Annotated in this window: 106 protein-coding genes, 2 tRNA genes, 1 pseudogene, 1 CRISPR repeat array, 2 riboswitches and 1 other annotated feature (2 of these 113 only partly in view); of the genes and pseudogenes, 59 read left to right on the top strand and 50 right to left on the bottom strand. The window is 37.4% G+C overall.

Annotation, left to right across the window (positions count from 1 at the left end; translation table 11 throughout):
* Together J3U73_RS07090 and J3U73_RS07085 are read right to left on the bottom strand one after the other, a co-directional pair.
* Positions 1-995: the 5' portion of an amidohydrolase gene (locus tag J3U73_RS07090; protein WP_267409985.1), read on the bottom strand. It extends 178 nt beyond the left edge of the window; the window shows 995 of its 1,173 coding nt (coding positions 1-995); its start codon is at positions 993-995; its stop codon lies off the left edge, out of view.
* Positions 996-1,013: 18 nt separating this feature from the next.
* The gene (locus J3U73_RS07085; RefSeq protein WP_267409984.1) at positions 1,014-2,207 is read right to left on the bottom strand and encodes a metal-dependent hydrolase family protein; all 1,194 of its coding nucleotides are present in this window, start codon (positions 2,205-2,207) and stop codon (positions 1,014-1,016) included.
* Between the two features lie 184 nt (positions 2,208-2,391).
* Here J3U73_RS07085 and J3U73_RS07080 point away from each other — a divergent pair, with 184 nt between their 5' ends.
* Positions 2,392-3,579 (top strand): hypothetical protein, encoded by a 1,188-nt coding sequence (locus J3U73_RS07080; protein WP_267409983.1) that lies wholly within the window; start codon positions 2,392-2,394, stop codon positions 3,577-3,579.
* A 93-nt stretch (positions 3,580-3,672) separates the two neighbouring features.
* Here the strand turns inward: J3U73_RS07080 and J3U73_RS07075 are convergent, their stop codons facing one another.
* From J3U73_RS07075 to J3U73_RS07035, 9 genes are all read right to left on the bottom strand, one after another.
* Entirely contained in the window at positions 3,673-3,903 is a 231-nt protein-coding gene (locus J3U73_RS07075; protein ID WP_103752724.1) for a cytochrome b5 domain-containing protein, read from the bottom strand.
* Positions 3,904-3,987: 84 nt separating this feature from the next.
* Positions 3,988-4,866, bottom strand: coding sequence for a lysophospholipid acyltransferase family protein (locus J3U73_RS07070; RefSeq protein WP_220232613.1), 879 nt, complete (start codon positions 4,864-4,866; stop codon positions 3,988-3,990).
* Positions 4,863-5,810 carry a glycosyltransferase family 8 protein gene (locus tag J3U73_RS07065; protein ID WP_103752726.1) on the bottom strand — a complete coding sequence of 316 codons (948 nt, stop codon included), beginning with the start codon at positions 5,808-5,810 and terminating at the stop codon, positions 4,863-4,865. The genes J3U73_RS07070 and J3U73_RS07065 overlap by 4 nt, the downstream gene beginning before the upstream one ends.
* A gap of 25 nt (positions 5,811-5,835) precedes the next feature.
* The gene (locus J3U73_RS07060) at positions 5,836-6,675 is read right to left on the bottom strand and encodes a glycosyltransferase (protein ID WP_220220534.1); all 840 of its coding nucleotides are present in this window, start codon (positions 6,673-6,675) and stop codon (positions 5,836-5,838) included.
* A gap of 15 nt (positions 6,676-6,690) precedes the next feature.
* Positions 6,691-7,452: a lysophospholipid acyltransferase family protein gene (locus J3U73_RS07055; protein WP_220220535.1), complete on the bottom strand. Its 762-nt coding sequence runs from the start codon at positions 7,450-7,452 to the stop codon at positions 6,691-6,693.
* A gap of 152 nt (positions 7,453-7,604) precedes the next feature.
* A complete protein-coding gene (locus J3U73_RS07050; RefSeq protein ID WP_220232617.1) occupies positions 7,605-8,438 on the bottom strand; it encodes a PTS system mannose/fructose/sorbose family transporter subunit IID in 834 nt (277 codons plus the stop codon).
* A gap of 17 nt (positions 8,439-8,455) precedes the next feature.
* Positions 8,456-9,298, bottom strand: coding sequence for a PTS mannose/fructose/sorbose/N-acetylgalactosamine transporter subunit IIC (locus J3U73_RS07045; protein ID WP_220220537.1), 843 nt, complete (start codon positions 9,296-9,298; stop codon positions 8,456-8,458).
* 21 nt (positions 9,299-9,319) lie between these two features.
* Entirely contained in the window at positions 9,320-9,814 is a 495-nt protein-coding gene (locus J3U73_RS07040) for a PTS system mannose/fructose/N-acetylgalactosamine-transporter subunit IIB (RefSeq protein ID WP_103752729.1), read from the bottom strand.
* Positions 9,815-9,837: 23 nt separating this feature from the next.
* Positions 9,838-10,248 carry a PTS sugar transporter subunit IIA gene (locus tag J3U73_RS07035; RefSeq protein WP_220220538.1) on the bottom strand — a complete coding sequence of 137 codons (411 nt, stop codon included), beginning with the start codon at positions 10,246-10,248 and terminating at the stop codon, positions 9,838-9,840.
* 163 nt (positions 10,249-10,411) lie between these two features.
* Here J3U73_RS07035 and deoC point away from each other — a divergent pair, with 163 nt between their 5' ends.
* Together deoC and J3U73_RS07025 are read left to right on the top strand one after the other, a co-directional pair.
* Entirely contained in the window at positions 10,412-11,119 is a 708-nt protein-coding gene (gene deoC / locus J3U73_RS07030) for a deoxyribose-phosphate aldolase (RefSeq protein WP_267409982.1), read from the top strand.
* Positions 11,120-11,233: 114 nt separating this feature from the next.
* Positions 11,234-11,953 (top strand): GntR family transcriptional regulator, encoded by a 720-nt coding sequence (locus tag J3U73_RS07025; protein WP_103752732.1) that lies wholly within the window; start codon positions 11,234-11,236, stop codon positions 11,951-11,953.
* Positions 11,954-12,131: 178 nt separating this feature from the next.
* Here J3U73_RS07025 and J3U73_RS07020 read toward each other — a convergent pair whose 3' ends face one another.
* The 6 genes from J3U73_RS07020 to J3U73_RS06995 form a co-directional block, all read right to left on the bottom strand.
* Positions 12,132-12,860, bottom strand: a complete 729-nt coding sequence (locus J3U73_RS07020; RefSeq protein ID WP_267409981.1) for a DUF4097 family beta strand repeat-containing protein — start codon at positions 12,858-12,860, stop codon at positions 12,132-12,134.
* 689 nt (positions 12,861-13,549) lie between these two features.
* Positions 13,550-15,499: a CRISPR direct-repeat array (repeat unit 36 nt; unit sequence GTTTTAGATGGTTGTTAAATCAGTGATGACTAGAAC).
* Positions 15,500-15,809: 310 nt separating this feature from the next.
* On the bottom strand, positions 15,810-16,775 hold the full coding sequence (locus tag J3U73_RS07015; RefSeq protein ID WP_267392603.1) for a DUF4097 family beta strand repeat-containing protein: 966 nt from the start codon (positions 16,773-16,775) through the stop codon (positions 15,810-15,812).
* Between the two features lie 2 nt (positions 16,776-16,777).
* Positions 16,778-17,416, bottom strand: coding sequence for a DUF1700 domain-containing protein (locus J3U73_RS07010; protein WP_220232621.1), 639 nt, complete (start codon positions 17,414-17,416; stop codon positions 16,778-16,780).
* Positions 17,409-17,723, bottom strand: a complete 315-nt coding sequence (locus J3U73_RS07005) for a PadR family transcriptional regulator (protein ID WP_103752736.1) — start codon at positions 17,721-17,723, stop codon at positions 17,409-17,411. The genes J3U73_RS07010 and J3U73_RS07005 overlap by 8 nt, the downstream gene beginning before the upstream one ends.
* Before the next feature lie 141 nt (positions 17,724-17,864).
* The gene (locus J3U73_RS07000; RefSeq protein WP_220268953.1) at positions 17,865-18,950 is read right to left on the bottom strand and encodes a DUF4097 family beta strand repeat-containing protein; all 1,086 of its coding nucleotides are present in this window, start codon (positions 18,948-18,950) and stop codon (positions 17,865-17,867) included.
* Positions 18,951-19,075: 125 nt separating this feature from the next.
* On the bottom strand, positions 19,076-19,966 hold the full coding sequence (locus J3U73_RS06995; RefSeq protein WP_267409980.1) for an alpha/beta hydrolase: 891 nt from the start codon (positions 19,964-19,966) through the stop codon (positions 19,076-19,078).
* A gap of 148 nt (positions 19,967-20,114) precedes the next feature.
* On the opposite strand from J3U73_RS06995, the gene J3U73_RS06990 reads away from it, so the two are divergent.
* The gene (locus J3U73_RS06990) at positions 20,115-20,603 is read left to right on the top strand and encodes a zeta toxin family protein (RefSeq protein WP_267409979.1); all 489 of its coding nucleotides are present in this window, start codon (positions 20,115-20,117) and stop codon (positions 20,601-20,603) included.
* A 71-nt stretch (positions 20,604-20,674) separates the two neighbouring features.
* Here J3U73_RS06990 and J3U73_RS06985 read toward each other — a convergent pair.
* Positions 20,675-20,750, bottom strand: a tRNA-Lys gene (locus J3U73_RS06985).
* Between the two features lie 439 nt (positions 20,751-21,189).
* A tRNA-Lys gene (locus J3U73_RS06980) sits at positions 21,190-21,262 on the bottom strand.
* 138 nt (positions 21,263-21,400) lie between these two features.
* Here J3U73_RS06980 and yycF point away from each other — a divergent pair.
* The 9 genes from yycF (at position 21,401) to J3U73_RS06935 (ending at position 31,253) form a co-directional block, all read left to right on the top strand.
* The gene (gene yycF, locus J3U73_RS06975) at positions 21,401-22,117 is read left to right on the top strand and encodes a response regulator YycF (RefSeq protein WP_220268956.1); all 717 of its coding nucleotides are present in this window, start codon (positions 21,401-21,403) and stop codon (positions 22,115-22,117) included.
* Between the two features lie 63 nt (positions 22,118-22,180).
* Positions 22,181-24,037, top strand: a complete 1,857-nt coding sequence (walK, locus tag J3U73_RS06970; RefSeq protein WP_220268957.1) for a cell wall metabolism sensor histidine kinase WalK — start codon at positions 22,181-22,183, stop codon at positions 24,035-24,037.
* Positions 24,018-25,352, top strand: coding sequence for a YycH family regulatory protein (locus tag J3U73_RS06965; RefSeq protein WP_267409977.1), 1,335 nt, complete (start codon positions 24,018-24,020; stop codon positions 25,350-25,352). The genes walK and J3U73_RS06965 overlap by 20 nt, the downstream gene beginning before the upstream one ends.
* Before the next feature lie 2 nt (positions 25,353-25,354).
* Complete coding sequence (locus J3U73_RS06960; RefSeq protein ID WP_220268959.1) at positions 25,355-26,176, top strand: two-component system regulatory protein YycI; 822 nt, start codon at positions 25,355-25,357, stop codon at positions 26,174-26,176.
* Between the two features lie 15 nt (positions 26,177-26,191).
* Positions 26,192-26,989: an MBL fold metallo-hydrolase gene (locus J3U73_RS06955; protein WP_267409975.1), complete on the top strand. Its 798-nt coding sequence runs from the start codon at positions 26,192-26,194 to the stop codon at positions 26,987-26,989.
* Between the two features lie 57 nt (positions 26,990-27,046).
* A complete protein-coding gene (locus J3U73_RS06950) occupies positions 27,047-28,258 on the top strand; it encodes a S1C family serine protease (RefSeq protein ID WP_103752744.1) in 1,212 nt (403 codons plus the stop codon).
* Between the two features lie 491 nt (positions 28,259-28,749).
* Positions 28,750-29,229 (top strand): 23S rRNA (pseudouridine(1915)-N(3))-methyltransferase RlmH, encoded by a 480-nt coding sequence (rlmH, locus tag J3U73_RS06945; RefSeq protein WP_220268961.1) that lies wholly within the window; start codon positions 28,750-28,752, stop codon positions 29,227-29,229.
* Positions 29,230-29,316: 87 nt separating this feature from the next.
* Positions 29,317-29,655: a LacI family DNA-binding transcriptional regulator gene (locus J3U73_RS06940; RefSeq protein ID WP_267409974.1), complete on the top strand. Its 339-nt coding sequence runs from the start codon at positions 29,317-29,319 to the stop codon at positions 29,653-29,655.
* Positions 29,656-29,843: 188 nt separating this feature from the next.
* Positions 29,844-31,253 (top strand): glycoside hydrolase family 32 protein, encoded by a 1,410-nt coding sequence (locus J3U73_RS06935; protein ID WP_267409973.1) that lies wholly within the window; start codon positions 29,844-29,846, stop codon positions 31,251-31,253.
* Positions 31,254-31,307: 54 nt separating this feature from the next.
* On the opposite strand, the gene J3U73_RS06930 is transcribed toward J3U73_RS06935, so the two are convergent.
* Both J3U73_RS06930 and J3U73_RS06925 read right to left on the bottom strand, forming a co-directional pair.
* Positions 31,308-31,961: an energy-coupling factor transporter transmembrane component T family protein gene (locus J3U73_RS06930; protein WP_267409972.1), complete on the bottom strand. Its 654-nt coding sequence runs from the start codon at positions 31,959-31,961 to the stop codon at positions 31,308-31,310.
* Between the two features lie 8 nt (positions 31,962-31,969).
* Complete coding sequence (locus J3U73_RS06925; protein WP_267410009.1) at positions 31,970-33,325, bottom strand: ATP-binding cassette domain-containing protein; 1,356 nt, start codon at positions 33,323-33,325, stop codon at positions 31,970-31,972.
* Between the two features lie 49 nt (positions 33,326-33,374).
* Positions 33,375-33,465: riboswitch (TPP riboswitch) on the bottom strand.
* A gap of 167 nt (positions 33,466-33,632) precedes the next feature.
* Here J3U73_RS06925 and J3U73_RS06920 point away from each other — a divergent pair.
* Entirely contained in the window at positions 33,633-34,571 is a 939-nt protein-coding gene (locus tag J3U73_RS06920; protein WP_220268965.1) for an AraC family transcriptional regulator, read from the top strand.
* A gap of 57 nt (positions 34,572-34,628) precedes the next feature.
* On the opposite strand, the gene htpX is transcribed toward J3U73_RS06920, so the two are convergent.
* From htpX to J3U73_RS06905, 3 genes are all read right to left on the bottom strand, one after another.
* Complete coding sequence (gene htpX, locus J3U73_RS06915) at positions 34,629-35,525, bottom strand: zinc metalloprotease HtpX (RefSeq protein ID WP_220268966.1); 897 nt, start codon at positions 35,523-35,525, stop codon at positions 34,629-34,631.
* A gap of 16 nt (positions 35,526-35,541) precedes the next feature.
* On the bottom strand, positions 35,542-36,111 hold the full coding sequence (locus tag J3U73_RS06910) for a LemA family protein (RefSeq protein ID WP_103752750.1): 570 nt from the start codon (positions 36,109-36,111) through the stop codon (positions 35,542-35,544).
* A 108-nt stretch (positions 36,112-36,219) separates the two neighbouring features.
* Positions 36,220-37,320 (bottom strand): SLC13 family permease, encoded by a 1,101-nt coding sequence (locus J3U73_RS06905; RefSeq protein ID WP_103752751.1) that lies wholly within the window; start codon positions 37,318-37,320, stop codon positions 36,220-36,222.
* 211 nt (positions 37,321-37,531) lie between these two features.
* Here J3U73_RS06905 and J3U73_RS06900 point away from each other — a divergent pair, with 211 nt between their 5' ends.
* The 7 genes and pseudogenes from J3U73_RS06900 (at position 37,532) to J3U73_RS10910 (ending at position 43,787) form a co-directional block, all read left to right on the top strand.
* Positions 37,532-37,888, top strand: coding sequence for an iron-sulfur cluster biosynthesis family protein (locus J3U73_RS06900; RefSeq protein WP_267385591.1), 357 nt, complete (start codon positions 37,532-37,534; stop codon positions 37,886-37,888).
* Positions 37,889-38,170: 282 nt separating this feature from the next.
* Positions 38,171-38,305 carry a hypothetical protein gene (locus tag J3U73_RS06895; protein ID WP_267409971.1) on the top strand — a complete coding sequence of 45 codons (135 nt, stop codon included), beginning with the start codon at positions 38,171-38,173 and terminating at the stop codon, positions 38,303-38,305.
* Positions 38,306-38,427: 122 nt separating this feature from the next.
* Positions 38,428-40,527 (top strand): hypothetical protein, encoded by a 2,100-nt coding sequence (locus tag J3U73_RS06890; protein WP_267409970.1) that lies wholly within the window; start codon positions 38,428-38,430, stop codon positions 40,525-40,527.
* Positions 40,524-41,171 carry an ABC transporter ATP-binding protein gene (locus J3U73_RS06885; RefSeq protein ID WP_267409968.1) on the top strand — a complete coding sequence of 216 codons (648 nt, stop codon included), beginning with the start codon at positions 40,524-40,526 and terminating at the stop codon, positions 41,169-41,171. The genes J3U73_RS06890 and J3U73_RS06885 overlap by 4 nt, the downstream gene beginning before the upstream one ends.
* Before the next feature lie 149 nt (positions 41,172-41,320).
* Positions 41,321-41,461, top strand: coding sequence for a hypothetical protein (locus J3U73_RS06880; RefSeq protein WP_090094091.1), 141 nt, complete (start codon positions 41,321-41,323; stop codon positions 41,459-41,461).
* 115 nt (positions 41,462-41,576) lie between these two features.
* Positions 41,577-42,497 (top strand): HNH endonuclease, encoded by a 921-nt coding sequence (locus J3U73_RS06875; protein WP_267409966.1) that lies wholly within the window; start codon positions 41,577-41,579, stop codon positions 42,495-42,497.
* 104 nt (positions 42,498-42,601) lie between these two features.
* Positions 42,602-43,787: pseudogene (locus J3U73_RS10910) on the top strand (MFS transporter).
* A 124-nt stretch (positions 43,788-43,911) separates the two neighbouring features.
* On the opposite strand, the gene J3U73_RS06860 reads toward J3U73_RS10910, so the two are convergent.
* On the bottom strand, positions 43,912-44,199 hold the full coding sequence (locus tag J3U73_RS06860) for a hypothetical protein (RefSeq protein WP_267409961.1): 288 nt from the start codon (positions 44,197-44,199) through the stop codon (positions 43,912-43,914).
* Between the two features lie 409 nt (positions 44,200-44,608).
* A complete protein-coding gene (locus J3U73_RS06855) occupies positions 44,609-46,147 on the bottom strand; it encodes an SLAP domain-containing protein (RefSeq protein WP_267409960.1) in 1,539 nt (512 codons plus the stop codon).
* A gap of 198 nt (positions 46,148-46,345) precedes the next feature.
* Here J3U73_RS06855 and J3U73_RS06850 point away from each other — a divergent pair, with 198 nt between their 5' ends.
* Together J3U73_RS06850 and J3U73_RS06845 are read left to right on the top strand one after the other, a co-directional pair.
* Positions 46,346-48,187: a BspA family leucine-rich repeat surface protein gene (locus J3U73_RS06850; RefSeq protein ID WP_267409959.1), complete on the top strand. Its 1,842-nt coding sequence runs from the start codon at positions 46,346-46,348 to the stop codon at positions 48,185-48,187.
* A gap of 323 nt (positions 48,188-48,510) precedes the next feature.
* The gene (locus J3U73_RS06845; RefSeq protein ID WP_267409958.1) at positions 48,511-50,640 is read left to right on the top strand and encodes a BspA family leucine-rich repeat surface protein; all 2,130 of its coding nucleotides are present in this window, start codon (positions 48,511-48,513) and stop codon (positions 50,638-50,640) included.
* Positions 50,641-50,703: 63 nt separating this feature from the next.
* On the opposite strand, the gene J3U73_RS06840 is transcribed toward J3U73_RS06845, so the two are convergent.
* Positions 50,704-52,206, bottom strand: coding sequence for an SLAP domain-containing protein (locus J3U73_RS06840; protein ID WP_267409957.1), 1,503 nt, complete (start codon positions 52,204-52,206; stop codon positions 50,704-50,706).
* 165 nt (positions 52,207-52,371) lie between these two features.
* Here J3U73_RS06840 and J3U73_RS06835 point away from each other — a divergent pair, with 165 nt between their 5' ends.
* Positions 52,372-53,055 (top strand): dihydrofolate reductase family protein, encoded by a 684-nt coding sequence (locus J3U73_RS06835; protein ID WP_267409956.1) that lies wholly within the window; start codon positions 52,372-52,374, stop codon positions 53,053-53,055.
* A 141-nt stretch (positions 53,056-53,196) separates the two neighbouring features.
* On the top strand, positions 53,197-54,516 hold the full coding sequence (locus J3U73_RS06830; RefSeq protein WP_267409955.1) for a replication-associated recombination protein A: 1,320 nt from the start codon (positions 53,197-53,199) through the stop codon (positions 54,514-54,516).
* Between the two features lie 55 nt (positions 54,517-54,571).
* Here the strand turns inward: J3U73_RS06830 and J3U73_RS06825 are convergent, their stop codons facing one another.
* The 4 genes from J3U73_RS06825 to J3U73_RS06810 form a co-directional block, all read right to left on the bottom strand.
* The gene (locus J3U73_RS06825; protein ID WP_267392588.1) at positions 54,572-54,973 is read right to left on the bottom strand and encodes a hypothetical protein; all 402 of its coding nucleotides are present in this window, start codon (positions 54,971-54,973) and stop codon (positions 54,572-54,574) included.
* Positions 54,974-55,350: 377 nt separating this feature from the next.
* On the bottom strand, positions 55,351-56,100 hold the full coding sequence (locus J3U73_RS06820; protein ID WP_103752763.1) for an amino acid ABC transporter ATP-binding protein: 750 nt from the start codon (positions 56,098-56,100) through the stop codon (positions 55,351-55,353).
* Complete coding sequence (locus tag J3U73_RS06815) at positions 56,100-57,725, bottom strand: ABC transporter substrate-binding protein/permease (protein ID WP_220220575.1); 1,626 nt, start codon at positions 57,723-57,725, stop codon at positions 56,100-56,102. Before J3U73_RS06815 ends, J3U73_RS06820 begins: the two co-directional genes overlap by 1 nt.
* Positions 57,726-57,836: 111 nt before the next feature.
* Positions 57,837-58,013, bottom strand: a riboswitch (Lysine riboswitch).
* An 83-nt stretch (positions 58,014-58,096) separates the two neighbouring features.
* The gene (locus J3U73_RS06810) at positions 58,097-58,729 is read right to left on the bottom strand and encodes a DNA-3-methyladenine glycosylase (RefSeq protein ID WP_220268982.1); all 633 of its coding nucleotides are present in this window, start codon (positions 58,727-58,729) and stop codon (positions 58,097-58,099) included.
* A gap of 43 nt (positions 58,730-58,772) precedes the next feature.
* On the opposite strand from J3U73_RS06810, the gene J3U73_RS06805 reads away from it, so the two are divergent.
* On the top strand, positions 58,773-59,147 hold the full coding sequence (locus tag J3U73_RS06805; protein WP_267392585.1) for a DUF488 domain-containing protein: 375 nt from the start codon (positions 58,773-58,775) through the stop codon (positions 59,145-59,147).
* A gap of 107 nt (positions 59,148-59,254) precedes the next feature.
* On the opposite strand, the gene J3U73_RS06800 is transcribed toward J3U73_RS06805, so the two are convergent.
* The 3 genes from J3U73_RS06800 to asnA all read right to left on the bottom strand — a co-directional run bounded on the left by J3U73_RS06800 (position 59,255) and on the right by asnA (position 61,994).
* A complete protein-coding gene (locus J3U73_RS06800; RefSeq protein WP_103752767.1) occupies positions 59,255-60,034 on the bottom strand; it encodes a TerC family protein in 780 nt (259 codons plus the stop codon).
* Positions 60,035-60,146: 112 nt separating this feature from the next.
* A complete protein-coding gene (locus J3U73_RS06795; protein ID WP_267409953.1) occupies positions 60,147-60,851 on the bottom strand; it encodes an NAD-dependent protein deacylase in 705 nt (234 codons plus the stop codon).
* A gap of 129 nt (positions 60,852-60,980) precedes the next feature.
* Entirely contained in the window at positions 60,981-61,994 is a 1,014-nt protein-coding gene (gene asnA, locus J3U73_RS06790) for an aspartate--ammonia ligase (RefSeq protein ID WP_267392583.1), read from the bottom strand.
* A 58-nt stretch (positions 61,995-62,052) separates the two neighbouring features.
* Positions 62,053-62,294, bottom strand: a binding site (T-box leader).
* 135 nt (positions 62,295-62,429) lie between these two features.
* On the opposite strand from asnA, the gene J3U73_RS06785 reads away from it, so the two are divergent.
* Positions 62,430-62,906, top strand: coding sequence for a hypothetical protein (locus tag J3U73_RS06785; RefSeq protein ID WP_267392582.1), 477 nt, complete (start codon positions 62,430-62,432; stop codon positions 62,904-62,906).
* 553 nt (positions 62,907-63,459) lie between these two features.
* On the opposite strand, the gene J3U73_RS06780 is transcribed toward J3U73_RS06785, so the two are convergent.
* Positions 63,460-65,928: a BspA family leucine-rich repeat surface protein gene (locus tag J3U73_RS06780; RefSeq protein ID WP_267409952.1), complete on the bottom strand. Its 2,469-nt coding sequence runs from the start codon at positions 65,926-65,928 to the stop codon at positions 63,460-63,462.
* A gap of 910 nt (positions 65,929-66,838) precedes the next feature.
* Here J3U73_RS06780 and J3U73_RS06775 point away from each other — a divergent pair.
* The gene (locus tag J3U73_RS06775) at positions 66,839-67,180 is read left to right on the top strand and encodes a hypothetical protein (protein WP_267409951.1); all 342 of its coding nucleotides are present in this window, start codon (positions 66,839-66,841) and stop codon (positions 67,178-67,180) included.
* A 1,045-nt stretch (positions 67,181-68,225) separates the two neighbouring features.
* Here the strand turns inward: J3U73_RS06775 and cls are convergent.
* Together cls and J3U73_RS06765 are read right to left on the bottom strand one after the other, a co-directional pair.
* Complete coding sequence (cls, locus tag J3U73_RS06770; RefSeq protein ID WP_267409950.1) at positions 68,226-69,683, bottom strand: cardiolipin synthase; 1,458 nt, start codon at positions 69,681-69,683, stop codon at positions 68,226-68,228.
* 23 nt (positions 69,684-69,706) lie between these two features.
* A complete protein-coding gene (locus J3U73_RS06765) occupies positions 69,707-70,639 on the bottom strand; it encodes an alpha/beta hydrolase (protein ID WP_267409949.1) in 933 nt (310 codons plus the stop codon).
* Between the two features lie 70 nt (positions 70,640-70,709).
* Here J3U73_RS06765 and J3U73_RS06760 point away from each other — a divergent pair, with 70 nt between their 5' ends.
* Positions 70,710-71,501 carry a ribonuclease H family protein gene (locus J3U73_RS06760; protein WP_267409948.1) on the top strand — a complete coding sequence of 264 codons (792 nt, stop codon included), beginning with the start codon at positions 70,710-70,712 and terminating at the stop codon, positions 71,499-71,501.
* Here the strand turns inward: J3U73_RS06760 and J3U73_RS06755 are convergent, their stop codons facing one another.
* Positions 71,502-72,467, bottom strand: coding sequence for a DUF1002 domain-containing protein (locus J3U73_RS06755; protein ID WP_267409947.1), 966 nt, complete (start codon positions 72,465-72,467; stop codon positions 71,502-71,504).
* Between the two features lie 141 nt (positions 72,468-72,608).
* Here J3U73_RS06755 and J3U73_RS06750 point away from each other — a divergent pair, with 141 nt between their 5' ends.
* From J3U73_RS06750 to J3U73_RS06725, 6 genes are all read left to right on the top strand, one after another.
* Positions 72,609-73,454 (top strand): glycosyltransferase family A protein, encoded by an 846-nt coding sequence (locus J3U73_RS06750; protein ID WP_220268992.1) that lies wholly within the window; start codon positions 72,609-72,611, stop codon positions 73,452-73,454.
* Complete coding sequence (locus J3U73_RS06745) at positions 73,451-74,107, top strand: alpha/beta fold hydrolase (RefSeq protein ID WP_220268993.1); 657 nt, start codon at positions 73,451-73,453, stop codon at positions 74,105-74,107. Before J3U73_RS06750 ends, J3U73_RS06745 begins: the two co-directional genes overlap by 4 nt.
* 127 nt (positions 74,108-74,234) lie before the next feature.
* Positions 74,235-75,215: a ribose-phosphate diphosphokinase gene (locus J3U73_RS06740; RefSeq protein WP_220268994.1), complete on the top strand. Its 981-nt coding sequence runs from the start codon at positions 74,235-74,237 to the stop codon at positions 75,213-75,215.
* A gap of 140 nt (positions 75,216-75,355) precedes the next feature.
* Positions 75,356-76,039, top strand: coding sequence for a TetR/AcrR family transcriptional regulator (locus tag J3U73_RS06735; protein ID WP_220268995.1), 684 nt, complete (start codon positions 75,356-75,358; stop codon positions 76,037-76,039).
* 11 nt (positions 76,040-76,050) lie between these two features.
* Positions 76,051-76,878 (top strand): hypothetical protein, encoded by an 828-nt coding sequence (locus tag J3U73_RS06730; RefSeq protein WP_220268996.1) that lies wholly within the window; start codon positions 76,051-76,053, stop codon positions 76,876-76,878.
* 103 nt (positions 76,879-76,981) lie between these two features.
* Positions 76,982-77,458, top strand: coding sequence for a nucleoside 2-deoxyribosyltransferase (locus J3U73_RS06725; protein WP_220268997.1), 477 nt, complete (start codon positions 76,982-76,984; stop codon positions 77,456-77,458).
* A 49-nt stretch (positions 77,459-77,507) separates the two neighbouring features.
* Here J3U73_RS06725 and J3U73_RS06720 read toward each other — a convergent pair whose 3' ends face one another.
* The gene (locus J3U73_RS06720; protein ID WP_267409945.1) at positions 77,508-78,497 is read right to left on the bottom strand and encodes a CAP domain-containing protein; all 990 of its coding nucleotides are present in this window, start codon (positions 78,495-78,497) and stop codon (positions 77,508-77,510) included.
* A gap of 107 nt (positions 78,498-78,604) precedes the next feature.
* On the opposite strand from J3U73_RS06720, the gene J3U73_RS06715 reads away from it, so the two are divergent.
* From J3U73_RS06715 to J3U73_RS06685, 7 genes are all read left to right on the top strand, one after another.
* Positions 78,605-79,657, top strand: a complete 1,053-nt coding sequence (locus J3U73_RS06715) for a helveticin J family class III bacteriocin (protein ID WP_267409944.1) — start codon at positions 78,605-78,607, stop codon at positions 79,655-79,657.
* Positions 79,658-79,893: 236 nt separating this feature from the next.
* Complete coding sequence (locus J3U73_RS06710; protein WP_220269000.1) at positions 79,894-80,979, top strand: D-alanine--D-alanine ligase family protein; 1,086 nt, start codon at positions 79,894-79,896, stop codon at positions 80,977-80,979.
* A 26-nt stretch (positions 80,980-81,005) separates the two neighbouring features.
* Positions 81,006-81,764, top strand: a complete 759-nt coding sequence (locus tag J3U73_RS06705; RefSeq protein WP_220269001.1) for a transcriptional regulator — start codon at positions 81,006-81,008, stop codon at positions 81,762-81,764.
* A 121-nt stretch (positions 81,765-81,885) separates the two neighbouring features.
* The gene (locus J3U73_RS06700) at positions 81,886-83,010 is read left to right on the top strand and encodes a YibE/F family protein (protein WP_416381484.1); all 1,125 of its coding nucleotides are present in this window, start codon (positions 81,886-81,888) and stop codon (positions 83,008-83,010) included.
* Positions 83,007-83,768 carry a YibE/F family protein gene (locus J3U73_RS06695; RefSeq protein ID WP_220220592.1) on the top strand — a complete coding sequence of 254 codons (762 nt, stop codon included), beginning with the start codon at positions 83,007-83,009 and terminating at the stop codon, positions 83,766-83,768. The genes J3U73_RS06700 and J3U73_RS06695 overlap by 4 nt, the downstream gene beginning before the upstream one ends.
* On the top strand, positions 83,765-84,583 hold the full coding sequence (locus J3U73_RS06690; protein ID WP_220220593.1) for an alpha/beta hydrolase: 819 nt from the start codon (positions 83,765-83,767) through the stop codon (positions 84,581-84,583). The genes J3U73_RS06695 and J3U73_RS06690 overlap by 4 nt, the downstream gene beginning before the upstream one ends.
* A gap of 171 nt (positions 84,584-84,754) precedes the next feature.
* Positions 84,755-85,021: a hypothetical protein gene (locus J3U73_RS06685; RefSeq protein WP_220220594.1), complete on the top strand. Its 267-nt coding sequence runs from the start codon at positions 84,755-84,757 to the stop codon at positions 85,019-85,021.
* 188 nt (positions 85,022-85,209) lie between these two features.
* Here J3U73_RS06685 and J3U73_RS06680 read toward each other — a convergent pair whose 3' ends face one another.
* From J3U73_RS06680 to J3U73_RS06665, 4 genes are all read right to left on the bottom strand, one after another.
* Positions 85,210-85,863 (bottom strand): nitroreductase family protein, encoded by a 654-nt coding sequence (locus tag J3U73_RS06680; RefSeq protein ID WP_267409943.1) that lies wholly within the window; start codon positions 85,861-85,863, stop codon positions 85,210-85,212.
* A 2-nt stretch (positions 85,864-85,865) separates the two neighbouring features.
* Entirely contained in the window at positions 85,866-86,756 is an 891-nt protein-coding gene (locus J3U73_RS06675) for an SDR family NAD(P)-dependent oxidoreductase (protein ID WP_267409942.1), read from the bottom strand.
* Positions 86,757-86,898: 142 nt separating this feature from the next.
* Positions 86,899-87,495, bottom strand: a complete 597-nt coding sequence (locus J3U73_RS06670; protein ID WP_267409940.1) for a TetR/AcrR family transcriptional regulator C-terminal domain-containing protein — start codon at positions 87,493-87,495, stop codon at positions 86,899-86,901.
* A gap of 258 nt (positions 87,496-87,753) precedes the next feature.
* On the bottom strand, positions 87,754-88,119 hold the full coding sequence (locus tag J3U73_RS06665) for an aggregation promoting factor surface protein (RefSeq protein ID WP_220220595.1): 366 nt from the start codon (positions 88,117-88,119) through the stop codon (positions 87,754-87,756).
* A gap of 160 nt (positions 88,120-88,279) precedes the next feature.
* Between J3U73_RS06665 and J3U73_RS06660 the strand changes: the two genes are divergently transcribed.
* Both J3U73_RS06660 and J3U73_RS06655 read left to right on the top strand, forming a co-directional pair.
* Entirely contained in the window at positions 88,280-90,823 is a 2,544-nt protein-coding gene (locus J3U73_RS06660) for a M1 family metallopeptidase (protein WP_267409939.1), read from the top strand.
* Between the two features lie 264 nt (positions 90,824-91,087).
* Positions 91,088-91,981: a zinc ribbon domain-containing protein gene (locus J3U73_RS06655; RefSeq protein ID WP_267409938.1), complete on the top strand. Its 894-nt coding sequence runs from the start codon at positions 91,088-91,090 to the stop codon at positions 91,979-91,981.
* Positions 91,982-92,118: 137 nt separating this feature from the next.
* Here J3U73_RS06655 and J3U73_RS06650 read toward each other — a convergent pair whose 3' ends face one another.
* Positions 92,119-93,330, bottom strand: a complete 1,212-nt coding sequence (locus tag J3U73_RS06650; protein WP_220269008.1) for a L,D-transpeptidase family protein — start codon at positions 93,328-93,330, stop codon at positions 92,119-92,121.
* 109 nt (positions 93,331-93,439) lie between these two features.
* Between J3U73_RS06650 and J3U73_RS06645 the strand changes: the two genes are divergently transcribed.
* From J3U73_RS06645 to J3U73_RS06625, 5 genes are all read left to right on the top strand, one after another.
* Positions 93,440-94,231, top strand: coding sequence for a DUF4931 domain-containing protein (locus J3U73_RS06645; protein WP_267409937.1), 792 nt, complete (start codon positions 93,440-93,442; stop codon positions 94,229-94,231).
* Positions 94,232-94,366: 135 nt separating this feature from the next.
* A complete protein-coding gene (locus J3U73_RS06640; RefSeq protein ID WP_267409936.1) occupies positions 94,367-94,981 on the top strand; it encodes an ECF transporter S component in 615 nt (204 codons plus the stop codon).
* A 167-nt stretch (positions 94,982-95,148) separates the two neighbouring features.
* Entirely contained in the window at positions 95,149-95,898 is a 750-nt protein-coding gene (locus J3U73_RS06635) for an ABC transporter ATP-binding protein (RefSeq protein ID WP_220269011.1), read from the top strand.
* A 10-nt stretch (positions 95,899-95,908) separates the two neighbouring features.
* Positions 95,909-97,711, top strand: a complete 1,803-nt coding sequence (locus tag J3U73_RS06630) for an FtsX-like permease family protein (protein ID WP_267392559.1) — start codon at positions 95,909-95,911, stop codon at positions 97,709-97,711.
* A gap of 62 nt (positions 97,712-97,773) precedes the next feature.
* Positions 97,774-99,564: an FtsX-like permease family protein gene (locus J3U73_RS06625; RefSeq protein ID WP_267409935.1), complete on the top strand. Its 1,791-nt coding sequence runs from the start codon at positions 97,774-97,776 to the stop codon at positions 99,562-99,564.
* 64 nt (positions 99,565-99,628) lie between these two features.
* On the opposite strand, the gene J3U73_RS06620 is transcribed toward J3U73_RS06625, so the two are convergent.
* The 3 genes from J3U73_RS06620 to pplA form a co-directional block, all read right to left on the bottom strand.
* Positions 99,629-100,642, bottom strand: a complete 1,014-nt coding sequence (locus J3U73_RS06620) for a UbiA family prenyltransferase (RefSeq protein ID WP_267392557.1) — start codon at positions 100,640-100,642, stop codon at positions 99,629-99,631.
* 25 nt (positions 100,643-100,667) lie between these two features.
* Positions 100,668-101,753 carry an FAD:protein FMN transferase gene (locus J3U73_RS06615; protein WP_267392556.1) on the bottom strand — a complete coding sequence of 362 codons (1,086 nt, stop codon included), beginning with the start codon at positions 101,751-101,753 and terminating at the stop codon, positions 100,668-100,670.
* Between the two features lie 68 nt (positions 101,754-101,821).
* Positions 101,822-102,739: an extracellular electron transfer flavoprotein PplA gene (gene pplA / locus J3U73_RS06610; RefSeq protein WP_267392555.1), complete on the bottom strand. Its 918-nt coding sequence runs from the start codon at positions 102,737-102,739 to the stop codon at positions 101,822-101,824.
* A 242-nt stretch (positions 102,740-102,981) separates the two neighbouring features.
* Here pplA and J3U73_RS06605 point away from each other — a divergent pair, with 242 nt between their 5' ends.
* The 4 genes from J3U73_RS06605 (at position 102,982) to J3U73_RS06590 (ending at position 106,842) form a co-directional block, all read left to right on the top strand.
* Positions 102,982-104,877 carry an FAD-dependent oxidoreductase gene (locus J3U73_RS06605; RefSeq protein WP_267392554.1) on the top strand — a complete coding sequence of 632 codons (1,896 nt, stop codon included), beginning with the start codon at positions 102,982-102,984 and terminating at the stop codon, positions 104,875-104,877.
* Positions 104,878-104,948: 71 nt separating this feature from the next.
* Complete coding sequence (locus tag J3U73_RS06600; RefSeq protein WP_267392553.1) at positions 104,949-105,320, top strand: NusG domain II-containing protein; 372 nt, start codon at positions 104,949-104,951, stop codon at positions 105,318-105,320.
* A gap of 15 nt (positions 105,321-105,335) precedes the next feature.
* Complete coding sequence (locus J3U73_RS06595) at positions 105,336-105,881, top strand: Gx transporter family protein (RefSeq protein ID WP_267392552.1); 546 nt, start codon at positions 105,336-105,338, stop codon at positions 105,879-105,881.
* A 1-nt stretch (position 105,882) separates the two neighbouring features.
* Positions 105,883-106,842: a polyprenyl synthetase family protein gene (locus J3U73_RS06590; RefSeq protein WP_267392551.1), complete on the top strand. Its 960-nt coding sequence runs from the start codon at positions 105,883-105,885 to the stop codon at positions 106,840-106,842.
* Between the two features lie 142 nt (positions 106,843-106,984).
* On the opposite strand, the gene J3U73_RS06585 is transcribed toward J3U73_RS06590, so the two are convergent.
* On the bottom strand, positions 106,985-107,299 hold the full coding sequence (locus tag J3U73_RS06585) for a hypothetical protein (RefSeq protein ID WP_267392550.1): 315 nt from the start codon (positions 107,297-107,299) through the stop codon (positions 106,985-106,987).
* A 780-nt stretch (positions 107,300-108,079) separates the two neighbouring features.
* Here J3U73_RS06585 and J3U73_RS06580 point away from each other — a divergent pair.
* The 6 genes from J3U73_RS06580 to J3U73_RS06555 all read left to right on the top strand — a co-directional run bounded on the left by J3U73_RS06580 (position 108,080) and on the right by J3U73_RS06555 (position 114,228).
* Positions 108,080-109,282, top strand: coding sequence for an ABC transporter substrate-binding protein (locus tag J3U73_RS06580; RefSeq protein WP_416381415.1), 1,203 nt, complete (start codon positions 108,080-108,082; stop codon positions 109,280-109,282).
* A gap of 47 nt (positions 109,283-109,329) precedes the next feature.
* The gene (locus J3U73_RS06575; RefSeq protein ID WP_103752806.1) at positions 109,330-110,208 is read left to right on the top strand and encodes a branched-chain amino acid ABC transporter permease; all 879 of its coding nucleotides are present in this window, start codon (positions 109,330-109,332) and stop codon (positions 110,206-110,208) included.
* Positions 110,209-110,216: 8 nt separating this feature from the next.
* On the top strand, positions 110,217-111,173 hold the full coding sequence (locus J3U73_RS06570) for a branched-chain amino acid ABC transporter permease (RefSeq protein ID WP_220220603.1): 957 nt from the start codon (positions 110,217-110,219) through the stop codon (positions 111,171-111,173).
* A gap of 3 nt (positions 111,174-111,176) precedes the next feature.
* Positions 111,177-111,959: an ABC transporter ATP-binding protein gene (locus J3U73_RS06565; RefSeq protein WP_267409934.1), complete on the top strand. Its 783-nt coding sequence runs from the start codon at positions 111,177-111,179 to the stop codon at positions 111,957-111,959.
* Entirely contained in the window at positions 111,960-112,670 is a 711-nt protein-coding gene (locus J3U73_RS06560) for an ABC transporter ATP-binding protein (protein WP_220269014.1), read from the top strand.
* A gap of 358 nt (positions 112,671-113,028) precedes the next feature.
* On the top strand, positions 113,029-114,228 hold the full coding sequence (locus J3U73_RS06555) for an ABC transporter substrate-binding protein (protein WP_416381486.1): 1,200 nt from the start codon (positions 113,029-113,031) through the stop codon (positions 114,226-114,228).
* Between the two features lie 120 nt (positions 114,229-114,348).
* On the opposite strand, the gene J3U73_RS06550 is transcribed toward J3U73_RS06555, so the two are convergent.
* Together J3U73_RS06550 and J3U73_RS06545 are read right to left on the bottom strand one after the other, a co-directional pair.
* Positions 114,349-114,927 (bottom strand): matrixin family metalloprotease, encoded by a 579-nt coding sequence (locus tag J3U73_RS06550; RefSeq protein ID WP_220269016.1) that lies wholly within the window; start codon positions 114,925-114,927, stop codon positions 114,349-114,351.
* 313 nt (positions 114,928-115,240) lie between these two features.
* Positions 115,241-115,343, bottom strand: partial view of a histidine phosphatase family protein gene (locus J3U73_RS06545; protein WP_220269017.1) — the final stretch only. Its footprint extends 542 nt past the window's final position; only the last 103 of its 645 coding nucleotides appear in the window; its start codon lies off the right edge, out of view; it ends in the stop codon at positions 115,241-115,243.

Genomic DNA, 115,343 nt, shown 5'->3' with positions numbered 1-115,343 from the left:
CTAGCGCTCATCATTGTCCCTGCAGGAACCATTTCTTTAGGCAAAACTTTAAGTGCGCATCGTTTAACAAGACTGGCAATCTTAGGATCGTTTATGACTGCAGCATATGCAAATTGATAATCTAATTGGTAGGAAGCACCATAAGTGTCACATGTATTCTTGACAATTTTCTTAATTCTGTTGGCAATGGCCTGCCTCGTGTCTTCATCAATAGTGCGAACGGAACCGCCGATTGTTGCTGTGTCAGGTAAGACGTTAACGGCAACGCCTGAATGAAACTTGCCCACAGTAACAACGTTTAGGTCTTTTGGCGGGGTAAAACGAGAGGTAATTGTATGTAATTGGTTAATAATCTCTGTACCGACAGTAATTGGGTCGATGCCTTCTTGCGGCATTGATCCGTGACTACCTTTACCCTGAATTGTTAGATCAAAAGCATCCGCGCCCGTTGTCACCGGGCCGTCAGTTACGATGTTAACAGTGCCGGCTTTAAGCCCAGTCATGATGTGCAAGCCAATAACAGCATCGAGATTATGCAACTGACCACTGGCAACAATTTCCTTTGCACCGCCAGGCACCTGCTCTTCAGCATGTTGAAAAATGACCTGAACCGTTCCGTGCAATTGTGACCGTAATTGAGTCAATACCTTTGTTGTTGCTAATAAAATTGCGGTATGCGTATCGTGACCGCAGGCATGCATGACGCCATCGTTTTGTGAAGCAAAGTCGAGCCCGGTTTCCTCTTTTACAGGAAGTGCGTCTATATCAGCACGTAGTAAAATCTTTTTTCCAGGGTATGCTCCCTTAATTGTTCCTAGGACGCTGGTAGGAGTGGGATGAGTAATAGTAATTTGGTCAAAGGATGCAAGAATCTGAGTTATTTCTTTGCTAGTTTTGTTTTCTTTAAAAGAAAGTTCCGGATGAGCATGAAAATATCGCCGCCATTTAATCATTTGCTCTTGCGGAATTAATTTAAACCAAGGCTGTGTTTCCATTATTATGATAGCTCCTTTTTAATATGCTCTTTGCCCTTTTTTGTATACCGCTTTATCTTCTTGTTGGACGGCAGTAATATCGGCTAATGGGTTAGCATCTAATACTAAGAAGTCCGCGTATTTGTTTGGTTCTAGCGTGCCGTATTCATCGGCAATTTGCATTAATTTAGCTGAGTTTTGACAAGATGTCTGCAGAGCATCATATGTGCTAAAGCCAATTTTAACCATCAATTCGAGCTCAAAAGGAGTCATAGAAAAATCGTTAAATGGCGTACCAGCATCGGTACCTAAGGTAATCGCAGCACCGCGCTTATAGGCATGGGCAATATTATGACGTAAATCATCTAGTGCATCAGCTGCTTTTTTAATTTCCCAGTCGGGCAAAATACCAGTACCATATTTGGGAATAGCCCAGTCTGCCACAATTGTTGGCGTTAAAAAGGTTCCTTGAGAAAGCATAAGATCAATTTCTTCATCATTAACATAAAAGCCATGTTCAATAGAATCGACTTTGGCTTTGATAGCGTTCAAGATTCCTGGATTACCTTCTGCGTGTGCGGCTACGATGTTGCCTTTATGATGAGCTTCTTCAACTGCCGCGCTTATTTCTGCTGTACTCAATTGCGGATCATCCATAAAATCATTTTTAGTCATTACGCCACCGGTTGCCATGACCTTGATAGCCTTAGCTCCCTTTTTTTGCCCACGCCTTACGGCTTTACGCATTTCATCAGGAGAATCAACTAAGTGACCAAAGTTAGGGAAATCTCCGTGACCGCCAGTCATTGAATAAGGCCGACCTGATGGTAAAATCTCGGGTGCATGGTCAATCGTACCGTCAGCAACTAGCTTGCTTAAGGTAATATCAATATCATAAGTACTACCACATTCACGAATGTAGGTTACACCAGATTTTAAAAAGGTATGTAAGTTTTTGACAGCTCTAACCGTTGAGGCAACAACGTTAGCTGTAGTTCCACCATCCCCAACGCTTGGCTCCATGGTTATGTGAGTATGGCAATTAATTAAACCAGGCATCACATATTTTCCTGCTAAGTCGGTTTTTTGTTCAGCCGAGGGCAGGTTAGTGCCATCAGTCCCTACACTGACGATTTTACCCGTTTGATCATCAACTAACATCCAGGCATCAGCTTGGAGATCACGTTTATTACCATCAAATAATGAAAAATTGTAAAAAAGTTGTTTAGTCATAATAACCTCCTTAAGTTTAAATTGAAGTGCTTTGGTAACATTTGCTGTAATAATTGTGTATTCTAATAATTGTTTAAGCTAATGTCAAATTTATTTTAATATTTTATTGACTTAAGTTAATAAATTGGTTAATATTCTCTTTAATTTATCTTTAATTATTGCTTAACCAAGCGGAGGTATAAATATGCAATTTATCATCTCATTTTTAGTCGTGATGCTGTTCTTAATGTTAGGAGAATGGGTATCTTCTTTAACGCACACCTATATTCCATCAGTTTTTATGACGGCAGTCTTATTTGTATTGGGTTATTGGACCTTTTTGCCCAAAGATGTTGTTGCAACAGCCTCTTTTGGTACTAATTTCAGCACAATTTGTGTTGGCCTATTATTAGTGCATTTGGGAACCTTAATGAGTTTAAAAAAGCTGCTTGAGCAATGGCGCGCAGTTTGTATCGCTCTTTTAGGCGTTTGCGGTACGCTAATTTTAACTTTAACGATTGGTACGCTGATTTTTGACTGGCACACTGTTGTTGCGGCAATTCCGCCATTAACAGGGGGATTAGTCTCGGCTCTTTTGATGACAGATGGATTAAAAGCTCAGGGAATTCAGACTCTAGTTGCTTTACCTGTATCAATGTTTATTTTTCACTCATTATTTGGCTATCCGTTAATTTCTTGGTTATTGAAAAAAGAAGGCGGTCGCCTGGTCAATGAATATCAGAAACAGCCTGTTAAGCAAACGGCACCAACCGGATCAGATAATGATTCGAATGAAAATAATCTTTTTAAGAAAATGCCTGCTAAATACCAAACTTCTGCATTTATTTTGGTCAAAGTGGCCTTAATTGCGGCTCTTAGCAGTGGTCTGTCTATTGCATTAAAAACCTATCTGCACATTGACCTTAATTCAAATGTCATTTGTCTAATTTTTGGTGTTTTGGCCCATCAAGTAGGGTTCTTGGAATCCGATGTCTTAACTAAAGCTGGTGTTTATAACTGGTTAATGTATGGCTTGTTAGCGTATATCTTTGCTCAATTGAGCCTTACTACGCCACACCAAATGGGCACGATTATTGTGCAGATCATCGTTTTAATCATGCTTGGTTTACTAGGTATGTTTATTGCCTCTAGTCTTTTGGCAAAACCATTTAAAATGACTTGGCAAATGGCCTATGCTTGCTCACTAACATCTTTGTGCGGCTTTCCAGCTGATTATGTAATTACGAGTGAAGTTTCGCATGAAGTAGCTAATAATAAGGAAGAAGAGGCTTATCTGATGGAAAACATGATGCCTAAGATGTTGGTAGGTGGCTTTGCTACTGTTTCTGTTGCATCAATTATTATTGCCTCTGTTTTCTTGAAACTATTGTAAAGTTAGCCTGGTTAAAACAATTATTAAAGTTCAAAAGAGTAACAAAAAACCGCTTTGCCATAAGCAAAAGCGGTTTTTGATTGTTAACCTAGATTAGTCTTCGTAGGTACCAACTTTGTTTAATTTACCCAAAACACTTGTGCCGTGAGGTGCTTGACCGATTGCAATTGTCAAATCTTGTCCTGCCAAGTTGCCGTGGTGTTCACCTTCAGCCCAGTGTGGGTTACCAGTAACATCGTAAACGTCGCCATTAATTGCAACGTAAGCGGGATTACCGTTCTTACCATCGTATTTTGCCAAAGATTCTTTTGTAAATTTCTCCATCCAAGAAACCCCTTTTCTTAATATATATAAAATAAAATAACTCCACTATTATCATAGTCGATAAGAACGGTTAAGTCTATCGAATTATTTTTTATTTTGATAATTGTAGCGCCAGCCTGCGATATCCCACGGGGTAAAATCGTAATCTAGTTTACGATGATAGGCTTGTTCGAAAGCAGCCACTTTTTGCTGGTAATCTTGCTTCAGCATTCGCTTCGAGTTTTCGTTAGCGCTCAGTTTTACATCTGGATAAATAGTCGGTAGAACACGGACCACATACTTATTTTGATAAAAATTAGGGTGGTCTTTTTCCAATTTATCGGTTGTTTGAAGCTCAATAAAAGTAGAAATGACTGGTACATTTTGTTTAGCAGCAAAATAGTACGCACCACGTTGAAACTGCCGCGGCTTCCGGTAATTCCACCACATTTCCTGTTCGGGGTAGATTAGAACCCAATTATCGTCTTCAAGTACATCGTGAAGGTGCTGGGGGAATTCCGTACCAACATAACTAGGGGTTTTGATTAAGGGAATTGTGCCAACATAATTCATTAAATAGCATAGAAAACCCGGCAATTTTAGATTAGTGTCCTCAATGGCAATAGCTAAATTGTGATGAGTTTTATTGGCTAAATGCTTGATTGGCAATGAATCCAGCTGATTGAAATGATTAGCTGTAATAATTGCGCCGCCTTTAGGCAGGTTTTCTAAGTTTTCAAGCCCCACAAATTTAGTGGTAGAAGTAAACAAGCCTGTTAACGCGTTAAAGATTAAATGGCCGATTTTATTATTGACCTTACCCTTAATTGTGTCTTGCTCTGACCAAAAACTGTTAACCAAGCTTTTACGTTCTTTTAATGATAGAACCGGATCGCCAAGTTCAACTTTTGCATTCCAGTCTTCCCGGCTTACAGCTGCTTTAATATTTTCGATTACTTTTTCACGATTGTCGCCAATAATCATAAACTGACTGAACCCCGCTTCTTAACCTGCGCCCAGCTATTAGGGTCGTTGACTACCTTATCTTCTTTTGCAAGCATATGATTGAGCTTGCCACGGTCTTGTTCACGTTGCTCATCAGTATAGTTTTCAAGTTCTGCCTTTAATTCAGGGTAGAACTTGGTCTCCTTAGCACTAGCCCAGAAGTACTTTTCATATTGGATTGCAGTAAAATGCCACGGCTTAAAGAACAAGTTGTAATGAATTAAGCTTGGTGATGCAAGTGGCTCGGTATTTTCGTTGGGCATTGCATCCCATTTAGGATCGAGGTGCAAAATGCGCTTGTCACCAATTTCATTTAAATAGTCTTGGTCGGGCGCAATACAGTCGAAATGATAAGTTTCCAGCAAATCCATAAAGTGATCAATGAACTTTTCGTCGCGGAATGCTTTGCAGTTTAATACTAGCATACCGGAATTGATATACTTTTTAGGCTCTAAGGCTAAAACATCTTTGATATATGCCAGCATCTCAGGGACAAACTGAATTGATGAATCCGTGCATGCACCAAATAAGTGATTGCCAAGTTCGGTTTCGTATAGTTTGCCAATGTCATCATTAATAATGGTATCGCTGTCAATATAAATTGCTTTATCATATTGCGGGAAAAGGTCAGGAATGAATAGACGGTAGAAAATAGACATTGTAAAGAAGTCTGCCCGTAAATAGTTTTCCTGCCGGTTTTCAATCGGTGCAACAATTTCATCATTTATTTTAAAGAATTTAACGTGAACATTGTCGGAGCCCAAGTCGACTAAATCTTGCTTGTGCTCGTCTGCCAGATCCTGACTTAAAAAGTAAACGGTGTAGTCTTTACTTGGATCAGCATGCTTAACTAATGAATTTAATGAAACAGCTGCATATTTAGTAAAATCATCACTAATAGCATAAAAAATAGGAATAGTCATAGTATATATATCTCCAAATTAAATATTAATTTTGAACTAAGTTATCTTTTAAATCAAGGTACTGCGTTAAGATATCATCGTATTCGTGCAATTTCAAAATCTCATGAACACGCTCAACTTGCCATGGCTTGACGGTCAAAGTATGAAAGATTGGCCAAAAACGAAAGCTGGTCGTAAAGTGCTGAATCACAGTATCAGATTGCAATTTGTACTGCTCATTGTAGCGGCGCGGTGCAATTTTCTTTTTAGTCGCAAAGTGATTGAGCGCCGATTGATCCGGCATTGGAACAGTTCGTGTTTGCAAAAGGTGCCTAATTTTAACAAATAAGTTAGTCTTTCTGATTTCTGGCAAATTTAGTAATAACACGCCTGAATTAACGTAGTCAAAGACCTTGTGCTCATGCAAATTATGGAAGAAAAATCGTCCCCAGTAATCAAGCACACCGACGAATTCTGTTTCCGTAAGATCTTGCTGGTAAAAATCAACTAGGTTGCGGCGGATAATCACATCAGCGTCAAGATACAAAATCTTATCTGGCAGCTGGGGAATCTGGTCGGCATAAAGCCGTAGCATTGCATAAGGCGTAAAGTGGGTACTCATATTGGCCACTAACGGTTCACGAACAAATAAGCCAGTACAATCCATTAATTTTAACGTACTTTTAGGATTTTGCTCAACCAAAAGCGATTTGAGGTAATCAGCCGCGTGTTTACTAAAGGGACTAAATTTCTTTTTAAAACTTTGGGTGTACATCGTTAGGATGTAAATATGGAGTTCTTCGGATCCGCTATTTTTAAGCAAAGAAAGAATAGCGATAAGAATGCCATTTTCAGCGTTTGAATCACCGCAAAAAAGAATATTCATTTTGAACTCCTTAAATTAAATTTTTTGGTAAGTGCAATATTCATAGTTACTGCAATTTGCACGTTTTTGCATTGCTGCAATAATTTGCTCGTGCAATTTTTCTTGTTGCTGCTTTTTACTAAGCTGGGTAGCGGGATAAAAAGGGCCATCAATAAAAACAGTTATTCGTGGTCGTTTACCCCATTTTGGCTTGGTATATGTTGTGGTCATGGTAAAACTAGGCGCATTCAATGCCACCGGAAAGTGCATACTGGTTTTAGGAAACGGCCGAATCTTAGTGTAATACGGCCAGACATGAGCTTCAGGATAAATGACGACCGTTTTGCCTGCCTTAATTACAGTTGAAACAGCCTTAATTAGTTTACCAGACTGTGCAAGATCGTTGCCGATGGGAAGACCAAAGTATGGTAATACCAATTTGCCTAAAATGGGGATGCCCCAGTTGGCTTGTGCCCCAATTGCATAATAATTTTGAGCAGGAATAATACTAAGTGGTAAAACAACATCACCAAAGGCTTGGGTGTGATTACCATAAATAAAGTATCCTTGATTACGTACTTTAGCTAACTTTTCTTTTCCAATTAAATGAACGTGCAAAATTAGGTGAATATAGACAAAACTAATTAAATGTCCCAGTGGGCGAACTATTTTTGCCCAGATCTTGCCACAGCGTGATGGGGGAAAAAGCGAATAATCGTCAGGCAACTGATAATCTTGTTGGTGACTATCTACTAAATCGTCAGTTAAGAGATGGTAATAGTATTGATGCTTGCCCATGAAACCCTTCTTTCAATAACAGTATTAGGTAATTTTATCATGAATTGCACAATAAGAAAAAGGTCGTCATATTTTTACACTTGAAAACAAAAAAAGCACACAATTAATGTGTGCTTTAAAATCATTAGCCGAAAATAGGCTTATTTGTTTGTTTAAAATAAACCAATCAGGCAGCCAATTGTAACAATTACGACCATGATAATAATTACTTTAGTGGCGGTTAACTGCTTACTTGAGACTAGCCACCAGCCTAAAATAACCATGGCTAAAGGAAGTAAACCAGGGAAAATGCCGTCAAGAACGGTCTGTAAAGGCTGAAATTTACCTCCTAAAGGAATTTTAGCAACAGTTTTTAAAACAATCGTGTTAGCTGCCAGTGCACCGACAACCATTACACCTAAGATATTGAATGCATCAGTAATTCTTTTCGAGTTTTCACCAACGATTGTATCAATTGCACCAACACCAAGGCGATAACCACTATGAAACGCAACGTAGGAAATGGTTGGCCCAATAATGCCATAGGCGATGATATAAAAGAGTGGTCCGACCGGGCTGCCGCCTTTGGCTAAGCTCATTGCGATTGATAGTAAAATCGGAACAATTATTCCTTGAATAAGCGAATCTCCAATGCCAGCCAGCGGGCCCATCAGAGTGGCCTTAATATTAACTGGCATTTCTTCGGAAACATCATTGCCTAAGGCAATCTGTTCTTCAAGCGAGGCAACGATCCCGTTAATGATTTGTCCGGTTTGCGGCTCAGTATTATAAAACATTGAGTGCCGCTCAAGTAACCGGCGCTTTTTAGCAGGATCATTTTGATAATATTTACGGGCAAAGGGTAAATAAGAGTAAGCCCAGGCATGCCCCTGCAGTTTTTCATAACTCATTGAGCTGAGGTGGGTAAAACCCCATCTGTACCAAATTTGATTAAGTTCATGCTTTGACAGCAATTTTTGCGGTTCTTGAGTATTTTTAGTAGCCATCCTTGTTCGTCCTTTCTTTAAAATAAGTCTTCATCTTCATAGGTATCATCCGTATCGACCGCCTCAGGCCCATTATCGGCTGAACTAGCAGCAGGCTGATTGTTTTTGGCTGTAGCAACATAATAAAGGTAAGCTACCAGCGCAGCAATAAATACAATGGCAATCATACTTAGTTTGGCAAAAGCCAGCAGTACGAAACCGGCAAAAAAGAAGATGAAATGTGCTTTATTTTTAATAACAATACTCATGAGCATTGCGATTCCTAAGGCTGGCAGGACACCGCCCAAAACTTGAATAATGTGCGTAACAATTGCTGGAATGCTATTGATCAGCCAATTAACTAAGCCTTTACCATAGAAAATTGCTAAAAAAACGGGAACAGCACGTAAGAGAAAAGTAGTAATTTGCGGATAAACTAAGTGGTTTAGCACAATCTGGCGGTCGTCATTGTTATGGGCCGCTTTTTCTGCGCGTGTGTTCCAAAACGAGTAAAGTGCCATTCGGCCATTATAGAAAATTAGACCGAAGGTTTGCCCGATGAAAATGGCCAATGTAACGGCGATTGCGGGATTTTTGGTAGTAGCCATGGCTAAGCCAATCCCACCGTAGGCTGCGTAGGTTATTTCACTATTAGTTGCGCCACCTGTTGACAAGTTGGCAATGAAGACAGCTTGGACGGCTAAGCCACATAGGATACCGTTTTTAACATCCCCAAAAGCGAGCCCAACTAGCAGTCCGGCTACCAGCGGTCGGCCGACGATGTAAAATCCACCTGACATGCCAAATAGCCAAGGCGATTCAATCGCACCAAGGTAACAAAAGATACCAGTCAGTAAAGCTGGAAAAAACAAATTATTCATAATTATTGCCTCCAAAGATAGTTAAGACATTGAATCAAATTTCTTTTTCATGGTTGACCAAGGCTTAATTTCATCATCTGGTAATAGCTGGAATTGGATTTCAATTCCGTGATTAGCAATATCCTCGAAGGCATCGTAATCAGCTTGGTCTAATGCGACTGTTCGCCCTAAAACCTTGGTTCCTGGTCGGGTATTCATGGGACCAACATTTAGTACTTTGCCAAAATCAATCCCCATGTCTGCAAGCTGCGCAAAAGTTTTAGGGGAATCACTAATTAAGAAAAATTTTTTCTTTGATGCAATTCCCTTGGCAATTTTATCCCCGGCTTCAGCTACGGTATAAATGCCAACCTTTAATTCGTTAGCCGCAGCCTTTAAAACTTTTCGGCGCAATTTATCATGTGCAATATTGTCGCCAACTACTAAAATACCATCGACAGGACGTGCTTTTGTCCATCTAGTCATTGTCTGGCCGTGAATAACGCGATCGTCAATTCGTACAACTGAAATACTCATTTTTATACTCCTTTTTCAAATAATCAGAATTCAAGTTCATCATCATCTGGTTCATCGTGTGCAACGTCAATTCCAGCTTTTCCGGCATTAAGGGCAATTGCTACAGCCTCATCTAAAGTCAATTGCTCAGTTAATTGCGGCACTAATTCAAGTAGCATAGGTAAATTCAAACCACTGACTACCCGAATGGTTTGCGGTCGCATTAAGTAAAGTTTAAAAGCCTCGTTATACGGTGTTCCGCCTTTCAGATCGGCTAAAATTAGGATGGGCTCTGTTCTTGGCTCTAATAATTTTTTTAGCCGCGTTTGAAACGAACCGATACCATCCTGATCTAGTTCGATAGTCATTAAATGACTAGATTTACCCGCAATAAATTCAAAGCTTGATTTGATACCACTTGCTAGGTGACCATGTGAAGTTAATAAGATTTGCACTGTTATCGCCTCTTTTTTGTAATTACATAATCTTTACAACCAACATTATATGTAATCGCTTTCCACAAGTCAATTAATATTTTTACACTGTTTTTTGTTATTGACAACGGTTTCAGTAATAGCTACAATTTAATTATGTAATGACAAAAAGGAGAAAAGAATTATGAAATATACGATTGATGATTTTGCCCAGCTGATTGATCATACGAATCTGCATGCTGATGCAACTGAAGCAGATATGAAAAAACTTTGTGATGAGGCTAAACAGTACCATTTTAAAATGGTTGCCATTAACCAGGTGCAAGCCAAATTTTGTTCCGCTCAACTTGCTGGAACGGATATCGATACTGGAGCCGCGATTAGTTTTCCGTTGGGCCAAACAACAATTACTTCTAAGGTGGCAGAAACTAAAGATGCATTGTCAAATGGGGCAAATGAAATTGATTATGTCGTAAATTTGACCCAGGTCAAAGCGCATAATTGGTCATATATTGAGGAAGAAATGACAAAGATGGTAGCAGCTTGCCACAACCAGCATGTTCCGTGCAAAGTAATTTTTGAAAATTGCTACTTGACCAAAGACGAGATTAAACAGCTGGCGCTGATTGCTAAAAAAGTCGAACCGGATTTTATCAAAACCTCAACTGGGTTTGGTACCTCAGGAGCTAAAGTCGAAGATGTTAAGTTGATGAAAGACACGGTTGGCACAAAAGTTAAGGTTAAGGCAGCTGGCGGAATTAGAAATACAGATGACTTTTTGGCAATGATTGCGGCTGGTGCGCAAAGAATTGGTACTAGTTCAGGCGTCAAAATTATTGCTGCATTAAAAAAGCGGTTTGCTGCGGATAATGTTACTGCAATTGATCTTTAAATTCGCTAGAAATGGCCGTAGCAAGATAAAAAAACTGCTTTAATACTGGCTTTTTTAATGTTATACTATTAATATAATGATATAAAATAAATAAAAAGAAAGCAGTGGGTTTAATTGGCTGAAACAGATCTTCCGAAATATCGCGTAATTGCTAACGATCTTTTAAACAAAATTCAGACTGGTGTTTATGCACAAAACACAATCATTCCGCCTGAAGTAGAATTAGCAAGCACTTACCAAGTAAGTCGGCCGACCGTTCGCCAAGCAATTTCACTTTTAGTTAATCAAGGATACTTGGAACGACGCCGTAAGCGTGGGACTTTAGTAAAAAAAGTGAAAATTGAACAGGAATTTACGCACCTGATTGAAAGCTACAGTGAGGAAATGAGTTCTAAGGGGATTTACCCTAAAACGAACTTACTTTATTTTGGCGAAGAAAAAGCTAATCCAGAAGTGAGTAAAAACTTACAACTCGAAGTGCAAGAACCGGTTTTTAAGATGGTCCGCTTGCGCTATGCCAATGAGCAACCAACTGTTTTAGTGACAACTTATGTACCTAAAAAAAGGGTGCCCAAGTTAGCCGACTACGATTTTTCCACGGCTTCTTTATATAGCACGTTGGAGAAGTATCAGTTAAAGGTGACGCATGTCATTAGAAAACTAGAGGTGATGGAAGCAGACGAGACGACTGCCAATCTCTTAAATATTGCGGCTAATAAACCGATTTTTTACTTTCATACTCAAGGACTAACTTCTGATGAGCAGCCGATTGAGTATTCAATCGCTGAATATCGTGGTGATATCAATTCTTTTGTGATTGATGTTCAGCGCTAACAGCCATGTTTACTATTAATTTGCAGAAACCCCCATGATTAGGACGACTAATTATGGGGTTTTTGGGTACCAGAATAATCTGAAAGATGGGCAACTAAAAAACTGATTTACGCGGAATCGCGGAAATCAGTTCGCAGTTGAAATTCATTAAATTTATTATGTCAGGTCAATTGCTCTGTCATTTGACAATAATTGAACCTGCAAGTGCTTTGGCTACTAAACTATTTGGTCCAGAAGATTTACGATAAAAATGATGATGATGGTTTTCTTGATGGTACTTAATTAGACCAACACTGGTTTTAAGGTCATAACTTGTAGTGTCGCTTTTGCTTTCGATTATGGTTAATGATCCTGCTGCAAGTATAAAGCTGCTTTGTCCCTGCAGCTGCTTGATATTAGCTGAACCAGCAGCGAGATCAGCCTTCAAATTCATCTTGCAGTTCAGAAGTTTAAGGCTGCCGGCAGAAAGATTAATTTTAGCTGCGCCGTGAACAATTAAGTCAGTTAATTTAGCCGAACCCGCAAGCAATTCTATGTCTAAATTCTGCATGGTTAGATGAAGTAACGTGACATCGCCTGCATAAGCCTTAATTTTTGTTTGTAAAAGCTCACAATCTAGCGGCAATGTAATATTGATGAGTGCCTGTTTAGTATAAATTAGATTTTTTTTAGCCCGGGGCTTTTTCTCCCGAATTAGCAGCTTTTTTCCCACCACAGTAATGTTTACATTTTCGTTAGCCTGACTAGAAATAATAGCCTGATAATTTTTACCACCCTGAATATTAATGGTAAAAGTGTATGTTTCAGCATCTATTTCAGTAAACTGCGGTAAATCAATTTGACGTGAATTTAAGTTTGCACTGTTGTTTTCTTGTTCAGCGAAAATATGTTTAAAAAAGTTTCCCATAATTAACCTCTTGTTGTGACTAGTTTTTTTGTGATGAAGTTTTGCTATTTCTTAGTTTTTACTGATGTCTTAATTAAAATACTTTAAAAAACTAATGCAATTCTTTTTGCATAACTGGCAGTAAAAATTGTTTAAGCGGTTAAATTTGGCAAATAAAACTGATTGCGTAGGAATTGCTGCATGGAACTACTTCATGCTTTTATTTGAAAAAGCTTTTGACATGGTAGAAGCTTCTTTAAAAGGGTACTAATAACTTAGATGAAATCACACGTAATAAGATATTTTGTGCTTTTAGCAATTTTGAATTAATATTATCTGATTCACTGCTTCTGCAAAATTTGCTGCTAGCAATTGATTTTGATGAAGATTTAAAAACGCTAATCAAAATGGTGGATTTGCATCTAGCTGAGAATATATTAAGTGATTCATATGATATAATTGAGATGGTTCTATAGAGATTCACCAAAACTGTAATTTGAAAACAGTTCCTGTCTTTTGCAATGTTATAAATTATTTGAATAATCAGAATTAGCGCAAATTGCAAAGCGAATGAGGTTAATGGTTGTCCTAATTGAATTCACATCTTCGGATTTTTTGGTTGTTTCTGGGGATGCCTATTTTTATAGCGTTAATGAAGGTTTAGTCGACTGGTATTAACTGCTACATTAAAATTTGATGATAAAACATCGGTTTTAGATGGTTGTTAAATCAGTGATGACTAGAACAACCCCTAGAAAGAACCAAAACAATCTTTAGTTTTAGATGGTTGTTAAATCAGTGATGACTAGAACAGTGAATATATGTATTTTGACATTATTGTAGTTTTAGATGGTTGTTAAATCAGTGATGACTAGAACTTAAAAGATATGTATAAAGCCCTAGCTGAGGTTTTAGATGGTTGTTAAATCAGTGATGACTAGAACAAATCGCAAGAAATTAATATCAAAAATTATGTTTTAGATGGTTGTTAAATCAGTGATGACTAGAACTGAATTGGTCCGTGTACAGTCCTAATGGTGGTTTTAGATGGTTGTTAAATCAGTGATGACTAGAACTATTAATTTAAATGAGGGGCTATTTAATTCGTTTTAGATGGTTGTTAAATCAGTGATGACTAGAACGACACATTTGTTTGTATCTTGATAGGTCAAGTTTTAGATGGTTGTTAAATCAGTGATGACTAGAACATTACGATAAAGCCTGGAGATACTCTTTGGGTTTTAGATGGTTGTTAAATCAGTGATGACTAGAACATCAAAGTCAAGTCGCTAGACCACTCATTTGTTTTAGATGGTTGTTAAATCAGTGATGACTAGAACATTTATTACCTCCGTTTGAACCATCATCAAGTTTTAGATGGTTGTTAAATCAGTGATGACTAGAACAAAAGCACTATGCGACCATTTGATATATGTGTTTTAGATGGTTGTTAAATCAGTGATGACTAGAACATCGCCCTTATCAAAATAGTATCTCATATCGTTTTAGATGGTTGTTAAATCAGTGATGACTAGAACGGCAATTGGAAAGCTTTATGGAACACTAAGGTTTTAGATGGTTGTTAAATCAGTGATGACTAGAACAGATTCTTTTGTTCCCTAGTTAATCCCGAAGTTTTAGATGGTTGTTAAATCAGTGATGACTAGAACCATGTCCAACGTGCAACATTGTCTTGATAAGTTTTAGATGGTTGTTAAATCAGTGATGACTAGAACCTGTCTTTTTTTGAATTACATAATAAGATAGTTTTAGATGGTTGTTAAATCAGTGATGACTAGAACGACGTATTACTTGATTATCTTGAGTCTGAAGTTTTAGATGGTTGTTAAATCAGTGATGACTAGAACACTGGTATTATGGTGCCTTGGGGAACATACGTTTTAGATGGTTGTTAAATCAGTGATGACTAGAACTCAATGTATTAGAAAGTGAGGCGAATCATGGTTTTAGATGGTTGTTAAATCAGTGATGACTAGAACTCTCTCACCTCCTTACATATTATATGATACGTTTTAGATGGTTGTTAAATCAGTGATGACTAGAACTTGCTTGACGCTATTTGTGCTTTTGCTCGAGTTTTAGATGGTTGTTAAATCAGTGATGACTAGAACTTATTTCAGGCGGATCAAATGTTACAGGTTGTTTTAGATGGTTGTTAAATCAGTGATGACTAGAACAAAAATAGCCTTCTTATTAAGGCTCGATATGTTTTAGATGGTTGTTAAATCAGTGATGACTAGAACATACAGAAACTATTTGTATTCCAGACAGCTGTTTTAGATGGTTGTTAAATCAGTGATGACTAGAACCAGTAATATTAAAAACGGCTATTTCTGGGTGTTTTAGATGGTTGTTAAATCAGTGATGACTAGAACAAATGGTACGAAGTTGGTGTTAATGAGTGGGTTTTAGATGGTTGTTAAATCAGTGATGACTAGAACTAACATGGATAGTTTCGTCCTGGATAACATGTTTTAGATGGTTGTTAAATCAGTGATGACTAGAACGCAGAAGAGCAATTAGCAGATTTAAAAGACGTTTTAGATGGTTGTTAAATCAGTGATGACTAGAACACGGGATGCAATTGTTGAGGCTAAAAGTTCGTTTTAGATGGTTGTTAAATCAGTGATGACTAGAATAAAGTGGTTGTAATAAAATTTGATTTAAGTTAACTATAGTATCAAACTTAAGCAGCTAGCTTTTTATGTCAATTATGGACGTAAATTTTGAAAAATAGCGAATTCACACTCTTTAGTAGCAATTCAATGGAGTGTTTAACCCAATGCTTTTCATTACCTGCTTAATTATTTAGTTAATTTTGCCAATTTTATCCAAAACAAAAGTCCTACTAAATAAAGGTTTATTTAATAGGACTTTTTAATTTTTAAGATTTTTGCTTGTTAATTAAGTTCCTAGCCAAAAGGTGTTAGCTTGTCAGATGATTTGAACCTAGTTGATTTCGATATCACCGCTTTTACTGATTATTTTGAGTAAAGGAGTGCCGTGATAGATTTTCTTATAATGCTTACGCTGCTCACGACCCTTAACTTCGATATCACTGTCGGAAGTAGTTGATAAATCATAACTGATATTAGTCATCTGATATGATTCAAAATCACCGTCGTTTAATTTAAAGGTACTATTTCCAAGGAGTTTTGAATTCTTAATTTCAATATCGCTGTCATTTAACGAGGCAGTGGTCTTAATTTGGCTACTATTAATTTCCACATCACCAACATCTAAGTATAGATTGCTGTTTGCTATTCTTGAATTAGCAATCTTTAAATCTCCTGGGCCTATGTGTAAATCAGCGGTTTTGGCTTTAACCTTAGCTAAATTAAAATCACCGTTGTTAACCCTTAAATCAAGGCTAGCGACATTTAAATTACTCAACGCAAAATTGCCATCAGCACATGTACCAGTAATTGACTTAACCGCGTTTGCGTTTGGGACGGTAATTGCGACTTCGTAGTTGCCATCATTTTTCTCTTGGGTGTCGTGATCTTCAACAGTTAAGATACCGCTTTTTACACCAGTATTAATCGTCTTAATATTTTTGCCGCTAACTTTTACTTGAAAGCTGTTGCCTAATGAAATACGGATGTCTGGTCTACCAGCCTTAAGCTTGATTTTATCAAAGCTTGCCACATTATAAGTTTGACTTTCATGAAATTGTCGTGATGAATCGTCATCATCGTCGTCGTCATCATCTTCATCATCGTAATCTTCGTCGTCATCGTCATAGTCATCATCATCGTCGTCTTTATGTTGGGTTTTGTGCTGCCAATTAAGAGTATTGAAAATGCCTGTGTGTGTGCGTGCAATATTTTGATCACCGTGATTGAGCTTACCGATGAATAATAAAATAAAGCCAATAATTAGGATCGCGCCACTTATTTGAAAAAACTTTTTCACGATTAATTCTCCTTCTTCTGGTTAGAATTGGTTTGATAATAATTTTTCTTGAAGAACTTTTTCCCCATAAATTGCATCAGTTTGGCACATTCCGCAATCAAAAAGTTGATTACTTTGGCAATAAACGGCGAGATGAGAAGAAAACCCCCAAGGCAAATAAGGACAATCCCCAGATAATAGCAGCCAGTTGCCCAGTTGCTGGTAAATAAGAGAGCGATTGACTTAAGAAAAGTAAAGCCACCGACAATGAATAGGCTTAATAAAACCGTAATAAAGGCAACAAAGATGGCCGCACAAATGGCAATGAACACAAACAAGAACAAAAAGATGGCCAAAATTAGTGGGATTCCAATCGGGGCAGCGCATAGACCAAGCAGAATATACCAAATAGCCTTTAAATTTGACCGTGGAGCCTTGGCTTTAATTGGGGAAGTATTATTATTAGTCGAATAATCAGCTAAAATTTTAATTGCTAATTGTTTAGGAGTTCCAAATTCCTGCTCAATAGTTGACCGTCTAACAAAATCGCCATCAAGTAAGTATTCGCGGTAAAACTCAAGAATATCTTGACTTTCTTTTTCTGGCAAATCAGTTAGATTTTGTTCTAACTCAAAGATATAGTCATCAATTACTTTAGTCATTTTCTTCTCCCAACACTTGATCTACTTTATTGTTAAAGTCCTGCCACTCATCTTGAATGGTTGCCAATAGTGCTAGACCGTCTTCAGTAATGTGGTAATAGCGCCGGTTACGGCCCTGAAATGGTTCATCGTGAGTGGTTAAATAATTATTTTTCTTCAATCGGCGCAAAACCGGATAGATTGTCGATTCGGAGATGTCAAAAACCTTTTGCACGTTTTGCGTTAATGCATATCCGTATAAATCTTCGTGCTTTAGAAAAGCTAAAACCGCTCCGTCCAATAACCGAGTGGGTATTTGAATAGCCATGACTCCCCTCCCCTAATATTATATGTTATATAGCATTCTAAGTTAGAATCTTTAAATTGACAAGATTAAATTACTTTTAACGAAAAAAACAGGGCATCAAAGCTCTGCTTTTCTGAAACTTTTGTGACAAAAAGATTGAATTCATGCCATGATGATGTCACCATTTTTGGCAATAATGCGCAAGGAGTCCTTTTCCTTACTCTTACTGTTAAAGCGACTGCCGATACTAGAACCGCGGTAAGTAATATTGCCCTTTTTGGTCGTTATTTTTAAATTTAGGTCATGATTCAATTGCTTTAACCGTAATGCACCATCTAAAACTTGGATGAAGTTTCCATCAATCAGCTGGCTTTGAATAATTCGCAAATTACCATCTTTAGCAGTAATTTTAAGATTAAGATGGCATTGCTTAATGTTAATATTCCCATCCTTTAATTGTAGCTCTAGTTGACTGCAAATACTACGTTTGAAATCAAAATTACCATTCCGGGTTTGTAAAACAAAACTGGTAATTTGCGATTGAGTGATGATAGTGTTGCCATCTTTTGAAGAAACAATTAATTCTTGAGCTATTGTTAAATTGTTAAAAAATAGTTTTCCATCCTGTTTTTGTAGTGAACAATTTTGCAGGTGTAGATTTTGCAAAATAATGCTGCCATCTTGGTTACTACCACTAATTGAAGTAAGTGAATCAGGAAAGGGAACGGTAACTTCAACCGAGCAGCTAGGGAGGCGGCGGTTAATTATAATTCGCCGATTTTCAGGTCTGTTTTCCTTCTCCTTGATTAGCAGCACATGATTTTTAAGTTGAATCTCAATTGCACAATTGCTATAATCAGCCACATTAATTTTAAACTGTTGGCCCGGATGAATAAATATTTTACTATTCCGGACTTTGAGCCTAATTATTGAGAACTCACCGGGTTGCATTGTCCTTTTTTGCAGTGGGGTCTTTTTAGCGTGAAAATTTAAGAAATAGCCATCACTTGTTTTTTTCTCGTCAGTCGGTGGTGCTGTTATTTGGGTAATCTGCTTATAATCAGCCTTGATTTTTTTGGCAAGGGCGGCGGGAGTACCAAGCTCCATTAAAATCTCTTCTTTGCTTTGGCAATCGCCATTTCTTAAAAATGCACGATAAAAATTGAGTGCATCCTCTTTTTGGGCTGCAGATAACGCATTTAATTGGGTAGCTAGACTAGCAATGTAGTCATCGATTATTTGAGTCATCTTTTTCTCCTATTCTAAAAATTTGAAGTCACCACTTTTAATAGGGAAATTTCTCAACTATATATAAGTATACGCCATTATTTATTAAATATTTATGAATAATCCTTTTTGCCTAAATTATTTAACTAGTTATGCCATAAAAACTGGTCGATCTTCTCAGCGACCGTTCTATTTTCGTGTAATTTGCTATGCTGACCACCGGGGCCCTTAATTTCAATTTCATGATAGCTAGCGGCTTTTGTTTCTACTAAGTAGCGTAAAGAACGGGCAGAGGTGACGCTAACCGCATCATCTGAATTTGTGCCATCTTCTTTATTGCCAAAAATGTTTAAAATGTCTACTCCTCTTGGATAGTCCTTGCGGTGCTCTAATAAGTATTGGTAGGTGGAAGAAGAATATTTCGGCTTGCCCTTTTTTTCAAGGCGATTGCGATTAGGCTGGTCATCCATGCCAATAATCCCGTTAAAAGGTGCGCCTAAATTAACTTGCTTTTTGAGTTTCGGCAACGCATTATTTTGCCCATACTTTATTTGATAAAACAAAAACGTTAAATTGCCCATTGAATGGGCAACAGTATTATAGCGACTGATGTGATATTTACGCTTAAGCAGTAAGAACAAATTATGAATCCATTCACGGGTTACAAAGTAGTCATTGTTGGTATTATTTTTTAACACAACTTGAATTAGTGGCCTTTTAGTATTCTTGGGCCAGGAACCAGAGAGCTTAACTTGGCCACTTCGTGAAATTGTGGCTGTCAAAACTCGATGCGCATTGTCATGCTCCTCAGCGTAAGTAATCATGCTGTTAGTTGACCTTGCGCCTGCACCATAACCATGTAAATAGATTGTTGGAATGGTGTCTTGGTGTGCGGCAGCTTTTTGTTGGTTTTGCGTTATTGCTGTAGAAGATGACACGGCATACTTTTGTTGCTTTTGGCGCCAAGAAAATAAGCCTATGCCGATTAATAGCAATAATAATATTCCAAATAGCCAGCGAGAAGTTTTTTTACCCATAATTAATTTGCTTCCTTTTGCCGAGATTAGTTACTATCAATATAAAAGTGAATGGCAGAATAAGCAACTCATAGTGCTTCTAGATTGATAATAAGTTGGCAATGAAAGGCGTAAGTTGTAAAATCAAAAAACGAAAAGAGGGAAAGTGATGGTTGAGCCGATTTTTATTGCTATTAGGGGTAATTCGGGTATTGGAAAGACAACTTTAGCAAAAAAACTACAAGAATATTTCACTTGTGAGCAGTGTCTGCTTTTGCAGGAAGATATTTTAAGACGTGAGATTTTACATGTAAAAGAGCGGCCTGATAGTCCCACACGTGAGCTGCGTAATTTCATGGTTAACTTGGGGTTACAAAATTACCAGGTGACAATTTTAGAGGGAATTTTGCCTAAGCAGATTTATGGTGGCATGTTAAAAGAGTTTTATCAGCGATTTGGTAAAAATGCTTATTTCTACTGTCTCGATGTTCCCTTTGAACAGACAGTCCAAAACAACCGCCAAAAAGACAATCCATTTGCGCAAACAACTTTGAAAAAGTGGTGGTTAGAAAATGATTTTCTTACCGGCATTGAGTGTAAGATTACGAGCACTTCACTAAAGCAGTGCGTCAAAGAAGCGGTGACTAATATTAAGTAGACAAATTGAAAAGCGCTTTCAAAAAAAGGCAATAAAAAAGGCACCGACTTCTTGCAGTGCCATTTTCATTATGGTGGGTGGCCAGGGGCTCGAACCCTGGACCCACGGATTAAGAGTCCGTTGCTCTGCCAACTGAGCTAGCCACCCGTTTCTGTTGACCGTTAAATATAATATCAATTATTAAACCATTTGACAAGGTTTTTGTGCAAAATAATTAGCAGAATTTTGTTTTTTGTAGAAAAAGTTTTCACTTTGACTCAAAAATGGCCAAATAAAGAAAAATAAGCGGAGCCGACATGGCTAAATAATGGAAACTATTTTTTTAGATCTTTGGATAAAGAAGCAACAGATGTAAAAGTGACTTTAAGGAACTTATAAAAGCATTAAAACCATTTCAGTACTAGTCAGCTATTAAAAAATCGTCCGCATAATTATAGGTAGTAAATCAAAATTAGTGATTAATAATCATTAATACCCATACTGGCAGTGAATTGATTGACATTCAAATAGAACGTGATAAAATATTCGCACTTGTTGAGACAAAAAACAGCAATAGATTAATCTATTGCTGCCTTTCATAAAATAATGGGTGGCCAGGGGCTCGAACCCTGGACCCACGGATTAAGAGTCCGTTGCTCTGCCAACTGAGCTAGCCACCCAAACTTGCTGAACTAACGATCAACGAGAACTATTATGCTATTATTTCAAGCAAAAAGCAAGGTTTTTTATTAAATTTTCGTGACTTTTTTGGCTAATGTTGCAAAAAACAGTATAATGTTAAGCAAAGGGGGCTTTCGATGCCAAAGAGAATTCTCGTAGTCGATGACGAAAAACCGATTTCAGATATAATTAAATTTAACCTGACTAAGGAAGGCTTCGACGTCGACACTGCCTATGATGGCGAAGAAGCCATCAAAAAAGTTGATGAATATAATCCCGATTTGATGATTTTGGACTTGATGTTGCCAAAAAAGGACGGCTTGGATGTTGCCCGTGAAGTGCGGCAGACACATGATATGCCGATTATTATGGTAACTGCCAAAGATACAGAAATTGATAAAGTATTGGGTCTTGAAATGGGGGCCGATGACTATGTTACTAAACCTTTCTCCAACCGTGAATTGGTTGCCAGGGTTAAGGCTAATTTGCGTCGGCGCAGCATAGTTAAAAAGGTTGAAAGTAGTAACGAGGATACTTCAACTAAAAATATTGCCATTGGCAATTTGGTAATTATGCCTGACGCGTACATTGTAGAAAAAGAAGGCAAAAAAATCGAGTTGACTCACCGTGAATTTGAGTTACTCTATTATCTGGCTCAACATATGGATCAAGTAATGACCCGGGAGCACTTACTGCAGACAGTTTGGGGATATGACTACTTCGGTGATGTCCGGACTGTTGACGTAACGGTTCACCGTTTACGTGAAAAAATTGAGGACAATCCAATTCAGCCGCAGATTTTAGTGACTCGCCGTGGCGTTGGCTATTATGTAAAGCAGCCTACTGAAGAATAATGAAGAAAGCCCGCAGAACTAACACGATGCGAGCTTTCTTTTTATATTGATTTGATTAAAAAGATGAAGAAACTAAAAAATAAGTTTAAACATTTAACAATTTCGATTAATACGACTTTAGCCATTGTCTTTATGGCGATGATCATTGCCACAATTGAAGTAATTGGGGCTTATTTTACACGCCAATTAGAACAAAATAGTATTGAAAACTTTCAATCTTCAATTCAAGTGCTTCCTATTGTCAGCAACCAGTTGTCCGCACAGCTCTTAAAAGACGACCGGCATACAAACAGCAATTTAAACCGGATTGTTGGCGATTATAGCAATGGAATCGGCACAATTAGTGAAATTATTGTTGTTGATAATAAAGATATTATTCGGGCTGTGTCTAATCTAAATGATAAAAAGCGCATTGGACAGCGGGTCAATAATACGTTGGTCAAGCAGGTTACCTCAACGGGCAGGCAAGCAACTAAGGTAATTAATGACCACGGCGATTTTATGATTCAGGTAACACCGCTTACTGCCGGTAACGGTTCGGCTAATACTGTCGGCGCAATTTACGTTCGAGCGTCAATGCAGGGCGTTTTTAATGACCTACGCAACATTTCATTAATGTTTTTGGTCACTTCTTTGATTGCCGCTGTGATGGGTGCCATCTTGTCTTTAGTCGTGTCGCATGCGATTACTAAACCAATTGAAGAGATGCAGAGCCAAGCACTAAATATTGCTGACGGTGATTATTCTAGTCAGGTAAAAATATATTCTAATGATGAATTAGGACAATTGGGGCAAGCTTTTAATACATTGTCTGTCAGAATCGAGCGCTCACAAGAAGAGTCTGAAAGTGAACAGCGAAGGCTGGATAGCGTTTTGTCTCACATGAGTGACGGGGTTTTAGCGACTGATCGACACGGTAATGTTAATGTTGTTAACCAAATGGCACTTAGTTTTCTGAATACCACCGAGGACCAAATTATTAATAAGCCAATCGCCTCCGTTCTGGGCTTAGATGAAACCTCGCAGGATTTAATAGCCAGTCAAAAAGGTATTGTATTAACTGTTAATCAGGGCACACGCGATGAAGTGATTTTACATGCTAGTTTTTCACTGATTAAAAGAGTGACGGGCTTTGTTTCTGGTAGTGTTTGTGTTTTACACGATATTACTGAGCAGCAAAAGAATGAAAATTCCCAAAAGCAATTCGTATCCAATGTTTCGCATGAATTGCGTACGCCGCTTACGAGCCTGCACGCCTATATTGAAACCCTGAATGAGGGAGCATGGAAGGATCCTAAGATTGCGCCGCAGTTCTTACAGGTTACCCAAGAAGAAACTGAGCGAATGATCCGGATGATTAATGAACTTTTGAGCTTGTCTCGCATGGATCGTGGGGTATCAAAAGTAGACGTTGAATGGGTCAACTTTAATGACTTCGTGTCTCATATTCTTGATCGCTTTGACATGATTGTAAAAACAGACACTAAAGAAGGCAAAAAGAAATATACCATAAAGCGAAATCTAAGCTCGCAGGCATTATGGGTTGAAATAGATACCGATAAGTTTGCCCAAGTTATTGATAATATTATGAATAATGCAATCAAGTATTCGCCTGATGGTGGTGTGATTACGATTAAATTGCGCCAAGAACGGCAACAGATCATTTTAAGCATTGCTGATCAAGGCTTGGGGATTCCGCGGGAAGATCTTTCTAAAATCTTTGATCGTTTTTACCGGGTTGACAAGGCGCGTTCCCGTGAACAAGGTGGTACTGGCTTAGGGTTAGCCATTGCAAAAGAAATTGTGGAAGAACACCATGGTAAGATTTGGGCTAATAGTAGCGAAGGCAAAGGTTCCACCTTCTATATTGCTTTACCATATGAACCGATGAGTGAAGGGGATGATTGGGATGAAGTCTAGGTTTAAGTTTAGCGAAATATTATTAACAGCCGGTACTTTTATCGTTTTCGCCCTTTCAATCGTCTTGTGGATTTTTATTATGACTAATGATCAATATTTTAGTCGAATTGATCAAACTAATAATGTTAGTCAAAATTCACGCAGTCGTCGAAGCCGGATCATCTATAATCTTTATTTGCCGACCAGTGCTTACGGCTTTAAAAATGGGCAGCCATACCGCTTATATGATGCCAAAAAGAACTTACCACTCGAATATATTAAAGACCTAAAAAAAGTAAAATATAAAAACATTAGAGAAGTTAGCTCCAGTCAAAAAGAATATGAAGCGATGCTCAATGACCCTAAGTATTTGCAATTGACTTTTCCTAATGAAGTCAGTGTGAATTTGTTTACGAAGAAAAATTTAAAAAGTACGGATCAAACGTTCCGGCGCTCATTTATCTCGCCAAATAATGATGTCTTATACCTTGGCAATGATAAAACGACAACGATCTATCGCGTTGAAATAGCTAATGCTAACTTTAATCGCTTGCGTGAATATGCCGCTAAGTCACGAGCTAAAAAACCGGTTAAATTTGTGCGGATGAAAAATAGTTACGAAACTTTTTATGATCAACCTGAAAACTGGCGGGTTTATAGTTACTTGACCAATACCCAGACTGATTCTTATTTTGTTTCGCGCTTATTAGGTACAGCAAATGTTACCTCAAGCAATAATAAAAAAGGGTGGACCACGTATTCACTCAATTATTACACCAAATTGCGGGTACCCGATGCTAAAGCCGGCCGACATGACATGCTTTATACCCGTTATGAAAAGCAGAAAAATTTAAGTGAAAATGACCGCTTGATTAATAGTGTTGAGTATGTGCACAAATTAGGTCTAAGTGAGCAGGACTTGCGTTATTTTGATACAACCAAGGACAAGCTAAGCTATAGCAATTACATTGAAGGCATGCCTGTTTTCATGGGAAAACACAGCCCTCAGGTCAGCACAAAATTGACGCAAGATACCGAAGAAGTTGCCTTTAGCAATTTAGAACTGCAAATTCCCATTCCATATGATGGGCAAACGCGGACACTGCCTGCTACTGGCACGGTGATCCAGCGTCTGGTTAATGCCGGTTTAAAAAAGACGGAAATTCAACGAATAATTGTGGCATATCGAATTGAAAAAGATCATAGTCATGATAGCTTGGTCAACTTGATTCCAACATATTACATTAAAGCCTACGACCAGTGGAAGAGTGCGCAAGAATGGGAAAAGCAAGATTTTAATAAGCTAGCGGTGAAAAGTCAGGGAGAAGGTAAGTAATTATGGATAGAAAAAGAATTGAATGGCTATTTTTCGTTGTTTTCCTATTAATTGACCTTTACCTGGGAATCGAAATCTGGCGCTCACCGATTAGTCTAAGTTCGACTGCAGGAACGACTTCTACCAGTATTAGAGCGGAAATGCGGGCAGATGGAATTGACCTTCCCCTGCATTTGTCACATAAGCAGCAGTCAGGCTATTATTTAGCAGCAAAAAATCGGGACTATCTTTCCCGCAAAACTGATGGCTTAACGCAAGTGACAACCCATTATTCAAAAGCGGACAATTCTTTAACGGGTACGCCTAAGGCTGTAATACTACTCAATGGTAATCGGAAAAAAATCTTGCAGCAGCTAGAAGATTTTAAAAATGACCCGGAAAATGTTCCTTATGGGAAAAAGTTTGTGTACGACCAAAGTATGTCGGGGGATGATACATACTGCTATGTGCAAAAGACGTCTTATGGTCAAATTTATGATGGTGATGCACAATTGACAATTAATGTGCATAATAATCAGATTACTAATTACACGCTTTCTTACATGGGACCGATTAGTTCTGTGCGTGAATCGCAACTAATTATTAGCCCATGGCATGCCGTGAAGGCCATGTATACTGACCGTGAAATCAGTAATAACTCGCGGGTAATTCAAGTAAAATTGGGCTATTCTAAATTGACTGAAGTACGTGGCAGCACCATAATGCTTCCTACCTGGTTGATTTTAGTCGAAAGCAAAGCAACCAAAAATATTACGGTTAAACGGGTTAATGCTTTTACAGCGCAAATTTTGCAAAGTAGCTCGTATAATGTCCAGAAAAATTAGAAAGGGAAAATTGGTGTGCGGGTTTCTGTTTTAGCTAGTGGATCGACTGGTAATACCAGTTTGATTGAAACTGGCCAGCATAAAATCTTGATGGATGCTGGCTTATCTGGTAAGAAAATCAAAACGTTATTAGGAGAAGTAGGAGTTGATATTAACGACATTGATATGGCCTTTTTAAGCCACGATCATTCTGATCATAGTAAAGGACTTGGGGTATTAATGCGCCGCTATCCGAAAATTGCGGCATTTGCCAACAGTGGAACATGGGAATATTTAAGTGAGTCGCACAAAATTGGTCAGATTCCCGTCCAGCAAATGAATATTATTGAACCCGGACAAACGAAGACTTTTGGTGATCTTGACGTGACTGCTTTTGCCACTAGCCATGATGCTGCCGAACCGCAGTATTACGTCTTTTCTAGTGCTGGCAAAAGGATGGCCTTTTTGACGGATACAGGTTATGTATCGCAAAAAGTCAAAGCGGTAATTGAAGATGCCGATGCTTATATGATGGAATTTAATTATGATGATATGATGCTCCGTAATGGTCCGTATTCATGGTCTTTAAAACAGCGAATTTTGTCTGATGTCGGCCACTTATCCAATGAAGATGCGGGGCAAGCACTACTTGATGTGGTTTCTAATAAAACAAAACATATTTTTTTAGCACATCGCAGTCAGCACAATAATACAGCTAAGTTGGCCTACGATGCCGCTAAGCAAATCCTAGTCAATGGCGATGCTAATTTACCAAGTGATGTTAAAATTATGTTAACGGGTCCAGACGAGCCGACTAATTTAGAACAAATTTAAAAAAATAAGCACATTTTTTTCAGTATACTAAACAAAGATATGTAAAGGAGATTACAAATGGACAATCGAAATTCTGGACGCAAGCAAAATGGTCTGGTTAAAACTGCCATTGTTGGTGTTGTCGCAGGTTTAATTGGGGGCGGCGCTTCCTATGTTGCCCTGGATCAAATTAACAATGCAAATCTGAATAATAATGCACAGACGACTATTAGTTCTAATAGTGCAAAAACGTCGAAAAATAGTGCAAAAACTAGTGGTGTAATGACGCCGGCATATAATGACGTGAAGGGTGCTGTTGTTTCCGTTATCAATTTGAAACGGCAATCAAGCAGTAGCAGCAATTCGATCTTTGATATTTTCGGTGATGACAAAGATGATAATGCTAGAGGCAAGGGCCGGCTGCAAACATACAGCGAAGGCTCAGGTGTTATCTATATGAAGTCAAATAACAAGGGCTACATTGTTACTAATAATCACGTTGTTTCTGGCAGTGATAAAGTTCAGGTTATGTTGTCGAACGGTAAAACTGTGAACGCTAGAATTGTCGGAACCGATGCTACGACTGACTTAGCTGTTTTAGCAATTGATGGGCAATACGTAACGCAAACGGCTGAATTTGGCGATTCCAAGAGCTTACAAGCCGGGCAAACTGTTATTGCGGTTGGCTCACCATTAGGAAGCGAATATGCATCCACAGTCACCCAGGGGATTATTTCGGCACCAGCGCGTAGTATTACCTCTTCATCAGCCAACCAGCAAACAGTTATTCAGACTGATGCCGCAATTAATCCGGGTAATTCCGGTGGGGCACTGGTTAACTCTGCTGGTCAGGTCATTGGAATCAACTCGATGAAACTATCGCAATCAAGTGATGGGACTTCCGTTGAAGGAATGGGCTTTGCTATTCCATCTAATGAGGTTGTAAACATTGTTAACCAACTGGTAAAGAAGGGTAAAATTGTTCGGCCGCAGCTTGGAATCAAAGTAATTGCACTGCAAGGAATTCCTTCAAGCTACCGTAAACACCTCAATATTAAGTCCAACCTGAAGAGTGGCATTTACATTGCGGGTGTGAATAAAAATAGTGCGGCAGCTAATGCAGGAGTTAAAGTTGGCGATGTAATAATAAAAGTTGACAATAAGGTTATTACTGATGTTGCATCGTTACACACCATTTTGTATAATCATAAAATCGGTGATACGGTGACTTTAACGGTTAACCGCGGTGGAAAAGAAATTAATTTACATGCAAAACTTGAAGCAAATTAATCTTGATAATATTCATTAATTGAAGATAAAAAAGGCTATACTTGGCGATTTTAGCTACAAGTATGGCCTTTTTACTAATAAAAATAATGAGAAACATTAAATAGTTCGTCTTTTATTTCTGTCAAGAAAAAAAGACTTGCTTTTTCCTTGTTGATAACTGTGGAAAACTTTGTGGATTGTGCATAAAATGGGGTAAAGTGTTTTCGTTTCACTGTGGAAAACCTGTGACTTGTGTGTAAATATTAGTAAAAAGTTGATAATTCAAACAATTGTTCAATGCGTCAAATCAGTGTTTTACGGGTAAAGTTTGTGAATGTTAACTGTGAAAAGTGTACATGTGGGTAATTTCAGTGGGTTTTTTAAAAATATTTTTTACAAACACAAATTAGCCGTCTGTTTACAAAAATGACCACAAAATGTAGTTTTTGCTTGTGCACAACTGTGGAAAAACAAGGTGGAAACAATGAGAATTAGGGGATAAAATAGAAAACATGAATATCAAAATCGTCTGTGTAGGTAAGTTAAAAGAAAAATATTTTAAAGACGCGATTGCCGAGTATCAAAAGCGGCTCAGTCGTTTTGCTAAAGTTGAGTTAGTGCAAGTACCTGATGAAAAAGCACCAGAAAAACTTAGTGCTGCTGAACAAGAAAAGGTTAAAGAACTTGAAGGTCAGCGTATTCTTAATAAAATAAAGGACAAGGAATATGTTTATGTCACTGCAATTAAGGGCAAAGAAAGAACTAGTGAAGCATTTGCACAGGAATTAAAGGATTTGGCTACTTACGGCCACTCTGACGTAACTTTTGTCATTGGTGGCAGTCTTGGTACAAGCCAGGCTGTGAATAAGCGTGCGGATGAATTATTAAGCTTTGGAAAGCTAACAATGCCTCATCAACTAATGCGAGTGGTTCTAATTGAACAAATTTACCGCTGCTTTATGATTATTAGTGGCAGTCCATACCATAAATAAGACAAATTGGGGCCAAAAAGCTAATTTTTCAGGCTCGATAATTTGCCGAAAAAAGAAGTCAAAATTTAAATTAAGATAGGTTTTAGTATGAAAAGAGTCGGAATTCGTGAAGTCGCTCAGGAGGCTAATGTTTCTACTGCAACAGTATCCCAGGTCTTAAATAATCGGAGATATATTAGCCAAGAAACGCGGGATAAGGTGCAGGCAGCAATGAAAAAGCTGGAATATTATCCTAATAACTTAGCAAGAGCCGTAGATAAGAAAAGAATACATACGGTTGACCTAATTTTCCGTCAAATGTGCATCCCGTTTCATGCGGAATTGATTCAGGACATTGAATACTTACTGTCAAATCAGGGGTATAAAGTTTTATTGTGCAATCGTCTTAATAATCCGGAAAAAGAAATTGCTTGTACTAGCAATTGATCAAAATTTTGGAAAAATACGGCAACCGAGGTAAGCCACGGGAACTTGATGATTGAATTAAACAAATAATTCTTAAGCAAAAAGAGGACAGTTTTTCTGCGCCTCTTTTGTATTGTTTGTATCACATGAAAAAGTCTGTTTTAATGACAGTGATTAAGATATTCCGCTAGATTAGAAAGGAATTTGCAATGGCTGAAGCTGTTAAAGTTACCAATGAGCGCTATCGCCTCAAGTATCATGTTTCTACGCCGGGGGGATGGATGAACGACCCGAATGGCTTTTCGTTTTTTAAAGGCTATTACCACCTTTTTTACCAGTATTATCCCTATTCCGCACAAAAAGGGCCGATGCATTGGGGACATTATCGCAGTCGCGATTTAGTGCACTGGGAAGAGTTACCGATCGCCCTAGCACCAGATGACGAGCAAAATGTTTGTTTTTCAGGTAGTGCGATTGAGAAAGATGGTCGGCTGTATTTGATTTATACAGGGCACCAATATCATGACCTGAATGATCATACGCAGTTTACTGAAACGCAAAATATTGCATATAGCGATGATGGCATTAACTTTAAAAAAGATGCTCATAATCCAATCATTGCTGCTGCTCCAGCTGATAATACGCAGCATTTCCGTGATCCGAAGGTATGGCGTCAAGGCAAGTATTATTACATGATTTTAGGCAGTCAGGCGGCAAATGGCTTAGGACGGGCGTTAACTTACCGCTCTGAAAATTTATTTGACTGGGAATATTTGGGACCAATTGCTAACGCACAAACTAGTGCGCAAGAGGGCTTTATGTGGGAGTGCCCCGATTTATTTACACTAGGAGACCACGACATTTTATTGTGTTCGCCGCAAGGCATCGAATCCGATGGTTTACGCTTTTTAAACGAGTTTCAAACAGGCTATTTTAGTGGCAAAATGGATTATCAGCAGAACATATTTACTCACGGGGCGTTTACAGAATTAGACCATGGACATGATTTTTATGCAGTCCAAACAATGCTTGCCCCAGATCATCGGCGGATTTTAATTGGCTGGATGGATATGTGGAATGCCTACTTCCCGGAACAAGCCGACGGCTGGTCGGGTGCGCTGACAGTTCCGCGGGAATTAAGTTATGCTTCTGGTCATTTGTATATGAAGCCGATTACTGAATTAATGAGTTTGCGAACTGAAAAAATTATGGCTGAAGAGGGAGTGGTAACATCCCTTGAGGTCACGACGCCGGATCCGCAACATTGTGAACTGCTTTTTGAAGCCAATACGTCATCTTGGTCGGGTAATGAAATTAGTTTTACGCTTGAGAGCAAACAGCAAGATTTGGTTTCATTAACTTGGAATAAAAAAACTGGGCAAGTAACGGTTATCCGCGCTGATAAACCTGATGGGGATGATAAACGCTATGGTAATCTCCAGCCTAGCGCAAGCTTAAAACTGCATATCTTCATTGATACGAGTTCGATTGAGTTCTTCTTAAATGATGGTGAATTGGTCTTTTCAGAGCGTTATTATACCGAGAATCAACCGCAAATCTTCTTTAGCGCTGATAAAGGAATTAAGGCAAAAGTCGAAGGTTATACTTTGGCACAATAAACTCTAGCTAAAAAGAGCAGCAGTGGTGGTTAAAACATCACTGCCGCTCTTTTATTATTTTAATGTAAATAAGGCAACGTTAGTGGCTAATAAAAGACCGGCGGCCCATAACCAATCGCTGCGTTTGACGGGAACAGCCACGATGACCGAGCGCTTGGCATCTTCGCGAAAGCCGTGCGATTCCATTCCCTGTGCCAAGTTTTCGGCCGAGTTAAGCGCGACTAGGATAGCCTTAAAATAGAGACCGGGAGACCAAAAACTAAGATAAACGCCACGCATCATTGCCGCTGTGCGAATTTGTTTAACGGCAGTTTGCATGCGTGGAATAATGTTGAGTGCTGCTAGGACCCCGTATGCGAATTTGCTAGGTAAATGAAAATTCTGTTCAAATGAACGTGCCAATTCTTCGGCACTAGTTTTTTGGGCGACACAGCAGATTGTTAGCGTGTAAACGTAGATTCTGCTAGAAAGACTTAAAGCGTTGGTTAAATTAGGCTGAGGTGCAAACCAGTAGAGTGTGGCAAACACGGTAAAGGCCGCAATTAATGGTACGGTAAAAGTTAACAGGAGATTTTTAACTTTCATGTGGCAGTAAAGCAAATAGCACGTGCAAAAGCCGATAATCAGCACATTGGTAATTAGGCTGGTTTTAAAAGATATTTCAACCGAAATAATTAAAGCGACAATGAATTTAAAACTGGGATTCATAACAAGCCTCACTTGTCTACGTATGTTAATTGTTGCTGGTCAAATAAAAGGTGGTAATCGCACCAATCTGCCAAATTAGTTAGTTCATGGCTGATAATCAGAAGTGTCTGCCCCCTTTTTTCCTGGCTTTCGCGCAACAGACCCATTACTTTTTGTGCCGATTGGTGATCTAAACCGCTTAAGGGCTCATCAATTAATAAAACGTCTTGATCAGCAATTAGCATTAATAAAATTTGTAATTTCTTTTGTTGACCGCCCGAAAGTGAGTAGACGACTTGGTCTAGTGTCTGGTCAAGATCAAGGTCTTTCACCTCTTTCGCAATTTTTTGATCGGAATAAAAGTTGCTGGTGCGCATTTTTTTACTTAGGTTAAGTTCATCTTCAACGGAAACGTTAATAAATTGATCACTTGCACTTTGAAATATCTGCCCGACTTGACGCAAATATTTTCGCATGCGCAAGTTGCGAATTTCTTTTTGGCGGTAAGTCAAACTACCAGTGTATGTGAGCATCTTGGTTAGCGCATTGAAAAGCGATGTTTTCCCCACACCATTAGGGCCAGTAATTAAAGTGGCTTTGCCTGCCACAATCTTTAGGTGCTCCTGTTTTAACAGTAACCGGTTCTGCTTAATTAAGGTATTAGTAAGTTCAAAGCAGCTTGTTTCATTAGTTGGTAGGGCAAAAGAATAAAGCTCGTGGTGGTCATTTTGTCGAAGAAGCTGCTTTTTTTCGGCAGTGCTTAAGGCAGTAACCTGGTGACCGGTAAATTTAAACAAACAGTCACAAATACCCTCATAATCGGCTAGAACATGGTCGCTTAGAATAATTGTTTTTCCTAAATCACGAAGATGAGCCAACTTTTTAATTAAAAATTGGCGGGCAACAGGGTCGCAACTGGCAAAAGGCTCATCAAGCAGAAAAAGATCGACATCCATTGCAATTAAAACAGCAAGGGCTACTCGTTGTTGCTCACCGCCAGACATAGTATTGATTTTTTGATCAAGCAGCTGGTCGATCTGGGCAAAAGAAGTTGCTTTTTGCAATCGTTTTGAGTAGTGCTCACGGTCAATTTCCAGGTTTTCAAGTGCAAAAATGATCTCCTCACGCGGTGTTGCCATTGTGAATTGTTCGCCAGCATTTTGAAACATCATTGCACTCTTAAGCCCATTAAGATCGACAGTTCCACTAACTTTACCAGCATATTTAGGATAAAGGCCAGCTAAAATTTTTAATAGCGTCGATTTACCGCAACCTGTTGGCCCGATTAATAAGGAAAATTTGTCCGTCGGGATATTAAGATTAACATCTTGCAAAATAGGCTTTTTTTCATCATATGAAAAAGTAAGGTTTTTAGTTTTCAGCAATTTTTTAACCAATCTAAAAAAGTCGCCATGGCATAAAAGCCAGGCGACGTTAAAATTCAATACTTTTCCCTTCGCTGGCATTATCCATAGCAGGTTCAGTGGGTATATTCTCAGCCAAGATGGCACCCCAATATTTCAGGTCAATTATACATAAAAGCAATTTTCTTGTCTAGTTGCGGCAAATTAGGCTCCCTTAATAGCACTTAAGGCTCAACTTCTATCACAGATGTTAAAAACATATAAATAGCGGCGCTTTTTGCTATATAATAAAATTATGAAAATAAATTACTAATTAGAAGGTGACATCATGGCAGCAGTTAAGCTAGAACAATATTTGGCAAGTGTATTGGATTCAACTAATGCGGATACGAATGAAGTCCGGCTAAAGCCCGGAAACAAGGCCTTTAACCTGTTTAGGGTTTACCTTGAAAATCATAATACGGGTATTCACCGGTACCAAACCAGCAATCCCACAATTTTGTACGAAGCTGAAGGCATGGCAAAAACTAAAATTAACGGACAAAACTTAACTTTAAAAGCGGGTAATTTGCTGTTTTTGCAAGAAAAATGTGGCTATGAGGTCGAAAAACAAGGGAAAAATGATCTTTTGGTCAAATTAGAATTTAGTTCAAAGGTTAATTGCGCGGATTTTTGGGGAGAAAAAGCAACGCTCAATTCACGTGAACAAAAAGTAGCCGAACAGCTTGTTCAGATTCTCAAGACTAAGAGACTATTAAGTTTGCGCTGCTCACAAATGTCGCGACCGAGTCAGTTAATGAAAAAAGTTATTGATGAATATTTAAACCACAATCTTTTTACGCGCAGTATTATTGCCGCAGAATTGCGGATACTCGTGATTACGGCAATTAGAAATCAAGACTTGGAAACAGCGCCAGTTAATCAACATAAGTTTGCGCAAACGGCGTTAGAGCGTTACATTGATGCAAATTATACTGATATTACTTTAAATGAAACAGCAGAACACTTTGGACTCAACCCAAATTACTTTTCCAGTTTAGTTAAGCAAAAAACTGGTAAGAGCTTTGTTGAACATGTTGATGAACGCCGCATGCAGGAGGCACGCAATTTGCTTGCTCGACCTGACATTTCGGTTAAAGAAATCATCGCGCGGGTCGGTTATAACGGTAAATCGTTCTTTTACAAAAAATTTAATGAATATTACCATGAAACGCCGGTACAAATGCGTGCGGAACTGTTTAGACAGGCCAATATCAATTTAAAGTAAGAGCAATATTTTTATTAAAAAAGGAGCGGACTATTTTGCAGAGCGCTCCTTTTTAAGTTACATTTTTTCTAAACGTTTAATTCGGTCACTTGTAGGCGGGTGACTGTCGAATAAGTGGGTAAGACCATGCCGCTTACGTAGCGGATCTTCGATATACATGCCAGCACTACTTGGATCAGCAGCTTTCATGGGGTCAGAACCGTCAATTTTTGTCAAAGCAGAAATCAAACCGTGAGGATTACGGGTCAACTCAACTGAAGAAGCATCTGCTAAATATTCACGGTTGCGTGATAAAGCCATCTGAGCAAGACTGGCACAAATAGGTCCTAAAATAAGTACAAAAATGATCGCCACGATTTTGAAAATAACGACAATAGTATTGCCATTATCGTTATCACTGTCGCGATCATCATCAATCCACCAAATATAGCGACTGGCAATACCTGATAAATATGAAATGACACCAACCAGTACGGCTGCAATAGTGGAAACCAAGATATCATAATTTCTAATATGTGAGATTTCGTGACCTAAAACGCCCTCAAGTTCCTCGCGATTCATCATGTCAAGTAAGCCCTGGGTGACAGCAACCGCAGAATGGTTTGGATCCCGTCCGGTTGCAAAAGCATTAGGACTAGGATCATTGATAATAAAAACGCGTGGCATTGGTACTTTGCCGACTAGCGCCATATCTTGAACAATGTGCCATAAAACGGGGTTATCTTGTTCATGAATTTCTTGAGCATGATTTAGACTCATAACCATATTAGCGGGATTAGGCAAGACAATTAACATGTAAATTGCACTAAAAATAAGCGCAATAATAACCCCTAATAAAGGTCGATTGCCCCAGATAAAACCTAATCCGGCACCAACTAAGGCGAGAATAATGACGAATAAAATCAAGATGCCAGTAGTTTTGCGTTTGTTGCTGGCAATTTGTTGAAATAACATAAAATTGACCTATTGCTTAAAATTTAACTTTAGGTACTTCTTTTTCAGCTTCACTCGTTTGTAAGTAATCAACTTTGCGGAATCCGTGGATATTAGCAACGATATTGGAAGGAAAAGTTAACAACTTTTGATCGTAAAGAGCTGCAGATGAATTGTAAAGTTGCCGTGAATAAGCAATTTTATTTTCAGTGTTGGTTAATTCTTCCTGCAGTTGAGCAAAGTTCTGGTTAGCTTTTAAATCAGGATAATTTTCCGATAAAGCAAAGATTGATCTCAAAGTATCAGAAATTTGGTTAGAAACCTTTAACGTTTGGGCATGATCATCACTTGGAATAGCAGTCAACTGGTTCCGCAATTGAACAACTCTTTCCAGAGTTTCACTTTCATGCTTGGCATAACCCTTAGTAGTTTCAACTAAATTAGGAATCAAATCATTGCGCCGCTTTAATTGCACATCAATCTGGCTCCAAGATTCGTCAGTGTAAACTTTAGCTTTTTGTAAGCCGTTATAGATTGCAATATAAATTGCGATGAGCAGGATAACAATAATCGCAATAATTATTATTAACCAAGTTGAATTTGACATAATTTTTCCTCCTTATGTTTTATTCAATTATAACTGATAAAGTTAAACTTGAGTATTAAAAAAAGCTTTAGCAGCATTTGCAGGTAAAGCTTTAATAATTATTAAGTTTTATAGTAGTATCAATGCCCAGCCAATTAGTGTCAAGATGATTAAACCGGCGTATTGCATTAATAGCCATTTTTTGAAAAATTCACTGCGGGAAACAGTTGCATTTTGAGTAAAAGTTTTTAAAACAAGCATATTGGCCATAGAACCAATTGGTGAACCGAAGCCACCGATATTTGATCCCAAAAAGAGGGCTTTGGCAAATGTGGTAAACTTGCCGACTAAAATGGTTGCTGGAACGTTGCTAATGATTTGACTAGAGATAATAGAAGTAAAGTAGGTAGATGTCTCAGAGTTGACCATGGTGTGAATCAGGGTAACAATCATTGGAATCTGCTGGATATCGCTAATAAAGATAAAGAAGCAAGTAAAGGTTAGCAGCAAGGCGTAGTCGATTTTTAACAAAATGCGCGGATTAATTATTAAAGCTAAAACAGCTGCTACAATCATTGGGATTGCAACGTTAATAACTTTGAAAACACCCAAAAAGAATAAAGCAAAAACTGCGGTAGTGATCACAGTTGGGCGTACGCTGATATTAATCTGTTTGACGTCCTGAACGGGAATTTTTTTCTGGGGGATAAAGTGAAAAATGATGAAAGTAATCACAACAGCTGCAAGCAGGTATGGCAGTGACCATGAGAAAAATTCTAATGCAGTGACGGAATATTTGCTAACAAGAAAAATGTTATGTGGGTTACCCCACGGAGTAAATGCGGCCCCGATATTGGCTCCCATTCCGATTAAGGTAACTGGTAGAATTTGCGGTAAATCGCATCTTTTAGCAATGTTTAAATATAAGGGAATTAATGTAAGCGCTGTTATGTCATTACCCAAAAACATCCCAGAAATAATCGCCAGTAGCGTAAACAGGATATTGAGCTTGCGCATGTTATCAGCAATACTAGTTAATTTGTAAGCTAGTACATCGAGAACATGCAGGTAAGCATAAATTTGAATAATAATTAACATCGCGGCGACAGAAAAGATTGTGTGTAAGTTAATATCCGCCAGCCGAGGTCTAGCAAAGAAAAGACTGATTACCGTCACCACAACGGTAATTTGCAGAATTTTATCGCTAAAGATCTTTTTTAAGACGGTCATAAAATGTCCCCTTTCACAAGTTACAATCATCTATAGTTGCTATATCCATTTTGAGCTTTTTTTCCTGTATACGCAATATAAATATTTGGATAGAAAAAAAACCATAAAATAAATAGCGGATAAAAAGGGCCCATAAACATAACTTTTGACTTCTGAACTTGTTCCACCCTATACTTGAGGAAACAGGCATTGATTAGGAGGAATTTTTATTATGAGTAATTCAGAAACAGTTAATGTTAATATTAAATCTGCTGCTGCAGATAAAGTAAAAAACCAAGTTGAGGACGGTCAAATTGTTTTGCTATCTTTGAATGATGGTTCAAACAAATACTCTGATGTTGGCGGTTCTTGTGCTGCTGGCTCACGTTTCCAATTTGTAATTTTGGATAAACAGGATCCTGATTTCTCAATTGAAGTTGAAAACAATGCTGGTCTTAAGATTTACACTAGTCCTGCTGAAATGCAATATCTTGGCAATGACCTAGTTGTTGATGTGAAAAATGCAGCAATGAGCTTGTCAGATGATAGTGGTGTTATTGACGGCGCAATGACAATAAATAAACATTAAAAAGTATAGTTATAGTATTTAAATCCATTGTTGGAGACAATCAGTTTTGATTGTCTTTTTTTTGGAGAAAATTCTTTAGTTAATTAGATCAGCTAATATTTTATATACATTAATATAAAATATTTATAAAAAATATAGAAAGCGCTTGCTAAAAATAATATATAATGTATTATAAAAATATGGCGATGTTATAAAATGATTTATGCTAAGATTCATGTTATTCATGGGCTTCTAATTCTCAATTATTTTAAATTTATATTTAGAGCAAAGGAGAAGAAAGCTATGAATAAAAAGAAATTGAATAAAGTCATTTCTGCTGTAACTATGTCTGCCGCTTTATTAACAGTAGGGCCAGTTTCTTATAAGGGGAACAAATATCGTAGTACAGCGAAAAACTGCATATGCAGAATACCATAAGATACCTCCAACAGGCTTGTCTTATTGGTGGAATACTTATTAAATTTTATACGTAACTTCATATTAACCCTGATAGGTGTAGTTGGTTATTAACTGCACCTATTTTTTATAGGAGGTTCCTGATGAAAAAGATAGTTTCTGGCTGTTTAATGGTTGTCACAGTCCTCACTTACCTGATGATTATTAGCTTTTATCAAGTAAAAGATTATGACCAAATAGTTCGGATGGGACAGACAAAATCTTCATACCAAATTTATCTAAAAGACAGCCAAATAACTCCTAGTGATCAACTGGCCTTTTTTAAAAACTTGGCCAAGCAAGATGGCGTATCAATTATTTTAACAACAAATAGTCTGAATAACATAGTTGAAAAATCTGTCATTGTCAATCCACATTCTTTTCCCAAAACTTCCTTTCGGCTCAAGCAAATAGATTTGGCCGACAAGAAGAGCTTTTATGCTAGTTATAATACAAAAAAATTGACACAAAAGGGTACAATTCCGGTTTTTGCTAAAAACAATAAAGTAATTTTACAAAGTATGGATAGGTATTTTCAAAAAAAGCAAATAGTTGATGGCGTGTATACCATTATCCCTGGAAAATCAAGTAAAAAAGCTGTTCTTAAGAAGTTGACTCGTTTTTATGGTGTTTCCCGGGCGCAGTTACTAAAGCCAACTATTGGGAATAAGTTTGAATATTTTACGAAGAACATTCTTATTTTAGGATTTCTCTTGGTGTTGACTATTTTAGTCTTTCTTTTAGTTAATACCTATTACCCGATTACTCAATCAAGTACAATTGGCATTAAAAAGTTAAATGGCTGGAATAATAGGGATATTTTATTTGATATGATCAAATTTGGTATCTTGACGATCCTTATTGTTGCTACTGGCCTTGATTTAATTTCTTTCGTGCTTTTTTCTTATCAACCGCAAGGCTTTTTACTTTGCTGTATATTAAGCCAGATAATAATTCTGTGTTTGTATATATTAGTTAATATTTTTACTTATATTATTATTAAGCACTTATCAATTGCAGATATGCTTAAGGGGAGTTTTCACTTTGGTTTTGGCATTAAATTAGCCTTTATTTTAAAAGTCATGATGACGATTACTTCGACAGTTTTACTAGTTAATGTCTCAAATGCAATTACATCTGTAAGGTCAGACTACCAGTTGCAGCAGGATTGGAGTAAAGAAGGCAAGTTACTAACAGTCAATTCTGTTAGCTCTTTTTTTCAGACTAACGAAAAGCAAGCAGAAAAAATCATGAGCAATTGGTTCAAGACAATAGCTAAAAATAAGGGAGTTTATTATGTAGATAGCGAAATATCGACTGCAAAGGCTATCTTACCCGAAAAAGCCACGATTCATAATCCAACAGCCAAATACGCTATGATGACTGTTAATCGTAATTTTATCAATGCCAAGTTACCACGAGTAAAGAAATATTTAGATTCTAGTTCCCACTTTTTTTTAGTACCAATTAAGTATCGCAGGGCTGACTCGCAAATTAGGTATCTTTTGCAGTGCTATCGGTACAACGATTTAGCTAGTAAACAACAAGAAAAATTAAAACCTGAGCAAGTAAAAATAAAGATTAAATATTACGATGAAAAAATCAGCCCAATTACTTACAATGTAAGGTTAAAAAAGCGATTTGTTAATCCCATTATCGAAGTCATGGAAGAATCGCGAATAACAGACGGACAGTCTTTATTCTTGAGTAATACCGATAAAAATAGTCCAATTAAAATTGAAAATAATCAGCAGACTAAAAGAGTATTAGAAAAATCAGTGCAAAATGCACAAGTTAAGCAGCTAGGGCTAAAGTTTGTGACCGTAAGCGAAATACTAACAACTAGTTTAGATTCTTCATATCGCGGATTACAAGCACTCTTAATAGGCTTAATCGCTATTTTTATTATTAATTTATTTACGACAACTTTTCTAATGTTATACATCATCTCAAGTAAGCAAAAGAAACTAGCTGTTGAACGTTTATTAGGTTATCGCAAAGTTGATCGCTATCAAATAGAAATTTTGTTGATTTCTTGTCTCGGTATTAGCGAAATTTTGGTTTTAGTTTATTTAAAGGCAACAATTATCTCACTGTTATTAGCAGCTTTGTTAGTTTTAATCGATTTATTAGTATTTGACTTAGTAGTACGATTAATTGAAACACGGGACTTGTCATTTCTGCTTAAAGGAGGACTAGCATGATTGAACTGGAAAATGTTTGTAAAGCTTTTGGAACTAAGAAAATATTTGATCACTTTAATTTGCAAATTGATAAAGGAGAAATGGTGGCAATTATCGGGCCCAGTGGGTCAGGCAAAAGCACTTTATTAAATATTATCGGCCTAATTGATAATATTGACGATGGCAAATACAGGTTTGAAGAAAATACTAATGTCAGACCAAATAGTAATTTGGCGCAAAAAATTATCAGAGAAAAAATCAGTTATCTTTTTCAAAACTTTGCCTTAATTGAAGAAGAAACAGTTGAGCAAAATTTAATGCTGGCATTAAAATATGTTCACCAGAAAAAAGTAGAGAAGTTGGATGTAATTAAGGCAACACTCAAAAAAGTTGGATTAGCTGAATATGAGCAAAATAAAATATATGAGCTTTCTGGAGGACAGCAGCAAAGAATAGCAGTGGCACGCGCCCTAATTAAGCCTAGTAAGTTAGTCTTAGCAGATGAGCCAACTGGTTCTTTAGATAGTAAAAATCGTGATGAAATCCTTCAACTGTTATTAGAACTCAACCAAGCGGGCAAGACTGTCTTGATAGTTACTCACGATGAGCAGGTTGCACAGAAATGTAATCGAATAATTAAATTGAAGAGCAATATCAAGAGTTAATCATTGCTAGCCTTATTTATATTGAATTGCAATGACAATTCTTTGTTTGATTCCCAATATTAGCTGCTGATGAACGGTCACTTGCCTCATTATGTCTGACGTGTTAAACTGAATAAGATTTTCGAAAATCTGAAAGGAAGTATAGTACTATGCGTAAAGGTGAAAATTACAACACTGGTTGTGAACCAAACCAAAGACCTAAGAACAAGAAAAACGGTAAAAAGCGCGTTGCTCACGTAGCAGCAGTTGTTGCTTTCTTGAACAAGGCCAAAGCAGACGAAAACAAATAATCTGCTAGTAAAGAATTAAAAAGACAGATCATGTAAGTGATCCGTCTTTTTTTATTATCTAAATTTGAGTAAAATTAACATAAACATGAGTTAAGGGCAAAAGGAGCTGTTTTAAGTGAAATTTCAGTGCAGTGCATGCGGATTACGGATAAATTCCAGACATTTTAAACAAGAAGGACTAGTTAATCCGCAATTAACCAGTATTTGCGATCTCTGTATTCAACGTGGAGAACAACCAGCCGATTTTGCCAATGTTGCCGTTAATATTTTTGCGCAGGGCTTACTCTATACTTTTATTGGCCTAAGCGATGCCAATGTTCAATCTGCACCCTTTTTCGTTACTAAAAAAGAAAACCGCAAGCGCTACGAAGCTTTTATCCAGGATTATGATGGCAACGACTTAGCTCAGCAGCAATTGCCACGACCAGACTTTAATCAAGCCGTGATTGACAGTGAGAAAGGCAGCCTTGAGTTTGTTCCTAGTATGGAACTAACTTTTGCCGAAAACTTGCAAAAACTTGGTCTAAACGTTGATTTTAAACTAAATGAAGTTGACTACATTGATCGTGAGCGCATTCGGGCTAAGTATCATTATCGCTGTCAATACTGTGGTCGGCGTGGTCGCAGTGTCGATCATAAGGACCCAGTATCGTTATCGCATAATAACGATTTTGACAACTTGATCTTATCTTGCCAAGAATGCAATCGCATTAAATCAAACATGCCCTATGAATTGTTTGTTCAGTTAAATGATCAAATTCCTAAAATTAACCAAAAATTGGTTAAGTATGAAAATGCGCTGGCCACGCTTAAAGGCGAGTTCGACCAAAAGCGCCGTGAGTTAGCAGCTACTATGCACCTCAAGGGCGTGGTTAATGATCCGGAACTAAATCAAATGCGTAAACAAAATAAAAAATTACAAGACGCAATTGATAGTCTGGAAAGTGATTATAAAGACTTGCGTTCTTTGCGTGAGCAGCACTTCATGACAGGCTGGAAATTAATGCTTGAGAATAAAAAAGAAGATATTATTTAAATTTGATTATTGGAATAGTTGTGAATTAAGCAAATTAATTCTAATAACTTTGAATAGCGTTGATTGAAAATCAGCGTTTCATAGAAAAGATATGTAAATCTAAAATGAAGAAAAGATCACAAAAATCTAGATTGTTAATTGGTTACGCTATTTCTGGTTTAGGTGATCAATTCTATATTTTCGCTATCCCGCTACTACTACTATCAAAAACTCATTCGTCAATTATTATGGGGCTCTTAACGGCAATGGAATATTTACCTACAGCATTGTTTGGTCTGACTATTGGACCAATATTTGATATTTGGCCAAGAAAAAAAGTAATGTTGATATCATTACTCATGCAAGCAATCCTTGTCGTGTGTGCCCCCTTGTTGATTATCAAAGATATCCCTATTTTTTGGATTTTAGTAGCTGTGTTTCTATTTGGAACTTTTGATTTAATTACGTGGACAGGCTATCAAGTTTTTATTGCAGAATCTGTCGACAATAATGAACTGTCAACAGTATCTGGACAAGTAGGACTAATATCTGCTATTCAGAAAACCTTTGGACCGGGAATAGCGGCGATTATAATCAATTTAGTTAATTATGCAGGAGGCTTTCTGCTAGACGCACTCAGTTTCGGCTATTTAACTTATGTTGTCAAAGATTACGAACCCTTAAATAGAGAACCAGGCTATTTTGAAAATAAGCGATCTTTTAAAAGCAGCGCAAAGAACGGTTGGACTTTTTTGTTTTCGCAGCCCATTATTAAGTGGATTATTATAAGCTTTTTTGTGGCCAATATTGGTTTTCAAGCGGTGGTTCCAATGGCTGACGTTTTTACTAAGACAAGTAATGAAAACTTCTGTGAACATGATTAGCGTGTTCTTTTCGATTGCAGCCATAGCTAGTATTATCGGCAATTTTATCTATCTACGCTTAAACAAGAAAATAAAGTTGGGTTTGCAGCTGGTATTAATTGGCATTATGATTGCTCTTGGCTTTGTATTAATGTTGAATGTTAAGTCATTTATCGTGGTAACTTGTGGCTATGCGATTGTTTCATTTGGTAGTGTTTGGTCACAGGCAAACTTTTTTACCGTTATTCAGTCTAAGACACCGAATCGTTATAAGGGGACAATAACTTCAATCGCAACATCTTTAACAAGACTAATTGGACCGATTATGTCAATCTTTAGTGGTGTGCTAATAAGATATGAAGTGCATTTAATTTTTGTGATTGCAATTTTTTGCATGGTCGTGTCGGTTGCCATGACTTTTACCAGCAAATTGTCACGCCTAGATTAATGTAAGTAAAAACTGTATCTCCATTTATTTCTAGCCATAATTAATCATAAAAAAGCACCAAGTTACATAGTAACCTGACGCTTAAATAAACTAACTTTGCCAATAGTTAGGACTCTTATGTGCTTTAACGCTTCTTATTTGGCTTATAGACATATTTGCTCAAATCTTCTTTGCAGTCATTGATAGTAAAGCCATATTCATATTCGTGGACGCCGTCGAAACTTTCTCTCTTATCAACATTAAAATATGCACCTATAGCGCCAAGTATATTTACCATATCCAGAAAGCTGTCAAAAGAATAGACTGCTATATATAATGCGCCATTTATTGACTTTTCACATTTATACTCATACAGATCTTTAACGCTCTGTTTTAAAAGCAAAATTAGGTTATCTCGATTGACTTCATCCATTCTTAGTCAGCCCTTTCTATTTGAAATGCAGCAGTAGGCTAAAAAAAACAGTAGACGTTGGCAAAATGTTAGAAGAAGCTCTACTTATTAGAACTACATATCCGTGATTGCCTACGTTAGGAATAGTGATATTCTTAGTGCAAGTTACATTGAGGGTTCCAAAAGCGGCTCTTGCCACCTTAATAATTTTCATAATCTTACCATTATAATTTGAATAAAGATAGGAGAAATCCGTTTAATTTCTATGGAAAATAAAAAATCAATAGTTTTTGCTATTGATTTTTTAACTATTTAGTTGTTTTTTAAAAAAGTCTTGCTTTTAAAAGCCACGCAATTGCACTGTGATCATAATGCACACTTTCTTGTCACAGCACTAGCACTATTAATATTTTGATTTTCAATAAACCAATTAGTCACCAAGTGGATAAGACATTGTAGTGAGTTGCGTGCTTGCTGTTTTAAGATACCAAACAGCTTCCTTTACTTCGGCAACGGTTGCTTTATCAGATTTTTGAATAAGAATAGCGTTTGTTAATGCACTGTCATAGTTTGCTTTTAAGTTTGTGTATGCACTATTTATTTTTCTATCTTTTTCTTGATCGATTAGTTTAGCCAGTTCCTGTTTATCAGTTTCTGAGGCAGTTTTTTGATCACTTTCAGCCTGAGCAGCGGTATTTATTGGGTTTAATTTAATACCGCTAATATATTTGACATCACTTGCCTTGATAAAGTTGTTGCCATAATTTAATTTTTGCTTTTCAACAGGGTGAGCGGAACTAGAATTTGTTGTCGCTGAATTATTAGCATCGATAACGCTGGAATTTTCATAATTTAGGCAGTGATAAAATAACTCGGCCTTCTTTTCCTCGGGTACCCAAAGATACATTAGACCATCAACCGTGAGGTCCCTGTACTTTTGCTTTTTAATGCTTTTACCGATTGATTTGCCAGTAGTATCGTAAAGCTGGACGGTGTCACCAGAAAGTGGCTGAACAAAGGTGTAAGTTAAATCTTCATAATTTACGATTGGCAAGTTTACCTTTAAAGAAACATTATTTTGATCAATATATTCATCTGGATGGTCGTGTAGTCTAAAAATATATCCTTCAAAACCATCATTGGCATATGGAATCACAGCTAGATCAACTTTGATTTTCTGACCCTTTTTAAGAGTACGTTTAATAGAAGAATAGTTGACTGTAGTTGTTGATGACTTAGTTAACACTATTGCGGTGGCAACGCCGTTATACCGTTGCGCATGACCATCAATATAGCCGACATTAGCAGCTTTAATATAGTGACCTTGACCCAATGAATAAAAGTTTTTACCTTTTATTTTGGCTGTTGGCAAGTATTCAATTTTTAAATGTCGTGCGGAATCATCTTCATAAAAAAAGTATGTTGGAGTTTCAGTTGCAGATTTAATTTTGCCTTGGTAGCTCACAATATCTTTTTTAAATAGTTTTTTGCCTGTGGCATGACCATTTTTGTTATAAACAAACGAATTGTGATTTAAAATCAGTTTGTTTTTCTTTGTGTTTTTGCCATTTTGATTTATAACGACGGCTGCATCAAGATAATAGTTGTTGGCAAGCTGATAGTAAGTACGACCATTAATTTTCTTAGTGCCATAATAAGGATAGGTACCATAATTTTCTCCAGTATCCTTCACGCTGTTAACATCTGTCATGGCAAAGCCTTTTTTGTCGACCCTAAAGTCTGCAGGTATAAAATAGGCCTTTGAAGTTGGGTCTTGCTTAATTTTGATTTTATTACCAAATTGGTTATAAACGTAGTCATCTTCTAGCAGTTGAACTGTTCCTTTTGCTTTTTTAACGCTCTTCTTAGCAGCCAAAACTGGTTGTACTTGAGCTAAAACTGTCGATAATGGAGTGATTGCTAATACTGTTGCTGTTAGCCCAATTCTAATCTTTTTTATTAATTTCATTTTTTACCTCGTAAATTATCTTAAACCTCATAATCACATCTATTATAGAACACTTTTTAATAACCATATATATAAATCTGAGTTCAACATAAAGCTATTTTTAAAAAACGGTCTTTTTTCTTCTTGTAAATTTTATCTTTTAACCAATTTAACCAGCAAGCCGGTCTATAATGAAGGTATGAGAAAAGAGGTTATGTTATGAAATCGAATAGCATGAATAAATTGAAAAAAAGCAAAATTGCAGTTACTGCACTCTTGCTCAGTTTGCTGTGCCTGATTAGCTTCACGGCGACGACTAAAGCCGATACGCCAGCTGGCACGTCACTAAGTAATGAAACTAATTCTTCAGCCGATATTGGCTTATGGACGGGTAAAGACGGTGACTGTGATTGGAAATTTGATCTAGTCACCAGGACGCTCACAATCAGTGCACCGGTGAAAACAAGTCAGCTGTCAAGCACGCCTTTTAAAAAGGAATTTAACTGGTATGACATTATTGAACACATTGTCTTTGAAACACCAGTTAGTCTCGCCCCTGATTCAAGCGCAAAATTTGCGGAACTCCGCCAGTTACAAGATATTAAGGGCTTAAACCAGGTGGATACCAGTGAGGTAACTAGCATGGCAAGACTTTTTGCTGATGACCCGAATTTGACTAGTCTTGATGTCAGTCATTTTGACACTGGCAAAGTGACCGATATGAGTGGTATGTTTGAAGATTCTAAAGTTAAGCAGCTTGATTTGAAGAATTTTAATACCACCAAGGTTACTGATATGTCAAAAATGTTCTATTCTACTGCAATAGAACAGCTCGACTTGAGTAATTTTGATACAAGTAGCGTTACCAATATGGCAAGCATGTTTAGCTATACGAAGTTGGCCCAGCTTGATCTGAAAAACTTTAATACTAAAAAGGTTACCGATATGAACGGTATGTTTAGAAATAATAGCTTTGCTAGTCTAGATGTAAGCAATTTTGATACACGCAACGTAACCAAGATGAATGGTATGTTTGAAGAACTAAAAAATGTGACTAACCTTGACTTAAGCAATTTCGATACCAAAAATGTCACTACTATGAGCTATATGTTTGCTAATTCAAAAGCTTTAACTAAGGTAAACACTGCCGGCTGGGATACGAGCAGCTTAAAAGATACTTCGAATATGTTTTACAATGCAATCGCTCTGACAGATTTTGATTTAGGTAATTTGAATACCCGTAGTGTAAAAGATATGTCTTACATGTTTTCGGGGTTTACGCACCTAGACCAAGTAGACCTAAGTAAGCTTGATACTGGCAGCGTAATCTATATGGTGGGAATGTTTGAAAATATTAAAGAAGTTAAAAAGATTGATGTTAGTCACTTTGATGTCCGAAAAGTAATACGTACTTTTAATATGTTCAAGGGTGATACCACTCTAGAGGAAGTTAACTTAAAAGGATGGAATTCAAAGAACCTAAAAGATATGGGAGGCATGTTTAGAAACGACAAAAATTTAATTAACGTTGATCTAAGATCATTAAATACTAAAAGCGTTAAAAGCATGAATGATATGTTTAGAAACGATGCAAAACTGCAGAAAGTTGACCTGCGCGGGTGGAATACGCGAAAGACTGTAGCTACTGCTAGAATGTTTATGAACTGTCCTGAGCTTACTTATGTTAATCTACACGGTTGGCACATGGCTGAATTAGAAGATTCAACTCTAATGTTTTACAATGACCACAAACTTGCTCTTGTTGATTTGAGTCATTTTAATATTCATAATAGCCAAATATTGAAACAAGCTGGTAATCCAGAGGGCTTTGTAGTTAAGCTGGGTCATTACCGTCTGCGCAAGAGCTCTGGCGTTGGTCATGGTTTTAAGCATATTCAGGCAGTTGGTAAGGGTACTGTTAGAAAGCCAAAAGGTAAAAAATATACTGAAAAGCGACTGCTTAAACTTTATAATCATTCAGCCAAAAAGAGTCCAGTGGAAGTATATGTAATGTATAACGGTAAAAAGCCAAAGTTTCCTAAGGATCTAACGATTAAATAATTTTGCAAAACAAAAACAGGATTAATTCATATTAGTGCATGAATCAATCCTGTTTTTTTAATGCCCTTAATCTTTTTGCGGAAAATTCATTGAAGTCAATTGGATCTTGGTTGTCTTGAGGTACCACATGGCTTCTTTTACCTCGCAAATTACTACTTTACTTAGTATTATAGCTCAATTGCTAAGCTTTTAATATAACATCTGAAGATCCTGCTATCTGTAAAAAGATAAAAAATCGTAATAAAATATGCCGACTTATTATCTGGTGCCGATTTAAGCGCGAAAACAGCTTATAATAAAAATAAGAGAAAAGAGGTCATGAAATGAAACAGCATTTGTTTACAAAAAATAAAAAGATAGCTGCAAGAATAGTTGCAATACTTAGTTTATCCTGTTTAATCAGTGTAGTAGCACTCACTGTTCAACCTACCACCAAAGTTTTGGCTGATACAAGGGATACTATGAACAATTTGGGCTACTGGACAGGTAAGGATGGCGACTGTGAATGGAGCTATGATGTTGGCACTTGGACATTAACCATCAGTGCAACTAAAGAGGGTAATAGCATGTCGTCCCAACCGCTTTATCAAGCACTCGCCTGGCATCAAAATATTAGACACATTGTCTTTAGCTCGCCGGTGAAACTTCCAGCTAATTCAAGCAAAAAATTTCTTGGGCTAAGTAGCTTGGAAGATTTCAGGGGATTGGATTTAGTCGATACAAGCGACGTAACCAATATGTCAGAGTTGTTCATGGGGGATGGTGCGTTGACTGGGCTAGACTTAAGTCATTTTAATACTAGTAGTGTGACTAACATGAGTAAAATGTTTTCGCAAACTAATCTGGCAAAACTTGACCTTCACGGGTTTAAAACTGAAAACGTGACTAATATGAGCGGCATGTTTTTAGGTGCAAAAATTACCAACCTAGACTTAGCAGGCTTAAACACCCAAAAAGTAACTAACATGTCTGACATGTTCAGCAATTTGGATACTGAAAGACTAAATCTGTCCAAGTTAACTACCAAAAATGTGACCACAATGAGCGGTATGTTCAGGGCATGCAAGGCTAAACAAATTGATTTCTCAAACTTTGACACTAGCAACGTGACTGACATGAGTCACATGTTTGCTTCTTGTAAAGCAGAAAAGCTTGACTTGTCGAGCTTTAATACTGGTAAAGTGACCAATATGAGTGACATGCTTAGTGGAATTGATACCGATAATTTGGATTTAAGTGGCCTGAACACGAGCAGTGTCGCTAATATGAGTGAGATGTTTTCAGGTAGCAAGGTAAAACAGTTGAACCTGTCTCATTTTAATACTAGCAAAGTGACTGATATGGCTAGTATGTTTAAAGGGTTAAATACTGCGAGTTTAGACTTAAGCAGTTTTAACACTAAGAATGTTACCAATATGGCTTCTATGTTTGCAGGAAGCGGATTAAAAGAACTGGATTTGTCTAACTTTGATACCAGTAAAGTGACTGCAATGAACGGTATGTTTAGTAAAATGGGCATAACCAGTTTAGATTTAGGTGATTTGAATACGAGCAGTGTCACCAACATGAGTGAAATGTTTTCAGATGATGCTGCGTTAACAAAACTGAATTTAAGCGGATTTGATACTAAAAATGTGACTAATATGAGCCGAATGTTTAATGGTTGCCAAGGCCTGCTTGATATTGACATTGGCCATTTTGATACCAGCAAAGTAACATCTTTTGCCGGCATGTTTGCGAATCTACCACAGATTAACAGTTTGGATCTTAGTCATTTTAAGACCAAGAAAGTAACTGACATGAGTAGTATGTTTTCAGGGGATACGGCTCTAACGGACCTGAATTTAATGGGATGGAATACCAATCAGGTCGGGAATATGAGCCAAATGTTTAGCAATACAGGTTTGGTAAAAATTGATTTGAGTCACTTTAAAACCAAGCGTTTAACTAATGTCTTCGGCATGTTCAAAGGTGCTGCTAATTTGAAAACGGTCGATCTGCATAAGTGGAACACACGAAAAGTCAGGCATTTAAATGAAATGTTTATGAACTGTCCAAAGCTGGTTAATGTTAATTTTTACGGCTGGCGTTTATTGAATTCAATTTCTTTTGGTGCAATTCGGATGTTTGCCGGTGATTATCAACTTGCTAGCGTTGATTTGAGCGGTTTTAACAAAAATAATAGCCGAATATTGCAAAATGCTGGCAATCCAAAAGGTCTAGCTGTCAAGCTGGGGCATTATCGTTTAGCTAGGGATTCAGGCATTGGACATGGCTATAAACATATTCGTGCTGTTGGCAAGGGCACTATCCTAGCTCCTAAAGGTAAAAAGTATACTGAAAAACAATTGCTAAAACTGTATAGTCGTTCTGCTAAAAAGTGTCCTAAAGAGACCTACGTAATGTATAACGGCAAAAAGCCGGTCATACCAAAATGGCTTAAAATCAAGTAACTTTACAAAAAATAAAACAGGATTAGTCCTCATTAATTGTGGGATAATCCTGTTTTGTCCTTATTAGTCGCTTTCTGGGAAAGCGAAAGCAGTTAGTTGCAGCTTAGTTGTTTCCAATAACCAGACTGCTTCTTTTACCTGTGCAATCGTAGCCGAATTAGATTGCAAGACTTTAGACGCGATAATGATAGCAGCACTATAGCTTCGCAGCCGATAATTAATTTGAACTGACCTGTTCTCGTTTTTTTGTCCTTCTAAAAATAGAGTTTGTAGTTTCTTTTTATCAGCATTAGTGGCGATGCTCTGGTCAAGTTTAGCTTGTTTAGCAGTAATCACGGGCTTTAACTTAATTCCGTGGGTGTAGTTGACGTCGCTAGCTCTAATAAAACTGTTTTTTTCAAGAATTAATTCTTCCGTATCAATTTTTTCTTTCTTTGTTTGAGGGTCAACTAAAGTTAAGGTTGGCACACTTCCGTCGTTGTTAATGAAGCCAGAATCAAAGTCTAAATAGTGGTAAAATGGCTCGGCTTTCTTTTCTTCAGGAAGCCATAAATAAAATAGCCCATCAACGGTAATTTCTTTTTGCTTATTCTCAATGTTGCGCGCAATTCGCTGACCAGCAAAATTATAAAGTTTAATATTCTCACTGGTTACCGGTTTAACATAAGTAAACGCAGCATCGTGATAGTCAATGTTGGGCAAGTAATTTCTTAAGTTAACGTCATATTCGTTAATGTATTCATTAGGATAATCATAAAGCCGTAAGTAATATCCCTCAAAGTCGTCATATGGTGGAATTACCATTAAATCTACTTTGACTTTTTGCCCTTTTTTCAATTTATGCTTCGTTTTTACCCCAGAAACCATGGTAGTTGTCGTCTTAGTCAGCATTTTTGCATATGTAGTTCCCCTGTAAACTGCATAACAACCGTTAATGCTTCCGACATTATAAGCTCTAATATAGCGATTACGCCCGATTGAGTAATATTGTTTACCTTTGATGTCTGTAGTTGGCAGGTAACAGGTTTTTCTTGAGCGATTGAGATAATAATATTTTGGCGCAAAATTTGACTTGGCAATCTTGACTTTTCCGCGGTATTTAACGACTTCTTTTTTAGCTAAAGCTTGTCCTGTCTTTTTCCCATTTTTGGTATAAACAGACGACTGGTGATTTAACACCAGTTTGCCCTTCTTAGTGTTTTTACCGTTTGCTTTATACACATCGCCAGCATTTAAATAATGTCCGTGGCCGATATTATAATATGTTTGGCCGTGAATTTTCTTTGTACCGTGATTATAAAAAATGTTGTCATTAAATGACAAAATGCGCATGTAGTTATTAGGGTCAAGCTCAATATAAGGGAAGCTTTTGGTCGTATTTCCCTTGATTTTATGACCCAACTTGTTGTAAACGTATGCGTCGTAAATTAAAAAGATTCTTTTTTTGCTGTTCGTACTTTTCTTGGAGGCTTGAACGGTCTGCATGTTGTTCGAGCTAGATAGAAGCGGACTAAGTGTTAGGACAGAAGCTGTCAGTCCAATGCAAATTTTTTTGATTAATTTCATCATTTCACCTCATAATTGTTACTTTATATAGTATTATAGCGCATTAAGCTTGCCGGTCAGTGTTCAAAATAAAAAAGGCAGGATCTGTATAACTTGGCAAAAATATCTGCTTGACTTAAAGAATACTTGAAGTGCTAAGCTCGGAATAAATAAGGAGGCAAAAAGATGCAAAGAGCAAAAGTCGTTGTTCACATGTATGTGACAATTGATGGCAAAATCGACGGAAAGACCGAGAGTCCTGAATCCGGTCAATATTATAGTGATGAATTATTTGTTTTAAGTAACGCTGACGGTAACGGTCGGCGCACAATCCAAATGTACGCTGCACCAGACACAATTAACTTGACGAAATACAGTCCTGAAGGTATTGACGATCAGGATTGGTTACCTGACATTAAGTCAGACACTTGGTCAGTTGCGTTTGATCGCAAGGGCAAATGTGGCTGGAATCAAAATTATTTCTTGTATAATCAACACCGCATGCACGCAATTGAGGTGGTTACTCGGCAGGCTAAAAAAGAATATCTTGCTTTTTTACGGTCACTCAATATTCCCTACATTATTTCTGGTGATGAGAACTTTAATTTAGCGGAAGTACTGGTCAAGTTAAAGCAGCATTTTGCTATTGAAACACTAGCTGTTTGTGGTGGAGCCAGAATTAATGGCGTCTTTTTGGAGCAACATGTCGTTGATGAAATTTCGCTTGTGATTTCGCCCTATGTTAATGGTGATAAAGAGATTAAGGCGGCTTTTGAAACGGCCACGCGCATTGACGACCGCTTTAAGATCGACATGGTCAAGAAACTGCCCGATGGCGGTGTTCATTTACTTTTTAAAAAAGATAACTGAAAATAATTGAGTAAAAGATTAGCTTGCATCTTATGCGGGCTTTTTTATGTAAAAAAATTCGTAATGATCTTTTGTTAGCAAAACTACTACTGCCATGTATAATGAAGGTAACTGGTTACAATTAGTAGAGAAGATAGAGCTATGAAACAAGAATCATTATTTGCAAATAATGCAGCTAGTGAGCCACTAGCGAATCGGGTCAGACCGCAAAATTTAACTGAATTCGTTGGTCAAGAGCAATTGCTTGGCCCGGGTAAGATTTTGCGGGAAATGATTGATCATGATCAGGTTTCCTCCATGATTTTTTGGGGCCCGCCTGGAGTGGGTAAGACTACTCTGGCTGAGATTATTGCGCGGCAAAGTCAGGCGGGTTTTTACAGTTTTAGTGCCGTTGATAGTAGTATTGCTAAAATTCGCAAAATTATGAAGCAAGCCGAAGAAGAAAGCCAGTTAGGGCAGAAGACGCTGGTTTTTATTGACGAAATTCATCGCTTTAACAAGGCGCAGCAGGATGCTTTTTTGCCGTATGTTGAGCGTGGCAGTATTACTTTAATTGGCGCAACCACCGAGAACCCTTCCTTTGAAGTTAATTCAGCCTTGCTGTCACGTTGCAAAGTTTTTGTTTTAAAGGCACTTGAAGTTACCGACATTATTAAATTGCTCAAAAATGCCATTAATAACCCTAACGGTTTTGGTAAGGTTAAAGTTAACATTGACGAGCAAGAAATTAAGGCAATTGCTAAGTTCGCGAATGGCGATGCACGGACTGCGCTCAATACCTTGGAAATGGCTGTTTTGAATGGTGTAAAAAATGGTGACACGATTAGCGTGACAATGGCCAGTTTAAAACAGCTGATTACGCAGAAGTCGGTTTTATATGATAAAAATGGGGAAGAACACTACAACATTATTTCCGCCTTGCATAAGTCGATGCGTAACAGTGATGTTAATGCCGCAATTTATTGGTTGTCGCGCATGCTTGAGGGTGGAGAAGACCCGCTCTACATTGCGCGGCGGCTCGTGCGTTTTGCTAGTGAAGATATTGGACTCGCTGACACCAATGCTCTCAATGTGGCAATCAATGTTTTTCAAGCCTGTCAGTTCCTAGGGATGCCAGAGTGCGATGTTCATTTAACGGAAGCCGTGATTTATTTGTCGCTAGCACCAAAATCCAACGCTGTTTACAAGGCACGACTTGCGGCCGAAAAAGACGTTAAAAAAACAATTGATGAGCCGGTTCCGCTCCAAATTCGCAATGCGCCAACTAAATTGATGAAGGATTTGGATTACGGTAAGGGCTATGAATACGCTCATCAGACCCAAGATAAACTGACAACGATGAAGACCATGCCGCCTAATTTAGAGGGGCACGAGTACTATTTGCCAACTGAGCAAGGGCATGAAGACCGATTTAAAAAGCGTCTGCAGCAGATTAAAAAGTGGCACCAAGAACATGATTAAGTAGATATTTAACAGCATATTAAAACCGCCTTGAAACAGTGTTCAAAGCGGTTTTTTACTTACCGATTTTCAGTGGCTCGATAGGTGTTTCACCAGGGAGTTTATTGATGACTAACAGCTTTTTCTTAATAGCTGGATAGTATAAATATGATTTTTGATTGCTTAAGACCATCACGCCGTCAGTTTTATTATTTGATTTCAAAACGCAGGCGTTATCATTTGAATTTTCATAAGTACCACTATCAAATTCTCTGCCATTTTTGAAAAGCCGATATTTGCCGTTGGTTCCTAAAGATATCGCAACATGAGGATTGACCGAACTTGTAGGAACGCCATGATTGGCAAAACCACCATAAACTGTAGGTGGCTTTCTTGTTACATAGAGTAGAACACCTAAAGTAATGATAAATAAAATTCCTAATATCCAGGTGCTAATTTTGTAGCTGTTCTTTTTCATGGTTTTTCTCTAACTTAATTTCTGCAAAAGCTAGGGCTGCTACTTTTGCTAGCAGACATGACCGCGGTCATTGTCAAATATGATTAAACTTTTCTAATTAGATTCTAACTTTTATCATAATTTGCGTCAATTAGTTTAAGTAAAAGTTGCGACGGCTTCAAGCAAAAGAAGAAGATTTTGCTAAATTGTGTCTGTGTTTGAGTTGAAATTGTTGGAAATGAGTCAATATAAACTAAAACTAGTATTATTTCAATTTGTCGAAATTGGTAAATTCTCGATGGTATGCAATACGTTTTAGTTGGTTGTTGATATTAAGCTGTCGCTCAGCTTAAAAAGACCGAGGACGAATCGTTCCTCGGTCTTTTTTATTGTCAATTTTAATTATTTTGGAAGTTACTTAAGAACTTCGCGGTTTTTTCGTTTTGCGGATGGTTAAATAATTGGTCAGGATTGCCCTGTTCAGCAATTACACCATCACTGATAAAGAAAATCTGATCGGAAATATCACGGGCAAAAGCCATTTCATGGGTAACGATAATCATCGTTAAACCGGTAGTGGCCAAGTTTTGCATAACGCTCAAAACTTCGCCGACCATTTCTGGGTCAAGTGCACTAGTTGGTTCGTCAAATAGCAAAATCTCTGGGTCCATACTAATCGCCCGTGCAATTGCAACCCGTTGTTGCTGACCGCCTGAAAGTTGGCTAGGGCGGGCATTAATGTACTGCTCCATGCCAACTTTTTTTAGGTTTGCGAGGGCAACTTGGCGAGCCTCTTCTTTTGAACGCTTCAAAACAAGTTCTTGGCCTACCATGCAGTTAGCCAGGACATTTTTATTTTCGAATAAATCGAATTGTTGAAAGACCATGCCGACCTTGGCCCGGTAAATGTTCCGATTATAGTTTGGCTCTAGGACATTTTCACCGTGAAAAATAACTTTGCCAGCGGTTGGTTCTTCTAGTAAATTGATACACCGTAAAGTAGTCGATTTACCACCACCAGAAGGTCCAATAATCGTAGCAATTTCGCCTTTATTAATATCAAGAGAGATGTCACGCAGAACTTGATGTTCACCAAAAGCTTTTTGAATGTGCTTTAAGCTTAAAATAGTTTCATTTGTTTCAGTCATTATTTATTAGCCTCCGTGTCTTTTGTTGCTCCTACTTGAACCTGGTTTGCCATTAAGTTGTAGTTTTTGCTACCCTGCAGGTGCTTTTCAATTAAATTGAAGATTCTGGTAGTCGTGAACGTTAACAACAGGTAAATTGCGGAAATGGTTAAGTAAGTCGGGAAGAACTTGAAGGTTTGACTGGCAACCGTTGTTCCGACAAAGAATAATTCAGAAACAGAAATGATGCTCAAAACGGAAGTATCCTTAATATTGACGATAAATTCGTTAGTAATTGATGGCAAACAGTTCTTGATTGCTTGTGGCAAAATAATGTGCCACATTCTTTGATTATGTGTCATTCCCAAAGCACTAGCTGCTTCAAACTGACCTTCGGGTGTTGAAATAATCCCACCCCGAATAATTTCGGCTAAATAGGCACCGGTATTAATCGAAACAATGACTAACGCAGCAATTGTCCGGTCAATATTAATGTGCCAGAATTGGGCTATGCCATAGTAAATTACAGCGGCCTGTACCATCATTGGCGTGCCCCGGAAGATCTCAATGTAAACGGCTAAGAGCCAATTGACAATTTTTAAGAGCCATTTCTTACCCTGGCTGGTTGGAGTTGGAATAGTTCTGATGATACCGACAAACAGGCCGATGAAGAAGCCGGCGATGGTGCCGACTAAGGCTAAGAGCAGGGTCATGCCAATCCCGTTTAAAATCATGCCGCCGTATTGCTTCCACATTGAAACTAGCCACGGCTCGGACTTTCCGTTTTTACCCTTTTTCTTATCATCAGTTTTTGGCTGCTGCTTAATGGCCGTCGTCATTAACTTTGTTCGCTGGGAATTTGGAATTGTACCTAAAACGTGGTTGACCTCTTTTAGCAGCTGCTTGTTTGGCTTAGCAATTCCGATAGCAGTAGTTGAATCTTCCTTGGAAACCTTGAACCCGGCCATTTCGCTAATTGGAATCGCCTTAATGTCAGGATCAACCATCTTAAAGGAAGTTGATTCGGTATCTTCGGCAACGTAGCCATCAATCGTTCCTGAAATTAAACTTTGGCGCATTGCCGCAAAGTCGCGCATTGCTGGCTGTCTTTTAGCGCCCTTTAATTGCTTAATCAAAGCATAATGCGAAGTACCTTGTTGGGCGGTTAATTTCGCACCCTTAAAATCATTTAATGTTTTAGCATTAGCGTATTTGCTATTAATCTTGGTGATAACAACAAAAGTGCTGTTTCTGTAAGCATTGGAGAAATTTATTGCCTTGGCCCGTTCAGCCGTTGGGCTCATCCCAGCAATAATCAGGTCGGCCTTGCCACTAGTTAAAGCTGGCAGCAGTCCATCCCACTCGGTTTTGACAACTACGACTTTGCGGTGCAGCTGTTTACCAATAATTTTGGCAATCTTCACATCGTAACCGTTGGCGTATTCGTTTGACCCCTCGATCGGAACAGCACCATTAGCGTTAGTAGTTTGGGTCCAATTGTATGGTTGGTAATTGGCCTCCATAGCTACTTTGAGTTCACCGCTATTACTTTTTGCTTCAACTTGAGAAAAGTCGAAGTTGCTGCCAATAATAAAACTGAGCAGCACAGAAAGCAGAACAGTAATCCACTTATTTCTTGACTTCATTTTGAAAACCTCCGAAAATCTTGTTTCAAATAAAGCCAATACAATAAAAAGCGTAAACAAAAACCTCATTGCTCTTCAAAACAACGAGGTTATAATTAATCATCTTTAGACAAATCATATAGCGCTCCCTGGGAATTAATCAGGACAGTCTGCAAGATATTCTCTTTGCAGCCCAACAAAAACATCAAAACGAAAATCTTTTTGTTTCGGCGACAATTCTTACGTTATCTTTCTTTGTGTTCGTTCACTCCAGATAATTTTGTAATGGTCGCGACCTCTATTGCATTGGAAATTATTTAACTTATGAAAAATAATAGGCTAAAAACAAAGGCTTGTCAATCTTTTCATTTAAAGATTATTTTATCATTATCTCATTTCCAACCATGATCTGAGCGATAGTCACGCTTTTTCATGCGGGAAACATATGGATTTCCAGCCACATAAAAGCGCAATTTTTTGTTAGCCCATTCGCGTTCCGACTGGTTGACACCAATGCGTGGGCTAGTTGCGATTTTCTGGGCATTTTTGCGGTGATGGTCGTTTAGGTCAATAGTAAAAGGGGAATCACTAAGAAAATGTAAATCCCATTTTTTATCATGAATACCAAATGCCTGCATCATTTTTGCTGGTCCGCTGGTTAATGCAATGCCACTTTTACCTGAGCGGTTTAAACACATTTGTTCAATTCCCCAGATGGGTTCAATTGCTCTAATTAAAACTCCCTGTGGTTCATCTTTTTGTCTGGTTGCTACGTCAAAAAAGAAATATTGTCGCTGAGCATAAATATAGATTGTTCCACCGGGGCCATATAGTCCTTCATTTGCCAGACTGCGATGACCGCCATATGAATGTGCCGCACGATCTTTAACACCCAAATAAGCTTCGGTTTCGACAATATAGCCGCCAAGTACCTGGTTATTGCTGCGGTAAGTTAATGGCCGGCCGATTAAGTCAGCACTGATGGTTTCGGTTGATTGATTAGTAAAATAAGTTGTGTAATTCATTTTTTCCTAAAGTAGTACACTAATAATAATTGAGGTGAATGTAATGACAAAAATAAAGCTAGTCCGTGTATATGCTCAAGATCAGCCGGAGGGCTACCGTATTTTGGTAGACCGTTTGTGGCCAAGAGGTAAGAGTAAAAGTGTGTTGCACCTTGATTGTTGGGCAAAAGAAATTGGACCGACAACTGCTTTACGTAAATGGTTCAATCATGATGATAATAAATTTTCTGAGTTTAGGCAAAAGTACCTGGTAGAATTGGCGGAAAATCCGGCAGGGGCCGAGTTTGTTAAAACTGTTGAAAACAAGCTGCAAGAACAGGATGTTTTATTTTTATACGGAGCAAAGGACTCACTGCATAATCAAGCTGTGATTTTAAAAGAATACGTTGAAGGGCAAATAGTTAATTTGCACAAGTAGACAATGAAGTAATAGCGGCCTTGTTTTACTTAAAAATACCAATAAAAAAGTTAAGCCCATTAAAGCAGCTTAACTTTTTAATTTTGTAGTTTTGCCCTTAGCAAAATTTATAGCTTGCGGCCGTGCTTTTTAATCCGGATAAAGTGAAACGCAATTGTTAACAGCAAGACGCCAAAAACGATTATTGCAAAGACGGTATTAGGTAATTCATAGTGCAGAGGTGGCAATGAAACTAGCAGTTTTAGAGCAATAATCCCAATAAGAACATAGGCCATTGGCTGCAATTCTGGGATAATATCCATTAATTTGATGATAATCTCAGCTACACCTCGCATGCATAAGATCCCAATCATGCCACCAATTAAAACGACGACCGGATTACTGGAAACGGCTAAGGCTGCTAGAACCGAATCAATTGAAAAGACGATATCCATCGCTTCAATTGAAATAACTGTCCGCCAAAATAGGGATAGGAAATGTTTGCCTTTTTTTGGGCGATGACTAGCAATTTTGGCTTCTTCAGCCTTTTCTTCGGCTGCGGCTTTTTGTGGATGGTGCTGATCATAAAAATACTTAATGGCGAGGTAGAAAAGATAGAGACTACCAGCCAATTTAATTTCCCAAAAATTAATTAAGTATGTACCAATTCCAATTACAATGAAACGGAAAATGTAGGCACCCCACATGCCGTAAAATAATGATTTTTCTTGTTGCTTCTTATCTGGCAAAACCTTAGTTTGTGCTGCCAAAACAACGGCATTATCAACGGAAAGCAGACATTCCATGAGAATTAAGGTTAAAATAATTAGCCAGTCTTTACCGCTAGTTAAAACATGCAGCCAGTTATTAGCGCTAAAGAATGGGGCATACAATTTTAAAATTGCCATTTAAAAGTTCTCTTTTCTAGTTTAATCAAGTGATAGTCACGTTGCTTTGCTATTTTAGCATAAGTAAACTGCTTTACTGATTGCAAGAGCCTAAGCTAGTCAAGCTAAAACCCTATAAGGCGCTAAAAACATCAAGAGCATCGCCAATAATTGCGGATATATCATTTGCTGGGATAGCGGTTTTATTAATTGCCCAAACTTTTGCGCCTGCTTGGCGGTACGTTAGTAGTTGAGCGAATGGATAAACGACAAAGCTAGTACCCGAAATAATAACAAGATCAGAACTCTGCATGGCATTAACTGCCTGAGCTAACCGATCACCATTAATTGCTTCTCCGTATAAAACGATTCCGGGGCGAATAATGCCGCCACACTCTTTGTGACGAAAAGAGTCGGCATATTCCGCATAAGTAACTGATTTGTGGCATTTGGTGCAATAAATTTTGTATAAGCTACCGTGAAATTCAGTTACGTGCTTATTGCCAGCCTTTTTATCTAAGCCATCAACATTTTGGGTAATTAATTCACCTTTTTGATTACAGATTTCGGCAATTTTTTGGTGGATTTTGTTAGGCTTAGCTTCTGGAAAATACATGTTGTCCATAACGAACCGATAAAAAAATTCAGGTCGATTGTAGAGCGTGTCTGCACTTAAAATTGTCTCGGGGCTCTCACTCACGCCGTCGTAGATACCGTTTTTGGAACGATAATCCGGAATACCAGAATGAGTTGATACGCCTGCACCAGTCAAGAAAGTGATATGCTTGGCCGCGTTAATATCTGCCTTGAGTTCAGTAAGTTGCTGTGAATCAATCATAAAATGTTTCGACCTTTCTCAAAATTATTACTATGTGATAGTTTACTACAAGATTTTTACTTTAAACCAGGTTTATTTAGTAAATAAAAATTCACACGATAGTAACTTAACGTGTGAATTTAAACATAATTACAAAATTTGCATCTGATGCTTTTGACATTGCTCAATCATTTCTTGGGGCCAAACACTTGCTTGCACTTCGCCAATGTGTGCCTTAGCAAGTAAAAGCATGCATAGACGAGATTGACCAATACCGCCACCAATAGTATAAGGAAGTTTGCCATCTAAAAGCATCTTGTGAAATGCCAATTTTTCCCGGTCTAGGCAGTCAGCCTTTTTCAGCTGTTCGTGCAAACTTTCAGGACTGACACGAATACCCATTGAGGAGATTTCGATCTTCTGGTCGAGCGGTTCATACCAGAAAATCAAGTCACCGTTTAATTGCCAATCATCATAGTCAGGGGCCCGGCCATCATGAGGCTCACCGCTGCGTTTTAGTTTGTCACCGATTTTCATAATAAAGACGGCTTTTTCTTTTTGGGCGATTTTATCTTCACGTTCTTCGGGACTTAAATCTGGCCACGTGTCTTCTAATTCTTGGGTCGTAACGAAGTGCACCTTTTCGGGTAAACGGTAAGTTGAGGCAGGGTAACGAGCCGCACATTCTGCTTCGATTTGTTTAATTGCCGCAAAAATCTTAGTTACCGTTTCTTTTAGAGTATCTTCTGTCCGCTCTTTTTTAGCAATAATCTTTTCCCAATCCCACTGGTCAACGTAAATTGAGTGGAAATTATCGAGATCTTCGTCGCGGCGGATAGCGTTCATGTTGGTATATAAACCTTCGTGCATGCCAAAACCATATTTTTTCAGGGCCAATCGTTTCCATTTAGCAAGTGAATGAACGATTTCAATTGTGTCATCTTCAGGCAAATCCTTAGCATCAAAGGCGACTGGACGTTCAACCCCGTTTAAATTGTCGTTTAACCCAGTGCTTTTTTCGACAAAAAGCGGTGCTGACATTCTTTGCAAGTTTAGCTTTTGACTCAAAATTTCTTGGAATCTTTCTCTGATAAAGACAATTGCGGCTTCAGTGTCACGAATTGTTAAAGTTGGTTGATAATCTTTTGGCAAAATTAAAGACATGGTAGTTACCTCCAAATTTTTGAGCCAAAGAAAAAGCCCTTTGTCCCGTAATAATAAAAATAAGGACGAAAGGCTTTTTCCGCGGTACCACCTAGATTGCCCAAACTTTGGGCCACTCATGAAACACAATTATGCTTCACCAGTTTGATAACGTACTGGAGACGGCACCACCTACTTTAATTAATAGTTCAGTGTGCTGCTAGAAGTGTTTTTCGATAATTCAGGGTCTGCCGATTTTCCACTATCACCGGTTCACTTGTAAGAGATAGATTATTTACTCGTCTTCATCACTGCATTTAAGTTAATAGTAATTTAACAACTATTTTAATTAAAATGCAAGTAAAAATTAATATAAAATAATAAAAAAACGGTTTGGCAATCTAAAAAGCCTTGTTCTGTTATAATAGATAGGAATATTTATTGAGAGGAAATTTTATGGCAAGTTTTTATCTTATTTTGGATGCCTTGCTGCTTGGCTATACTTGCTATAGCTGGTACTGGCAGGCCAACATCAACTTAAAGGGACATTATCGGTCCTCATCAATTATTTGGGCGATAATTTTTATTTGGATTGGCTTTGCTTGGCAACTGATTGAAAAAAGTGATCCTGGCCTGTCTGTTTTTTTAGCAATCCTGTTAGTGATGAGCATTATTGACGGTTTTACCGGGTTTGCACCTAAAAAAGCAGTTGTGTCGGGCTACTTTCGCCGAACTGTGCCGTATTCAGAAATCGCGTTGGTAACACTGATTAGAGTGCCTAATCCGAAAAAGAAGGCTGTGATTTGTATTTTAACGACGCAGAAGAATCGGCAATATTATCTCCAATTTTCAACTGGGGTTGCTCAGATCGTGGAGACGATTAAGAGCTACGCGCACCGCAGTATTAGGATTGAAATTCAGGATATATTATAAAAATAGAAGCAGATAGAAGTATGACGATACTTTTATCGGCTTCTTCTTTGTGCTTAAAGTTGAAACTGAGGTCGTAGGGCAGGAGTGAATCCTTGAATTCGAATGTCAGACGAGCCCATGAACATAGTCCTTTTTTCAATATAGTTAAGTTGAGGATCCTTGAGATCAAATTAGGAAAATAAATAAGGGAGCCTAAGTACTTACTCAAACTGTTTAATCTTGCAATTGATTAGACAGCTATTATATTGATCATATTTGGCTGCATTGAGCCAGTCTGGTAGACTATTACGTTTGAATGTTTTATATGTGACTTTCATTCTCTTGAATCGTTTTTGCAATTATGTTAGGCAAGTTACAAATATCGGCAACTGGTAACTCATTATGCAATCTCTGTATTATAATCAGCTGATATTGACTGCTGTTAATAAACATAATTTCATTGCTTAGGTAATTTTAATCAAAATAAAAACCTATTATCGGTTTACTTTGATAATAGGTTGCATATATATTATTCAACTTTGATCCAAAAATAAATAGAGAAATTCCAGAAAAATTATTTTTTATTTTTGCTTTCGATCTTTACACCGAAAAGACTCAGGCCTATTGCTAAAACACCTAAGAGAAGAATACCTACTTGCGATTTTCCATCTCTACCCGTCTGTACTAAAATTCCGGTTTTTTCTTTTGCAACAGAAGATTTATTAGCCACCTGTCTACGGACTTTATTACGTTTATTAATTAGCTTGCTTTCCGCATTTGCTTTTTTACTAGTTTTATGTGAGCTATTCTTTCTCCTATTAGACTTTGTATTATCACTAGAATGATTACTATTGTTTTTTGAATCATTTTCAGGTTGCTTATCGTTTTGGGTATTCTGGGTATTCTTAGTGTAAATATAGACTACATTCTGATTTTGGCTAGTAAAGAAGCCTGTAGCATTATTAGGCTTGGACTTTAACGTATAGCCGGAAATACTTTTTGCTTCAGTTTGATAGCTGTCACCAATGTTACCGCTTAAAATTACATTAGGAATCAGTTGATTACCGTTTTCATCTTCATAATGTACCGTCACGTTACCTACCTTAATAGGTATTCTGCCATTATTAGCAATTTCTTGATAGACAAACGTAATATCATCTGTGTTTTCACCTATGCGTCCCGAAGCATTTTTCGGTCTTGTGATTAACATATATCCAGGAATTTCTTTAGCTTTAGCTTCATATGAAGTGTCATAAGTACCAGTAATAGTTTCATCGGGTGCAAGTGACTTTCCGTTTTCGTCTTGATAATGAACTTTTAGCGTAACTTCACGCACATACGTTTCTTCTTCACCATTCCAATTTTTCATTAGCTCTTCTGATGACCACTTGTCTCTTGCCTCAGGTTGTTGTATTGTTCCAGTACCAACATTTAGCCAAATTCCTGGTGTTTTAAGCTCCATTTTTGGAAAGTCTTTGACATTATTTCCCAACTTCAAAACCAACAGTTCATTTAGTCCATATAGCATAAATCCACAGTTTTCGACATTTCTCATGTCAAAATTGCTTATATCAAGAGTCTTTAACTTGCCATCTTGATCGTAGTGATAAAACATGGAACCCATGTTTTTTACTTTAGCTGTATTGAAACTCGACAAATCCAAATTGATTAAATCACGAGTGTCACGGAACATAGACTCCATACTTGTAACATTAGCTGTATTAAAATTCCGTAAATCCAAGGTTGATAGTCTTCTACAGCCATTGAACATGTTTTCCATGTTTTGAACTTGAGATGTGTTAAAGCTAGAGATGTTTAAGGATTGCAATTTTGTACATTTAAAAAACATTTGCGCCATAGTTCGCACGTTACTAGTATCAAAGCTGGAAAGATCAAGGGATGTCAGCTGAGTATCCCAACCAAATACTTGACCTGTACCGCTGAACTGATAATAATACATGCTAAACATTGAAGTCATATCTGTAACTTTAGAAGTATTGAAATTGTGTAGGTCAATAGTTGGTAAGCTTGCACAATAATTGAACATATATGACATATTTTCAACGTTAGAGGTGTCGAAGCTGCTAACATCCAGTTTATTAAGGCCAGAGCATTCGGCAAACATAAATGACATATCTCTAACTTTAGAAGTATTAAAATTTTTCAAATTTAGTTCTTCTAGGCTATTACATCCAGTAAACATAAATGACATATCTGTAACTTGAGAAGTATCAAATTTACTAATGTTGAGATCCCTAAGTTTGGTACAGCCTTCAAACATGGAAGCCATGTTTTCTACTTGAGAAGTATTAAGAGACGAGAGATCTAAGTGGGTAAGACTGCTACATTTACAAAACCATGCATACATATTTGTAACTTCAGACGTATCAAGGTTTTCCAAGCCTTCAATATCAGTTAAGCTGCTGAAACTAATAAAAACTGATCGCGCTTCACCAACAATTTTAAAATGACCATCAAAGATTATTTTTTTAGCCTTTGATGCATTAGTGCTATTCTGGGCATTTATAGATGAACATAAAGGACCGGGATTATTTACTATCGTCGGATTATCCTTATCAGTATTCCCATGTACAGTTACTGTTTTAGTATCAGTATCGTAATCTACATCGACGTTACCCCATTTACTTTTAACGAGAGACTTTGTAGTAATTTTATCTTCGGGCTTAGTAGTTATGGCTTCTGGTTTGTCATTACCAGCAGAGCCCTTAGAGGGTGATTCCTCACTTATACCCTGCGATGAGTCCACATTTTCATTTTGATCTACTTTTTTATCATTTTTACTATTTGATATTTCATCATGATTTACACTAGTATCTTGATTAATATCCTGTTGAATTGAGTTAGTTGTACTTGTAGTTTCAGTTTGATTTTTATCAAGCTTTTGTGCAGTTTCTTGAGCTGTCTGGACACTATCAGCCTTGACAACGTTAGTATTCAGTATCGTTAAACCGAGTGCAGCTGCTGTTAAATTACTAAGAAAAAACGCCTCAGTCCGTTTGTTATGATCCAATCTTTTGTTCATTATTATTCTCCATTATATAGCTAGTTTATTAAGTTAACTTATATTCTATAATGTAAACAGTTTCTTACATATCGATTGTATATCTTAATTAATAACAAATCAAGATACCAAAGCCCTTAAAAAAAACTAAAATAATTGATAAAAGCTTGATAACAAAGATTTATAGTATTTAAAAAATAACAATATTTGTACTTAAATCATTATATAAATAAAAGCTATAGAAACTTAATTAAGATAATCTATGAAGAGCCCTATAATAGTTAGACATGAGCACTTTTATTCATGACTAAATATTCAATTGTTTTGAAAATCGAAATTGCTTGTAAATATCTAAACGCCAAAACTCTTTGATCGACTTAAGCAAAGAATATGACATTGATTACACGGCTATCAGGGTCTAGTTAGAATTGAATTAGTCCGCGAGCACGGCATAACCGCTTTAAAGATTAAATACGTTAAGCAAATCTATTCACCTGAATTCAAGTTGAACGTGGTAGGCTATCTCATTATCACATCCTTTGGGGGCAATTGCGATGAACGATTTCTCTATTGCATAAACTTTTTAAGCCATTTATTATTAAATGTTAATACTCTAATGGACTTCGAATTCGAAAATGCCCTTAACTGATTAACTGATCAAGCCAATTTCTTTAACTCTATATATACCGCTAAGTATAATATTCTGATCTATATATTATTATATTATTGTTATCCATTTCGGATATGAGATTGATCCAAATGCCTAACTGGCAAGCATCTAGTCCATCACGGAATTGACGTAGCCCTAATTGGTAAAGCTTAGGATGTTGTCAGAGGTAATAAAATTAGGAGATATTCCAGGAGTAGATAGTAACTATTTTTTTGACCAATTTATAAAGCAGGCTAAAGAAATTAAAGATGGTCATTTTTTATGAACATTCAAGAAACTGATTTTGCGAGACATTCCGAAGACACTGATCATTATGCTGATATCCTTGAAATAATGGATAAGAGACTTCCTGAAGCTGAACAGCCGTTTACAGGTGAAGATATTCTAATTGTGATGGCTGATTATGGCGATGATCCTACAATTGGGTATGCTCAACATACTAGAGAAAAAGTTCCGCTACTTATTTATAAAGAAAAAGTCCATCGTAAATACGTTGGTAAAAGAACCTCTCTTACAGATATTGGTGCTACTGGTTCTGAATTTTTTAGTGTCGAAATGCCACAAAATGTTATTAGTTTTATTAATACAATAATGAAGTTATAGATATTTCTTAAAATTTTAGGCTGTATAAAAATTGAAGACTAAAATCTTAGGCTAAGTGTCTTACTTGATTTGAAAGGCTACACCATTTTCATATTGTAGATTTTGCTAAGTCATAATCCTTGATGAACTCGGTATAAGGTATCTAATTAAGCCTTTGTACCTCTTCTTTTAATCGGACCAATTTGTGCAATTTAAATGTTTTGTATGGTTGCATTGATGAAGCACTTTGACGTCATAGCGGTGCAGTTAGCCATGACAAAGCAGAATTAGACTCAGGATCTGGTTTTTGTTGAAAGTTAGATATCTGTTATTTAAAATGAGTAAATATTGTAAAATTCAGTAAGTTTGCTGAAAACATTTTTCTAGAATTGGTGGATAATTACATTCTTCTGTGTCTAGGAAAACTCTAAAAGTGAAAATTCCAATAAATTAAAGCTTATTGTAGTGAATCGTAAAAGCTAGATACTTTTACAACTTTTTCTATGGCCGAATTGTATAAAAAGTTAAGGTTTAAAATTTATATTGTTTGGAAAACTTGAAATAAATTCTTGTCTATAATTGGATCTGAAACAAAATGGCATCATTATAATTTACATTAGTCGTTTAAGTTAATAGTTCACCATAAATCTGTGATGGACCCAATAAAAGTATGTACTAGAGAGTGCAAAAAATAACTCAGGCAATAACTAAGCTAAGGCCGAAATTTAAGACTAATTTGGATTATATTTATGATTATATTTATAATATAGAGTAAAGAACTATTTCTTATTACCTATGGCACTCGTTACAATGTTGTTAATGCTAAAGTAAGTCTTTGCAGTATAATGGCTACCTTCGCGCTGTTAAGTATTAGAATACATAAGTCCAATCTTACACAACAAAGGTAAATATTCTAATTATATCGGGATAATTGTTCAACTTCATTCTGTAATTTATTGCCTCTATAAATTTAAGATAATCAAGTACTAAGAGAAATTTTTTTCATTGAATTTTATATGTTGTTGCAACTATTCAATTTAAAATAACTTTAAGATAATTTACAGTTCTATAAAATTGGTGATAGCATCCGTGAAAAACTTTGAAGAGTTCGTAACCAACGACCTTGTTGCTCAATCATTTGTGGTGTCAGTAAAGTGGAAACTTGCATGTCGTCTTCAAATGATTGAGCAACTTCTTTAGTGAAGTTTTTATCATAAAAAACGGCCACGTCCTCAAAGTTTAGGTCATAAGAACGATAATCTTGGTTCATTGAGCCTACAGTTGCGAAATCGTCATCAACAACAATGGTTTTGGCATGGATAAAGCCGTTATTGTAAATATAAACCTTAATGCCGTAGCGGGATAATTCGTTAGCATACCACTGCGTTGCCCGGTAAATGAAGGGATGATCCGGTTTGCACGGAATCATGATGCGCAAATCAACACCAGACATGGCAATTGTTTGCAGGGTGGCAAACATGGCATCATCTGGAATAAGGTAAGGTGTTTGAAGCCACAAGCGTTTTTCGGCTTGAAACATGAGCCGGATAATGCCATTACGCATATTTGCGTTGTAACGGTCAGGCCCATCAGAAATAATTTGGGTGGCTACATCACCGGGATGAATTTCATTTTCATCCAAATTAGGGAAGAGCATCGTGTTAAAAGTAATAATCTGCTCCTCTTGCTGAATTGAGGCATTCCAGTCCATGACGAAGCGTTCTTGCAAAAGCAATGACGCGGATCCAACAATTCGCACCTGACTGTCGCGCCAGTAGCCGAACTTTTTCTTGCGACTCAAATACTGATCACCGATGTTGAACCCGCCGGTCCAAGAAGTTTTTCCGTCAACGACAACAATTTTGCGGTGGAGATGGTAGTTGATGCGGTAACGGGTAATCATATTGCGTGAAGTAATGAAAGGTAGAACCTCGCCTCCGGCCTTACGCAGCTGGTCAAACCAAGTTTTGGTTGCACCCATTGAACCCCAAGCATCATAGAGTAATCGTACCCGAACACCCTGTTTAGCTTTTTTAATTAGTAAATCAAGAATTTCGTTACCGATTTGATCATTATAAAAAGTGTAGAATTCAATATTGACAGTTTGTTTAGCATTTTCAATATCGCGCATCATGTCGCGAAACATTGGTGTACCATCAGTATAGAGCTGAACGTGATTGTTTTTGCTGAGCGGCGATTCGCTGTTACGGTCAAAAAAGCGGACCACCATGCTCGCTTTTCCTGAGGTGTCTGAGGGACTGGTCTTTCTCGGCGCCTTGGTAATTGACTTTTGCACATTGCGCAGTCCGATATGGTGTTGCTTATTAATGGCAAAAATATTTTCCTGCGAAATACCTCGTCCAAAAAAGCCGTACAAGATAATGCCGATAACAGGGAAAACTAGTAAGATAATTAGCCAAGCCCAAGTTGTTGAGACCGAGCGCCGGCGGTGAAAGACGATGTAGAAAGCTAAAATAGTGTTAGTAATAATGATAATGCGAATAATATCGCGGAGTAGAATCACGTAGTTCCTCCAAAAACAAAAGATTATTTTTTAAGTCCAATAAATTTATCAATAATACTGATTACCAGCGGATTATCATGCATCCAGCTGTGCTCGGCGTATTTTTTACCCCGAATTTCGACCTCATGATAGGATTTGGCGTGTGGTGCCAGAATATAGCGAATGCTCTTAGCCGAGATAACAGAAATAAATTTATCGCTATTTGTGTTATCAAGTACATTACCATAAATATTTAAAACCGAAATATCGGGATTGAACCTTTTACGCCTAAATAATAAATAAAGATAGTGCAAATTAATTACCGCTGGTCGACCGTTGCGATTGAGGCCGTTAACGTTGGGAATATCGCCCATATAGGTAACACCGTCAAATGGACCGGCAATGAATGCGCACATTGTTAGCCGCGGGAAATTTTTCCTGTGGTATGTCCGCATTTCGGTTCGCACAATACAAGGACAAGCTAAGGAATGAGCCACAGCACGATAATGCTTAAAATGATACCTGTTAGCCAAAAATGGCAGGATTAATCTTAGATAATAATCAATTGCGTAGACACCGACAATTCTCTGCCGAAAAACTACCTGCACAATAGGATTCTGATCCCCCGTCCATGTTCCTTCAAGCTTAAAGTTACCAAGCAAATCAGCGGTTACCTTGAGAAATTTAGCATTATTTTTATCTTTTAAGGCCTGCTTAACCATAATATTGGTGGTGTAGTCACCGCCGCGGAAGCCGTGAAAATAAATAATCGGTATTTGCTCAAAGTCACCGGTTTTGCTTTCAACAGTAGCATTATCTTCAATCCGTCTTTTATGTAGGCGTAAAAAAATGCGCAATGGTGCAATTGTTGCTAAAATAGCTAAGGAAATCATGTTGAACCGACTAGGTTCTTTTGATAAATTGTGCTTACGGTTCTTCTCAGCTTCTTCTTTATATTTTTTTGTATTGAAGAACATAATACCACCTTAAAAATAGAGCTACCTACATTTTAACATTGACTACGAAAATATAGTGACAGAGGTACATATGAAATTTTACGCCGTAAAAAAAGGCCGTACACCAGGTGTTTATCGCACATGGGATGCAGCCAAAAAACAAGTTGATGGTTTTCCTAACGCCGAATATAAATCCTTTAGCAAAGTTACGGATGCAACGGACTACTTGGATTGGGATCAGCCAACAATTAAGCAGGTTTTTCAAAAAGACGAAGACTCCTTAGAGCAAGCAATTGCCAAAATACAGCGGGCTAGTCAGACGGTTAATAAAAAGCAGCAAGTGTCTAAACAGAAAAAGACACATGCTGCAACAGAAAATGAAACTAGTGGCGACTATTTTGCCACGATTTATACCGATGGCGGAACCCGTAATACGGGCAACTTCAAAGGCGGCCACGTGAAGGCAACCGACAAGGCTGCCTGGGCTTATTTAATTGAGTGGTATGACCATAACCAAAAACAAACGGCATATGACTCGAATGGCGAATTTGGTGCCACTAATAATAAGATGGAGCTAACCGCCTTGATTGAAGCTTTGAAAAAGTTGCTGCAACTGGGCTTTAATCAGCAGCCATTATTGTTTGTCCTCGATTCTCAATACGTGTTAAATCCAATCACTAAAGGCTGGCTCAAGGGTTGGAAAAAACGGGGCTGGAAAAAGAGCACACCGGGTGCAATTGCCAATTTGAAATGCTGGCAGGAAATGGACCGGTTGCTAGAGCAATTTACTAGCGCCCAATTCGAATGGACTAAGGGCCATAATAATAACCGCGGCAATGAATTTGTCGACCATACGTTAAATAAGTTTATGGACCAAATGTGATTAGTTAAAGACGACGATTGTACCGCCAAATAAATGACTAAAGAAATTAGTTACATTTTGCCAAGCTTGTTCTAACCAATTGCGGTTTTCAGGGGTATTGACTTTGTCAAAAATGCCCTTAGCACCTTTTTTGATGTTATCGGATAAAGCTCCGGCTTGATCTTTAAACTTGTTGTCTTTTAAGGCTCCAGAATTGCGGATTTCAATTAAAACATTAATAATCTGCTGTTTTTGGTTATTGTTAATGACATCACCCAAGTGATTAATATTAATTTGGTTGTTAACGATGTCATGAATCTGACTATCAGAAATGTTATTGCCAATTTTGCCCATTTCTTGTTTAGCACCGGCAACGGCGTTGTTTAATTGAGCGTCACTGTAACCCTCTTTACCCTTATTTTCCTTGGTAATTTTACTTAAAGTTCCCATTTCGTCTTGGGCAGCATTAACCTGACTTTGATTGAGACTCTCGCCGGTTTTGTGGTAAGCGGCATAGACACCGGCTAAAGCACCAGAGCCATCGATAGGCACGGCACTAGTCACATAGATATTCGCGTCAGCAATTCCGGCAGTTAGTGCGGCATTTTTATACTGATCAGCGGTAATAGTCGTGATATTGTTTTTACCTTGATAATCCAAGATTTTGACATTAATGCCGCTGCCTTGAGCAGTCTTTTGAATCATTGCACTGGACCAAACGCCAGAATTAGTGGTGAAGTTAGCCCCCGAAGGATTAAGATATTTAACTAAATCGCTTCCTGTGATGGTAATAGTTTGGTAACTATTGCCGTTTAACGGCTCACTAAGCGTTTTAACTGTTCCGCTGCGCTGACCATCCGATAAAGAAGTTCCTAGACAAACAACGGGAAGATCATCTGCCTTGACTGTTTGTTGGGGCAGAGATAGTCCCAACGCTCCGATTAATAACGTTAAAATAGTAGTAATAATAGTTGTTGCTTTTTTCATAAAATAATCAACTCCTTGTTTATTGCTATTAATTATACTAAATGCTGATTACAAAAGTTTAAAATAGCTTTTTAGACCATCCAGTTTACGATATTTTTAATAATTTAGATGGTATAATAAAAAACAATGAGGGAGGTAGCGATGATTCAGCAACCTGAATTAACTGTCATAATGCCGGTCTACAATGTTGAAAAATATTTGCCGCGAGCACTAGAACACTTGGCTAAACAGAGCAACCCGAATTTCAAATTGTTGATTGTGAATGATGGTTCAACTGATAATACGAGAAAAATTGCGGAAAGTTACCGGAATGATTTTCATAATTTAAAAATAATAAATAAACCTAATGGCGGTTTGTCTGATGCCCGTAATGTTGGAATCGACAACGTTGATACGCCGTATTTTACCTTTCACGATGGTGATGATTGGGTAGATTCTGGTTATACAGACTTTTTTGTCCAAGCTTTTCATGAGCATCCCGAAGCAGCAATGGTTTCTTGTGGCTTTTGGCTTGACTATGAAAATAAGGAAGGCTCCGTACCGGCGACTAAGAAGAAAGTAAACGGGATGAAAGAAAAGTTGCGCAGTTATCAGCTTATCTGCAATCCGCTGGGATCACTATTTGACAATCACTTCTTAGCAACACCAGTTAAGGGCTACACTTGGAATAAGGGCTATAAGCTTTCCGTTGTTCGGCAAAACCATTTGCGTTTTATGGGCAACTTGGCATTTATGGAAGACCAAATTTTTAATGTGCAATATTTAGCCAAAACAGACGGCTTCTTTTGTGACAGCACGCCGTTATACCATTATTGGCAACGTAAAGACAGTATGGTTCATAACTTCAATTTAAAGATGATTCCTGATAACTTTCGGGCAAATCATATTATCCTTAAAACGATGATACGTAGTTTGTGGCATGAGCATAAAAAGGAAAAAAATTCTGAGCAAGAGTTGCTTGAAGCTAGTGAAAGGGATCAGCGATGAGAGAGAAAGTTAACGGTAACGAATTATATTACAGCAAACTGGGTAACGGAGAACCACTTCTTTTATTGCACGGTCATCACTTAGATGGTGGGATGTTTGACCAGATTATTGCCCCGCTCGGACTTTATTACACAGTTTATGTCCTTGATATGCGTGGACACGGCTTGAGTGAAGGCGAAATAGCGCAACATTACCAGACAGAAGTTAAGGATGTCGCTGATTTTATTGATCAGGTTGGTATTAGGGGCTGTTACTGTTTTGGTTTTGATGCCGGTGGTTTAGTTGCAATGATGCTTGCAAGTCAAGACCAAAAGGCCTTTAAAAAATTGATGGTTGCTGGTGTATTTGTCAATGGTAATGGCATTAGGCCATATCATTACTTAACCGAGGGGATTTTGCGCTTTTTGAGGCGTAATCGTGACAGTGAAGTAGAATTGACCGAAAGCTTTATGTCCGTTGATAGCTTAAAGGCGATTTCAATTCCAACATATTGTGTTGTTGGTGAAAAAGACTGGGTCAAGGTTGAACACGTTCGCTGGTACAGCCAGATTATTCCACAGGGCCAGCTTCTCGTAATGCCAAGGCAAAAACATGAAAGTTATGCTGTGAAAAGTTTTAAACTTCTTAATTTAATGGAAGATTTTTTTAAATAACTATTTTTTAACAAAACGTCGAAAAAGTTTTCGGCGTTTTGTTTTGATTTTTACCTTTTCTAGGCACTAGGGACTTTTTTGGTTATAATAGATTTGCAAAGTTAGTATTTTAAATAAAGAGGTAGCTATGAACAAAGAAGAACTTCTTCAGTTAATGCATCCAATGAAGTTAATTGGGTTAAGTGGTAATCCTGCTTTAAACGAAAAGATCGCCACGATTTTGAAAAAACCGCTAATTGAAACTGCTGTACAGCATTTTAGTGATGGCGAAATTCAGGTTAATATTGGTGAAAGCGTCAGAGGATGTGACGTTTTTGTTATCCAGTCAATTCAAGATCCAGTCAACGAAAACTTTATGGAGTTAGAAATTGTCTTGGATGCATTGCATCGCGCTTCTGCGCACCGAATTAATGTTGTTGTGCCTTACTTGGCATATTCGCGTTCTGATACTAAAACACGTTCCCGTGAACCAATCACAGCTAAGCTGGTTGCTAATTTATTGCAGATTACGGGCTTAGACCATTTAATTGCTTTAGATTTACATGCTTCGCAAATTCAAGGCTTTTATAACGTTCCGGTTGATCATCTGCACGCAATGCCGCTTTTAGCGCAATACTTCCTTGATAATGGAATTGCGACTAAAGAAGAAGACGATATTGTCGTTGTTTCACCTGATCATTCAGGAGCAAAATTAGCGCGGAACTTTGGGCAGTTCTTTGATGCGCCAATCGCAATTGTTGACCAACGTCGTGAACGTTATGATACAGATGTGCATGACATGATTGGTGACGTTAAGGACAAGAAATGTATTATTGTTGATGATTTGATTGACACTGGTTCACGCATTTCTTCTTCAACTAAATCAGTTTTAGCAGCTGGCGCTAAAAAAGTTTATGTTGCGGCTACGCATGCACTTCTTTCACAAAATGCACTGGAAACGCTTAATGAATTGCCAATTGAGCAAATAGTGGTAACTGATACAATTAAGCACAGCCACTATCCAGACAGAATGGTTCGGATTTCGGTCGATTTGCTTTTGGCTCGTGGAATTAATTATGTATATAATGATCGATCCATGCATTTGTTAAGTGAAATTGACTTGAAATAATTTAATTATTTAAAGTGTTTTTGTAAATACTTATAAGTACTGTTGTGCAAATGTTTTTACTACTATAATGTATTTTTGTTTATTTATTTTTTAACATTGGTATAATAGATAAACAAAATGTGTAGAACGGAGAAACCATTATGGCACGAAGGAAAAATTATAAGAGAAGACGAATTATTTTAAGTAATACCTTTCATTTAATTAGGGAAAATGGCATGGACAATGTGTCATTTCAGATGATTGCAGAAAAATCAGGGATTTCAAAATCTCTTCTTCAATCATATTATCCCCATAAAGCAAAGTTAACGGATGATGTGATTCGCAATATTCTTAATACCTTGGATGAACAGGTGAGAAAATTCAACCATGCCAAGGAGGGCAATATATGTGCCCGAACTAAGGCTTTTATTTATACGGTTGCAATGCTAGGAATTTATGACAAGGGCCTTAAGCGAATTATTTCTGAAGTTTTCAGTAGTAATGAAACTCTTGATAACTGGGGGAAAATGCTTAATAGTTGGGTAAAAGAAAACCAGATTTTTAATGAAGATACTTTTGATTTAAACGAAGTAGAGTACGGTATTGCATTTGTAGTAACTGGAGTTGGACGGTTATATCATGATAGTAAACGGTTTAATTTGTCTGCCGAACAGTTGGCTGATTACGCTACTAGTTCATTAATGTATAGTTTTCTGCATTGCACGCCTGAGCAGGTTAACCGTGCTCTTGAAGATGGTCATGAGATCATTAAATCAACTGATATCGAAACAATTCATCACGCAATTGATACGATGTTTGAAAAAGAAAAAGAGATCGTCTGTTAGGAAGGAAAAATATGGCAAATGGCGCGCGAGATGATCTGCGCAGAGTAACTCGGGAACAGGATGACCAATATCAAAAGGTACTGTCCTTTATTATCTATCTAATTGTGACGCTTATTATGGTTACGGTTACTTTTCTCAATCCTTTTTTTATGAAGAATCAGATTAGAACTAACAATAATGAAGCCATCATTGTTAGGCAGGTCAACAAGCACTTTGATACACTAGCTAACGAGATTGGAGCCAATAAAAATGGCAACGCCAATCTTTTGACTACTAAGCAAACGCAACCGATTGCCGATCATATTATTGATTATACTTTGGGTGCATTTTTTAAGTTTAATAATCTTAATTTAGCTAACCAAATTTTATATGATATTGATTTAAATATTGACCAGGGAGCATCAAGCGATGCTCAGTTGGTTCAACAAAAATTAAAAAAGCAGGGCAGTAATGCACCTTATGAAGTAGTTGATGCGTTCAGTTTAAATACAATGATGGTGGGCAGTAATGTTGCAACGGCATTACTGCTGCTTAACATTGTTGTGTTAGTTATGGCTGCTATCAGCTTGCGCTCGCTTATTAGTGACCTGCGTACAGAAATGACTTCGAAAAAATTAACCCATACTATTACGGGTGCAGCCATGTGGGCAAGTTTTTGGTTAATGCTGATTGCAGGAATCATTGCACTTGTTCCAATAGTTTTTAATGTTAGGGAAATTGCTGTTTTTGGCTATATTTTAGAAATTAGCAGCAGCATATTTTTGGATTTTGTAATTGTGGGGGTTGTTCTCTACATTTTAAGTGCTATTTTATGGGAATTTACAGCACCAGAAAATTAGCTAGTTAATTTAGCGTTAGTTCCCTTAAAACAGTACTTGACTACTAAAAAGTTTTTTAGGTAGGCTTGTCTTGCCAGAAGATTGCGAAAATAAGGAGTTAATAATGAAAATTTACTTTGCAAATGCTCTGTTTTCTCAGGCAGAAATTAATTATAATGCCCAATTAGCAGCTAAAATTCGTCAACTAGATCCTGCAATTGATCTATATTTACCACAGGAAAACGCTACAATTAACGATAAAGAGGCATATGCCGACTCAAAAATGATTGCTCAGGCCGATACTGATAAGCTCCTTCAAAGTGATTTAATGGTTGCCGTTCTTGATGGTCTCAGTATTGATAATGGGGTAGCAAGCGAAATCGGTATTGCCTACGCTAAAGAAATTCCGATTATTGGTCTGTACACTGATACGCGGCAAAAAGGCAGCAATAATAAGCAAAAATTAGCTGCACTAAGTGAAATCGCTGAAAATCAATTTCACTACGTAAACCTTTATACAACGGGACTAATTAAGTTAAGTGGGACAATTGTTAATAATGAACCTGATTTATTACAGGCAGTTGCAAAGTATTTAAAATAGCAAAAAAAGCCGCGGAAGTAAAATTTCCGTGGCTTTTTTCTGTCATAAATTAGTTGCTACCTAGTCGAAAGAGCTTGAAATGATAAGAAAGAATTCCCGCAATATCAACCCAGTATTCATGCCCATTAACTAAGGGAGTAGCTCCCGGAGAATAAGTAATAATGGTTGTAAAATTGCCATAGCCGGAATTATGATAATTGTGAACTTCCTGAGCTTGATAAGTTGTTTGCGTATCCTCATCGGTAATAGTAATTTGCGGAATTTCTTTAATTACTTGATCGGAGCTATAAAAAGACCAAGCAATGTTTTGTCCTTGGACTAATTCGAGCGGAAAAACGCCTGAACTAGGATAAGTGACTTGCTGTTGACTTGGCTTGCGAAAGACGTCAGCTGAATTAAGAACTTTTTGAACAGAATAGCGGTAACCATTTTTTCCGTAGGCGGCTCCGATTCCGGTTGTAGTCAGTCTAGTTGAGAGTAACCAGGCACGGTGTCCTGTGTCTGGTCCGGATAAATTATAGCGATCAGTAATTAAATCAGTAATTACATCGCCTGCAGTTTGGTCATGGGTATTAAAGTTAAGATTAGCAGAATTGGAAGTGGAGCGGGCGATTTGCCAAATCGCTTTGCTAACGTTGCGCGGCCTTTTTTCATAAGGAAGGTTGTGCTGGTTAATTAACGGATTGGCATTTAAGGTTGCCAAAACGGCAGCCGTTTTTTGTGCATCAATACTGTCTTGTTTGGCCTCAGCTATTGGTGTTAAGTCAAAAAGTCCGCGATAATAATTAATGTAAGCTAATTGATCACTAAGATAAGTCGGGCTTAGCACACCTTCTTTAAATTTGCGGTTGAGCTGCGGCTTAGTTACATAGAGGTTATCTTCGTTAAAAGGAGTTTTATCTAAAGCAGCATATTCTTGTTGCAATTGCTTTACTTGGTTTGCTTCACTTGGCGTGAAATTAGCTGCGTAAGTAGTTGTAGCGCTAAATGGAAAAATGAAAAGTAGGCTGGTAAATATAATAGATAATTTGCGTAACATTTTTCAAGACGTCTCCTAACTATAAAATATTATAAGGCAAAAAAGCCCTTTAGATAGCTACAAAACAAAAATTTAAAAAAGCTGGTAGAAAAGAGCGTTTATTAAATATGATTAACCCAAACATACCACAAGCAAGAAATGTTGAGCTGAAATTGGTTAGTAATCTTGATGATTGGGACGGCGTTACTGGACCGGTTGATCGTGATTTGCGTCAAGTCGTTGTTCAAAAAGCAACAATCGGCAAGAATTATACTTATGCCTTGCAACACGTTGCTGGTGATACTTTTGTTTATCGTGGCCATAATGGTCAAAATGTTAACTTTAATAAAAATAAGCCGGTGTTGTTCATGACGGGAACTGCTGCAGGGCATACCCAAACATTTGAATATGCGAATAAATTTGATCAATATTTTGTGGGAACTAAGCCAAATGACCTTAATATGAGCAGTACGTGGTCGAGCTGGTCAAAGCAGATTGCCCGGGTTTCTCTGTGGCACGCACAAAAATACAGTTCTAATACAAGCATGCAACCTCGGCTAGCTAACTTGAATCATGCAGGTAGCGACTTTGGTGTTGGTTGTGCGGGTGACCAATTTGCCCGCGTCGAGGCGGCAGTTTCACCTGATGGCCAATATTTTCTGATTGCTTACGGTGATAACGATCATAATGGTTACTTTGCACTATACCGTCTGAGTGCAATTAATGATGCCTTGGATCACGCCACCACTACTAGCAAATATGTTGATATAACAACTGTACAATGCCTTGCCGCCTTTAAAATTCCAACTTTATCTGGCAATCAAGGACAGGTAGGGTCTTTGCAAGGATTTGCCCTTGATCATTATGTTGCTAATCATAACGACCAGTTTAATCTTTATCTTTCTAGCCAGCCGTCTACTGATACAGCTGGCTTTGACCGTAAAATTGTTAAAATTCCGTGGGGCGAAGTTAATGCTACCGGTTGGGAATTAGTTGATTTGACAACTGCAACAGAACTGGCAATTCCGGGCTATTATACGGAAGTTGAAGGCATTCAGGTTGTAAGTAATAACAATGTTTTGGTGACGGTTGCCTACCACCAACTGCACGATTTTGCTAATCCAACTAAGCATCCCACTAAAATTAATAAAATTTACCAAGTAACTTGGGGACTTTTATAGCCAACACTAATGTTCGGGAAAAATATTATACTAAAAGCCAAAATGATTATTAGCAAAGTGAATTTTCACAATAAAAAAAAGCGGGCTATTAACTAATTGAAAAATTACTCATGTTTTTTAAGATTTAGGTTCGGATTAAAAAAATATTTCTAAAATTCGGCTAATTTGTGCTTTTTTAGGCTTACATTGCCGTATAATTAAAAAGTTAGAAACATTAATTAAGAGGTAAAAATAAAATGACTAGGAAAACACAGGTTGGCCTGATTTTTGGTGGCAATTCATCCGAATATGAAGTCTCAATTATGTCAGGCCACAACATTTATAATGCAATTGATCAAGATAAGTTTGATGTTCACCCGATTTGGATTACCAATGACGGGTACTTGGCTAGTGAAGCAGATTCTTTTAAGGTACTTAAAGATCCACACTATACGGTGCAAAATCCGCACAAAGTCGCTAATATTTCTAATCTAATTGAGTTAGCAAATTTACCTGAAATCGATGTTTTCTTCCCAATTGTCCACGGCAACTTAGGTGAGGATGGTTGTCTGCAAGGTTTATTTAGAATTTTGGATAAGCCATTTGTAGGTGACGATGTTTTATCTGCTGCAGTAACAATGGATAAGGAATTTACCAAGATTTTGGCACAACGAGCTGGTGTCCCGGTTGCTGACTGGATTGCAATTAAACGCTTTGAATATGACGAAGAAAATAATGCTAAATGTGATTACGCAAAAGTAAGCGAAAAATTGGGTGGTGACTTATTTGTTAAGCCATCCAATCAGGGTTCATCCGTTGGGGTTCACCATGTTACAAGCGAGAAAGAATACCGTGAAGCTTTAGCCGATGCCTTTAGGTATGACGATAAAGTTTTAGTAGAAGAAACGATTCATGGCACTGAAGTTGAAGTTGCTGTTTTAGGCAATGATCAGCCGCTTGTTTCTGGGGTAGGTCAAATTATTAACGCTGCGGGAACCTTCTACAGTTATGAAAATAAATATGATGATGATTCCACCACAACATTGCAGATTCCAGCCGAATTACCAGCCGAAATTATTGAAAAAATTAGGGCTAATGCCTTAAAAGTTTACCAGGTAACCGAATGTAGTGGTTTGGCTCGGGTTGACTCTACTTTACGTGAAAGTGACCAAAAGATTGTTTTTACTGAAGTCAATGCATTACCAGGTTTTACTAACATTAGTATGTATCCAAAATTGTTCGAAGAAGTGGGTATTCCTTATTCCGAATTGATCACACGGTTAATTAATGTCGGTCAAGAACGTTATGAGCATAAAAAGACGTTGCTACATAAAATCGGTTAATTAGATTGTGCTGGGAGTAATATTTTATGACTAAAGATAAGCATGATTTTGAAGAATTGACCGCCCCTGCAGCAACAGCTAAGGAATTGCAGATTAGTGTTGCCACTTTGCGCAAATATTCCTTAATAGTTGAAAAAGTTGCTGGTAAGCCTGATTATTACGCTAGAACCAAACAAAATGCCCGGTTATATAGTAAAAAGGATGTTCAAGACTTAAAGGATTTTCATAAGTTAGCACAGGAAAATGGCCTTACTTTGCAAGAAGCGGCACAGCAAATTTTTGCTGTGAGTGATAAAAGCGCAAAAGAATCAAATGCCGTGGACGAACCTAACAATGAAGTGATGAGCACACCGCAGGTGATGAAACTTCTTAATGCCTTGCAACAGACTATTGGACAGCAAAATTCAGCGCTTGTTAAATTACAAAAGCAGTTAAATCGAATTGAAAAGCAGAATAAAGATCTACTAGCAAAACAGAAGGAGTTAGAAAATTCATCTGCCAAAGATGCCGATTTTGCTAGCTTACCTGATATTTCAGGAATTGTAACCGATGATCTAGCAACTGCACCAATTTTTGCTGAAGAAAATAAACCACTGACACCTGCTGAAAAGCGTGCGCAGGTTGCTAATGATGAACAAAAATCAAGCAAAGAAGTGCATGATGAAATTTTGTCAAAAGCACAAGAAAACGCCCAAAAAAGTACGGTTAATGCGCACCGGACATTGTCAGATATGCAAATAGAACCGGAAAAAAAGCATTGGTGGCAAAAACTTATTGATATGTAGATTAGATAAAAACGACTTTTTAAAAAAGTCGTTTTTATTAATGCCAAATTTAGCAAACTTAAGTTAAACTTTTAATTATGATATCCGCTTTTGAGGTACAGTAGACAAGAATAGATTGAGGATGATTATATTGAAAAGAACTAAGCAGCGCTATGTGTTGGCGCTAGTTGTAGCTATTATTGGACTGGCCTTGACGGCGTGTACTTATTTTGCCACTGATATCTACACTAAGCATGATGTAGCAGTAATTACGGACCGCACGATTAAGGACACTTTAGTTGAAAAAAGTACGGATGTGTATAACAACAAGGACGAAACCAGAAAACAGGTGCTTCACCTCAAAGTTTTATCTGGCAAGCATAAGAACCAAACTTACCGAACGGTCAATTATTATTACCCATCGCAATTGATTACGCAAAAATACCGAGCTGGTCAGCGGATTTTTGTCAATATTAAACATAATGATCCGGCTATTCAAACGCCTAAACGCGATTGGGTGTTGGTCTTAGCACTGACAGTCATGGCGACACTAATGGTAGCCGTTTCTGGTAAAAACACGCTGGGACTGATTGCGTCCATGGCTTTGAGCTGGCTCTTGTTTTACCTCGTAATTATGACCGATATTAAACTAAACGGCTCGTATATTGTGTTGCTCTTTGGCTTTGCTGACATCGTCTTTTCCTTTTTCAGCTTATTGCTTGTTCAAGGACTTAATAAAAAAATGCTGGCGACCTGGGCCGCGACGCTTTTAGGCGTCTTTGTTTCGTTTGGCTTGTGCTACTTAATTATGCGCCTTACGGGAGAGTCTGAAATCAAATATGAAACTGGCGATTACGCTACCCAAGATCCCCGTGGCATTTTTTTAGCACAGACCTTGCTCGGCATTTTAGGAGCAGTGATGGATGAAGCAACGGATATTATCTCAAGCTTATATGAGTTAATTCAGACTAAAAAAGATTTGACTGCCAAACAGCTGATTGAAAGTGGCCGAACAATGGGCCAAGAGATTATGGGACCACTGATTAATGTGTTAGTGCTGATTTTCATGTCTGAAGCGTTGCCGCTAACAATTATTTATTTACGTGACAACAACACTTTAAGTTCCACCTTTGGCTTCACCTTATCTTTAGGAGTAACGCAAAGCGTTATCTCCGCAATCGGAATTGTTTTAACGGTTGTTTTCGCGACTGGCTGCAGTTTGTTCTTTTTAGAAGGTCAAAAATGGAAGGAGTGGAATAAAAAGTGAACACATTAATGGCATTGATAATCGTTTTGGCAATATTAATGACGGTCATTGGCGGTGAAACCGGCATTCGTAGTTTTTTCAGTGTGCTGATTAACACCTTATTGTTAATTTTGCTGGCAATTCTGATTTCATGGGGTATTAGCATTCCCGTGTTAATTTTGATTTTTATTCCACTCAAGTTAGTGACAATTATCTTTTTGGGAACGCATGACTATCAAGTAGCGAAAAACTCATTTTATTCTGCTCTAATTGTGTGTTTAGTTGTCAGTTGTTTGATTTTAGGATTCGAATGGCTGGCACAAGCTGCTGGCTTAGGCCCAGAAGCTGGAGAGATTCTCGTTGGTTTATCACAAATGCCGGGGCTTAGCTATCCGTTAATTGCCGTAGCTGTTGCGATTTTTTCAACGCTTGGAGCGGTTGCGGAAGCGGCGGTTGCAATGAGTTCTGGATTATTAGAAATTAAAAAGCACAATCCCGAGATTACCCATGAAGAACTACTGAATAGTGGGGCAAAAATCGGCAACGATGTTTTAGGAACAGCGATGAATACCATTTTATTTGGCATGTTTGGTAGCTTTCTTTCCCTATTTTTGTGGTATATTAGGCTCAATTACACATTAGGTGAAATTTTAAATGAAAAATTATTTGTCAATGAAACGCTTATTATTATGTATTCATTGATTGGTGTATTACTAACTGTGCCATTATCGACTGCTTTTTTAGCAAAAAAGATGGCTAAACGTGAGGTGAAAAAATGAAAGTAAATGATTTAACGTTAACTAACTTTAACAAGCGGGAGTTTAAAGTTCATACTTATACTCTGGATTCAATTGGTGACTTAGTGACTCCTAAGCATCCGCTTGCCATTATTATTCCAGGTGGCAGTTTTGACCACTTGTCTTTACGAGAAGGCGAGCCGGTAGCACTTGCCTTTAATAACTGCGGCTTTAACAGCGTTGTAATGGAATATAACTTGGTTCAAGATGAAGGAGATATTTATCCGGATGCGGGACTAGATGTATTGACTACGGTTAAGTACTTTCGTGATCACGCGCGTGAATACAATATTGATCCTGCAAAAATTGTTACTGTTGGTTTTTCAGCTGGCGGTCACGTGGCCAGCTTTGCCAATAGCATGGCTAACTCTCCTAAATACCAAAAAGAATTTTCTTTTACCAGCAGTGCCGTTTTACCATCTAAGACTATTTTAGGGTACCCGTTAATTAACTTAGCTAAAATTGGCTTTGATGTCCCCGCTGAAGAGGAGGGCAAGGTACCGACAGATGAGTTTGTTAAAAATAGTGCATTGGGTGTAACTGCCAAAACGCCTGCAACTTTTATTTTTCATGCGTGGGATGATCCTGTTGTATTAGTGACAAATACCATGGAATATATTGCTGCTTTACATGCCAAAAATGTGCCATGTGAGGTTCATATTTTCAATCGTGGCGGTCACGGGTTTTCATTAGCCCGTAAGGATATGGTGATCAAAGGGCGCGAGTGGCAGGAAAATCCGCATGCGGCCCACTGGTTTAAGTTAGCTCAAGAGTGGTTGGCCAGCGAATGGTCATAAAAAGGCAGTGTAGCTGCTTTTTTGTGGGCTATTTGCCAGCATTAAGACTTACTAGAAAGAATATTAATATAAAAATTAAAAAGTGCGAATTTTTTTAAACAAAAGTATTGCATTTATTTCTAAAAGGTATATAATTGCACATATTTGAATCAAAAGAAAGGACATGATTTTTTGAAGTTAACGAAAATAAAAATTTTAACAGCAATTAACGGCGTACTAACTTTAAGCAGTCTAATCATGTTATTCTTTGGATTGTGTAATCAAGTTAATGAGTCAAGTCGCCTTTTAGATGATGAGCAAACAATTGCCCTTAATAGTGGGAATGGTTTATTCATCTTTACAGCAATAATTGCCGTAATCATTTTTGGATTTGCCTTCTTTGCCAGTTGGCTGAGAAGTGAACCTGCGAAGGCTCATTTGTTAAGACACCATGCTTAATTAAGGAAAAACTGCACTTTTGTTAAGACACAAAAGCGCAGTTTTTTATTGTCTAAAATAGGGTCTGATTAAAAAGCTCAGTTCAAAATAGTGTGGTTAGCACCGAAAGAATTAGAAGAAGCAGCCAAACTCAACAAAAGTTTGACTGCTTTTATAATAAATTACTTAATATGGTACTTTTTTAATTACTAGGCAAATTCGCATATTTGCTTAACTGGATAACGGACGGATTTAACTTCTGGCTTGTCTTGGGGAGCTCTTTTACCAACTGCAATAGCCATTACTGGAACATATCTTTTGGCGTCTAAATTAAAAGTTTCTGCAGCTTTTTTAGTGTTATAACCACCAATTGGATTAGTTTCATAACCGTGGCTTCTTGCAACAAGCATAAATTGCATTGCCGCTAGAGCAGAATCGATTGAAGCGTCCATAACTAGTGTGTCGTAATCTGCGTGTTCATACAGCGGTAAGAATGTACTAAATACTTCATCTAGTTTTTCTTTGTCAATTTGACCATTATGATAAGCTTTTGTCCACAAATCGCGGTATGACTTAAATGCTTCCGTGTCACCAAATAGTAAAACCATGTCTGAACAAGTTTCAACTTGAGGCATATTAAATTTCATAAAATAGCTTTTAAGTTTTTCTTTGCCCTCGGGCGTGTCGACAATTACAAAGTGCCAAGCTTGTAAATTGCAGGCAGAAGGAGCACTAGCTGTTTCCGCAATCATTTGTTCAAATTCATCGTGAGAAATTTTTACTGTTGGGTCAAATTTTCTTACAGACTGGCGATTAAACACTATATCCTTAAAATCATTATTAATGATATTTTTGTCTTCCATAATTATTTATCCTCTTTGACTTCGTGTGTTTGTTCTAAAAAAGGTGCTAAGGCTTTTAAATCAGGTCCTTCTCCACTAGGAATATTCTTAGCTCTAGCGACAATTGCTGGATTCATGCCTGGATGCGTCAAAATATAGAATTTATCATCTTCAAGTGCTTTAAAGATGATCTTTGGAACGTTATCAATTGGCATACCAGTTGTAATATCAATTTTTGCTTGTTTTTGTCCTTCTTTAAATGTTTTACTGGAGTAATAAGGGTCACTTTTATCCGTATATTTAGCAGGACGGTGATTTTCGGTGTGATATAAATCTGTCTGAACAAAAGCAGGGCAAAATACGTGAAGACCGACATTTGCTTTTACGGCCTGTAAGTCATATTCAACTGCTTCAGTCATACCAACGACTGCAAATTTAGTTGCATAATAAGCTGGCATTAGAGGACTAGTTATTAATCCAGCCATTGAAGCTACGTTAAGAATATCACCGTGTCCTTTTTGCTTTTCCATAATTGGAATAACTCGTTTTAAAGCCCATACTTGACTCATTAAGTCGGCATGTAAAATCCATTCCCAATCGCGAGTTGGCAATTCCCATATTGGTCCAGGAATTGCTACGCCGGCGGAGTTAATTAATAAGTTGATTTCATTATATTTTGACATGGTTTCATCTACCATGTTAGCGATTTCGCTTTCTTCAGTAACATCAGTTGGGATACTGATAGCTTGCGCACCAATCTTTTTAACATCAGATAATGTTTTTTCAAGAGCATCTTGATCTATATCAGCTAGAGCAAGTTTCATGCCCCTTTGGGCGGCCTCAATTGCTAGTGAGTGACCAAAGCCATGAGCAGCACCGGTAATCAGAGCAACTTTATCCTTAAATTCTTTCATACAAAAACTCCTCTCTGAATAATTGTTCACTATTGAACTAACTTGTTTCTATCTTTAATATTAAGCGCTATCAATTTATTTAAAATAGACAATTATCTAAAAGGGTAAGATGTCTAACATATTTAATAGACTGTCAAAAATATTATTCAGAGAATAATGTCCAGTTTTTATCGGCCATTCTTAGAGAATGGACAATAATATTTTCTTGTGTCCGGCAAAATTCTTTTCTGATTTGTTCAGGCGATTCTTTCTGACCATTACCAAGCCAATCTAAAACAATTTCCGTAAAACCACCCGTTGAAATTTGAGCGATAAACTTCCGGTCTTCTGCTTTAACATGCAAGTGTTCTTTTTTAATTATTTCATCAATGTATCCGAGCAAAACATTAATCTGGGGCTCCCTAAAAACCCAATTAAACTGCTTAATATCTAAATTATCGTAGAATGCTCGTCCCAAGGAAGGGTTATTGTAAAAATACTTAAAGATATTGTAGAGATCTTTATCCCAGTGATCATAACCATTTGATTTTTGCAAAAGAGAGATAATTTCATCTTGTACGGTCCATTTCACTAAATCGGGTATATCTTCAAAGTGATAGTAAAAGGTTGGTCTAGTTCGGTTAGTTAGCGTCAGTAGTTGCTTAACTGTTACTTTGTCTAGCGGCTTTTTACGCAATAATTCTTTTAAAGCCTTTGAAAAAGCTCTTTTTGTTTGCAAGGTGATTTCTGTATTTCTCATATTTCAGACGGCCTTTCCGCAAATAGGTAGTATCAGATTTGTCTAACACTTATTCAGTTATACTTACGATAATTAGGTTACATTAAGTATATCGCTAAAAAAGATGGTTTGTTTATTACTGAGCAAACTAATTAAACAAGCAAGAGTGTTGTTTTTTGCGTTGATTAATGACAATCAAAAATAAGACAAAATAAAAAACAGCTTAGTCAATTACTAAACTGTTTTTATTATTAGGAAAACTGAAATCTATTACTCTTTTTAATACCAATGATGACTTAACCAAAAGCTCTTGGCATTAACCCATGAACCGTAGCGGCCGTAAACGTAATTATCGGCAACTCGTTCCTGGTTCTTAGGGGAATAATTACCGTGAAGGTAATTAATGTTTAATTGGTACTTGCCGTAACACACACCATTTCTAGCATAGTAGTTACCACCGGATTCTCTCATTGCAATCCAGTTCTTCGCAGCACGTTCACGCTTAGATAATTTTCTAGCAGCTTGAACAGTTTGAACATTTGAACTGGTGTTAGTTGTTTGCGCAACAACAGTAAAACCAAAAGATAGTGCTAAAGCTGCAATTAACTTAGTTAACAGACTTTTATTTTTCTTCAATTTCTTCATTCCCTATAAAAAAAGATCATTTATTTACTATGGATAATCATACACATGCAATATTTCATTGTTGTTACAGAATTAACACGCGACTCTTACAATCAAGTTTTAATGTTATTTCTGCATAGTTTTGGTAGAATTTAGAGGAAACTATTCTAGGAGGTAGATTATGACTGCAAAACATTTTTATGAAACTTTTCATCCTGATCATTATGACTTGTTTATTGATGTTAACCGCGAACAGAAAACAATTACCGGTACTTCAACAATTACTGGTGAGGCAATCGAAGATACAATTTTAATTAACCAAAAATATATGACTATTACGAAAGTCATGTGTGATGGTACTGAGGTTCCTTTCACCGTTGATGATGAGGAAGAAGCAATAAAAATTGCGGTAGGCAAAACAGGCAAAGTTACAGTTGAGATTACTTATTCCGCACCACTAACTGATACTATGATGGGAATTTATCCTTCATATTACAAAGTGAATGGCGTTAAAAAACAGATTATTGGAACACAATTTGAAACTACCTCAGCTCGTCAGGCTTTCCCATGCGTTGATGAACCTGAAGCAAAGGCCACTTTTTCGTTAGCCCTTAAATATGACGAGCACGAAGGCGAAACGACAATTGCTAATATGCCGGAAATCAAGGTTGAAAATGGCGTTCACTATTTTGAAAAAACAGTTAGAATGTCCAGTTATTTGATTGCGTTTGCGTTCGGTGAATTGCAATCTAAGATGACAGAAACCAAAGACGGCGTCAAAGTAGGCGTGTTTGCGACTAAAGCGCATCAAGCTAAGGAACTAAACTTTGCGCTTGATATCGCCAAGCGAGCAATTGAATTTTATGAGGAATTCTATCAAACTAAGTACCCATTACCACATTCTTGGCAATTAGCGCTACCTGACTTTTCTGCCGGGGCAATGGAAAACTGGGGCTTGGTTACTTACCGTGAAGCCGCAATTTTATTGGATCCAGACAATGCTACTCCTGAACAAAAAGCTTATGTGGCAACAGTTATTGCCCATGAACTTGCTCACCAATGGTTTGGTGATTTGGTAACGATGAAGTGGTGGGACGATTTATGGTTAAACGAAAGTTTTGCCAACATGATGGAATATGTCTCAATTGACGCTTTAGAGCCTGAATGGCATGTTTGGGATAATGTTTACCAAATATCAGAAGTTCCTGCTGCTTTAAATCGTGATGCCACTGATGGCGTTCAACCAGTTCACGTTGAAGTTGAACATCCTGCCGATATTGATTCGATTTTTGATAGTGCGATAGTTTACGCTAAAGGCTCAAGAATGTTAGTAATGGTTCGCGCTTTATTGGGCGATGAGGCATTGCGCAAAGGGCTGAAGTATTACTTTGACCAACATCAGTTTGGCAATGCAACCGGTGACGATCTGTGGAATGCATTGTCTACTGCAACTGACTTAGATATTGGTAAAATTATGCACACTTGGCTTGATCAACCTGGTTATCCGGTTGTCACGGCTAAAGTTAATGCAGAAAATCATTTGGTTTTGAGCCAAAAGCAATTCTTTATTGGTGAAGGCAAAGATGCTAATCGTAAATGGGCAATTCCACTTAACGCCAATTTCGCTGCGCCACAAATTATGTCAGAGCGTAAACTTGATCTTGGTGATTATCAAGACCTGCGTGCAAAAGCTGGTCATGCATTACGCATTAATGTTGGTAATAGTTCGCACTTTATTGTTAACTATGACGAAACATTGATGAATGATATTATGACCGAAGTTGATCAATTACAGCCAGTTGACCAATTACAACTCTTGCAAGACTTGTCCTTGCTTGCCGCGGGTAACCAAATTTCTTATGCGCAAATCATTCCGCTGTTGCCGAAGTTTGCTGCATCTAGATCTAATATTGTTATTAATATTTTGTTCAATATTGTTGATCAATTGCGGAAATTTGTCACTCACGGATCGGCTGACGAAAAAGCGCTGAAGGCATTTTGCAATAAATTATCTGCCGAAAATGTAACCCGCTTAGGCTGGCAAGCCAAAAAGACTGATACTTCAGATGATAAACTGATTCGACCAATCGTTTTAATGGCTGCGCTATATGCAGAAAATTCTTCTATTTATGCAGCAGGTCACCAAATTTTTACAGAGAATAAAGATAATTTGGCAGCCATTGAGGCATCAGTTCGACCTCATGTTTTGGTAAATGAAGTTAGAAATTATCATCAACCTGGTCTTGTTGCCGACTTAATTAAGCAGTACCAAGAAGCAGTGGACCCATACTTTAAGCAAGACTTGTTAGCAGCTATTACTATGACCACTGACAAGAATGAATTAGAGAAGATTGTGGATAATTTTGAAAATGCTGATATTATCAAACCCCAAGATCTTCGTGCTTGGTACCGCTCCATTTTACTTAACCAGAATGGTCAACAATTAGCATGGGATTGGTTACGTCAAGACTGGTCATGGCTTGAAAAGACAATCGGTGGCGATATGGAATTCACAAGTTATATCACTGTAACTGCGAAAGTTTTCGATACCGCACAAAGATTAACGGAATTCAAGGAATTCTTTGAGCCAAAAATCGATCAACCAGGACTTGGTCGTGAAATTAAGATGGATACACGCGTAATTGCAACAAAAGCTGCTTTAGTTGCAAATGAAAAAGCGCAAGTTAATGAAGCAATCAAGGCAATTTTGTCGCAGGATAAGTAGGAATCTAACACTTATCAAGTTCGTATCATTAAGTTAATATTGATGTACTTAAAACACCAAGCTAAACATTTAGCTTGGTGTTTTTTTATTGGTGCAAAATAACACTTTAAGCAATTAATTGTAATTTATTAATGGTAATAGTAAATGACGTAGCAGAATAGGCACTTTTATCGTACCAGCTAAATTAAGATTTAACTTCTTAGTGAATTGCTATTTGATAGTTATTTAGTAAAATAATTAAGGGAATAATAAGGGGGTTAACAAATGAAAAAATGTCCAAATTGTGGCGCATTGATGAAATCAAATGTCAATTTTTGTACTAAATGTGGGGCCGATCTGCGGCAGATAGATAATAGTCCTCAAGAGGCTATTGCTAAGTCAGAGGATTCACACCAAATAAAAAGTCAACCGAATAGTGGAGAAAACTTTGAGCAAAATCAGACAAAGCCAAATGCTGCTAATAATGAACAAGCGCAAGAAAATCAGTTCCGGCAAGCACCGACTTCAGCTAATACGCAAGAAGCTAATTCAGAAAGACCAAATAACGTCATTCAAAATTACTGGCAATGGTGCGTTGATTCATGGCAGCATCCATTTTCAGCGCTGATTGGTGAAAGCTGGTATGGCTGGGCTACGATTCTATTAGACGACTTGCTGATTATTTTAGGCTTTTATTTTTGCTTGAAGTCTATGGCTAATGGCTATGGTGTAGGTCGAATAGTTTCTGGTTTTGCCTTTAGCGGCGTCATCAGTTTACTGCTGTTCACACTTTTGTTTGAAGCAATTATCATTGGTGGCTATTATGCAGGACATTATTTTATTTATGGTAAAACTGACGGCTTAATCGCTTTCGTTAATCGGGGCGTTCACGCCAGCAACCTTAATTTGATATTATCATTATTAGTCTTCGTTATTTTAGTAATGGGTCCAAATAACGGCTCATTTGTTTCTGTAGTATTATTTATCATCTTTTCGCTCTTTTACATGGGCTTCCAGGTAACTGCGCTTGGTGAAAATAGACAGCCTATTAGAGATAAAATGTATGGTTATATTATTTCTTATCTGATAATACTAGTAGCAATCGCTATTCTCTTTTCAATACTATACAATTCAATGTATCAATCAATCTTAAACCAAATCTTTTCAACTTTAAATTAATTACGAAATTTCAAATGGGAAAACTGGTATTTTACCTTTTTTCCCTTATTAACAAATGCGCGAGCAAATTAAAAGGGCATGCTGCTATAAATTGCAACATGCCCTTTTAATTATTATTAACTTAGAGTATTCACTAGTTAGTCATAGACGATGACTGCTTCATGCTTAACAACATTATGCCAAACATGCTTGATTTCACCTGGCTTAATATTGACGCAACCGTGAGAACCGCCCCGCAAGTATGCCTTTTTACTCCAATCGCCGCGCCAACTGGCATCATGCAATCCGCAACCGCTAAGAGTAAACGGCATCCAGTATTTTACCGGAGAGGCATACTTTGAACCATCATTGTTGCGGCCGCGTAAAACAGCGGGCGATTCTTTATACTGAATATACCATACGCCAGTAGGAGTACGGTTTCCTTTGCCGCCATTTTCAGTTCCAGTAACAACATCGTTTAAGTGAACGGCTAATTTACCTTTTCTGACAATCCATAATTCTTGTTTCTTGAGAGAAACAACAACATAATCATTTCCGATTCCATGATTGGACTTGTTATAGCCTAGACCATAAGTACTGTAACCTAAGCCATAGATGTAATCTTCGCCATTTAAGCTGGTTGTACCTTTTAAAAAGGCCTCTTCAACTGCTTTTTGCGCTTTTTTGACGTTAACGCCCCAGCCGTAGCTCTCATTTTTGACGGTAATTGCTTTACTATTAAGCTTATTTTTAACCGGTACTTTAAACTGATAGCTTTTATGAATTGTCGAAACTTCTTGGTCGATCTTATTTAATTTCGCTGTTAGATTCTCTGAATTAATAAATGAGAATGTACCTTGTTTAAAAATGACCTTGTTAAGGAGCTCATTTGCCTTTAATTTATAGGACTTACCAGCAACTTTGTAGGTAACGCTGGCACGACTAACTGACGTTAATTTGCTGTTGGCACTTTCTAAATCAGTATAGTAGTATTCATAATTTTTCTTGTTGGGCATGGTTGTGTGTTGTTTAACAAAATAGTCGCGCACAGTTTGCCGATCAATTGTGTTAATGCTGGGATCACGCTCGATTGCGACTTTACCTTTTTCAAGGGTCACAATATTGTTGGCCTGTCGGTTAATTTTGGCCGTTGCCTTGGCAATAGTTAAATTACCCACTTTAACACCATAAATACTTACATTAGGGTTAAAATGGTTGGTGGCAAATTCTCTTGCCTGTCTTTGTGACTCGACATGGTGGTTATATAAAACTACGCCGAAAACAACCGCTAAAATTAAAACAATTCCAATAATGATTAGGTAAAGATTGTTGCGATTATTGTATTTTTTTAAGTTTTTTCTCGATTCCATAATTTTTATCCACTGTAAATAATTTTTTTAAAATAATTGCGGTTCCAGTTTATCATCTATTGAGACTCTAGTAAAATACAATAGTTAAAAACTTGTTTAGGAGGTTCGCATGGAAAATGATCCGTTAATTTTTGATGTTAATATTGCCAAGGAAAAGCCCAATTCATATCGAAAAACCAAGAATAAGTCAGGTTGTCCCTTTTGCGCGCCAGATGAATTGAGCAACATTTATGACCGTAACGGGGATATGATTTGGTTGCGCAACAAATATCCTACGTTGCGTGATACGGTTCAAACCGTTCTAATTGAGTCGAGCGATCATCAAGGCGATATTACCACTTATTCTACTAAACAAAACCGGGCGTTAATGCGTTTTTCTTTAGCATGCTTTAATAAAATGCGAAAGCAAGAAGAGTTTCGGTCAACCTTGTGGTATAAAAATTTTGGCCCGCAATCGGGTGGATCACTCATTCATCCTCATATGCAGATTGTTGGTCTGAAAAAGCAAGACGGCTACCATTATTTGTCAGAAAAGAATTTTAATGGGGTTACTTTGTTTAACCAGGAGGACGTAGAAGTCAATATTGCCCGTTTTCCGGTTCAAGGCTATATTGAAATTAATATCAATTTGCTTAATAGCGCCGGTATAGACTTGTGGGCAGATTGGATTCAATGCGGGGCAAAATATATGCTGACGGTTCTTTCGAATGGCCGGTGTGATTCGTATAACCTCTTTTTTTATCCGCGAAAAAATAATGTGATTTGTGCTAAGCTGATAGCGCGTTTTGCTGCGCCACCATATTTTGTTGGCTACAAACTATCCCAAGTAGATAACGAAGAGAAATTACAGGACGAGGCCCAAAAATTACGGCAATTTTTTGCCATCACCACTAATAAATAATTAAACTTACTGCAGACAGCATTGATAGTTTTTCTTTATGCCATTATTATAATTTTTAATAATCTTAAGCACGATTATTTGCGGCTTATTTGGTTTAGCAATATAATGACAACGTGTTATTTAAGGAGAAATCAGATGCGTAGAGAACAAACTAGAAACTTGGCAATTACTGCCTTATTTATTGCAATTTTTTTACTGCAGACTTTCGTCCCTAATATTGGTTATATCCGTATTTTGCCTGGCTTGCCTGCAATTACTACAGCGCCATTGACAGTTGCTGTTTATTCATTGTTAATGGGACCGGTTGCCGGAACTTGTTTTGGTACTTTCTGGGGACTGCTACGGGTGATCCTAGCATATACCCAGCCTGGAGATATGGTCAGCTTAATCCTATTCCAGAATATTTTTATTTCATTTATCCCAAGTATTTGTGCGGGACTTTTTCCAGGGCTAATTGGTAAGGCCAGTCAAAATAAGAGTAGAGGCGTTAAAGAAGGCAGCTATATCGTTGCTGGTGCAGTTACGTCATTAACGAATACTGTTTTAGTCATTCTTTTGACTAGTCTCATTTTTATGGGGAATTCCTCAAGGCTAATGGGGTATATGGGCAATTTTGCCACGGGAACACCTTTGATCCAAGCACTGATTATTGCGCTTGGCATGAATGGACTGATTGAAGCAATCTTTACTGCTATCGTTACGCCAATTATTGTTACCCCGTTAAAAACCGTGATGAGTAGAACTAGATAGTCCGTTTTTAGATAAAAATTAGCTTTTATCAGCTACGCCAATTTTAGTTAAATAATTAAATTTAAAAGTCATTTGCTTTGCAAATGGCTTTTTTTGTTTGACAAATTCAAAAGATTGGAATAGTGTATTAGTTAAATAATACAGAGAAATAATAGTGAGGTTGAATTATGACTGAAATTTTACGGGTAGATCAAGTAACTAAAACCTACGGTAAACGAGGAGAAAAGCAATATCAAGCGCTTAAGGGGATTAATTTTGCCGTTAATTCGGGTGAATTCGTTGCCATCATGGGTGCTTCTGGCTCAGGTAAAACCACTTTGCTTAATATTCTTTCTACACTTGATAAACCGACAACGGGCCACGTTTTTATTAATCACCAAGACAACGGCACGCTTAATGCCAATCAGCTAGCGGACTTCAGGAGTAAACAAATTGGTTTTATTTTTCAGGATTTTAATTTACTGGAAAACTTGACTAACCGCGAAAATATTGCCTTGCCGTTGACACTTCAAGGGGTAAAGTCTAGTCGAATTGATCCGTTAGTTGACCGTATTGCTGCTAGGTTAAGTATTAGTCAGATTATTAATAAATATCCGGCTGAAGTTTCTGGCGGACAGAAGCAGAGAGTTGCCGCAGCTAGGGCTTTAGTACATGAACCAGCAATTTTGTTAGCTGATGAACCCACTGGAGCTCTTGATTCAAAGAGTGCCCGTGAACTGTTAGATACAATGAGCGACTTAAATACAAACGATGGTATTACAACCCTAATGGTTACGCATGATCCACTTGCCGCTAGTTTTGCTAGCCGTATTTTGTTTATTAAAGACGGAAAAATTGGTGAGCAACTACTCAAGCAAGATTTACCGAGACAAAAGTTTTATCACCAATTGCTTGAACACTTAGGTACTGAAGAATAGGGTGAAAATCATGATTTGGAAACTTTCTTTAACGGGCATCAAAAGCCGACTTAAAGACTATCTTGTTCTTTTTTCAGGCTTAATAGTTGCTAGCATGATCTTTTACATGTTCTTAACGATTGCTATTAATCCTTCTTTTATTAGTCATGATGTCAATGCCTCAACGGATTATCTAAATTTTACCTTTGCCTTTGGGATCGTTTTATTAGTCTTGATTACTTTTGTTTACTTAATTAATGCCAATTCGCTTTTGCTCAGTATGCGCAAGCATGATTACGGTATGTTTATGTCGCTAGGAGCTAAAAGCAGCCGCATCGGGCTATTGATTTTTATCGAAACCTTAATTACTGGGATATTGGCTACAATTGCAGGTATTGTATTTGGCTTTGGCTTAACTGCTATTGTGTCACAATTACTAATTACAAAATTAAATTTACAGATTACTCACTTTGCTGTGATTTATCCGCCAGCAATTGGCTGGACACTCATTTTCTTCATTTTCATGTTCTTTTGGGGCGCTATTCATAATGTGCGAAAATTAACGCACACGCCAATTATTAGCTTACTCAAGGAGGATCAAAAACCTGCTAAACTAGGTAATCATCCGATTAAGCTTGCAGTTGAAGCTATTTTGGGTCTGCTATTATTAGCGGCTGGTTACCATATCTTGGGCCTGCCTTTAAACATGTTTTTACTAATTATTCCAGGTGCACTCATAACAATTGTTGCAGGAACGTATTTTATTTTTGATGCCGCGTGTGTTGGCGTCATTAATTTCTTAATTAAAAAAAGATCTCTTTCTTATCGCGGATTACGCGTCTTCATCTTGGGCCAACTGAAGTTTCGCTTGCATGACTTAACTAAAATCTTAACTATTATTTCACTGCTATTTGCTTTGGCATTGGGTGCAATCACTGTGGGACTTAACTTCACTACTCTTAAAGATTTGGGCAAAGAAAGTATCTATTACGACAATATTGTTGTCAGCGCATCGCCCGCCGTTAAAACCGAAGTTGCCAAATTACATATTTCTACTGAGCAAACCTACCATTATAAAGAAAATCGCAAGAATTTATTTTTAATGCGGGATGAGCTAAAAAAGCAGCCGGTTAAAGACAAAGAGGCCTATTTAGCAGGTCATGAACCAACATATAAAACTGTCAATTTAGCACTTAGTGACCTTGCTAAAAGTGATACACATGCAAACAATGCTTTTAGTTCACTATTAGGGACGACTAAGAAAATTAAACTTGTATCCCATTCTGACTGGCAGAACTTACCTGGTAAGCCTCATTTCTTGTCGCTAATGTTAGTTAAAAATTTCGAACAGGATTACCCAACTTTATTAAAGATTCAGCAATTGCAATTAAAAGAAAATCCGCATTACCTTAACCAATTTAATGAGAGTAAACCGGTTTTCTACCAATTAATTAGCAATTTCAGTGGCGGGTTTGAATTTATGGGCTTTTTCCTGGGACTTGCTTTCCTGACCATGCTGGCTTCTACTTTGATGTTTAAGGTACTAAGCGGGGCAGCTAGGGACCGTATTCGTTACCAGATGCTTTATCAAATTGGTGCGCGAAGAAGAGTTTTAAGTTCAGCAGTTAAAAGTGAACTGGGTACATTATTCTTGCTGCCTGCGGTATTAGGAATACTAGATGTTTTATTTGGCTTGAAACTATTTAGGATTCTTTTGCCTAATCCGTACCATCACTTATGGATCCCATTTACAATTTTTATTGTTCTGTACTTTATCTACTATGCAATCACGGTCAAGCTCTACCAGAAAGTCGTTTTACCACAGGAAAAATAAGCAAATGAAAAAACTAATCTCTCGCTTAGATTTTTTAATACTTTTGCGCTAGGAGAAAAATTATGATTTGGAAATTATCGTTAACCGGAATCAAAAACAGGATGAAAGATTATGTCGTGCTTTTTTCAGGCTTAATTGTTGCCAGCATGATCTTTTACATGTTCTTGACAATTGCCATTAACCCCGCTTTTCTTGCCAAGAATCTTCCGGTTAACCACCCGAATTACGTCAACTATATTTTTACTTTCGGCATCGTATTGTTGATGATTATTACATTCTTTTACTTGCTCTATGCCAATACCTTCTTGTTAAGCATGCGTAAACACGATTATGGGATGTATATGATGCTCGGGGCAAAAAGCATGCGGATCGGTCTTCTAATTTTCTGCGAAACCTTATTAACCGGGCTAATCGCGATAATTGTGGGGATTATTTTAGGCTTAGGCTTAACCGCACTTGTTTCTCGGCTGCTAGTCAGCAAGTTGGGTCTAGCAATTAACCACTTTCAGGTAATTTTACCTCGGGCTATTTTAGGCACGATTCTTTTCTTTATTGTTATCTTTTTCTTCGGTGCGCTTTTTAATGCGCGCAAGTTAACAAAAACCCAAGTAATCAGCCTGTTGCACGAAGATCAAACACCCGTTAAGTTGAAGCGGCATCCACTATTACTGCTAGTTGAGGGAATAGCCGGAATTGGCCTGCTTGCCTGCGGTTATTATGTGATGACCCTGAACCCCAATAATATCTTCAAGATTATTCCCACAGCTCTGATAACAATTGTTGTTGGTTCCTTCTTTGTTTTCAATGCGGTCTTCACGTCAATTATTAACTTACTTTTAAAGAATAAAAAAATTTCCTACCGTGGTATTCGCATGTTTACCTTGGGGCAGCTGAAGTTTCGCTTGCATAGCTATACTCGCATTTTAACCATGATTTCACTTCTTTTTGCCTTGGCATTAGGTGCAATCACAGTTGGCCTTAATTTTAATTCTCTTAAAGAGACAGTTGCCCAAGGATATTACTATGATGCAAGTATTTGTAGCGATTCCAAGCCTGTCAAAAAAGAACTGGCAAAGCTGACATTAAAAAGCCAGCAGACATACCATTATAAAGAGGATCGCCAAAAAGCCTATTTCCAAAGTGCCGAACTGACCAATAAACCACTTAAAAATAAAGAATTAGTTGACTCAAGCACTTCAACCGGCATGATAAAAATGCGCGTTGTAACCGTGTCTAAGGATAGTCTTGCGCCAATTCTTAGCAATTTCTTTCCCAATACCGGTAAGGTAGTGCAACTGGTAACAAAAGAAAAGTACCGACAATTGAAGCAGAAGCCGAAAGCAATTACCTTGATTAGGACGAAAGACTTCGTTCACGACTACCCGCGCATTTTAAAAATAGAACGCATGGAAGTAAAAGAAAACGCGGCTGCTGCAAATGTAATCAATACTAGTAAAGCTAATGCCTATCAAATGATAGTCGGCTATGTCAGCGGCTTTGAATTCATGGGTTTCTTTCTCGGGCTAGCCTTTTTAACCATGCTTGCTTCAACCTTAATGTTTAAGGTACTCAGCGGCGCTTACAATGATCGCTTGCGCTACCAAATGCTGGCCAAAATGGGAGTGAGAATCAAATTGCTCCGGCACTCAATTATGGTGGAAATTGGTGTATTGTTCGCACTGCCAGGCATTTTGGGCATAATTGATGTTCTCTTTGGGCTTAAGCTGTTTAGAGGACTTCTCCCGTATCCATACCGCGGCATTTGGATCCCGTTTACAATTTTTATTATTTTTTATTTGTTCTATTACGTTTTAACTGTCAAACTTTATAAAAAAATCGTATTGGATAATTAGTAATATGTGAAATATAAAAAGCTACGCTGTTTGAAGCGTAGCTTTTAAGTCCATTTAAAAGATTTTATGAAAATAAAATTCCAATTACTAACCCTAAGATTTGCATTAGTTGAAACCAAAATAAATTTTGTGGGGCCAAATCAAAGGTAGTCAGGACTTTGTGCCTAATATTATCTTTATCTACCCAAAATGTCATATCCTTAGTTTGCTTTTTTCTAAAGGTCTGAACGTTTTTATATAGTCGAGGAAAGGTGATAAATACTAAAAGTTGCCAAATAGGTAAAAGTTTAAAAATTACACTAATCAAAACGATTACATAAGGAAATAAAGTTAAAAAACTAAATAACTTTAAAGACCTTGGAATACCTATATATGAAGGTAAAGTATAGCGACCATTAGCTAAATCCTGCTTCAAGTCGCAAGTATTATCAGCTAGCATTGTAGCGGCATTAAAAAAAGCCTGAGGTAAAGCTATCCAAAAGACCATTAATAAATTAGCTAAATTACCAGAAAATGAAAATATAGGCCAATTTAAAGTCAAACTAGCCAGTTGTGAAAATGGTGAATTAATGTAAACAGCTAAAAACATTATGCCCAGACCTTCAAACAAGCCAGCTAAAATTTCTCCTAAAGGAATTCGAGAGAAAGGTACAGGACCGTAGGTATAGAAAACAGCAACGAAAAGGCCAGGTACTCCAACTAATATAATAAAAAGATCCGTTCGAATTGTTAGCCAAATGCCCAAAATTCCAGCAATAAAAAGCAACATAAGCATTAATATTAAAGAAGTTGTGGGAGATAAGTTACGCTTACCAATTAAATTATGCTCTTTTTGATAGCTCTTACTTTTAGCAAGGCGGTAGTCTTGAACGTTATTAAAACCTGTAACAAAAAGTGCAATTGCTCCTTGAGCAATCAAGTAAATCAACGAGTTTTCCCAATTAAAAGTATGAAAATAAAAGTACGCAAACAATACACCTAATAAGTAGGGCATTAAGCTATTCAATTTGGTGTTAAGTCTGACTAATTCAAAAAAATCAGTTATAGTAAAGCGTTTATATTGTTTTTTAGCCTCCATAATTTATTTCCTTTCACAAACTATTTTATGGTTTCAAATTAGCTAAGTGGTAACCATTATTTGAAAACAGCTTAAATTTATTTTTAAGACCTGGTGTAATATAAACATTTTTCTTTTTCGTTATAAAAATTGCTTCTATACCTGACTTTTTTTCAATATATTTGTATCCTTTCTTTAATCCTCGATTAAAAACAGCAGTGGATAATCCATCTCCAGTTTTTGAACGTTTGGCGATAATTGTTACGCTCAATAAGTTGTTTTGACAAGGGTAGCCAGTTTTAGGATTCATCAAATGACTATAAACCTTATTACCAACTTTAAGATAGCGTTCGTAAATTCCTGAAGTTACGGCTGTAGCATTTTGTTCAGGAAGGGATCCAATTGCTGCTCCGCGTGCAGCTTTAGGATCCTGAATTCCAACTGACCAGTTATTTCCATTAGTTGGTGATTTTCCTAACACATAAACATTGCCACCTAGGTCGATGATGGCACTAGTTACTCCTTCTTTTTTTAATACTTTCATTACCTCATCAGAAATAAAACCTTTAGCCATTCCGCCAAGATCTAGCTTCATACCTCGCTTTTTTAGAAAAACAGTTCGTTTTTGATCATTAAATACGACGTTATGATAATTTACTAAGGGTAATTTCTTTTTAATTGTGCTTTCTTTAGGTTTATGAGCATCAGGAAAACCAATTCGCCACAAACTAGTAATAGGGCCAATGGTAAAATCAAATGTACCTGCGGATATTTTACTGTAGTAGTACGCATCCTTGCACATCCTATAAATAGTTGGTGTTACCTTAGTCGACTTAATTCCAGCATTTTGATTGATTTTATCTATTTCACTACCCTTTTGATTAACAGTAGTTTCTTTTGCTAAAGTTTCAATGCGATCGAAACCGGCCTGTAATGCTTGATGTTTATGCTTGTTATATATTTTAATTGTGCAAACGGTACCCATTAAAAATTTAGTATCAGAAATTGGCTGAGTTGTGATCTCGGTTTTCACAGCCTTGGTATTTTTACTTTGAGTTGAGCATGCTGCCAAACTAGTTCCTGCTATTAGTAGTTCTATTACTAATAGTACTTTCAAAACTTGCTTTTTCATCTTAAATCCCTTAACAAAAAAGGAGCGGCTATAATGTCACTCTTTTTTCTAATTAATAATTAAAATTTCTATTCCTGATAAACAATATTATCTACTTTTATAGTCTTAGTGTCACCTTTTTGTGCTGCATTAATTAACTGACTGACGTAGGCAATAAAGGAATTGGAAGATTCAGTTGCTCCTGAAACTACCTGTACTTTTTCAGTATTACCCTTAGACTTTAAGAACTCTTCTTGTAATTTTGGAATATACTCTTTAGGGCCAATATTATTAATTTTCTTCATTTGTTTTTCGTATGAAGAATTTTTGGTTTTAGAAATACCCTTTTTGTTAATTTGATCATATTTAAAACTGCTGATTTTACCCTTTTTAATTACCATTGCAAATACTTGACGGTAATCATGACTGTAATTCTGTTCTTCTAGCTTGTAAGTACCATCTTTCATTTTTTTATCATTATTAATATGAATAGTACCTGTTTTACCTTTTTGTGCGGCTTGAGTTAACTGGTTAACATAGTTCTTTAAAGTCATACTGGAACCGGTTGCCCCTGATACTACCTGAATGGCACTTGAATTAGCACCATTTTTAGCGAATGATTTCCGTAACTCAGGAATATATTCTTTAGGACCTATCTTTTCCTTAGAATATTTCTTCATTTGCTCTTCATATTTATCGTCCTTTGCCTTCGATTTACCATCTTTATTAAAGTAATCATAACTAGTATCAATTACTTTACCATTTTTAACCGTCATTGCCATTTTTAATCGATAGCCATTGGAGAAATTGTCTTCTACCAGTTTATAGTCACCATCTTTTAACTTGCCTCCAGCAACTTGTTTGATGGCTTTTTTCTGAGTAACTTTACTTTCTTTTGGTTTCGAATTCTTGGAAGAATCATTGCTAGCTGTTGTTGAGCAGGCACCTAATAATAAAGCAGATAAAGATAACATAGTTGCACTGTAAATAATCTTGTTTTTTTTCATAAATTTCTCCTTGCTAATAAGATGAACGTATTTGTGTATTACTTCACTTATTAAAATTATAAAATAGGAACTTAGTTAATGCAATAGCAATTTAAAGTTTTAAAAATATTCAGAGTAACAATAAAGAAAGCGTATTACACCAATTAAAAAATATATTTGTGAAATTTAGCACTTTACCCAATATATAAAGTCTAGTATAATTAGAAATATGTACAGTTATTACTTTTGAAAGGGTGCTTAAAGTGGCTGAAATAAATGTTGTTGTAATTGGAGGGGGCTTCGGCGGTCTCTATACGACTAAGCATCTTGCAAAGAAAATGAAAAAACGGCAAGATGTTAAAATTACACTGATTGATAAAAATCCTTATATGACGATGATGACTTCGCTACATGAAGTAGCGGCTAATCGAGTAGAAGCAAAAAGTCTTAAATATGACTTACAGCGTTTATTTTCCCGCAGGAAAAATGTTGATGTTGTAACTGATAATGTTACAAAGATTGATCAGTCTGCCAAAAAAGTTATAGGTGATAATAATGTTTACCCATATGATTATGTTGTGTTAGCTATTGGTTCCCAGCCAAACGACTTTGGGACAACTGGTGTCAAGGAATATGGCTTTACTTTAGGTAATCTAGACGATGCTGAGAGATTACGTGATCATATTGATTTGATGGTACATATGGGATCTAGGGAACGTGATCCCGAAAAGAAAGCACAGTACCTAAACTTCGTTGTTGTTGGTACTGGGTTTACAGGAACAGAAATGGCTGGTGAATTGAATTCATGGCGTGGAGAATTAGCTAAAAAATATAATTTGCAAAAGAATGACATTAAAATCACGATGATGGAAATGGCGCCAACGGTCATGAATATGCTTGATCGACCAGATGCTGATAAGGCAGCACAGTATCTCTTAAAACAGGGAGTTGAAATTAAAACTAACACTGGTGTAGTCGGAGTTCATAAAAATTATGTTGATCTTAAGGATGGCTCTACATTTCCAACGAGAACCTTGATTTGGACTGCTGGCGTTAAAGCAGTTGATACGGCTAAAGATTTTGGTTTTCAAACTGGGAAAGCCGGTCGAATAATCGTTAATGAATATTCACAAATTCCTACTGATTCTCATATATATGTTATTGGTGATGTTGCGTTATATGATGCAGACGATAGTGGACGTGGTGAACCACAAGTAGTCCAAGGAGCTGAATCTGCGGGGAAGTGTGCGCTAAGAAATATTTACAATCAAATTAATGGTGGTGAGCCCGTTAAATTTAAGGGTACATACTCAGGTTTTATGGTATCTTTGGGGCCGGCTTGGGGTGTAGCTTCTTTAGTTAACACGTTTCATTTAAGTGGATTCTTTGCCATTTTGATGAAGGACATTGTTGACATGATTTACTTTATAGCAATTTATTCAGGACATTATCTTTTTCATTATGTAATGGATGAATGGTTCAGAATTAAGCGCCCCACATTGTGGCGTGGCAACCTTAATCGCTATGGGAATGTCTTGTGGACAGTGCCACTAAGAATATACCTTGGCATGATGTGGATAATAGACTGTTGGTATAAAGTTCAAGGCAGTGGTTCATGGTTCACTAATAAATTGCAACTACAGTTCCCATGGTTGATACAGGCTGCTACCAGCGGCGCTTCGCAAAAAGCTGCAGCAACTACAGCTGCTACTGGAAAAGCTGCAACTGCCGCAGCACCGGCGATATTTTCTTTGAACTATGATTATGGTCATTCGCCAATGGCGGTTTTTGATAAAATGCCAAGTTGGGTTCAAGCAATGACTAAAGTTATGATTCCTAATAAAGAAGCGGCATTGGTAGCTCAGAAAACTATGACGTGCCTTGAGATTGCTTTAGGAATCATGCTAATTTTAGGATTTTGTACTTGGTTAGCTGGAGGTATGAGTGCAGTCTTTGTAGCTATTTTTTGTTTATCAGGAATGAACTACTGGGTAAATGTATGGATGATCTTTGCTGCATTGGCAGTTATGAATGGTTCAGGCAGATCCTTTGGCTTAGATATGTGGTTTGTGCCTTGGCTAGAAAAGAAACTTACTAAATGGCGTTATGGTATCTTAAAACCAATTTATCACATTGATAAAAATGGGATAAAGAATTAACGGAATTTTCCAAAAGGTCCTATAGTAAATCTATAAGACTTTTTTAGTTTATATATCAATGGTGTTTATCTATGAAAAAAAGCAGACGGGTAAAACTGGGCGATTTAATAATTATTTTAATTTTACTAGTTATTAGCATCATTCCCTTTTACTTTTTATTATCGCCAATGAGAGAAAGCAATAATATTATTGCTGTAATTAAAGTTGATAATAAGCAGGTCAAAAAGCTATCTTTGAACCATGATATAGTGTGGAAATATCAGCATGGCAATAAACTTAATGTGGTTAAGGTAAAAAATCATAAAATTCGAATGATTGATGCAAACTGTAAAGATCAAATATGCGTTAAAGACGGTTGGAAAAGTAAGATTGGAGACACAATAGTTTGTTTACCTCACAAGTTTTTAGTTGAATTAAAGGTTGAGAATGAAAATAATGAATAAAGTTTTGCGTGCACTATGACTAAGACAAGTAACCATTTATACAATTATGTTTTTACAGGAATTTTATGTTCTCAGGGGATTATTCTTAGTATTGTTGAACAGATGTTACCGTCACCCTTTTTCTTTGCTCCGGGAGCGAGGTTGGGATTAACAAATATCATTACCCTTATTTCTTTGATGATTTTGCCTTTTAGGTATTGCTTTTTATTAACATTCCTCAGGATTGTTTTAACAGCATTAATGACTGGTGGAACTGGAACATTTTTATATGCGGCAGCTGGTTCATTTCTAAGTTTAATTTTGATGAAGCTTTTTATACCATTAACATCAAAGTTTATTAGTTTAATTGGTGTGTCGGTTATCGGCGGCGTGAGCCACAATTTTGGTCAATTATTAATTGCAGTAATACTTGCTCAAAGTAAATTTATTTTTTTATATTTGCCTCTGCTAACGATATTCGGAATTCTATCGGGGTTATTAGTTGGCCTAATTAGTAATTTCCTTTTACATTACGTTGGTGCATTCAGCTTTATTAAGAACGTTATTGACAAGGGAAATTAAAATGACGAGGTTAGATAAACAATTAATTCAAGTGCAAAAAATAATTCATCAAAATGTAGCTTTACCAAAAGGAAAATTAGGTGAAGCCCTTGAGTATGCTTTTTCTATGTCCGGAAAACAATTACGTCCCAGTTTTGTGCTCCTTTTTGGAGAAATGGGAAATAATCAAAATGAACAAAAAATATATAATATAGCGAGCTCTGTGGAAATACTTCATAATGCTACCTTGATTCATGATGATATTATTGATAATTCTGCCACAAGACGGGGAAGAGAGTCTGTTCAGGCTAAATTTGGCAAAACTATTGCTTTATATTCTGGAGACTACTTATTTGCTCTTTCTTTACAACTACTTAGTGAAAACACTTCTAGGATAACTGATTTACGGATTAATGGAAGTACTATGCAGGAAATTTTAGCGGGCGAAACTATGCAGTATGGTAATGAGTATAATATTACAATTACGGAACAAGAATATCTTGAGCAAATCCGTGGCAAAACTGCCAGTCTTTTTGGATATGCTTGCTATATTGGTGCGCTTGAAGGTGGTCTAAGTAGATCATTAGCTAGAAAAGCGCAGAAAGTAGGGCTCCTGTTTGGTCAAGCTTTTCAGTTACGTGATGATATCTTAGACTATACATCGACAGAGACAGAACTAAAAAAACCAGTGTTAATGGATGTCTTAAATGGTGTTTATACAGGTCCTTTAATTTTTGCATTAAAAAAAGATGAGACTGGTGAACTTAAGGACTTAGTCAAAATAGGAAAGAAACTTTCATTAACTCAGTTAAGGCAAATTGATAAACTGGTTAGTGATTTAGGTGGTATTAACTATGCACAGAATCTAGCAAATAAATTTACCGTGCAAGCATTACATATCCTAAAAAAGTATTTTTCTGGGTATACGGGTTTTTCCGAAATAGTTCCATTAATACAAGAAATGCAAATGAGAAAATACTAATTTAAAGTAGCTAGTACTTTACTTGTTCAAAATTAGCGATGATGAAATATTATTTGAAACTAAAAAAGTTGATCTATCAAGATCAACTTTTTTAGTAAGAAAATACCCATCTTAATAATAAATAAGCAAAATAGGTTAATTATTAGGCTTTATTAGGCTTACGTGTAAAGCCACAAAGAAACTGAAATATGACAAGAACGCAATAAGCCCAAAGTATGTAAACCAAAAAACTAATATCTGCCCTAGAAGAAGCAAACCAATACCATTGGTTCCCTTCTGTGCTATAAATCAGATTGGCTAAACCTAGCAAACCTAAAATTAAAGCATTAATAATCGCAAAAATCCATAAGTTTCCATTTTCGTGCTTAACTATATAAATGATTGACCAGACAGCTGACCATATTCCCCACAAACCAGTAACAGCAATTATGATCCAATAAAAAATTGTTGCAAACATTTTGGCCTCCTTATTATTTCTTTTATTTTAACATAAAGTTAAAAGTATCACATGATTATTTCATATCTTGGCAGAATCTAGGAGATTAATAAACTTCATCTTTTTGGTTTTATAGATGATTTTTTGATAATTTTTTGATGTCAAAGAATTATTAACTTGGGTATTTTGTGGGTAACAGCCAAAAGTTATTAAACATTGAAAAATTACAGACTAAAAACAAGAATTTTCAATTCATCTATCAATCTGACAGCTAATGTTGTGCTAAACGATTGCTAATGTGCTTAAGCTAATCAGTCTTTATTTGGAGAAGCTGATGTACATTTTGAACTGAAAAAGTATAATCAGCTAATTTCCAAATATGTTTTAAATGTGCCGGGAACAATGGTAATTGTTGACTATGTATTTGCTTTTTCCTTATTAATAAAAAATAATCTTTATTACTAAAAAAGTTTAAAAAATTTAAATTTAATTTCATATAGTTCTTGACATACAAAAAGCGTGTACCTATAATTCTAAGTATTAAATTAAATTTTGAGGAGGATATTTTAATGAACAACGGACAAACTAACAAGCAATTGTGCATTAAAATAGCTGACGCTCAAGAAATTATTATTGCCTTGTTGTCGAGAAGGACTTAGCAAACGAGAATTACTAATGGTAATTCACATAAGTTAAGCCCTTGTTTACGTCTTGATGAATGAGGCTTAACTAACAATTAGCCTGAAGCCTCATTCATTAACTTGAATGAGGCTTTTTGTAGGCATGGGATAAAAGGAGAAGATGATGAAAAGGTTTACTAAAAAGGTATTGGGTGTCCTGACAGCGGGCACGGCAGTATTGATGCTAGCGGGATGTTCAGTTGCCAAAAACGGTGGCAGTAGCGCTGGAACCAAGCAAGATAAGGATACGGTTAAAATTGGGGTCAATATGGAGCTTTCCGGAACCGTTGCAGGTTACGGTAACGCCGAAAAGCAGGGAATCCAGTTAGCCGTCAGTGAAATTAATAAAGCAGGTGGAATTAACGTCAATGGTCATAAGAAAAAGATCAAGTTAATCATGCGCGATAATAAATCGTCAATTGCTACTTCAGCTTCTGTAGCAGCGCAGTTGACAACTAAGGATAAAGTTGCCGCAGTGGTGGGACCTGCTACGACTAATGCGGGAACAGCACAAATTCCAAACATTACCAAGGCTGCCGTACCTTTTGTCAGCGCATCTGCAACTGATCCAAAATTCACTTTGCAAAAAGATGGTAAAGTACAGCAATACGTATTCCGGGCATGTTTCCAAAACAATATTCAAGGTGAGAGTGCAGCCAAATTTGTCATGGACAAGCTGAAGGCAAAGCGTGTAGCGATTTATGCTGACAATTCTAGTGACTACGGTACAGGCTTGGCTAAGGCGTTTAAGAAGACCTTTAAAGGCAAGATTGTTGATAATCAGACTTACTCGGCCGGAGATAAGGACTTCAATGCAGTTCTGACTTCGTTTAAAGCTAAAAATGCTGACGTAATTTATGTTCCTGGCTACTATACGGAAATTGGCTTAATCATCAAGCAAGCTCGTCAAATGGGCATTAAGGTACCAATTGTTGGTGGTGACGGGATGTGTGACTCAAAACTGGTTCAGATTGCTGGTGCCAAAAATGCAACTAAGATTTTCTACACCACACCATTTTCAACTCGCGTTGCTGCTCAAGATCCGGTTGCTTCCAAATTTTTAAAAGCTTTTAAAGACCGCTATCATGCAGATGCGCCTGCATTCTCAGCTCTAGCGTATGACTCTGTTTACATGGTTAAACAAGCAATCGAAGACGAGAAATCTGATGATTCTACTAAGATTACAGCAGGGTTAGCTAAGCTCAAGGACTTTAAGGGAGTTACGGGCAAAATGACAATCGACAAATACCATAACCCAGACAAATCAATAGTTATTGAAGAGATTACCAATGGCAAAATTAATAATTCATTCAAGATTGAGTAGGTTGGCTTTTTGTCAGCAGATTTACTAAATTAAAGGAGCGATTAAATTTGCAAATAGTTTTACAGCAAATCATTAATGCTTTGTCGCTAGGTTCAATTTATGCCTTGCTGGCTTTAGGCTACAGCATGGTTTACGGCATTATTAAATTGATCAACTTTGCTCATGGCGATATTTACATGCTCGGTGCATTTTTTGCATACTATGCAATTAGTCTGTGGCATTTTAACTTTATTACTGCCTTGCTTTCAGCAATGATTGTTGGTGCGATTGCGGGTGTTGTGATCGAATATTTCGCATATCGACCACTACGTAAATCACCGCGGATAGCTGTTTTGATTACCGCAATTGGCGTGTCATTTTTACTCGAAAACGGCATGTCCTACCTGGTTGGTTCAAATGCCCGCAGCTTTCCCCAGGTCATGGAACAAGTTAATTACAATATCGGCGGCGTGATCATTTCCAATGTCCAGGTCTTAATCTTGGCAACGGCTTTAGTTTTAATGCTTTTATTACAAGTTATCATTAAAAAAACTAAGATGGGGCGCGCAATGCGTGCCGTTTCGGTTGACCCCGATGCAGCGGAATTAGTTGGCGTTAATGTTAACCACACTATTTCATTTACTTTTGCCTTGGGCTCAGCGCTTGCAGGTGCAGCCGGTGTCCTGATTGGGATGTACTATAACCAAATTGACCCATTAATGGGGATGACGCCAGGAATTAAAGCATTCGTAGCAGCTGTTTTAGGTGGAATTGGCTCAGTACCTGGAGCATCTCTTGGTGGTTTCCTAATTGGTATATTGGAAACATTTTTCCAATCAATTGGTCTTTCTGCGTACAAGGATGCCGTGGTTTACTTTGTGTTAATTGTTATTTTGCTCTTTTTACCAGCAGGTATTTTTGGCAAAAATACTAAGGAAAAGGTTTAGGTGGCAAAATGAAAGCAAATTGGAAATATATTTTGTCGTGGCTTGCAATCATGGTTGCCGGCTTTTATCTAATCAATACGCTGATTATGGTAGGTGTTATTGACGATTTCATCGAAAATATGTTAGTTACGATTGGAATTAACATTATTTTGGCATCGGGATTAAACTTAATTATCGGATTCAGTGGCCAATTTTCGCTAGGTCATGCTGGCTTTATGGCAATTGGTGCGTATACGACCGCAATCATTACGCAGCATATCAATAGTGAATTAGGTTTTATTGCTTCTGTACTGATCGGAATGGCGCTAGCGATTATTATTGCTGCCGTCATTGGTACCGCAACCTTTATCAGACTAAAAGGTGATTATTTGGCAATTGCCACTTTAGGTGCTGCCGAAATTATCAGAAACATTATTAATAATTTGAAAATTACGGGCGGTTCCGCTGGGATGTTTAATATTCCGCAGTTTTGTTCGTGGCCAACTGTTTATATCTTGGTCTGCTTAACGACCATTGTTTTGATGAATTTCATTCGCTCACGTGATGGTAGAGCGATTAAGGCTGTTCGTGAAGATGAAATTGCTGCTGAAGCAATGGGCATCAATACGACTAAGTGGAAATTGGCTGCCTTCGTTTTAGGCGGGGCAACTGCCGCAATTGCCGGTAGTTTACAGGCTTCATACGTCCAGACGATTTCACCTTCTAATTATGGCATTATGGAATCTATCTCAATTCTGGTAATCGTTGTTTTAGGTGGTGTTGGCAGTATGACCGGAACCTTTGTGGCAGCTACCGTGTTAGGCATACTTGATACGGTTTTGCAGAACTTTGGCTCGTTGCGGATGGTGATATACGCAATTGCACTGATTCTGATCATGATTTTCAAACCTTCAGGACTGTTGGGTAACTGGGAATTTTCCCTGAAGAACCTAACGCGTCGTTTTGGTAAAAAAGAGAGGGGCTAAAGAATGGAACATTTATTGCAAGTTGAGCATGTGGTGCGTAAATTTGGCGGACTGACAGCCGTTAATGACGTCTCCCTTCACTTAGACAAGCATGAATTAGTTGCTTTAATTGGTCCCAATGGCGCAGGGAAAACCACCTTGTTTAACCTGCTGACCGGTATGGTTCAGGTAACAAGCGGTAAGATTGATTTGCACGTTGACCAGCAAAACTATGACTTAACGCGAAAAAGCGCTGTTCAGATAGCTGATTTGGGGCTATCGCGAACTTTCCAAAATATTCGGTTATTTAAAAATCTGACGGTTATGGATAATGTATTAACGGCCATGACCAATGAGTACAAAGAGGGCTTTTTAACGACGGTTTTCCGTTTGCCTAGTTTTTATCGCACAGAAAAAGAAATGCGAGTTGCGGCTGAAAAACTTTTAGACATTTTTGACTTGACCGCCAACAAGCAGACTTTGGCCAAAAATTTACCATACGGAACGCAGCGTCGGCTGGAGATTGTTCGGGCACTTGCAACAGAGTCCCAAATTCTCTTTTTGGATGAGCCGGCCGCAGGGATGAACCCAGAGGAAACAGCAGATTTAACTAATTTGATTAAACATATTCAACAAGAATTTCAAATTACCGTCTTGTTGATTGAGCATGATATGTCCTTAGTCATGAATTTAGCGGAACGGATTTACGTCCTTGATCAAGGTCAAATGCTTGCCACTGGTACTCCAGAAGAAATTAGGTCAAATCCGAAGGTAATCGAAGCATACTTAGGAGAAGGTGAAGACTAGATGGCAATGCTAAAAGTAAGTGACCTTTCTGTTAATTACGGGGTCATTCAAGCGGTAAAAGGGGTCAGCTTTGAAATCAATGAGGGTGAAATCGTCACCCTTATCGGCGCTAATGGTGCTGGAAAATCAACTATCGTAAAGACGATTTCTGGTCTGCTCAAACCCAAGGCGGGGCAAATTATCTACCAGGGTAAAGACATTGTGCATCAAAAAGCACCTCAAATTGTGTTAGATGGGATTTCGCAGGTTCCGGAAGGACGGCACATTTTTTCAGGCTTAACGGTAATGGAAAACCTGCAAATGGGGGCGTTTTTACAAAAAAATAGTAGTGAAGCCGCCAAGAGCTACCAAGAAGTGTTTGACCGGTTTCCAATTCTTGCTAAGCGCAAGAATCAGGATGCGGCAACTTTATCTGGTGGAGAGCAACAAATGTTGGCTATTGGCCGTGCACTGATGGCTAAACCCAAATTATTGCTGCTTGATGAACCGTCAATGGGTCTGTCACCACTGTTTATCCAGCAAATTTTTACGATTATTAAAGAGTTAAATGAAAAAGGAACCACGATTCTTTTGATTGAGCAAAATGCCAAACAAGCGTTGTCAATTGCCAATCGGGGTTATGTTTTAGCAACAGGTCAGGTTCAGTTAACAGGCTCAGGCCATGAATTGCTAGCCAACCCTGAAGTTCAGAAAGTATATTTTGGTGGTTAGCTAGGTTAAAATAATTTGGTATTAATCATCATTTTATTTTAATTTAATTACCATTTTTGATTGACTTTCTTAAAACCAATCGCTATAATTTTAAACATCAAACTAAATTCTGAGGAGGAAATTTCAATGGAAACTAATGATCATAATTCGATTGCTATTAAAATAACTTATACTCAGAATTTAGCAGCCTTGTTGTTGTCGCGAAGGACTTAACGAAATGAATTGCTTTTAGTAATTTATTGATGGTTAAGCCCTTGTTTGCGTCTTAATGAATGGGGCTTAACTACTTAGTAACAATAAGTCTCGTTCATTAAATGAACGAGGCTTTTTTATTGCCACTAGTAGTTTAAAGGAGAAAATAATGAATAAATTTACTAAAAAAATGCTGGGAGTAATGACTGCCTCAGCTGCCGTGATAATGATGTCAGGATGTAGTGTTGCGAAGAATAGCAGTAATGCAGGAACAAAGCAAGATCATGCGGTAGTAAAAATTGGAGTCAACATGGAACTGTCAGGCGCAGCCTCCGGTTATGGCGAAGCCGAAAAACAGGGTATTCAACTAGCTGCCAGTGAAATAAACAAAGCGGGTGGAATCGACGTTAATGGTCATAAAAAGCAAATTAAACTAATAATTCGTGATAATAAAACGGCTATTGCCACTTCGGCTTCAGTAGCGGCGCAATTGACAACAAAGGATAAAGTAGCGGCCATTGTTGGTCCAGCTACGACTAATGCCGGAACTGCTCAGATACCTAATATAACTAAGGCAGCCGTTCCTAGTGTTAGTCCATCAGCCACGGATCCCAAATTTACCTTACAAAAAGATGGCAAGGTTCAACCATACGTCTTTCGTGCCTGCTATCAAAATAACTTCCAGGGTGGCAGCGCAGCGAAATTTGTCTTTAATCAGTTAAAGGCAAAGAGAGTTGCAATTTTAGCTGATAATTCAAGTGATTATGGCACTGGTTTGGCTAAGGCCTTTAAAAAGGCATATCAAGGCAAAATCGTTGATAGTCAAACATTTTCAGCAGGTGACAAGGACTTCAATGCCATTTTAACTTCATTTAAATCCAAAAAAGTTGATGCAATATATGTTCCTGGATATTACACAGAAGCTGGTTTAATCATCAAGCAAGCGCGGCAAATGGGGATTAAAGTTCCAATCGTTGGTAGTGATGGCATGGCCGATCCTAAATTAGCCCAAATTGCTGGTAATAAAAGTGCAACTAAAATCTACTACACGACACCATTTTCTGTTCGGGCAGCTGCCAAGGATCCAGTTGCTGCTAAGTTTATGAAGGCTTATAAGGCGCGTTATCACGAACAAGCACCGACTTTTTCAGCTCTTGCTTATGATGCGGTTTATATGATTAAAGAAGCAATTGAAACAGGTAAATCGGATGATTCAGCTAAGATTGCAACCAACTTAGCCAACATTAAAGACTTTACCGGAGTTGCTGGCAAAATAACGGTTGACCAAAAGCACAACCCGGAAAAGCCAATTGCGACAGAAGAACTGACTAATGGACAGGTAAGCAATTCATTTAAAATTGAATAATTGAGTTACTTAGTAAAGTTAGCTGGTAAGTAGTAAAAAATGCTCTTAAGGACAAACTAGATATTCAATCTAAGTCCTTAAGAGCATTTTACGTTGGCTATAAAATGTTTTACTGCCAGTTTATTTACGGTAGATTTTTTTAACTTTTTTAATATCAAGTGGCTGAATGGTATATTTGCACTCAGGATCCATAACTGATGGCGCTTTTTTATAATGACTAAGGCCAATAGCGTGACCCAATTCATGTTCAACCACTTTGACAATGTCTTCATGAGTCAAAATGATTTTTGAATGGTTTTGCAAGTAAAATTGATTTAACAGGATGGTGGCATCATGCATTCGCTTATTCTTAAGCTTGTAATGCCATGAAGTATACCCGGCAAAGTCGGTGGTGGTATTGTACCAAGGCATAATGACAATCTTAGCCTTATTAGGCTTCTTGGTCTTAACAAACGTAAACGCCTTGGTTTTGTTCCATGCCTTAATTGCGTCGTTTGAAGCGGCAATTAAATCCTTGTTTTTACCTAGTTGTAAGTAAACAGTTGTCTTAGCTTTATCCCAACGCCGGTAAGTGGTTGCTTTAGCCGCAGCATTTTGGGTCGGTATCACAGGATTGTTAACAGTAAAGCAGCTTCCGATAGCTGCTGAAACCAATATTGTACTAATAAATTTATTTATAAAATGATATGTCCTATTCATTTTTTGACTTTCTATCTTTTTTAAATATTAATTGCAACAATTCTAGCTGTAAAGCAAATAATATACATTATAGTCTCAAAATGCTAAAATGAAAAACATATATTTTGGGTTGCAACCTGAAATATATAAGCTAGAAAGCATCTTTGAAATCTATTTAATTAGAATAAAAGTGTTTTTGGTATCAATATAAAATAAAAAAGCTGTTGCTTAATAAAAAATAACCTCATTTTCCATTATATGGTAAATGAGGCTGTAAAGTAATATTGATTGCCACTAGTAAATGAAACTTAAAATGATCAGAGCTTCAAACAACTTAGAGTTTCATTTTATTATACGAAACAATTTTTTTAGATTGTTTAGTCATATTCATAATTGTGATTGAAGAATTACGAGGCCCTTCACTGATGTCAACATCA

This window comes from Lactobacillus sp. B4005, assembly GCF_026536045.1.
Classification (GTDB): Bacteria; Bacillota; Bacilli; order Lactobacillales; family Lactobacillaceae; genus Lactobacillus; species Lactobacillus panisapium.
Note: the sequence above shows the minus strand (reverse complement) of the source record. Positions and strands in the feature narration are given on the sequence as shown.

Coding starts and splice junctions, on each gene's coding strand:
- J3U73_RS07085 (WP_267409984.1), bottom strand. CDS start 2,207: ATGACTAAACAACTTTTTTACAATTTTTCATTATTTGATGGTAATAAA.
- J3U73_RS07080 (WP_267409983.1), top strand. CDS start 2,392: ATGCAATTTATCATCTCATTTTTAGTCGTGATGCTGTTCTTAATGTTA.
- J3U73_RS07075 (WP_103752724.1), bottom strand. CDS start 3,903: ATGGAGAAATTTACAAAAGAATCTTTGGCAAAATACGATGGTAAGAAC.
- J3U73_RS07070 (WP_220232613.1), bottom strand. CDS start 4,866: ATGATTATTGGCGACAATCGTGAAAAAGTAATCGAAAATATTAAAGCA.
- J3U73_RS07065 (WP_103752726.1), bottom strand. CDS start 5,810: ATGACTATTCCTATTTTTTATGCTATTAGTGATGATTTTACTAAATAT.
- J3U73_RS07060 (WP_220220534.1), bottom strand. CDS start 6,675: ATGAATATTCTTTTTTGCGGTGATTCAAACGCTGAAAATGGCATTCTT.
- J3U73_RS07055 (WP_220220535.1), bottom strand. CDS start 7,452: ATGGGCAAGCATCAATACTATTACCATCTCTTAACTGACGATTTAGTA.
- J3U73_RS07050 (WP_220232617.1), bottom strand. CDS start 8,438: ATGGCTACTAAAAATACTCAAGAACCGCAAAAATTGCTGTCAAAGCAT.
- J3U73_RS07045 (WP_220220537.1), bottom strand. CDS start 9,298: ATGAATAATTTGTTTTTTCCAGCTTTACTGACTGGTATCTTTTGTTAC.
- J3U73_RS07040 (WP_103752729.1), bottom strand. CDS start 9,814: ATGAGTATTTCAGTTGTACGAATTGACGATCGCGTTATTCACGGCCAG.
- deoC (WP_267409982.1), top strand. CDS start 10,412: ATGAAATATACGATTGATGATTTTGCCCAGCTGATTGATCATACGAAT.
- J3U73_RS07020 (WP_267409981.1), bottom strand. CDS start 12,860: ATGGGAAACTTTTTTAAACATATTTTCGCTGAACAAGAAAACAACAGT.
- J3U73_RS07010 (WP_220232621.1), bottom strand. CDS start 17,416: ATGACTAAAGTAATTGATGACTATATCTTTGAGTTAGAACAAAATCTA.
- J3U73_RS07005 (WP_103752736.1), bottom strand. CDS start 17,723: ATGGCTATTCAAATACCCACTCGGTTATTGGACGGAGCGGTTTTAGCT.
- J3U73_RS07000 (WP_220268953.1), bottom strand. CDS start 18,950: ATGACTCAAATAATCGATGACTACATTGCTAGTCTAGCTACCCAATTA.
- J3U73_RS06995 (WP_267409980.1), bottom strand. CDS start 19,966: ATGGGTAAAAAAACTTCTCGCTGGCTATTTGGAATATTATTATTGCTA.
- J3U73_RS06990 (WP_267409979.1), top strand. CDS start 20,115: ATGGTTGAGCCGATTTTTATTGCTATTAGGGGTAATTCGGGTATTGGA.
- yycF (WP_220268956.1), top strand. CDS start 21,401: ATGCCAAAGAGAATTCTCGTAGTCGATGACGAAAAACCGATTTCAGAT.
- walK (WP_220268957.1), top strand. CDS start 22,181: ATGAAGAAACTAAAAAATAAGTTTAAACATTTAACAATTTCGATTAAT.
- J3U73_RS06965 (WP_267409977.1), top strand. CDS start 24,018: ATGATTGGGATGAAGTCTAGGTTTAAGTTTAGCGAAATATTATTAACA.
- J3U73_RS06960 (WP_220268959.1), top strand. CDS start 25,355: ATGGATAGAAAAAGAATTGAATGGCTATTTTTCGTTGTTTTCCTATTA.
- J3U73_RS06950 (WP_103752744.1), top strand. CDS start 27,047: ATGGACAATCGAAATTCTGGACGCAAGCAAAATGGTCTGGTTAAAACT.
- rlmH (WP_220268961.1), top strand. CDS start 28,750: ATGAATATCAAAATCGTCTGTGTAGGTAAGTTAAAAGAAAAATATTTT.
- J3U73_RS06940 (WP_267409974.1), top strand. CDS start 29,317: ATGAAAAGAGTCGGAATTCGTGAAGTCGCTCAGGAGGCTAATGTTTCT.
- J3U73_RS06935 (WP_267409973.1), top strand. CDS start 29,844: ATGGCTGAAGCTGTTAAAGTTACCAATGAGCGCTATCGCCTCAAGTAT.
- J3U73_RS06930 (WP_267409972.1), bottom strand. CDS start 31,961: ATGAATCCCAGTTTTAAATTCATTGTCGCTTTAATTATTTCGGTTGAA.
- J3U73_RS06920 (WP_220268965.1), top strand. CDS start 33,633: ATGGCAGCAGTTAAGCTAGAACAATATTTGGCAAGTGTATTGGATTCA.
- htpX (WP_220268966.1), bottom strand. CDS start 35,525: ATGTTATTTCAACAAATTGCCAGCAACAAACGCAAAACTACTGGCATC.
- J3U73_RS06910 (WP_103752750.1), bottom strand. CDS start 36,111: ATGTCAAATTCAACTTGGTTAATAATAATTATTGCGATTATTGTTATC.
- J3U73_RS06905 (WP_103752751.1), bottom strand. CDS start 37,320: ATGACCGTCTTAAAAAAGATCTTTAGCGATAAAATTCTGCAAATTACC.
- J3U73_RS06900 (WP_267385591.1), top strand. CDS start 37,532: ATGAGTAATTCAGAAACAGTTAATGTTAATATTAAATCTGCTGCTGCA.
- J3U73_RS06895 (WP_267409971.1), top strand. CDS start 38,171: ATGAATAAAAAGAAATTGAATAAAGTCATTTCTGCTGTAACTATGTCT.
- J3U73_RS06890 (WP_267409970.1), top strand. CDS start 38,428: ATGAAAAAGATAGTTTCTGGCTGTTTAATGGTTGTCACAGTCCTCACT.
- J3U73_RS06885 (WP_267409968.1), top strand. CDS start 40,524: ATGATTGAACTGGAAAATGTTTGTAAAGCTTTTGGAACTAAGAAAATA.
- J3U73_RS06880 (WP_090094091.1), top strand. CDS start 41,321: ATGCGTAAAGGTGAAAATTACAACACTGGTTGTGAACCAAACCAAAGA.
- J3U73_RS06860 (WP_267409961.1), bottom strand. CDS start 44,199: ATGGATGAAGTCAATCGAGATAACCTAATTTTGCTTTTAAAACAGAGC.
- J3U73_RS06855 (WP_267409960.1), bottom strand. CDS start 46,147: ATGAAATTAATAAAAAAGATTAGAATTGGGCTAACAGCAACAGTATTA.
- J3U73_RS06850 (WP_267409959.1), top strand. CDS start 46,346: ATGAAATCGAATAGCATGAATAAATTGAAAAAAAGCAAAATTGCAGTT.
- J3U73_RS06845 (WP_267409958.1), top strand. CDS start 48,511: ATGAAACAGCATTTGTTTACAAAAAATAAAAAGATAGCTGCAAGAATA.
- J3U73_RS06840 (WP_267409957.1), bottom strand. CDS start 52,206: ATGAAATTAATCAAAAAAATTTGCATTGGACTGACAGCTTCTGTCCTA.
- J3U73_RS06835 (WP_267409956.1), top strand. CDS start 52,372: ATGCAAAGAGCAAAAGTCGTTGTTCACATGTATGTGACAATTGATGGC.
- J3U73_RS06830 (WP_267409955.1), top strand. CDS start 53,197: ATGAAACAAGAATCATTATTTGCAAATAATGCAGCTAGTGAGCCACTA.
- J3U73_RS06825 (WP_267392588.1), bottom strand. CDS start 54,973: ATGAAAAAGAACAGCTACAAAATTAGCACCTGGATATTAGGAATTTTA.
- J3U73_RS06820 (WP_103752763.1), bottom strand. CDS start 56,100: ATGACTGAAACAAATGAAACTATTTTAAGCTTAAAGCACATTCAAAAA.
- J3U73_RS06815 (WP_220220575.1), bottom strand. CDS start 57,725: ATGAAGTCAAGAAATAAGTGGATTACTGTTCTGCTTTCTGTGCTGCTC.
- J3U73_RS06810 (WP_220268982.1), bottom strand. CDS start 58,729: ATGAATTACACAACTTATTTTACTAATCAATCAACCGAAACCATCAGT.
- J3U73_RS06805 (WP_267392585.1), top strand. CDS start 58,773: ATGACAAAAATAAAGCTAGTCCGTGTATATGCTCAAGATCAGCCGGAG.
- J3U73_RS06800 (WP_103752767.1), bottom strand. CDS start 60,034: ATGGCAATTTTAAAATTGTATGCCCCATTCTTTAGCGCTAATAACTGG.
- J3U73_RS06795 (WP_267409953.1), bottom strand. CDS start 60,851: ATGATTGATTCACAGCAACTTACTGAACTCAAGGCAGATATTAACGCG.
- asnA (WP_267392583.1), bottom strand. CDS start 61,994: ATGTCTTTAATTTTGCCAAAAGATTATCAACCAACTTTAACAATTCGT.
- J3U73_RS06785 (WP_267392582.1), top strand. CDS start 62,430: ATGGCAAGTTTTTATCTTATTTTGGATGCCTTGCTGCTTGGCTATACT.
- J3U73_RS06780 (WP_267409952.1), bottom strand. CDS start 65,928: ATGAACAAAAGATTGGATCATAACAAACGGACTGAGGCGTTTTTTCTT.
- J3U73_RS06775 (WP_267409951.1), top strand. CDS start 66,839: ATGAACATTCAAGAAACTGATTTTGCGAGACATTCCGAAGACACTGAT.
- J3U73_RS06765 (WP_267409949.1), bottom strand. CDS start 70,639: ATGTTCTTCAATACAAAAAAATATAAAGAAGAAGCTGAGAAGAACCGT.
- J3U73_RS06760 (WP_267409948.1), top strand. CDS start 70,710: ATGAAATTTTACGCCGTAAAAAAAGGCCGTACACCAGGTGTTTATCGC.
- J3U73_RS06755 (WP_267409947.1), bottom strand. CDS start 72,467: ATGAAAAAAGCAACAACTATTATTACTACTATTTTAACGTTATTAATC.
- J3U73_RS06750 (WP_220268992.1), top strand. CDS start 72,609: ATGATTCAGCAACCTGAATTAACTGTCATAATGCCGGTCTACAATGTT.
- J3U73_RS06745 (WP_220268993.1), top strand. CDS start 73,451: ATGAGAGAGAAAGTTAACGGTAACGAATTATATTACAGCAAACTGGGT.
- J3U73_RS06740 (WP_220268994.1), top strand. CDS start 74,235: ATGAACAAAGAAGAACTTCTTCAGTTAATGCATCCAATGAAGTTAATT.
- J3U73_RS06735 (WP_220268995.1), top strand. CDS start 75,356: ATGGCACGAAGGAAAAATTATAAGAGAAGACGAATTATTTTAAGTAAT.
- J3U73_RS06730 (WP_220268996.1), top strand. CDS start 76,051: ATGGCAAATGGCGCGCGAGATGATCTGCGCAGAGTAACTCGGGAACAG.
- J3U73_RS06725 (WP_220268997.1), top strand. CDS start 76,982: ATGAAAATTTACTTTGCAAATGCTCTGTTTTCTCAGGCAGAAATTAAT.
- J3U73_RS06720 (WP_267409945.1), bottom strand. CDS start 78,497: ATGTTACGCAAATTATCTATTATATTTACCAGCCTACTTTTCATTTTT.
- J3U73_RS06715 (WP_267409944.1), top strand. CDS start 78,605: ATGATTAACCCAAACATACCACAAGCAAGAAATGTTGAGCTGAAATTG.
- J3U73_RS06710 (WP_220269000.1), top strand. CDS start 79,894: ATGACTAGGAAAACACAGGTTGGCCTGATTTTTGGTGGCAATTCATCC.
- J3U73_RS06705 (WP_220269001.1), top strand. CDS start 81,006: ATGACTAAAGATAAGCATGATTTTGAAGAATTGACCGCCCCTGCAGCA.
- J3U73_RS06700 (WP_416381484.1), top strand. CDS start 81,886: ATGATTATATTGAAAAGAACTAAGCAGCGCTATGTGTTGGCGCTAGTT.
- J3U73_RS06690 (WP_220220593.1), top strand. CDS start 83,765: ATGAAAGTAAATGATTTAACGTTAACTAACTTTAACAAGCGGGAGTTT.
- J3U73_RS06680 (WP_267409943.1), bottom strand. CDS start 85,863: ATGGAAGACAAAAATATCATTAATAATGATTTTAAGGATATAGTGTTT.
- J3U73_RS06675 (WP_267409942.1), bottom strand. CDS start 86,756: ATGAAAGAATTTAAGGATAAAGTTGCTCTGATTACCGGTGCTGCTCAT.
- J3U73_RS06670 (WP_267409940.1), bottom strand. CDS start 87,495: ATGAGAAATACAGAAATCACCTTGCAAACAAAAAGAGCTTTTTCAAAG.
- J3U73_RS06665 (WP_220220595.1), bottom strand. CDS start 88,119: ATGAAGAAATTGAAGAAAAATAAAAGTCTGTTAACTAAGTTAATTGCA.
- J3U73_RS06660 (WP_267409939.1), top strand. CDS start 88,280: ATGACTGCAAAACATTTTTATGAAACTTTTCATCCTGATCATTATGAC.
- J3U73_RS06655 (WP_267409938.1), top strand. CDS start 91,088: ATGAAAAAATGTCCAAATTGTGGCGCATTGATGAAATCAAATGTCAAT.
- J3U73_RS06650 (WP_220269008.1), bottom strand. CDS start 93,330: ATGGAATCGAGAAAAAACTTAAAAAAATACAATAATCGCAACAATCTT.
- J3U73_RS06645 (WP_267409937.1), top strand. CDS start 93,440: ATGGAAAATGATCCGTTAATTTTTGATGTTAATATTGCCAAGGAAAAG.
- J3U73_RS06640 (WP_267409936.1), top strand. CDS start 94,367: ATGCGTAGAGAACAAACTAGAAACTTGGCAATTACTGCCTTATTTATT.
- J3U73_RS06635 (WP_220269011.1), top strand. CDS start 95,149: ATGACTGAAATTTTACGGGTAGATCAAGTAACTAAAACCTACGGTAAA.
- J3U73_RS06630 (WP_267392559.1), top strand. CDS start 95,909: ATGATTTGGAAACTTTCTTTAACGGGCATCAAAAGCCGACTTAAAGAC.
- J3U73_RS06625 (WP_267409935.1), top strand. CDS start 97,774: ATGATTTGGAAATTATCGTTAACCGGAATCAAAAACAGGATGAAAGAT.
- J3U73_RS06620 (WP_267392557.1), bottom strand. CDS start 100,642: ATGGAGGCTAAAAAACAATATAAACGCTTTACTATAACTGATTTTTTT.
- J3U73_RS06615 (WP_267392556.1), bottom strand. CDS start 101,753: ATGAAAAAGCAAGTTTTGAAAGTACTATTAGTAATAGAACTACTAATA.
- pplA (WP_267392555.1), bottom strand. CDS start 102,739: ATGAAAAAAAACAAGATTATTTACAGTGCAACTATGTTATCTTTATCT.
- J3U73_RS06600 (WP_267392553.1), top strand. CDS start 104,949: ATGAAAAAAAGCAGACGGGTAAAACTGGGCGATTTAATAATTATTTTA.
- J3U73_RS06595 (WP_267392552.1), top strand. CDS start 105,336: ATGACTAAGACAAGTAACCATTTATACAATTATGTTTTTACAGGAATT.
- J3U73_RS06590 (WP_267392551.1), top strand. CDS start 105,883: ATGACGAGGTTAGATAAACAATTAATTCAAGTGCAAAAAATAATTCAT.
- J3U73_RS06585 (WP_267392550.1), bottom strand. CDS start 107,299: ATGTTTGCAACAATTTTTTATTGGATCATAATTGCTGTTACTGGTTTG.
- J3U73_RS06580 (WP_416381415.1), top strand. CDS start 108,080: ATGATGAAAAGGTTTACTAAAAAGGTATTGGGTGTCCTGACAGCGGGC.
- J3U73_RS06570 (WP_220220603.1), top strand. CDS start 110,217: ATGAAAGCAAATTGGAAATATATTTTGTCGTGGCTTGCAATCATGGTT.
- J3U73_RS06565 (WP_267409934.1), top strand. CDS start 111,177: ATGGAACATTTATTGCAAGTTGAGCATGTGGTGCGTAAATTTGGCGGA.
- J3U73_RS06560 (WP_220269014.1), top strand. CDS start 111,960: ATGGCAATGCTAAAAGTAAGTGACCTTTCTGTTAATTACGGGGTCATT.
- J3U73_RS06550 (WP_220269016.1), bottom strand. CDS start 114,927: ATGAATAGGACATATCATTTTATAAATAAATTTATTAGTACAATATTG.